The organism is Flavivirga rizhaonensis (assembly GCF_004791695.1).
Classification (GTDB): domain Bacteria; phylum Bacteroidota; class Bacteroidia; order Flavobacteriales; family Flavobacteriaceae; genus Flavivirga; species Flavivirga rizhaonensis.
Genome location: NZ_SRSO01000014.1, coordinates 1 through 115,208, shown reverse-complemented (window position 1 = coordinate 115,208; position 115,208 = coordinate 1). Strand labels below are relative to the sequence as shown.

Here is a 115,208-nt window from a genome sequence, read left to right as displayed (position 1 = left end):
TTACAGGGCTATTTAGATGAAATCGCTTTCAAGTTCAACAATAAGGGAAAGGATTTGTTCAACCTGCTTATCTGTAAAATAATTCAAGGAAGAAATGAAATTGCCACTTTATAGGAAATCGCCCCTCAAGGGGACTACAGGGGTGTTATACTACCTCTGCTTCTTCTTACTCTTAAACTTCGCCTTATTCTTTCGCTGATTAAAAGGAACAGCATCATTAAAAGTATGCTTAGGTTTACCTGGCTTATTTTTTCGCCATTTGTCGTTTTCTGGCAGTAGTACTTTTAATAAGTCTTGGCGCCCCAATTTATTTAAGGTCTTTTTAATCCAGTCTTTATTTTCTCTTTTATACCAGAAGAAAAATCGATGTTGTTCGTCTTTTTCTTTTCTTGTTTTTGGCGTATTTACTTTTTTAAGCGTGTAAGGATGATATCCACTATAGTATACTACCGTAGCTACCGTCATAGGTGTTGGCGTAAAGCCTTGTACTTGCTCAAGTTGAAACCCCATATCCTTAGTCTCAGCAGCAAGATTTGCCATATCTTCAGCTTCACAGGCTGGATGATTCGATATAAAATAAGGAATTAATTGGAGCTTTAAATTCTTTTTAATATTAATCCTATCAAAACGCTCTTTAAACTTATGAAAATAAGTGAACGACGGTTTCCTCATTAATTTTAGAACAGGGTCACTAGTATGTTCTGGCGCTACCTTAAGTCTACCTGACACATGTTTTGTCATCACCTCTTCAGTATAATCATCTAATTCTTTTGCATCCGCATTTTTATTAAACTCTGGCACAAGCATATCATGACGAATACCACTACCTATAAAAGATTTTTTTACTTTTGGATGCTTATCAACTGCTTGATATAATTTGGTTAATGGTTTATGAGAGGTGTCTAAATTACTGCAAATAACTGGCGAAATACAGGAAGGCGCTACACACTTATCGCAAATAGACTGTATTTTACCTTTCATTTTATACATATTCGCACTTGGTCCTCCAATATCTGATAAGTAGCCTTTAAAGTCAGGCATATTTGCCACAGTATCGACTTCGCGCAATACAGACTCCTGGCTACGAGACGCAATAAATTTTCCTTGGTGCGCAGAGATAGTACAAAAACTACACCCACCAAAACAACCACGATGTATGTTTATAGAAAACTTAATCATTTCAAACGCAGGGATAGGTCCTCGTTTGTTATATTTAGGATGTGGCAGACGCGTATATGGTAAATCGAAAGAAGCATCGATCTCCTTTTCCGTCATGGTAGAGTACGGTGGATTAATCATCAATGTCTTCTCTCCAACTTTCTGAAAAATACGACGCGCAAATAGCTTATTAGATTCCTGTTCAATAATCTTAAAGTTAGATGCAAAAGCTTTTTTATCCTTTAAACAGGTTTCGTGTGATACAATTTCAACATCTTCCCAATTACTATTCTTAGGTATTTTAGCATCTTTATTTAAAAGTACTGCGGTTTGTTTTATTGTGGTAATACTACTAAAAGGCACCCCTTTTTGTAATAAACGTACAACTTCTCGTAAAGGCTGTTCCCCCATTCCATAAACTAGCATATCCGCTTTTGAGCTTTCTAAAATAGTAGGCACTAATTTATCACTCCAATAGTCATAATGTGTTACACGACGCAACGACGCTTCAATACCTCCAATTAAAACTGGAACATCTGGCCATTTTTCTTTTAATATTTTAGAATATACTGTTGTGGCATAATCTGGCCGAAAACCAATATCCCCGTTGGGTGTATATGCATCTTTGTCTCGGCGTTTTTTATTAGCATTATAGTTGCTAATCATAGGATCCATACAACCACCTGTAACTCCAAAAAACAATTTTGGAGCACCCAATTTCACAAAATCTTGGAGATTATCATTAACATTAGGTTGAGGCACCACGGCAACACGCAAACCATAACTTTCTAAAATACGACCAATGACCGCAGGACCAAACGATGGGTGATCTACATAAGCATCACCACTAAATAAAATAACGTCTAGCTTATCCCAACCACGTATTTTAACCTCTTTGTTTGTGGTAGGCAACCAATCTGAAAGTTTTAACTCTTGCATAACGCCGCAAAAATAGGTAAAAATTGACTCTTAAATAGGATCGTCAAAAGAATCCTGAATATAAACAACTATTAATGTTAAAGTTAGTAAGGCAACACTTCTTTTAACGACACCTTATGTATCCGTTAAGAGATTTGCTATGAAATTCAGAGGACTTTTTTTTATTATGTGTATTTTAACATACACGAAAATGAATGCTCAGACATGTTGTTCCGGAGGTATTCCTTTATCAAATAATATTGGTTTACCAATATCTGAAAAAGGCACGCTTCAACTAGGCCTCAATTACGATTATAATAACCTGAACACTTTAAACTCAGGAACTGAAACCTTAAATGATAATACAAGATTACGTATAACACATTCTATTTTATTCAATACCAGTTATGCTATTACCAATAGGTTTTCTGTAGAAGGGTTATTTACTTGGGTAAATCAACGCCGTATAATTACAAGTGCATTTGATGGTAATAAAAATTTAGAAGCTTCGTCTGGCGTTGGTGACGCCATCATTTTATTAAAGTATAATTTCCCCGATTTAATATCAAAAAACAGTGATTTAATTTTTGGATTAGGTTCAAAAATCCCTATAGGTTCATCTTCAGAAGTTGATAGCCGCGGTATATTATTAATTAATGATTTACAACCAGGTAGCAACGCCTGGGATATTATCTACTGGCTATCTGCTTCAAAACGTTTTGATTTCAGACCATCTTTAAGTGTATCGACAAGGTTTGTTTACAGAAGTACTGGAATAGATAATGATTATCTGGGAAATTCAACATACAAATACGGTAATGAATTTCAAGGGTTTTTAAGTTTTTCAGATCAATTTACTTTTCTTAAAACCCTTGCAAGCCCTAGTATATCTTTTAAGTATAGAAACACTGTGAAAGATGAAACTGGCGGGGGCAAACTGGATAATACTGGAGGCAATTGGATATTTATAATCCCTAACTTTTCCATAAACATAACACCAACCATAAGCTTTTCAACAAAAGCAGAACTCCCTATTTATAGTAATGTTGATGGTACTCAATTAACACCAACCTATAGAATTACCACTGGGGTTTTAATAAAAATAAACCCGAAAAAAAATGTTTTACAATTAAACTAAATGCTATGAAAAAAAATGTTTTTTACCTATTCGTATGTTGCTCATTACTTATTTCTTGTAGTAGCAGTGACATAAACAACGATACAACACCTACTGGTGGAACTAATAACAATTCTGGTCAATGGTTGATACCTATTTCGGATGTTAAAGATGGAGGTCCTGGTAAAGATGGAATTCCTTCAATTGATAACCCTGATTTTACTACTGCCAATAACGCTAATTTTCTAAACGATAATGATCTTGTTGTTGGCGTTGTGAAAGGTAATCAAGCAAAAGCCTATCCTCACATTATTTTAGATTGGCATGAAGTTGTAAATGATAAGATAGACAACGCGTTTATCACTTTAAATTATTGTCCACTAACCGGAACAGCTTTCGCTTGGGAAAGTATGAGTAATGGAACAAAGACCACCTTTGGAGTATCTGGTTTGCTATACAATGCTAATTTAATATTATATGACAGAAATTCAGGTAGCAACTGGTCACAATTAAGACTTGAATGCGTAAATGGTCCACTAATTAGCAACACGCCTGAATTAATTGATGTGGTAGAAACAAATTGGAAAACATGGAAAACGCTTTATCCAAATACAGAAGTTTTAACACCACAAACAGGTTTTTCAAGAACTTATGGCACCTCACCTTATGGAGATTACGCTACTAACAATAATCGATTTATATTTACTCCAGAAATTACAAATCCAGCTTTACCTAATAAGAGACGTGTTTACGCAATCATTGATCAGGACAAATCTAAAGTTTATCAATTTTCAGACTTCAATAATGGAAATATAATTAGAGATACCTTCAAAGCTGTAGACTATTTAATTGTTGGTAACGAAGATGTAATCTATGGATATAAACTAACCGGTGATTATAAAGATCTAGTGTTTGAATACGATTTTAATGGTTCTGAAACCTTTTTTAAAGATAATGAAGGAAACAAATGGTCTATTTTCGGCAAAGCTATTGAGGGCCCTAGAGAAGGGGAAACTCTTTTAAGCGTAAAATCTGTTGTAAGTTATTGGTTTGCTATAGCAGCATTTTATCCAGATCCAGAAATTTATACGCCTTAATCAAGGATCAATTAAAATCAGGTATTTAACTATAAATTTTAACGTGTGAAATTATCTGTCTTCACTATTTGGTAATCAAATATATAATCGTAAATTTGCAAACTCTTTTTGAGAGAGGAATGTTTAATAAATAAAAATTAATTAGTGTGGATACATTAAGCTACAAAACGATTTCGGCCAACAAGGCTACTGTAAACAAGCAGTGGGTTTTAGTTGATGCTGAAGGTCAAGCACTTGGTCGTCTCGCTTCTAAAGTTGCTAAACTTTTAAGAGGTAAGCACAAGCCAAACTTCACACCACATGTTGATTGCGGCGATAACGTTATTGTTATCAATGCAGAAAAAATCAGCTTATCTGGAAACAAATGGAACGATAAAACGTACATTCGTCACACAGGTTACCCAGGTGGTCAAAGAAGTTTAACTGCTACAGAATTGTTTGGAAAAGACCCAGCAAGAGTGGTAGAAAAATCAGTAAAAGGAATGTTACCTAAAAATAAATTAGGTGCAAGTTTATTCCGTAATTTAAATGTTGTTGTTGGTCCAACTCATACTCATGAAGCTCAAAAACCAAAAACAATTAACTTAAACGAATTCAAATAATGGAAGTAATTCACAAAATTGGTCGTAGAAAGACGGCTGTTGCTCGTGTGTATGTTGCCCCAGGAAAAGGAAACATCACGATTAATAAAAAAGACATAACGTCTTACTTTACTACTGCAACATTACAGTACAAAGTAAAACAACCTTTAGTTATGACTAACAATGATAGCAACTTTGATATTACAGTAAATGTATTTGGAGGCGGTATTACAGGTCAGGCAGAAGCTGTTCGTTTAGCAATATCTCGTGCTATGTGCGAAGTTGATGCTGAAAACAGATTAACTTTAAAACCAGAAGGTTTATTAACCAGAGACCCAAGAATGGTAGAGCGTAAAAAATTCGGACAGAAGAAAGCACGTAAAAAATTCCAATTCTCTAAACGTTAATGCAGAACTCGTTTCAGTATCTGTTTATCAGTTAGCGGAAACATTTTCAAAACAACCAAAAGAAGCTGAAAAAATTTCAGCTTAAAGAAAAATTAAAAAGATCCTGAAACAAGTTCAGGATTTAAAAACCAGTTATTGTTGTCCTAGTCTAAAAGACAGGATTTAGTTTAGCATCTAAATGATTAAGGCGATTAAAAAAAATGACCACTTAATCATTGCTAATTCAACAGAACGTAAACTATTACAAAATGGCAGTAGAAGTAAAAGAATTACTTGAAGCAGGTGTACACTTCGGTCACCTTACACGTAAGTGGGATCCAAACATGGCTCCTTACGTATATATGGAGCGCAACGGCATCCATATTATCAACCTTTATAAAACAGCGGCAAAAATTGATGAAGCAGGTGCTGCATTAAGCAAAATTGCTAATTCAGGTCGTAAAATTTTATTCGTTGCAACAAAAAAACAAGCAAAAGATATTGTAGCAGAAAAAGCTGGTTCTATTAATATGCCTTACATCACAGAAAGATGGCCAGGTGGTATGTTAACAAACTTTGTTACTATTAGAAAAGCTGTTAAAAAAATGGCTTCTATTGATAGAATGAAGAAAGATGGTACGTTCATGACGCTTTCTAAAAAAGAGCGTTTACAAGTAGATCGTTTAAGAGCTAAGTTAGAAAAAAACTTAGGTTCTATTAGCGATATGACTCGTTTACCAGGAGCTTTATTTGTTGTAGATATTAAACGTGAGCATATCGCAATTAAAGAAGCACAAAAATTAAACATTCCTATTTTTGCAATGGTAGATACCAACTCAGACCCGCGTCAAGTTGATTATGTAATCCCTGCAAATGATGATGCTTCTAAATCAATTGATAAGATTTTAACTCACGTTACAGCTTCTATCGCTAATGGTTTAGCTGAACGTAAAGCAGAAAAAGATGCTACGGCATCTGCTACTGAAGCTCCTAAAGCTAAAGCAGAAGCACCAAAAGTTAAAACTGAAGCTACTCCAGCCAAGACTGAAGCTGCTCCAGTTAAAGCAGTTGCAGCCGAAGAAGAAGAATAAATAAAATAATTACACAATACAAATAAGTCGTTTAATTCTTTTCTTAACCGAAATTATTTGAACGGCTTTTTTAAATTAAAAAAGATTATGGAATCTACAGTAAAAATTACAGCAGCAGAAGTAAACAAACTAAGACAAGCAACTGGTGCAGGTATGATGGATTGCAAAAAAGCTTTAGTTGAAGCTCAAGGCGATTTTGACAAAGCCATTGAAGTATTACGTAAAAAAGGTCAAAAAGTAGCAGAAAAAAGAGCTGACAGAGATTCTTCTGAGGGTGCAGCTGTTGCTAAAATTAATGCAGATCAAACTCAAGGAGTTGCTGTTGTATTAGGTTGTGAAACTGACTTTGTTGGTAAGAACGAAAACTTTTTAGCATTAGCAAACGAATTAGCTGAAATCGCTTTAAACTACAATTCAAAAGAAGATTTTTTAGCTGCTGATTTTGGAGGGATGACTGTTGCTGACAAATTAACAGAACAAACCGGTGTTATTGGTGAAAAATTAGACATCACTTCTTTTGAAAAATTAGAAGCACCTTTTGTTGGGTCTTATGTACATATCAATAAGATTGCTGCATTAGTAGGATTATCTGCTAAAGTAGATAATGCAGAAACACTAGTTAAAGACGTAGCCATGCAAGTAGCTTCTATGGGAGCAATTACGTTATCTTATAAAGATTTCGATCTTGCGTTTGTTGCTTCAGAAACCGAAGCTAGAATTGCTGTTATCGAAAAAGATAATATTGAATTAGGTCGTTTAGGTAAAACACTTAAAAATGTACCTCAATTTATTTCTATGGCACAGTTAACTCCAGAGGTTTTAGCTAACGCTGAAGAAGCTGCAAAAGCTGAATTAAAAGCCGAAGGTAAGCCAGAACAAATCTGGGACAGAATTTTACCAGGGAAAATGGATCGTTTTATTTCTGATAATACGACTCTTGATCAAGAACAATGTTTATTAGATCAAAACTTCATTAAAGATGAAAAAATAAATGTTGCTAAATATGTAGCATCTTACGGTGATGTTGAAATTACAGGTTTCAAACGTGCTTCTGTAGGGTAATATATTCCTAAATAGACAGGAATCTTATAAAACAAACCACTATTCTTTATTGAGTAGTGGTTTTTTATTCATTTAATGAATCATAACTTATTTATAAAATCATTATCATTTAAAGGAGTGTTTTCATATACGTTTAACTTTATTGATTTATCTATTTTAATAGAATCCTTAGATTTATTTTGTAAAACATAACCTTTACCTAATATGCTATCAATAACAATTTTAATCTCTTTGGTTAAGTGATTCCTCTCAATAGACGCAAATATTTTAGCTTTGTCCTTAAAATTGAAAATCAGAGTGTCTTGTGTTGATTTCGATTTTGTTTTTAATGCTATAGGATTCTCATAATACATCTCATAATAGCCAAATTTAGATACAGTTGTGACTCGTGTCTTAAATAATGCCTCTTTGCTTAGTGTTGAGATTTTATCTATATTCCTTTTTTGATTTGGGTTAATAAGATACATTTTCTTATTAATAAAGTCTAAAACCACCCTTTCGTATTCCCAAAACAAGGGGTTGCCTAACAAATTGGATTTTGATTTATCTACGACGAAAGTATTTTTATATATAGTATCTGCAATACCTAAATTGGCAAATATCCTCCTTGCTTCTTTTGTTTTTTTGTTAAGGTTTTCAAGTGAATCTCGTTTTATAACCTTACCCTTACAATCTTTATAAGACAAAAACCCTATTGATTTTTCAGCATTTATAATAGGATATGTATACATTTTAGCTAGTTTGATACTATCCGTTATACTAAGAATAGAATTACTACCAGAATCAAGCTTGATATTTTTACTCATACCGTTGAGCTTTATTTCAACATTCCATCCCATGCCATTTTTTATTAATGGGATAACTTTTGATTTAGCAATAGTATCTAAAAAGGAGGCATCTGTAATTCGCATTTGATGGTTTACCATATCTAAATCCCAAACAAAACTATTTATAATGTTGTTACCTAATATCCCTACAATAGAATCTTGATTATGAAAGATTCCACAATCTCCCCAGGTTTCTTTTTTCAAGGCACCGTAGCTTAATTGGTGGAATTTTAAATCTCCCAACAAAAGACGGTCCAATTTATGGATTGGCACATCATCGTTTAAAGCTTGAGAATCTTTAGTATTAATAAAATGAATAGAATCATTACCATTGTACTTTTCATTTACCATAGTATAATCAGCTCCAGTATCAAAGACTAAATATTTTTCTTCGTTCTTTATATTGGATTTTAGATAAATATGGCCTGTTTTACTAACATAGAAAGGAATTGTTGTAGACTTGTTTTTATTGGACCAATCTGTTTCGTAGTCCATTAATACATTATAAATCTTATAGAATTGTTTATTTTCTAATGCATACATGATTAAAAAAGTGGTGCAAAAAAACAGAACACAGGAAATAACTATATATTTAGATGTTTTCATTTGAATCATTATTTTTAATTTCTGTAATTATTTGTTCAAAATCTTTACTATTGAGTTTTAACAGCTTTATTTTTTTTATAATCTCGGGCATATCCTCTTCAAAGAAGGTTTTTTTCTCATGTGCTTGAATATATTGAGGTGCAGACTCTGAAATAAAATAACCAACGCCTCTTTTATTTATAAAAATATTTTGGCTTTCTAAATAACTATAAGTTCGCATAACCGTATTTCTGTTTACCTCTAATTCCACAGCTAAATCTCTAACAGATAGCACTCTATTTCCAGGAAGCAATTTGCCTTCTAGAATTTGATTACAGAGGTTATCTGCAATTTGTAGAAATATGCCTTTATTGGATTTAAATTTCATTTATACTTCTTTTTCTTTTAACTTATAAAATGAAAATAGTAACATGAGTATACTAGAACCTATTAAAAAAATACTGGTAAAAAGCCTAGTACTATTTACGCCAAGAAACTCAATAGTATAAGGATGGTTTTCGCTTATAAAAAATAACCTTTCTGATTCTTCATGATAAAATACATTTGAAAGAAACACAAAGTATAGCAAAACACAAATTGAAATAATTGAAATTGAAATAACGGTTTTAAAAATAGTATTTTTACTAAATACAGTTGAATTGGCAAATAAAAAGACTATAAGCCAAACTATGAAAGCAAACAGCCCTGAATAAAATTTCACATTAAAAAGACTATGAAAAGATGTAAATATGCCAAAATTTTCTATTTGAGGTTTAACCTCCTCAAACAATGTATAAATGGCTCTAGTTAATTTAAAATCTAGCCAAAATAAAAGCACAAAAACTCCTGAAAACAAGATTATCCTAATTATAAACTGCACTAAAAATTTCTCTAAATTAGAAGCTGGTAACATTAAAAAAGTCATTTTTTTACTTTTACCTCTTAATAAAGGAAAACTTGTGCATATTGAAACAAAACCACACACAAAGTAGCTTAAAAAATAGTACGTATTGTAACCCTTAATATCTAATTCTGTTCTTTTGATTAAAATAATAGTATTTATAAAAAAGAGAACAATAAATAATACGATAACAAATGCGGAATAAGTTTTAAAATTCAATTTTAAATCATATTTTAAGGTTAAGTATAAACGTTTAAAATTTATATGATTTTTCATTACTTATATATTAAAATTAGTTTTGTTGATAATGGCATTGAATAACAATTCCATATCAATAGTAGTTTCTTCGTTGGTTGTGTTTTTTAAAATAGCATTGTATCCAGCTAGATGTTTTTCGAAATACAAGACTTCATTATTTTCTTCAAGGTTTTGTGTTTTTATAAACACTAGCTGCTCACTTATTTGAAATAAATCTTTGTCGAAAACAATCTTACCGTCTTCAAAAACAACAATTTTATCTACCAAAGTATCCATATCTTTAACTTGATGTGTTGAGATAATTACCAATTGATTACTTTCTATAGATCTAATCATTACTTTTTTAAAAACACTTTTAGAAGGAATATCTAACCCATTGGTAGGCTCATCTAAAAGAATAAGTTTACAGTTTGTAGATAGAGCAAAAGCTATAACAAACTTTTTTTGTTGGCCATAAGAAATTTTATCTAACCTTTGGTTATTCGGCAATTCAAATTCCTGTAAAATTTGATTCATTTTATCAAAATCAAAAGACGGGTAAAATGGTGCATATACTTTAATGTAATCACTAATTTTTATGGATGGTAAAAAAGTATCATCCGACACTAAAAAAACATCTGATAAAAAATCTGGAGTTCTTTTGAAAGGGATTTGCCCATTTACACTAATTACTCCTTCTTTTACGTTTAATAACCCAGAAATCAATCTTAATAATGTAGATTTCCCTACTCCATTTTTACCAAGTAAACCCACAATATTTCCTGCCCTCAAACTGCAAGAAATATCATTAACCAAATACTGCTGTTTTTTATACCCAAAAGACAAATTATTTATTGTAATCATTATCATCTGTATTAGTGTCCTATTTAACTATGCCACAAAAATAGAATTTAATTTTAATTAAAAAAGATTTTTTAGTTCTAATTTCAAATAAAATCGAAATGTATCTTACTAGATCCATATTTTCAAACATAAGTTTCATCTAAGTTTTAAATAAACATATGTATTTTTGACATATAGGTCTTCGTTAAACAGCAAAAAATTGTTTAATTTTGCACAACTTCAGTAAATAACGAATGAAATACAAAAGAATACTCCTAAAACTATCAGGAGAAGCATTAATGGGAGATCGCCAATATGGTATCGACCCAGAACGATTAGCAGAATACGCGCAGGACATAAAAACTATTACAGATAAAGGTGTACAGGTCGCCATAGTTATTGGAGGCGGAAATATTTTTAGAGGCGTAGCTGGAGCAAGTAAAGGAATGGATCGCGTACAAGGCGACCATATGGGTATGCTAGCTACTGTTATAAATGGTTTAGCCTTACAAGGAGCTTTAGAAGATGCCGATATACCAACTCGTTTACAAACAGCAATAAAAATTAACGAAGTAGCCGAACCTTTTATTAGAAGAAAAGCTATGCGCCATCTGGAAAAAGGTCGTGTCGTAATTTTTGGTGGTGGTACAGGTAATCCGTATTTCACTACAGATTCTGCTGCTGTTTTAAGAGCTATAGAAGTTGAAGCAGATGTTATATTAAAAGGTACACGTGTTGATGGTATTTACAATACAGATCCTGAAAAAGATAATAACGCTATTAAATTTAATTTCATATCTTTTGATGATGTTTTACGCAAAGGGTTAAAAGTAATGGATACTACAGCCTTTACACTTAGTCAAGAAAATGAATTACCTATAATTGTTTTCGATATGAATAAAAAAGGTAATTTACTAAAAGTGGTTTCAGGCGAAAAAATTGGTACTGAAGTTAACTTATAAAATAAATAAAACTCCAACTTTAAGGTATTAAACACCTTAAGGTTTCAAATAAACTGTCATTCCCTTACCTATGCTGAACTTGTTTCAGTAAAAAAGGGAATCTAACTAACACCAATATATAAAACAAAAAGGTTGTTAGTTTGGTGTAATTTTTGAAATAAGTATATTCGTATTTGTACAAATTATTTTAACGAATATGTGCAGATAACTATTTATATTGACCTAAAAGTTTTGACACAATGAACGAAGACATACAATTTATATTAGATTCGACCAAAGAAGCTATGGATAATGCTATAAAGCATTTAGAAAAGCAGTTTGTTAATATTAGAGCAGGAAAAGCAAGTCCTTCTATGCTTGGCAGCGTTATGGTAGACTATTATGGGTCACAAACTCCATTAAGTCAAGTTGCCAATGTAAATACCCCTGATGGAAGAACCATTACAGTACAACCTTGGGAAAAAAGTATGCTGCAAGAAATAGAGCGTGGGATTGCTTATGCCAATCTTGGTTTTAACCCTATGAATAACGGTGAAACCATCATAATTAATGTGCCACCATTGACAGAAGAACGCAGACGTAATTTAGCAAAACAAGCTAAAGCTGAAGCAGAAGATGCTAAAGTTAGCATTAGAACAGCTCGTAAAGATGCTAATAACGATATTAAAAAATTAGAAGACGTATCTGAAGACTTAATCAAGAATGCTGAAATTGATGTGCAACAAATGACTGATAATTACGTTAAAAAGGCTGATTCTCTTTTCGATATAAAAGAAAAGGAAATTATGACCGTATAATTAAAAAGCGACATTTTAGTCGCTTTTTTAGTAATTTTTTAGCCTCTCATTATCATAAATGATAAAACGCTCCTCCCTCTTATTTTATTTTATTTTTGCCACAGTTTCCTATGCCCAAAAGTCATCGGAAAACGTCTTTGAGACTACTCAAGATTCTATCAAAAAAAGATATTTTATTAAACATCTTGGGAATGGATACTTACCAACCAAATACTTCAACTTTGATTTAAGATACTTAATTAAATATAATCAGTATGAAGGCATCAGATCAGGTTTAGGAGGCATAACTAACGATCAATTTTCAGAAAAATATCGTATAAATGGTTATGGCGTTTATGGTTTTAGAGATGGTCGTTTTAAATATAGTTTTGGTGGAGGTTTTAGACTAGCAAAAGAAACCAATACTTGGTTAAACCTTTCTTATACTGACGATTTACAGGAAACAGGAAGTACTAAATTTTTAACAGATGGCCGATTCTTTCAATTTTTTGAACCTCGTTTATTAAACATCGATTTATTTCATAAGCTCGTCACAAAATCTGTAAGTATAGAGCATGAATTTAACCCCAAATTATTAACCGAAGCCCAATTTGCCGTTAGCAATATAAACCCTACTTACGACTATGGATACGTTTTAGATGGCAATATTGTAAGTTCATTTCATTTAAGCACAGCCAACGTTTCTTTACAATGGAACCCTTTCAGCAAATTCGAAGTTTCAGAAAATAAATTAAAAGAAACTAAAAAAGGTTATCCACAATTCACACTTCAATATACTAAGAGTTTTAAAGACGTTTTTAAAAGTGATTTTAACTTTTCTAAGTTAGATTTTAGAACTGTTTATAAAATTGGCAGTGAAAATAATGGGCTTTCTGAGATAACTCTAGTTTCAGGTATAACAAATGGAAATACGCCATTAACACATTTGTATCATGCCTACCCAAACAATATTAACAAAGAAACGGTTATGCAACGTTTTTCGGTAGCTGGATTAAATAGTTTCGAAACCATGTACTTTAATGAGTTCTTTTCAGATAAGTTTACTACAGTGCAGCTCAAACACTACATCAACCCTTTTAACATTTCAGAACATTATAAACCACAAGTAGTTTTAATAACAAGATATGCTTTGGGTGATATAAAACAGCCGGAATTACATCAAAATATTACTTTTGGATCTTTAAAAAAAGGATACACAGAGTCCGGATTTGAAATTAATAAATTGCTTTTTGGTTTTGGTTTAAGCTTTACATATCGCTATGGCGGGTACCACTTACCAGAATTAAGTGACAATATTGCTTTTAAGTTTACATTTAACGTCTCTTTATAACGTATTACACTCCTTTTTTCTACCTTTGCGCTTCGTTTTATATAAAGCATGTTTAAACTATTTAGTACAGATTTTTGGGATATTATTGCAAGGTTGATTCTGCGCAATAAAATTGTTATTCTTATAGGTATCGTATTAGTCACTTTATTCTTTAGCACAAAGTGGGAAAATATGCGTTTCACTTATACGGAGGCTAATCTATTACCAGATGAACATGACGTAAATATAACCTACAATAACTTTTTAAAAACCTTTGGGGAAGAAGGTAATCTTATTGTACTTGGTGTAAAAGACAGTACACTTTTTACAGTTAAAAAATTAAATGCCTGGAATAAACTTTCAGAAGATTTTAAAAAATATGATGAAGTTGAAACAGTTGTTTCTATTAAAGACCTTCAAAAGCTAGTAAAGGATACTGAAAATGAAAAGTTTAATTTAGAACCTTTTATAAAAGACTCAATCTCTTCTTTGGCTCAAGTTGAAACACTTCAAGAAGAGCTCTTTAAAAAATATCCTTTTTACGATAATTTTTTGTTTAATAATAAAACAAGAACAATCCGAACAGCTCTTTATTTAAAAAAGGATATTGTAAATACTTCTGCCAGAAAAGATTTCGTAGTCAATATTTTAATCCCACACATAGATAGTTTCGAAGAATCGAATAATTTAGATGTTAGAATATCGGGAATGCCTTATATAAGAACTTTAAATTCACAGAACATTGTTGATGAAATTAGCTTATTTATAGGCGCTGCTCTATTAGTAACATCTCTTATTTTCTTTCTCTTTTTCAGATCGTTTAGAGCTACTATAATTTCACTTATTGTGGTATGCATTGGAGTGATGTGGACCTTAGGAATTCTTGGTTTATTAAACTATGAAATAACTGTTTTAACTGCACTTATACCACCACTAATTATTGTTATTGGAATTCCTAACTGTATATTTTTAATTAATAAATACCAACACGAAGTAAAATTACATGGTAATAAAGTGAAATCATTACAACGCGTTATCACAAAAATTGGTAATGCTACTTTAATGACTAATGTTACCACTGCTTCTGGATTTGCAACTTTTATTTTAACAGAGAGCAAACTATTAAAAGAATTTGGTATCGTAGCATCATTAAGTATTCTAGCCATTTTTATTCTGTGTTTACTTATCATTCCTATTATTTACACCTTTTTACCTTATCCTAAAGAAAGGCATTTAGAACATTTAAACAAACGATGGATAGGTGGTTTTGTAAATTGGATGGAGCATATGGTAAGACAAAAGCGCATTGCCATTTACACAACATCATTGGTACTATTAATAGTAAGCATTATAGGTATTTATCAAATAAAAATTTCTGGTAGTTTAATAGAAGATATGCCTAAAAAAACAGAGTTTTTTAATGACATTCGTTTTTTTGAGGAAGAGTTTAATGGTATTATGCCATTAGAAATTATGATTGATACCAAGCGTAAAAAAGGCGTTATGAAACTTTCTACTTTGAAACGTATGGATCAATTAGAAGATTTAATTATTGAAACTCCAGAATTGTCTAAACCTATTTCTGTAGTTGGATTGGTTAAATACTCTAAACAAGCTTATTATAACGGTAATACCAAATTTTATCAATTACCAACATCTCAAGAAAATAGCTTCATTTTATCATATGCTAAAAACTCATCATCAAATGTAGACTTGCTTAAGAATTTTGTTGATAGTACAGGTCAATATGCCCGTATTACTACTTTTATGAAAGATGTTGGGACCGACAAAATGGAACGCATCGAAGAAAATCTTCAAACTAAAATAGACAAAGTCTTTCCAAAGGAAAAGTATGATGTTACCATGACTGGTAAAGCTTTAGTCTTTCAAAAGGGTACCAAATACTTGGTGAAAAATTTAGCCATATCATTATCACTTGCCATCTTCTTAATCTCGTTATTCATGGCCTATATGTTTAGATCAGGAAGAATGATTATCGTATCGTTAATACCAAACTTATTACCATTATTAGTAACAGCAGGTTTAATGGGCTATTTAGGAGTTCCTATAAAACCTTCAACAATATTAGTCTTTAGTATCGCCTTTGGTATATCTGTAGATGATACCATTCACTTTTTGGCTAAATACCGTCAAGAACTTCAAGCAAACCATTGGAAAATTAAAACCTCTGTTTATGGTGCTTTAAGAGAAACAGGTGTTAGTATGTTTTATACTTCCATTGTATTGTTTTTTGGGTTTTCAGTATTTACTATTTCAAGTTTTGGTGGTACTGTAGCATTAGGAGCCTTGGTATCTGCTACTTTACTATTTGCTATGTTATCAAACTTACTTTTATTACCTTCTTTATTACTATCGTTAGAACGTAGTATTGCGAACAAAGAAGTACTTAGAGAACCTGCTATAAATATTATTCCCGAAGAAGACGAAGAGGAGTAAGTTCTAAGACAAAACAGGTCTGTTTTTTAAATATTTGATGCACGAAAGCCATTTGGCTTTTTTATCTTTACATTCTAAATTTTAACATCTATGAAATTACGAACTGTTTCAGAATTATTATCTCAGGATATCACTTTTCCTGAAGTAGAAATTAAAGGTTGGGTTAGGACCTTTAGAGCAAATCGTTTTATTGCTTTAAATGATGGTTCTACATTAAATAATATTCAATGTGTTGTCGATTTTGAAAATTTCGATGAAGCACTTCTAAAACGCATTACAACTGGAGCAGCTATACATATAAAAGGTGAATTAGTTGAAAGTCAAGGCAAGGGGCAAAAAGTTGAAATACAAGTAAAAAACATGACTGTTTTAGGAGATTCAGATCCAGATAGCTATCCAATTCAACCAAAAAAACATTCGTTTGAGTTTTTACGAGAAAATGCACATTTACGTACTCGCACCAGTACATTTAGTGCGATTATGCGTTTACGTTCATCATTATCGTTCGCTATTCATAAATACTTTAACGAGAATGGTTTTTACTATATGCATACGCCTATCATAACAGGAAGTGATGCTGAAGGTGCTGGAGAAATGTTTAAAGTTTCTAATTTAGACGCTAAAAATCCGCCTTTAAATGACGAAGGACAAGTAGATTACTCAAAAGATTTTTTTGGAAAAGAAACCAACTTAACTGTTTCTGGTCAGCTAGAAGCTGAAACTTATGCTATGTCTTTAGGCAAAGTATATACCTTCGGTCCTACTTTTAGAGCAGAAAATTCAAATACATCACGCCATTTAGCTGAATTTTGGATGATTGAACCAGAAGTTGCTTTTATGGATTTGGCTGGGAATATGGATTTAGCTGAAGATTTCATGAAATCGGTTATAAAATACATTTTAGATAATAATCGCGAAGATTTAGAGTTTTTAGATAAGCGCTTGCAAGATGAGGATAAAACAAAACCTCAAGTCGAAAGAAACGAAATGACTTTAATAGAAAAACTCAATTTTGTAACAGATAATCATTTTAAACGTGTTAGTTACACAGAAGCTATTGATATTTTACGCAATTGTAAACCTAATAAGAAAAAGAAATTTAAATATTTAATTAACGAATGGGGTACAGATTTACAAAGTGAACACGAGCGTTTTCTTGTAGAAAAACACTTTAAATGTCCTGTTATTTTATTCGATTACCCAGCAAACATTAAAGCATTTTACATGCGTTTAAATGACGATGGGAAAACGGTTCGTGCTATGGATATTTTATTCCCTGGTATTGGTGAAATTGTTGGTGGTGCACAACGTGAAGAACGACTAGATATATTAAAACAAAGAATGGCTACTATAGATATTCCTGAAAAGGATCTTTGGTGGTACTTAGATTTACGAAAATTTGGTACAGCAGTTCATTCTGGCTTTGGTTTAGGTTTTGAGCGTTTAGTCATGTTTGCAACTGGAATGAGTAACATTAGAGATGTGATTCCTTTTCCAAGAACTCCTCAAAATGCAGAATTTTAAAAATAATCGTTCTTTAGCTATTTATAGGTAAAAGTTTTTTTTACTTTTATCTTAAACCAAATCAAAATATGCTTAAGCAGTATTTACAATTTAAATTATCACAAAAATTATCACCGCAGCAGATTCAGTTAATGAAGTTGATACAACTGCCTACACAAGCTTTTGAACAACGTTTAAAACAAGAATTGGAAGAAAACCCAGCTCTTGAAGGCGGTAAAGAAACTAATGAAAATGAATTTGATTCCGAATACGATAATGCTGATGATCTTAATGATAGTGAAACTATAAATGCTGACGATATTAATGTTGATGAATATTTAAGTGACGATGAAATTCCAGATTATCGCACTCAAGCCAATAATTATAGCAGCGATGATGATGAAAAAACGATGCCATATGCTGCGGGCACTTCGTTTACGCAACATTTAATAAATCAATTAAATACCTACCGTCTTAATGAAGAAGAACGTGAAATCGCAGAATTTTTAGTAGGAAGTGTTGACGAAAGTGGTTATATCCGTAGAGAGTTAAGTGATATTATGGACGATTTGGCTTTTACTCAAAACGTTTATACTACCGAAGAAAAAATTGAACACGTTCTAAAAATTGTACATCAATTAGATCCTGCTGGTGTTGGTGCCAGAAGTTTACAAGAGTGTTTAAGTATTCAACTGCATAGAAGAGAAAAAACACAGCAAAACGAACTAGCAATTGACATTATTGACAATGCTTTTGATCAATTTACAAAAAAACATTATAAGAAGTTAATCCAGAAATTTGATATATCCGAAGAGCAACTAAAAGAGGCTGTTTCAGAAATTGAACATTTAAACCCAAAACCTGGAGGTTCTTACGCTGGAAATAATAGAATTGTTGAACACGTCGTTCCAGATTTTGCTATTAAAATTGTAGATGGTGAATTAGAGTTAACTCTTAATGGAAGAAATGCACCAGAACTTCATGTATCTAGAGAGTACAACAATATGCTTAAAGGATATAAAGACACGAAAGACAAATCGAAGTCTCAAAAAGATGCTGTTATTTTTATCAAGCAAAAATTAGATGCCGCAAAATGGTTTATTGAGGCTATAAAACAGCGCCAACAAACTTTATTTGTTACGATGAGTGCTATTATGCATTACCAGAAAGACTATTTTTTAACAGGTGACGAGCGTAATTTAAAACCCATGATTCTAAAAGACATTGCCGATGAAATCTCTATGGATGTCTCTACTGTATCAAGAGTTGCCAACAGTAAGTATGTTGATACTCCTTATGGCACAAAACTGATTAAAGAATTCTTTTCTGAATCCATGAAGAATGATCAGGGAGAGGATGTTTCTACGAGGGAAATAAAGAAAATTTTAGAAACTGTAATAGAAGAAGAAAACAAGAAGAAACCTTTAACCGATGAAACTCTAGCAAGCATTTTAAAAGAAAAAGGGTATCCTATTGCTCGTCGTACCGTTGCAAAATACAGAGAACAGCTAGATATTCCTGTTGCCCGTTTACGTAAAAAGATATAATGGATAGAATATTAAGAAGTATCTCATACATTTTTCATCCATTATTAATGCCTGTACTAGGGGTTATTTTCTATTTTTTTAAATCACCACGATTCATTCCAGAAGAAATAGTAAAAGCAAAGTTGGTATCTCTTTTTATACTTACCATTATTTTACCCATTCTTCTCTATTTTTTATTAAAAACACTAGGCAAGGTAAAATCAATTTATCTAGAAAGCACCAAAGAACGCATTATCCCCCTAATACTTAACTGTTTAGTGATTATTATAGTGCTACAGCGTATTATTACACCTTCTCAAATTATAGAGCTTTATTTTTTCTTTGTTGGTATATTAATTTCTACCATGGCATGTCTAATGCTTGCCTTTTTTAAATTTAAAGCAAGTATACATATGATTGCTATTTCTGGATTATTTATGTTTTTAGTTATTTTAAGTATACATTTTAGTATAAACATTAATGGTATATTAGCTTTAATGTCTATAATAATGGGTGCTGTTGCTACATCCAGATTACATCTAAATGCTCACGACTATAAAGAATTAATCATGGGTGTTTTTATTGGAATGGTTCCGCAGTTAATTTTGGTACCTTATTGGTTATAAAATATAAAACATTAAGCCAATTTTTATGGTATTCATATCTATCTTATTACCATCTAAATTAGCATCGCTAGAAAAAATAGGGTTTAAAGCATAGTATAAAAATATATTCCATGTGTTATAACCTGCACTTAGTGTTAAACCATACTGAAAGTTATTAAAATCCTCAATATTAGTATATCTAATCCTACCCAAATCACCTCGGTACTTGGTTGTATGCGTAAAGACATAACCTAGCTTAAACCCTGTATAAATACGCCAAAAATCATACTCAGTTGCTGTAGATGTGCGCCATCTAAACTCAATAGGAAGTTCTATTAAATGGTTAGAGAATTTATTTTTAATAAATGTATTATTATCTTTTAAAACACTATAAGTAGCCTTCCCCATATTGTCTTTATCTACTAGTAAATTTTGATTAAATGAATTAGATGAGTACCCAAGACCAACACCTATAGCTACATTTCTATTCTTATTAATAGGCATATCTTTAATAAAGCCCAGATGGAATCCTAAAGAAAAACCGCTTTGTTCGACATCTTTGGGCATGTTGCCTAGCAAATTATAAGTTACACCTGCATAAAATTGGTCTTCCCTATAAAGTGAATCAACCTCTTTATCATTAATTTCTTGAGCAAAACAATACACAAAATGCATTAAAAAAAATACGGAAATAAATAGGTGTTTCATTAATTAGTGTGTTATTATACTAACATACAATTATAAGTAAAATTGTTCAGGTTTTTAAAAATAAAAAGGCGTTTTGAATTATCAAAACGCCTTTTTATTTAAAATTAAGAGTAAGTAAATATTAATCTCTTCCTAATACAGAACCTTTTTTAGTAGTGTAGTTAATTTTAAGCGCATTTACTTTTCTTAACTCTTGCTTAATATCGCCAATTAGCCCCATATTAGCATCACTATCTACTTTTAAAGCTGTAGTTAAAAATGGTATTAATTCTTCACGTTTAGAAGCTCTTTCCGCGGCTATAAAAGCAGCTACGTCTCTTACACTAGCGAAATCATCATTTAGCTGTATTCTTGCTTCTTTACCATATTGTACGTAATTAGCACTTGGTTTTCCTGCATAGATGTACATAACCAAATCCTTTTTATCTAGTTTTTCTACTTGATCTGCAAACGGTAAATTATTCTCAATCTTCAAAGTGTTTTGCCTCATTACTGTGGCCACCATAAAAAAGAATAATAACATAAATACAATATCTGGTAAAGATGCTGTATTAACCGCTGGCATATCACCACTTTTTTTCTTTTTAAATTTAGACATATTTATAAATGTTAAATTATTGTACTTCAGAAAGTTTTTGAGGATAATCCGTTTTTATTTGATCTATCTTCGCTTTTAATCTTTCCTTATTTCCAGGCCAATTTACATCTTTATAGTCTGCCTGCATTTCTGAAAAAGGCTTCCCATATTGTGCCAGAGCTCTGGCATCTCTTAATTCGTTATAAGCTGCTACTAGTTCATTTTGAACCGCTATATAAGTCTTATAAGTTGTTTCTCGCTCGTTCTTTAAAGATATAATTGCTTTATCTGGATTATCAGAAGATGATTTATCTTTCTTTCCTTTACAGTAGTCACAAGATCCGTCGCCATTGTTATCTAAAAATTCAATAGCTGCAGCTCTTAAATCTTTAAGTTCCATTAGTTCATCTTCTACAAGCAATTGATCTTTACCATTTAATAACACAGTAAATATATTTCTTTGCTTGATCACAACATCTTCCTCAGATTCTTCCATAGGCGGAAGTTTTCTGTTAATTCCTGAATCTGTTTCGATAGTTGTTGTTACTAAGAAAAATATTAATAGTAAGAACGCAATGTCGGCCATGGAGCCTGCATTTACTTCTGGTGCTGCTCTTTTTGCCATAATTTATTTGTTAAATATTTTTTTCACTCCTGAGAATGCCATTGATGCTATAGCTAAAAAAGCTAATACATAAAATGTATATAACCCAGCACCAACTTGCTTAGATGTTGCTTCTGTTACATCTAATCCTTTATCAGTAAAAGGTGTTAAATCTAAATCTGTACCTGAAGATATAGAATACGAAATAAAGACGATTGCTAGAAAAGCACCTACAGTCATTAATGTCTTCTTAATATTTCCAGCAAATAATCCTTTTATTACGAATAAAAAAACCATTACCAATATCAATCCAAGTACAACATATGCAACATATAGCATGTTTCCACTCATACTTAGAGCATCTTTTTCATCCCCCGCTATTATCATTAGCGCAAAAATCGCGCCAATAATAGCCAGTGCGAAAGCTATTATTTTTAAAACTTTATGTAGTTTCATAATTTTTATATTTAATTATTACTTTTTATTTCTAATTAATAGGTCCATTAACGTGATAGAAGCATCTTCCATGTCGTTAACAATACTATCAATTTTAGCAATAATATAATTATAAAAGATTTGAAGTATAATAGCCACGATCAAACCAAATACAGTTGTTAAAAGTGCTACTTTAATACCACCTGCAACAAGAGATGGTTGCATATCTCCAGCAGCTTCAATTTTATCGAATGCTTGAATCATACCAATTACCGTACCCATGAAACCAAGCATCGGTGCTAAGGCGATAAATAATGAAATCCAAGATACATTTTTCTCTAATTGTCCCATTTGAACACCTCCGTAGGCTACTACAGCTTTTTCAGCAGCTTCGATACCTTCATCGGTTCTATCTAATCCTTGATAGTAAATAGATGCGATTGGCCCTTTTGTATTTCTACATACTTCTTTTGCAGCTTCTACACCACCTGAAGATAAAGCGTCCTCAACACTTTGTGTTAATTTTTTTGTATTAGTAGTTGAAAGGTTTAAAAAGATAATTCTTTCTATAGCAATTGCTAGTCCAAGAATTAAACATAATAATACAATCCCCATAAAGCCAGCTCCACCTTCAATAAAACGTTTTTTCAATTCTTGATGAAAACCAAGAGTCTCTTCAGCAGCAGCGCCTTCTTCAGTAGTCTCTTGAATAGTGTTAACAGTAGTTACAGCTGTATTTGTGTTTGCAATTGTTGTTGCGTTAGTCGTTCCGAATGCCACCATTCCTGTAATGGCAAGGATAGAAAATAATCTTTTCATGTTCTAGATCTTAAATATATTAGTTAAAGTGTTAAAGATATTAAAAAAAAAGCAATTAAAAACAAAATAACAGCAGAGAGGAAGGGATTCGAACCCTCGATACGCTTTTGACGTATACACACTTTCCAGGCGTGCGCCTTCGACCACTCGGCCACCTCTCTGTAATTTTAATTACTCTTTAATTACAGGGGCTCAAATAACAAAAAAAACTTTGAACGTTAAAATTTTAAGAGTTAATTTTAAGACATTTCCCCTCTTAAGGGTGATTCGTAGATAGTTTTGAAGGTATTAGCAGCTATATTCTGACCTAATAAATACATTAATTTACTTATTGCCGCTTCTGTTGTGATATCTTTTCCGGAAATAACTCCTATATTTTTTAACTCATTACTCGTTTCATAATGCCCCATCATAACACTTCCACCAGAACATTGTGTAATATTTATAATGTGCATGCCTTTAAGAATATTTTCTTTTAACATATTAATGAACCATGTTTCTGTAGTACAATTTCCTGAACCATACGTTTCAAGCACAATAGCTTTTAAATTTGAAGTACTAAAAATACTTTGCAAAATATTTTCTGTAATGCCTGGAAAAAGTTTAACTAATGCAATATTATTATCTAATTTTTTATGAATCTTTAGAGCTTTGTTTAAATCAGGTTTGAATAAATATTCTTCATTAACTTTTAAATGCACACCCGACTCAGCTAAATCGGGGTAGTTTAAAGAGGCAAATGCTTCAAAATGTTCTGCATTTATCTTTGTTGTTCTATTAGCTCTATATAATTTGTATTCAAAATATAAGCATACTTCTTTAATTCGTGGCTTGCCTTTACTTTGTAATGACGCTATTTGTATGGATGTAATTAAATTTTCTTTTGCATCGGTTCTTAAATCGCCTATTGGTAATTGAGATCCTGTAAATATAACTGGTTTTGCTAAATTCTCTAACATAAAACTTAATGCAGATGCTGTATAACTCATGGTATCACTCCCGTGTAAAACAACAAAACCATCAAATGCTTTATAATTAGTTTCTATCATCTCGGCAATTTGAACCCAGTATTTTGGATTCATATTACTCGAATCTATGGGCTCTTTAAATGATACTGTATCAATCTTACAATCTAAAAGTTGTAATTCCGGAATCTTTTCTAAAAGCGTTTTAAAATCAAATGCACGAAGTGATCCGGTTTTAAAATCTTTAACCATACCAATGGTTCCTCCTGTATATATTAGTAATATTTTTGGTTTTATAACGCTCATATTTTAAACTTTAAAAACATCTTTAGAATTTTGAGTTGTAATTGCTGCTATGTCTTCTGGAGATATACCATATATATCTACCAATTTTTCTAACACCTTTATAACATATACGCTTTCATTTCGTTTTCCTCTATACGGTACTGGAGCTAAATAAGGGGAATCTGTTTCTAATACAATATGTTTAATCTCAATTTGATTTAAAAAGGTATCAATTTTTCCGTTCTTAAAAGTAGCAACACCTCCTATACCTAGTTTCATATTATATGAAATAGCTTGATGTGCTTGTTCTAATGTTCCTGTAAAGCAATGAAAAACACCAAATAAATCATCACTCTTTTCTGTTTCTAAAATTTCAAATATGTCATCAAATGCATTTCTACAATGTATAACTATTGGTAACTTATATTGCTTTGCAAGTCTAATTTGATGTTTAAACGCTTCTTGTTGAATTCCTAATGTTGATGTATCCCAATATAAATCAATGCCTATTTCTCCCACCGCATAAAAATGTCGCTTTGCAAGCATGTCTTCCACATGTTTCAACTCTTCTTTATAATTGTCTTTAACATGTGTAGGATGTAAACCCATCATTAAAAACATATTATTAGGGTAATCCTTTTCGAGTTGAAGCATAGCTTTGGTATACTCAGAATCTATTGCTGGAATAAAAAACCGAGAGACTCCTTGGGCTATAGCGCGATCAATTATCTCGTTTCTATCTTCATCAAAAGCTTCACTATATAAATGAGTATGTGTATCTGTAATAATCATTTGGTAAAAATAATGAAGTATTTAAAGTTTGACATGAATTTCACAAATTTTCGCTAATGAAAAACCCGCTAGGGTTTAAAAACCTGACGGGTTTAAAATATCTTTACTTACCTCACCCAAAACTGCCCAAAAAAGCAATTCTGACCTCTCCAAAGGAGAGGTGAACAGGATAAGGACACAGGGCGTCGAGGAATTCTTTAGATTAATCTAACTTTTTAATAAGCTTTTGAGCTTGTTTATATTCATCTGCATCTTCTGGGATTGTTTTTAAAACGTCTAAACAAGCATCATAGTTTTTCTGTTTTAATTTACTTAAGGCTAAATACCATATGGCTTTATTTTTATAAACAGATGGTGTTTTAGAAAGCTTACCAAACAAACTATCGGCTTCATCAAACTTATCTAATTCTAATAATGCAATTCCTCTATATAATCGCAGTTCATTGTTTGAATCATTCTTAACTAGCAACCGTTTAAAAACGATTTCAGCTTTAGCAAAATCCTTACTATTAAAAGCGTTTTCAGCTTCTTTTAAAAGAGCTTCCTCCACTCCCCTAACTGTTAAGCTAATCGTTTTATAATTATTATAATCGTTAAAAGTTGGGTTAGAGAAATTATTGAATGTAACGATTCCTATTAGTAAAGCAATACTTGCTGCCATAGCATAATGCCAAAGTTTAAAGCGCATTACTTTTTTAGAAGGTTCTTGTTTTTCAAAATAAGTATTAGAAATAGTTTTTAAATTATTCTGAAATGCTGTTGAGGCTGATTCATCTTCAAATTTATGTTCTAAAAAAAAAGACAATTCTTTATAAGTGTTAAATGCCTGATTAAAATCTGATTCATTTTTTAATCGTGATTCAAAGGCAGAAACTTCGTCCTGAGATAACTCTTTAGATAAGTAGGATTCAAATAATATGTAATTCTGATCTTCCATGGCTATTAATTATTAAGTTGGTTAAACTTTGGTGACTTTTGAACCAGCTCTGTCAATTTACCAATACATAAAGATTTCTTTTTCCTGGCATAAGCATATGTTACACCTAAACTTTTTGCTACTTCTTCCATCGACTTTATTTTAAAAGTAGCAGTTAACAAATCTTTACAAGCGGTTCCAAGTTTTTGAAACATTTCTGTAAATAGCGCTTGTTTTTCACCAAAGACAGAGGTTTCAAAAGCCAGTTCTTGAGCTTCGTCACCTTTAGATAACACATCTTCATTAATTGTTACCTCTTTATTAGAAGATTTTTTTAATTCGTTTAACCATTTCCGCTTACATAGTAAAAAGAAATAGGCATCAAACGGACAGGTAAGCTGTAGTTTTTTTTCACTTGCCTGATTATAAATGGTTATTAAAGTATCCTGTATGACATCTTGGGCCTTATCACTATCCCCACTATTCTGCTTTATATAATTAACCACTTTAGGAGCAAACTTATCATATATAGCTTGAATAATAAACGAGTTGTTTTTAAGTAATCCGTCTATATATTTCTGGTCTTCGTGTATTTTTTTCTCACTCATTAACCCTTGTATTTGCTACTAAAATAAAGAATTTCTTGAAACCAGCTATTCTCAAGGCAAAGCATAGAAATATTTTACCTGTTTCGTTTTAATCTTTTGGGGCAAAAATAGAAATTCTGTATTTAGATTCCCCTTTTCACGGGAATGACAATTTCAATGGAAACCCCGAGACAAAACCTCGGGGAATTCTTTTTGAATAAAAAAACTTTGAAATAAAAGGGTAACAATTTTTAAATGGTTCTGATATAAGGGTGTGACAGTTAAAAATACTGAAACACTTAATTAATCCATAAAAATTAGAAATCATGAAAATTACAAAGAAATTTCACGAACACTTAAAAAATATTAATGACGTGAGTAAAAAATCAATATTAATTATCGGTACTGTAGTATTATCAATATTAAACTCTCATGCTACAACCTTAACACCGAACCTTAGCACAACAACTGTTAGTGTAGATATTACCAATGAAAACTTAGTTAAAGTTTATGACTGGAAAGTAGAAACTAATAAAAGTGTTTACTCAGGAACCTCTCTTTCTGTAGAAGACGCAAAACGCATGATTGCTTTAACAAGCTCTGGAGAAATTGTAAGAGCATCAAAAATTGAAAGTTATTTTGTTTTAAAGACCGAAACAAAAAACAATTCTAAAAGAAATTATTTCTGGGAAGTCGAAACTGCAACAGGACATGCAAAAGGGTATTCTTCTACTGAAGCTTATGCTTATAAAATGATACAATTAGTTGCCTCTGGAGATGCTATTGTATCTAAAAAAATAATCAGTCAACCTCAACAATAAAAAAATAATTACTAAAACAGGGTAACAAAATAATTACCCTGTTTATATAAACCCGAATAATAAATTTAAAACCCAATTAATCATGAAAAATTTTAAAAACATTTTAGGAACCATTTTAATGTCTGCTTTATTATTAACAAGCTGTTCAAACAATGATGATAACGATGGCGATATTTTAATTCGTCCAACAGCCGAAGATTTTAATAATTTAAAAGAAGCTGCTCTTGAAAACTTAACACAAACATTTGAGTTTAATGCCGATGATGGAAATATCATGCTTACATCTGAAAAAGGTGTACAGATTTTCATTAGTAGCTCTTGTTTGACCTTAAACGGAGAGACTGTAACAGGAACTGTAGATGTAGAATTTGTTGAACTTTTTGATAAAGGCAGCATGCTTACAACTAATAAACCTACCATGGGAACCTTACCAAATGGTGACAAAGGATTACTTATTTCTGGAGGTGAGTTCTTTGTAAATGCAACTCAAAATGGTACTGCTTTAGAAACCAATTGTGGGTTCCAAATGCAAATTCCAGCAGATTTAACGGGAGGTGCGGATAATGATATGACACTTTGGGAAGGTAGAATAGATCAAGACGGCAACCTAGCATGGGATGAAGTAGAACGCGACGATCCTCAAGGAGAAGGTGGCGTATTTGCTGAAGGCGATCAGTATTATGGCTTTTTCCAATCATTTGGATGGTCTAATGTAGACCGTTTTTATAATGACCCGCGTCCAAAAACGACAATTTTAGTAGCTGTGCCCGAAGGGTATAACAATACGAACAGTTCTGTTTTTATCTCTTACGACGGTGAAGATGCTGGTTTAGCTAACTTAGATACTTACGATTCTGAAACTGGTTTATTTAGCGAGCATTATGGACTAATTCCTATTGGATTAGAATGCCATATCATTTTTGCTACTGAAGATGGAGATAACTGGAAATATGCTATTAAATCTGTAACCATTGAAGAAAACGGTCTTATAATATTTACCGATGATGAAACATCTGTAGCTACAGAAGCTCAATTAACAACCATCATTAATGGTTTACCATAAACATCTGCTCATTTTGATTTCCTACTTATATTGTTAACATAGAATGTTAACTCAGGTATTAAACCAGAAACTTAAAGTTTCTGGTTTTTTTGTTAAAAACAAGTAATATACTATGTTTTTCCTTAGTAGAATTCGCGGGTTTTAGAATGTGAATTTTCTAAATTATTCTTGGAAATAAAATTAGTATTAATTATTAAAGTCATAAGTTCCAATGACTTCATAGTTTTTCATAGAAAAGCTCATTGAATCAATCATTCTTGCAAATTTTAGAGCATCTTTATCTTGCATAAATGTTTCTTGAACTCGTTCAACATCTTCCTTACTTTCCCAAAAGAAAATATCTAAATAGCCATCATCTGTTTTTAGAAATTGCCTGCTAATAAGTCCTTTGCTTCTAGAGCAATAGTCTTTATTAAATGCATTAGAAGCTTGTAAAAATGCTTCTTCAGTTATACCGGAAGCTAGTTTATAGGTCGTTATTTCTATAATCATAGGTAAATTGTTTTTTTTATTTGTGTACGAACAAATAATTATTAATAGAATCGAAATAAAAAATAATCTGGACTTTTTCATTTTTTGTTATTTATAAAAGTCAAAATTTAATTACAAAACTACTCAGGTACTTTTATTTAAAACAATAAGATAGTTTAAGAAAAACGTCTATGTATTGACTGTTTTTTTTCGTATTGAACTTAAGAACTCTGGAGTAACTCCCAAATAAGAAGCTATTTGGACATTAGAAATTCGATTGGAGAGGTCGGGATATTTATTTAGAAAATATTGATAGCGTTCTATTGCTGTAGAAGATATAGTTTGAAGTAACCTGTTTTGTTGTTCAATAAACGCATTCTCAGTTACGATTCGCATGTTTCTATCGAATAGGGGAGAATTATCGTATAAAACGAAAAGATCTTTTTTTTTGATTTGTAAAATAGATGTGGGTTCTAAAGCTTGAATGTATAGTTCGCTTGGAGTATCATTATAGAGACTTCCAAAATCAGTTAGCCAAAGTTTTTCGGTAGCAAATTGAAGGTTATGTTGATTTCCATTATCGTCAGTATGAAAAAGTTTTAAAACCCCTTTTACAACAAAATAGATGTAATTACATTTTTCACCTTGTTTAAGAATAAATTCTTTTCTCTTCAATTCTCTAAATATTACGGAATTTTTGAGAAGCTGAGCAGTCGTTTCTTCAATTGGCCAGTAATCTTCGAAGTAGTTTAATATATGCTGGACTTTGTTTGAGCTCAAATTTATTAATTTAATTAGCCAATTTTGGGAGTCACTTTCAACATTAAATATTGTAAAACGTTTATTTATTGTGATACAAAATTAGTTTGATTTTGTTTTTCGTTTATTTTGATCTTACCTAGTATAAGGCAATGCATTTATTTAGTTTTTATATTATCTAAATTACTAATAAAATTATAATGTCGATCTCAAAAACTATAAAATCACATTCAAACAATCAGAACTCACATTATCTATAAATATTATTATAAATCATTTTTTATTTATGTGTTAGTTATCAGTTTCATAACATTTACTATTATGTATAATTTGTACGTTTGTTTTAATATTGTATTTGGTAACATATTATTATGCCTTTATAGTTTGTACAGACAAATTGAGTATTTATGAAGGAGAAGGAAAATGGAATTAAAAGAGCAAAGAAACCTTGGCCAACTAAAGATGCTATGGAACAGGTTTACGAAATGAAACTTTGGGGAGAGGATAACAAATCTAATTTTTATTCTGGTGTAGGATCGCATCATCCTGTGATAGTAGATCCATATATAGATGTTTTAATATCATTTTTAACGTCTTTTGAAAGCCCTCTTGTGGTATGCGATTTAGGCTGTGGGGATTTTAACGTAGGGCAAAAACTGGTAAAGCATACTAAAAAATATGTTGCGGTAGATATAGTAACAACCCTTATAGAGCATAATAAAGAAAAATTTAAAGAAGAAAATTTAGAATTCCATTGTTTGGATATTGCAGTAGATAATTTGCCTTCTGGGGATTGTGCTTTATTAAGACAAGTGTTACAACATTTATCGAACGCCGAAGTACAAAGTATAGCAAGTAAGTTAACTAATTTTAAATATGTTATTTTAACCGAACATTTACCTAAAGGAGATTTTACACCCAATAAAGATATTATTTCAGGACAAGGAATTAGGTTAAAAAAACAAAGTGGTTTAAACTTATTAGCTCCGCCATTTAATTTTAAGGTAAAAGAAGAAAAACAATTATTGTCTGTTATTTTAAATGATTGTAAAGAAGTTATAGCAACTACACTTTATAAAATTTTTTAACCTATAATTAATTAGGACACTTTGTTAATTATTGTTTTTATAGTTAAATACGACTTCCTGCTAATTTAGTTATACTTATTATTTAATTTCTATTGTAATTATGGATTCAAAACAAAGGATTTAAACAAATAAGCCTCACATAAGTCCATGACATTAATCCAATCATCCTAATTTTCTATTAAAAAAGGGTAACAAAATATAGACATTATGTATTTAAATATAAATACTAATGCATTATGAAAAAAACTACTCTAACATTAGTCTTAATAATTGTTGTACTATTAACAATAGTAGCTAATATCCTAGTAATCAATTCTAATTTTTATTTTTCATCTTAAGTTAGAATCGTATGAAACTATTTTGAAGATAACACTTTTTGTATATTTAAACCTATTTAAGCTTAATTCTATGAACAAATTATTCTTTTTTATTTGCTTCTCATTTATATGTGTACATAATCACTCCCAACAATTACTTGCAAACGATACCCTTACAAGAACGGCAACCATCAAGAGTACAAACAATGGTAATGAAATTATGTTCACACCAGAAACACCTGCTTTAAACCAAATTGCTGGTGCACCTAAAGCATTTTACACACATTATTGGGAATTTGGTGACGGGCATTTTAGTACTGAAGAAAAACCAAAGCATGTCTATAAGAGCAAAGGAGAATATGAAGTGAAATTATGGGCGACCAATAATTACGATACGGGTAAACCACCAACAACTAGACCCAAAAAAATTGCTGTTAATTCTATTACGACTGATTATGAAGATATAGCCACAATGGACGAAGACTTTACAATGAAGCGTAATCGCGAACCTATTCCCGAAGAAGAAATAGTAGCTATAATGAGTTATAAGAATAATAGAGACTACATAACAAACGGAAAAATATACCTCTTCTATAACGAACTTAAATATAAAGCTAACAATTTTGAATTGTTAGAAACCAGACCTTATCATAACGAAAAAAACGTTTCGGCAAACGGTTTTGCATATACAAAGCATATTGATAATGAAGGGACTTACCTCGCTTCTTCAAATAATAATCTTATTAAATCAAGTACTGTATTACAAGATTCAACAGAAAAAACAAATCTACCTTTAACCATTGCAGAATCTAAAGCATATTACAAAGACTGGAGTCTCTTGGAATTCGATAACATGGAGCCCAATGAAGAGCGTCATATTTTTTTTAGTTTAAAGACGACGCCAGAAATGGTTAAAGATACCAGTGCCATTATATCGGTTCGCGGGATTTACATTCCAGACGGCAATTACGATAACCATAAAGTAAAAGATATGGAAATGGAAATTGTGACTTCACATGATCCTAACAAAATGTCATCAAATGGGACATTCATGAATTATAGATTGGTACGCTTTAAAACCTTAAAATATAAAATTAAGTTTCAAAATAATGGTGAAGGTCCAGCAAGAACCATACGACTGGAAACTGACATTCCGGAAATGCTGGACAAATCAACATTAACAGTCATGGATATGTATCCTAAATGTGATATATGTCCCAAACGAGACGTTTTGTATAGTTGTTTGGACACCACATTTACAGATACACAGGCTATTTTTACTTTTAAAAATATTTACCTTCCGGGAAGCGAACAAAAAAACGTAAAAGAATACGATTCCACAAAAGGTTTTGTAAAATACAAGATTAAGTTTGCTAAAGATTTTCATAAGAAAAAAACGAAAAGCAGAACAGCTATTATTTTTGATAAAAACGACCCTATTCTTACTAATTATTCTACCACTCGGTTTTTACCTGGTATATCCATTGGTGTTAAAACGGGCTATAACTCATTTAACGATTTAAGAAACTCTGAAAGTTACTTTTTTGGAGCCACATTATCTCCTTTTAAATCGTATAGATGGTATTGGCAAATAGAGCTTATGAATAATTTCCATAATTACAATTCGAGTACTGATATTAAAGAAGAGTTTATTCAAGAAGCTCAGGGCTTTCGTTTTCTTCAACGAACAACAACAGATTCTTCTTTTAAGAACATAGACTGGGATATTCCTGTTTTAATAAGATATAATATTAATAAATATATTGGTCTAGGTGGTGGTTTACAAAACACCATTTCCTTAAGTGAAAAACGAGAACAATATATTTTAACAGAAATGTTTGAAGGAGACATTCCAGGTGACATTGCTTTTAGTACTGAAGAAGACAGCTCAAGCGAAACGGATTCTTTCACCAATTTAAGAACAGGTTTATTGATTGAAGCAACAGCTGGTTTTTCCAGAATCGGTCCAAGTTTGGGGGCACGTTATATTATGAATTTTGAAGATAATTTTAACTATTGGCAATTCTATGCCATATGGAAATTCTGAAGCTAAGTCTCTTTTAGCAGGCTCACTCTTATGAAAAAACTAAGTTTTATTTTATTTTTAATTTACGGAATTACTTTTTCTCAAAATTTAGAAGAACGCATTTATGTCGCCGCCGAAACATTTATTAGTAACACAAATAATACTTCACTAAACCTATTAAGCGAACAAGAGTCTGCATTCAAAAAACAAGTTAAAAGCAAAGGAGAGCAATTAGCACTTGTTTTTTTACAGTGCCATAAAGGATATTATTTAGATCAAAGTTCTCAGTTAAAAGAAGCAATTATCACTTTTGAGGATGCTTTAAATCGTTTTAAAACAAACGAACTTTCAAAAATTTCTGACTTCAATATTATTGAAAGCTGCCTAATACCTTTGGGAAACTTATATACCAAAACAGACGATTACACGAATGCCGAAAATATAATAAAACAGTATATTTTCTTAGCTAAAAAAAACAACTACATTAAACATCAAGCAAGCGGTACAATTAATCTAGCCATCTTATATCAAACCATCGGAAAGCACGAATTGGTATTAAAACTAACTTCCAGCTACCTCAATAAGCAAAACCTAAACAAGCATCAAAAGCAAAAAATTATCCAATTAAATATTGACAGTCAAATTGCATTAAATATGATAAATGATGTTTCAGATATTCCTAAAACAATTCATATTAATGTATATGATCAGTTTAGAAATAATTACGCAATCCAATTACAAAATGGCAATTATATAGAAGCATTAAAAGCTTTCAATAAGGCAAAAACACATATTTCTAAAGACAGCTTAACTAGAAGAAAGCTAGCCAAACTTTATTTCGAAGAAGCTCAGCTTAACAAATTATTAAATAATTTAAACGACGCTAAAAGCAACCTGGATTTGGCGCTTCAAATTTTATTACCAAATACTAAGTCTATTGAATTTCTTGACAAAAATGACTTATATGCAGAAAATACATTTATAGATCTTTTTGATTTATACGCTACACTTCAAGAAGATCATAAAACAGTACTTAATTATTACGGCCTAAGCTTTTATGTATCAAAATTATTAGAAAACAACTGGACCTCGCAAGAAAACAAAATATCAAATCAGGCAGCAAATAGAATTCGTAGTGAAAAATGTATAGAAATCATTTTTAACACCTACCAAAACACAAAAAACGACACGCTTTTATTCTCCGCTTTTCAATATGCAGAATTAAATAAATCGGGAATATTAAAAGAAAAATCTATTAAAAAAGCGCTTTTACAAAAACACCCTAATGATAGTTTGCTACTTCAAGAAGCTGCTTTACTTAAAGAACAAGAAGAAACAACGCATCGTCTTATAAATGAACAATTAGGCAAATCACAAGCATCCGTAATCACTTCTTTAAGTTCTAATTTAAATACGATAAGTATTAAATTAAAAATACTTAAAAAAGCTATAAATAAAAAATACTCCGAATTAGGTGGCACTGATTTTTTAATCGGTGACCTTCAAAATAAACTATTAAAGGATGAAGCCGTTTTGGTTGAATATTTTTATGGTAAAAAAGCCATCTATCAATTTATAATTTCTATGAATGGCATCAATCTTAGTAAAATTAATTTGGATGAAGGCACACAAAAACACATCAGCGATTTTATTCATTTATTTGATTCGGCTTCTATAATAAATAATGATATAAGCAAATTTACAACCTCTGCCTTCACCCTTTATAATATCTTGAATCTTACAAAAACGAGCTTCTTCAAAAACGTTACTATGATCCCTGATGGATTGTTAAATTTTGTACCATTTGAAGCTTTGCTTACCTCCAAAACAAATACAACAAACTTTTCAAAAATGCCTTTTATTGTACAACATCAAAATATTGTTTATAATACAAGTGCTGCATTTTATCTAAAAAAAGCTGAAGAAAATAGAAAAAACGACCTTCTTGGTATCTTTCCTGTGTTTGAGAAAACCAAAAATAGCTTAACCTACTCTATAGACGAGGCCAACGCTATAAAAGAAGAAATGCATGCCACTCTTTTTTTAAGGGATCAAGCAACAAAAAAAGCTTTCATTAAAAACAGTTCAGACTATAGTATTATACATTTATCTACACATGCCAGTAGTGGTGATTCTTCGACCCCAGCAAATATTGAGTTTTATGAAGAAACCATGTTTCTAAACGAGTTATACAGCCTCGATTTAAATACAAATCTTGTTGTTTTAAGTGCTTGCGAAACAGGTGTGGGTAAACGATACAAAGGAGAAGGTGCCATGAGTATAGCACGCGGATTTCAATATGCTGGCGCTAAAAACGTATTATTTTCTTTATGGCAAATAAACGATTTATCCACATCTAAGATCATGCAATCATTTTATAAAAACTATAGTGGTAGTAAATCTGCAAATACATCAAACCATCAATCAAAATTAGATTATTTAAAAGATGAAACGATTGATAATATAAAAAAATCACCTTATTACTGGAGTGCCTTTGTTTATTATGGTGAATTAACAAAACCAACTCATGATAATAAATTAATTTATGTCTTCATTAGCCTATTTATCTTACTTATTATATTATTTTTACTGTTGAGAGTTAAAAAATCTTATGGAAAAGACATTACAGGAGTTTCTTCATGAAAAAGGGTATGTTAAAGTAAAATTGCATCTTACTAAAACAAATCATTTCGAAATAAAAGCAACTATAAATGGGCATAAAGGGTTATTTATTTTAGATACCGGTGCCTCAAGTTCTTGTGTGGGGTTTGAAGCTACAGAAACTTTTAATCTAAAAACCGAAGATTCTATTATTAAGGCTGCTGGAGCTGGGGCTATAGATATGGATACTAAAATGTCTAAGAAAAACAAACTGAAGATTGGTAAATGGAAACACAATAAAGTTGTTTTAGTTCTATTTAATCTAACTCATGTAAATACGGCTCTAATAAATCATAATTCTAAACCTGTCGACGGTATAATTGGAGCCGATATTTTAAAAAAAGCTAAAGCTGTCATAGATTATGAAAAGAAATATCTATATTTAAAATTGTAAAAACATATTTAAACATATATATATGTAACTTACATTTTTAATTAATAGTTAATAGCATTTTAATTCTCCTCAAGTAATGAACACCTCAATAGTGATTGCTGATGATCATCCGTTGATGTTAAGAGGTCTGACCGATTTTTTAACTTCAAAAGGTTTTAATATCATAGGAAGTGCCCAGGATGGAAATATGGCTTATAATCTTATAGTAAAACTAAAACCAGAATTAGCCATTCTGGATATAAGAATGCCCCATAAAACTGGACTGGAAATAGCTGAAGCTTGTCAGAAAAACAATTTAAATACTAAAGTTATCCTTATCACTTTTGATAAAGAAGAAGAATTATACGATAAGGCTAAAGAATTTAATGTTTTTGGATATATTTTAAAAGAATTTGCTATTGAAGAAATTGAAACCTGTATTAAACATGTTATTAATGGCACACCATATTTTAGTGAAGAAATTGCATCTTACTTAAACGCAAGTAGTTTAGAACAAAAGCCCGATGTACTAAATTTGCTAACCAAGTCTGAACTAAAAATAGTAAAGCTTATTTCCGAGAATAAAACGAGCCATGATATAGCAGAAGACTTATCTATTTCTGTTCGTACAGTTGATAAGCATAGAAGTAATATAGTTGGCAAATTAGGCTTAGATAATAAACCTACATCACTTTCTCTTTGGGCTAATTTAAATAAAGCTCATTTTTAAAAAATACGTAGAAGTGCGTATTTTTTCTTTCATATCCAAAACATATCTTTACAGTGCTATTAATTAGTTCTTAGGGAGAATTATAGAAAGCTCTAAATTGTAATGATTTAGAGCTTTCGCTTTTTTAAAAAACTCATCTTCAATTAAAAATACGTAGAACTGCGTATTTTTTTTTTCATCTATGCAACATACCTTTACAGTGCTATTAATTAATTCTTTGAGAGAGAATTTTTCTAAAACTCTGCGCTAGCTAAGGTGCAGAGTTTTTAATCAAAATAATCTAAGGTAATAACAAGTTTAAAAGTAACAACAATGGAAAAAGGAAATGATGTTATTGATAAATACTGTATGATAGGATTAGGTGTTTTAGTTGTTATTGTTATTTCTATAAACCTTATAATGTGTTTTAGTTAGTAAATATATAAGTTAAGTTAAAGAAAAAAGGAGCTATCAAATAATATTGATAGCTCTTTTTTTTATTTAAAATCAAGACCTTTCTTAAAGTTCTAAAGCTTTCTTAATATCATTATTCATTAATAATTCTACTGGGTTTTCTAAAGCTTCTTTTACGGCAACTAAAAAACCAACACTCTCTTTACCATCAATAATTCTGTGGTCATATGAAAGGGCTACATACATAATTGGACGTATTTCTACTTTTCCATTAATTGCCACCGGACGCTCAACAATATTATGCATTCCTAAAATACCACTTTGTGGTGGATTAATAATTGGTGTAGATAACATACTGCCAAATACACCTCCGTTAGATATTGTAAAAGTTCCTCCTGTCATTTCATCAACCGTAATTTGCCCATCACGTGCACGAATAGCTAAACGTTTCACTTCTGCTTCAACACCTCTAAAGCTTAAATTCTCTACGTTTCTCATTACAGGCACCATCAATCCTTTAGGTCCAGAAACAGCAATGCTAATATCACAAAAATCATAGCTTATCATTTCTTTACCATCAATCATTGAGTTAACTGCTGGATACATTTTTAATGCTCTAACAACTGACAAAGTAAAGAAACTCATAAACCCTAAACCAACACCGTGCTTTGTTTTAAATGTTTCTTTATATTCTGAACGTAGTGCAAAAATTGGAGACATATCAACCTCATTAAAGGTTGTTAACATGGCCGTTGTATTTTTAGCTTCAACTAAACGTTCAGCAACTTTACGACGTAACATAGACATTTTACTTCGTGATGTTCCTCTACTACCTCCAGTTGGTGTTCCCATAGAAGGCACTGCTTTTACAGCATCTTCTTTAGTCACTCTACCATCTTTTCCTGTTCCGGAAATAGAAGTTGCATCCATACCTTTTTCTGCTAAAATCTTTTTAGCTGCAGGACTTGCAGAACCTGTTGCATATGTTTTTGCTTCCGGTGCTGCTTGTTTTGGAGTTTCAGCTTTTGGAGCTTCTTCTTTTTTGGCTTCTTTTGCATCCCCTTCTGGTTTTGCTGCACTTGTATCGATTAAGCATACAACAGCCCCAACTTCAACTGCATCACCTTCTTCCGCTTTAAGTGTAATAGTTCCACTAACTTCTGCTGGTAATTCTAATGTTGCTTTATCACTATCTACCTCTGCTATAGCTTGGTCTTTCTCTACATAATCTCCATCTTCCACTAACCATGTTGCTATTTCCACTTCTGTAATGGATTCCCCTGGCGAAGGCACTTTCATTTCTAAAATCATTCTTTATAATTTTAATTGTATATGAATTATTTCTTTTTAATATAAACTAGTTGCTATTGAAAACTGCATCAATAACAGATCGTTGTCTTCTCTTATCTCTTGTACTGGATCCTGGTGCCGGCACCGAACTATATGGTCTTGAAGCTACTTCTAACTTCACCAAATCCATACGTTGTGCCATAAAACTCCAAGCTCCCATGTTTTTAGGTTCTTCTTGTGCCCAAACATAGTTTTCTACATTTGGATATTTATTTATAATGTCTTGTATACGTTCTAAATGTAGTGGGAATAATTGCTCAATTCTTACTAAAGCAATATCTTCTTTTCCTAATGATTCTCTTTCTGCCAATAAATCGTAATAGAATTTACCTGTACAGAAAACTAATTTTTTTACATTCTCAGGAGCAATCGTATCGTCTATAACTTCTTCAAACTTACCACTTGCTAATTCATTTATTGATGATACAGCTTTTGGATGACGCAATAAACTTTTAGGTGTAAAAACAACTAAAGGTTTTCTGAAATCACGTTTCATTTGACGACGCAATAAGTGGAAAAAGTTTGCTGGTGTAGAACAATCTGCAACAATCATATTATCTTCACCACACAATTGTAAATAACGTTCTATCCTCGCTGATGAATGTTCAGACCCTTGTCCTTCATATCCATGAGGTAACAACACAACAATTCCATTTTGAGACTTCCATTTATCTTCGGCTGCCGATAAATATTGGTCAAAAATAATCTGTGCCCCATTACTAAAATCACCAAACTGTGCTTCCCAAACAGTTAATGTATTTGGGGTAGCCATGGCATAACCATAATCAAAACCAAGAACCCCATATTCAGATAAGAAAGAATTGTAAATATCCATATTACCCTTATTATCCGGATTTGTATTTAATAAATTAATACGTTCTTCAGATATTTCATCACGCAAAATAGCATGACGGTGGCTAAATGTTCCTCGCTCTACATCCTGACCCGAGATACGTACATTGTAACCGTCTTCCATCAAACTACCATAAGCCAAAGTTTCAGCCATTCCCCAATCAAGCGTATCAGTTTCAAAAACCATTTTTTTGCGCCCATCAAGAATTCTTTCTGCTTTACGCAAAAACTTAACGCCTTCTGGAACTGTTGATACTATTTTTGAAATACCTTCTAATTTATTCTTTGGATACTTTGTTTCTACGGTTTCAAGCATGCCGTCTATACCTTTACGTTCAAACGCAGACCAACGCTCTTGCATAAACTCTCTAACCTTTGAAGACTCTGCCTCTTTAGATTTAGCATATTCTTTTTCTAAGGTATCTTTAAAATCTGCAACAATTTTATCTACGTAGGCTTTATCAATGGTATTTTCTGCAATTAACTTTTCAGAATATATTTTAAACGGATTAGAGTGCTTTGATATATTTTTATATAGTTTAGGTTGTGTAAAACGAGGCTCGTCACCTTCATTGTGTCCATATTTACGGTAACCTAATAAATCTATGTATACGTCTTTTTTATAACGCATTCTATATTCCAAAGCCATCTCGACAGCATGTACTACTGCTTCGGCATCATCTGAATTAACATGTAATACAGGCGATAAAGTTACTTTGGCAACATCTGTACAATAGGTACTGGATCGTGCATCCAAATAATTCGTAGTAAAACCGATTTGATTATTAACTACAATATGAACAGTCCCCCCTGTTTTATAACCATTTAACTGACTCATCTGTGCTACCTCATATACCACACCTTGCCCAGCAATGGCTGCATCTCCGTGCACTATAATTGGCAATATTTTTGAATTATCACCATCATAATCACTATCAATCTTTGCACGTGTAATACCTTCTGCAACGGGAGCAACCGTTTCTAAATGCGATGGATTTGGTACCAAATTCATCTTAATATTCTTACCGTTTTGGTAAGTTTTATCTAAAGTTAAACCTAAATGATACTTGACGTCACCATCAATATTTTCATCTTCAAAATCTTTACCATCAAACTCGCTAAAAAGCTCATTTAATGGTTTTCTAAATATATTAACCAATGTGCTTAAACGTCCACGATGCGCCATACCTAAGACACATTCTTTTACTCCATATTTTTCTACCGAATAAAAAAGGACATTACTAATTGCTGGAATTAAAGACTCGCCTCCTTCTAAGGAAAAACGCTTTTGTCCTACATATTTAGTTTGCAAAAAGTTTTCAAACGTAACCGCTTGATTCAATTTAGAAAGTATATATTTTTTGGTTTCTACCGAATAATTAGGCTGATTATCATTTTTATTAAGCTGAGTTTGCCACCAGCTAATAACCTCTGGATTACGCAAATACATATACTCAACACCAATAGAACTACAATAAATATTTTCTAAATGATCAATTATTCTTCGCAAGGTTTTAGCTCCAATACCTAGAATTTCTCCTGCATTAAAAACAGTATCTAAATCGTTTTCGGAAAGACCGAAATTTTGTAATTCTAAAGTAGGCGTGTAACTTCTACGCTCTCTTACTGGATTTGTTTTAGTAAACAAATGACCACGCATCCTGTAACCATCAATAAGCCTAACAACATTAAATTCCTTTTGAACGTGTTCTGGAATTTGAGTAGAAACATCTTCTACAATCTCTCCACTTAATCCATAGTTCTCACTACCAAAATCATACCCTTGAAAAAAAGCTCTCCAACTAGGTTCTACCGAATCTGGATTTTGTAAATATTGATCGTATAAATCAGCAAAATATGCTGTATGTGCTGCGTTTAAAAATGAAAATTTATCCATTGTTATTTTTAATCCCGTGTAGGTTAGTCAAAATATTCTCCAAAAATACAACTTTTACTAAAATTAGATGTTTCTTTGACTATATTTATAGAGAGACAATACCCTTTTAACGAATATACTATTATAACATGTTAATTTTTTAACGATTTCTAATTTTGATGAAGACATTGCTTACGATTAATAAAAAAATAGCTCTAATTATTCTCGTTTTTTCGTTTAGTCTAAACCATATAATTGCACAGCAAAAAACCAATTATTTTTGGAATCATGTTCGTTTTGGTGGGGGTATTGGATTAAATTTTGGTAATGATTTTTTTAGTGGAACTCTAGCTCCCAGCGCTATTTACGAATTTGACAAAACTTTTGCATTGGGTTTAGGACTCAATGGTACATTCGATAGTCAAAAGAGGGTTTATAAATCAACTATTTTAGGAGGTAGTTTAATTGGATTATTTAACATCATTAATGAGATACAACTTTCGGCTGAATTTGAACAACTTCATGTAAACCGACGCTATAACACTAATTTAAATATTCCTAACGATAACTATTGGTCACCTGCTTTATTTCTTGGTGCTGGTTATAGAAGTGGCAATGTGACTTTTGGAGTGAGATATGATATTTTATTTGATGACAACAAAAGTATTTATATTGACCCTTGGGCACCTTTTGTAAGGTTTTATTTTTAGACCGAAATTAAAGAGGCAGAAAAGCATTTCCTGCTTCAACTTCTTTGACTAAATCTTTTATCATTCTAGATTTTAAATTGTTCAATATCTGAGCTCTTGAAGCACTTAACTCATTATGTAATGGACAAGGCTTTTCTTCATTACATTTTTTTAAACTCATCAAGCAAGATTTTAATCTTTTCTCTCCATCTATAACATTTACAATGCTCATTATAGAATGGTTCATATTATTTTCATCTAAATAAAATCCTCCTCTTGGTCCTCTGGCAGAAGACACTATGCCTTCTTTAACTAATGGCTGTAATAATTTGGCTATGTAAGCTTGTGGAACGTTTATAGGTTTAGAAATATCCTTAACCATTACTTTCTTCTTTTCACTGGCATTTAAGGCTAAAAATAACACCGCCTTAATAGCATATTTTGATGAATTTGATAACATATTTTAAATGATAGTAAACATAAGGCAAAGATAAAGAGGATGTTTTTATCTTGAATATGATTTTTATCATATTTTATTGAAACATATGGGTTTAAATTTGTGCCACTAAATCAAACTAAATATGAAAAAAACACTAAATATTGCAATGATATTGTTTGTATCATTTCTAATAAGCTGTGGTGGTAAAGAAGAAAAAAAGAAAGAAGGGTTTTCCTATGAAAAAAAAGCACCTACAGAACAAAAAATAAAAAAAGTTGAGTCCTTACCTGCATCTAAACAAATAGATCTAGATAACAAAGGTATTGGGCCTATTTCATCTATTAGTCTTGCTTCAGAAATAGATCAAACTATGGCAAATCATGGCGCTGATGTATTTAAGAAAATGTGTGCTGCTTGTCACAGACCAGACAAAAAATTTATTGGACCTGCTCCAAAAAATATTTTAAGCAGACGTTCTCCTGAATGGGTTATGAATATGATATTGAATCCAGATGAAATGGTCCAAAAAGACCCATTAGCAAAAGCGTTACTTATTGAATTTAATGGCTCTCCTATGGCAAATCAGAATTTATCAGAGGAAGATGCCAGAGCTGTATTAGAATATTTTAGAACATTAAAATAACAGTCTAATGAAATGAACATAATTAAAAATTTCGATATAACCTGAAATATTTACTATGTGAGTGACATCTGGCTACTAACTAACACTAAATACAAACAGATGAAAACATTAAAGCAGACTATTCTCATGTTGCTGTGTATTATAACATTCACAGCTTGTAAAAACGAAAACAAAGAAGCCTTAACAAATTCAAAATCTGAAAAAGTAACCACTCCGAAAGAAAAATCTGGGCAAGCTTTTATAAAAGATGATGAAGGTAAACCTACAGTTTTGCACATAGCCATTGGCTCTAAAGATCATACAACTTTAGTCGCTGCTGTTCAAGCAGCAGAGTTAGAAAATGCTTTAGTAAACGCAGGTCCATTAATGGTATTTGCACCAACAAACGAGGCATTTGCAGCTTTACCAGAAGGCACTGTAGAAAATTTATTGAAGCCAGAAAACAAAGACGCTTTGGCCAATATCCTAAAATACCACGTAACGCCCGGAAATTACTCGAAAGATTTTCTTAAAAAATTTAAAAAACTAGGGCAAGCAAACAACGGTTATGTTAAAGTAGAAGTTGTAGATGGTGAACCACTAATTGGTGGTGCTAAAATTATTGCAAGTGTACCAGCAGGTAATGGTATTGTGCATGTTATTGATAAAGTATTATTACCTCCTACGGAGTAAAAAATTTCTTGAAATTTTATATTTCACCTCACCCAGAACTGCCTTTTTTAACAGTTCTGACCTCTTCAAAGGATAGGTAAATAGGAACTCCCGATTCAAGAGTCGGAGAATTTTTAGATTAAAACACTAACTAAATTTAAAAGACAATGAAGAATATTTTAAAATCAACGCTTGCATTATTAAGTGTTCTTGTAGCATTTACAAGCTGTAATAACGCATCAAAATCTAATTCTGGAGCCCTTTCTAGCAGTGCCGCAGAAAAAGTTTATGTAGCTCCTGGAGAACATGACGAATTCTACGCCTTTATATCTGGTGGTTTTAGTGGACAACTTTCTGTTTACGGTTTACCATCTGGACGTTTATTCAAAGTCATTCCCGTATTTTCTCAAGATGCTGAAAAAGCTTATGGATACAACGAAGAAACAAAACCTATGCTAAATACCTCTCATGGTTTTGTGCCTTGGGATGATTCACACCATCCAGACATTTCTCAAACAAACGGTGAAATAGATGGTCGTTGGATATTTATTAATGGTAACAACACACCACGTATTGCAAAAATAGACTTATCAACTTTTGAAACTACAGAAATCATTGAAGTTCCAAATAGTGCGGGTAACCACAGTTCTTCTTTTGTAACCGAAAATTCAGAGTATGTTGTTGCGGGAACTCGTTTTTCAATTCCAATTCCCCAAAAGGATATGCCTATAAAAGACTATAAAGGCAACTTTAAAGGGGCTTTATCTTTTATTTCTATCGATCCAGAACATGGGCATATGGATATTAAATTCCAATTAATAATGCCAGGTTTCGATTATGATTTATCGCATCCCGGTCGTGGAAAATCTCATGGTTGGTTCTTCTTTACGACTTATAATACGGAAGAAGCAAGTACCCTTATGGAAGTAAATGCATCTCAAAATGATAAAGATTTTATTGCCGCTGTTAACTGGAAGAAAATTGAAGAATATGTAAATAATGGTGGTGGTACTATGATGCCTGCAAATTATGCACATAATGTGTATGACGAAGCAACACATTCTGCGACTTCAACTATGAAAAAAGAAGTACGCGTTGTAAATCCATTAGATGTTCCTGGTGCTGTTTATTTCTTACCAACACCAAAATCTCCTCATGGTTGTGATGTTGATCCAACTGGAGAATACATAGTTGGCAACGGAAAATTATCTGCTAATTTAACAGTGCATTCTTTCACTAAAATGCTAGCCGCTATTGAGAACAATAAAGTAGCTGGTGATGCTTATGGTATTCCTATCTTAAATTTCGAAGATGTATTAGCCGGTGTAGTTGAACAACCTGGTTTAGGACCTTTACATACAGAATTTGATGGTAAAGGAAATGCATACACTACTTTCTTTATTTCTTCTGAAGTTGTAAAATGGAAATTAGGAACTTGGGAAGTTGTAGACAGACAACCTTGTTACTATTCCGTTGGTCACTTAATGATTCCTGGAGGAAACTCACAAAAACCTTGGGGAAAATATGTCGTAGCGATGAATAAAATTACCAAAGATCGTTATTTACCAACAGGTCCCGAAGTAACACAGTCGGCTCAACTTTATGATATTTCTGGAGAGAAAATGGAATTGTTATTAGATTTTCCAACAATTGGTGAGCCTCACTATGCTGCTGGATGTCCTGCAGATTTAATAAAACCACGTTCTAAAAAACTTTTCAAATTAGAAGACAACAAACATCCATATGCTGCTTTAAGCGAAGCAGACACAAAAGTTGTTAGAGATGGCAAAACGGTTCATGTTTATATGACCACAATACGTAGTCACTTTGCGCCAGATAATATAGAAGGTGTTAAAGTAGGTGACAAAGTATATTTCCATGTAACAAATTTAGAGCAAGATTACGATGTGCCTCACGGTGTAAGTATGATTGGAGCTAATACTTCAGAACTACTAATTATGCCAGGACAAACAGAAACCTTTCTATGGGAACCTAAACAAGTAGGTGTATGGCCTTTTTATTGTACAGATTTCTGTTCTGCATTACATCAAGAAATGCAAGGATATGTTCGCGTATCTCCGGCAAATGCTAATACACCTTTAAAATGGTCGCTTGGTGAAGATATTGAATAGAAGGGGGATTTTATTTTAGTGTTTATTTCCCTATTTAAGGCGAGAGTTATTTATTTCGCTCTCGCCTTTCTTTTTAAAACCACTAAATTCCTGCGAAAGCAGGAATCTCAAGAAATATTTTCCTAATTAATATTAGAATGCTTAATGCTCTTGAATAAGGATAACACCTTAAAAATAATAGTATAACTAAAAACGAGATTCCCGTTTTCATGGGAATTATAAAGATGAAAAGATCAAATATCATCATGCTAATTGCGGCTTTATTACCTCTAGGGCTATTCTTTTTCCCCCTATGGAAAATAACACTGGAAGCACCGCAATACCCAACTCCGTTAGGTATGTATATTCATATTAATGATTTTTCTGATGTACACCCACATGATATTAAGAACATTAATTTAATGAACCATTACGTAGGAATGAAATACATTCCTGAAGCAATTCCTGAGTTTAAAATTTTTCCCATAGGAATTATTATTACAACGGTTATAGGCTTATTAATTGCTTTTAAAGGTAACTATAAATGGTTCTTATTCTGGTTTATTTTAATGATTGTTTTAAGTAGTGCAGGGCTTTATGATTTCTATCTGTGGGAGCACGATTATGGTCATGACTTAGACCCTAAAGCCATTATGAAGTTTACGAATCCAGATGGAAGCGTTATGGGTTTTCAACCTCCTCTATTTGGAAGTAAGGACATTTTAAATTTTAAAGCACATTCTTACCCAAGATTAGGAGCATTCTTCTTAGGGTTAGGAATTGCAGCCTCATTCGTAGCTTATTTATTTGGAAAGAAACAGAATAAAATCCCATCCTAAATCCTTCCCAAAGGGAAGGACTTGATACAATTAAGTTCCTTTCCTTTGGAAAGGGTTAGGGATAGGACTAAAACACTAAACATGAAAACACTAAAACACTATTCAACAATAACACTATTGCTGCTGCTCTGCTTTAGCTGTAATATTAAACCACAAGCCATTGATTATGGAAATGACGGCTGTCATTTTTGTAAAATGACTATTGTAGACAAAGTTCACGCTGCCGAAATTGTTACAAAAAAAGGCAAAGTATATAAATTTGATGCTACAGAATGTATGATTAATTTCATAAAAGAATTTGACTCATCAGAAATCCAACTCTATTTATCAAACAATTATAAAGAACCAGAAGCTTTAATAGATGCTACACAAGCCACGTTCTTAATAAGCAAAAAAGTTCCTAGTCCCATGGGTGCATTTCTATCAGCTTTTAAAGCAGAAGAAGATGCTAAAAAAATCCAGATAGAAAAAGGCGGAACACTATATAATTGGAAAGAGTTATTAGCGCACTTTAAAGGCTAATATTATGAAAAACTTATTGCTTTTTTTCACTGCTATTTTAATGGCCTACTCTATATATGCTCAAAATATTGAGGTCTGTAATACATGTGCTGTTTCAACTTTAAAAAATGCCGTCTCAATAGCTAAAGATTTTGATACTATTGTCTTAAAAAAAGGTACTTACAAAGAATATAATATTCTAGTTGATAAACCGCTAACTATTATTGGCGAAAATTACCCAGTAATTGATGGTGAATTAAAAGGTGAAATAATAACCATTGTTTCTGATAATGTAACGGTTGATGGTTTATTCATTATAAATGTTGGCACAAGCTATACTGAAGATTATGCTGCCATTCGGGTAAGAAAAAGCAAGAATTTCGTGATTCAAAATTTAGTTTTAGAAAAACTGTTTTTTGGAATTTATTTAGAAAAATCACGAGATGGAAAAGTATTTCATAACAAGATCATTGGAGATGCTGTTGAAGAATATAATTCTGGAAATGGTATTCAATTATGGTACAGTAAAAATATTGAAATCGAACACAATTTTGTACAACATGTACGTGATGGTATTTATTTAGAATTTTCTGATGATTGTCTAATTAAAAACAATGTTAGCACAAAAAACCTTCGTTATGGTTTACATTTTATGTTTTCTAACAATGACATTTACCAGGACAATACATTTGAGAAAAATGGTGCGGGTGTTGCCGTTATGTTTTCGAAAAAGATAAAGATGCTAAATAACATTTTTAAGGAAAACTGGGGAACAGCATCTTATGGTATGCTTTTAAAAGAAATAAATGATGCCGAAATTATAGGAAACACTTTTGAAGAAAACACCATTGGTATTAACATTGAAGGCTCCAATCGTATTATTTATAAAAACAATAATTTTATTAATAACGGGTGGGCTATAAAAGTTCGAGGTGCTTGCTACACGAATAGTTTTGTAGAAAATAATTTTCTATATAACTCCTTCGATATATCCTATAACAGCAAGATAAACGATAACATTTTTAATAAAAATTACTGGACGAGTTATACTGGTTATGACCTTAATAAGGATGGCATTGGAGATGTGCCTTACAGACCTGTGAAACTCTTTTCATATATCGTAAACAGAACTCCAGAAACGATCATTCTGTTGCGTAGTTTATTTATTGATATTATTGATTTTTCTGAAAAAGTCTCACCAGTTTTCACGCCAGATAATTTACTAGACAACAACCCATTAACAAAGAGAATAACATGGTAAATATTGAAAACCTGCATAAAAGGTTTAATAAAAATATAGTCTTGAGTGGTGTAGATCTAAACATTACCGAAGGCGGCATTTTCGCTATTCTTGGACCTAACGGGTCAGGAAAAACTACCCTTATTAAATCAATTTTAGGGATGGTTATTCCAAACAAAGGCACTATTAATGTCTTAGGAGAAAACATTAAAAACAGTTCTAACTATAGACATAAAATTGATTATTTACCGCAAATCGCAAATTTTCCTAACAACTTAAAAGTTAAAGAACTTATTAAAATGATAAAAGATTTACGTGGAGACACGAATGAAGATGAACGCTTAATTGAACTCTTTACTTTGCACCCTTTTTTAGATAAGAAATTGGGTAATCTTTCTGGTGGCACCAAACAAAAAGTGAATCTGGTTTTAACGTTCATGTTCGATAGCCCTCTAATTATTTTAGACGAACCAACTACGGGCCTAGACCCTATTTCACTTATACGATTGAAAGATTTAATTCAGACAGAAAAAGCGAAAGGAAAAACCATCTTAATCACTTCGCATATTATGAGTTTTGTTGAAGAGGTTTCAGATGAAATTGTATTTCTTTTAGAAGGGCAAATTTACTTTAGGGGCTCTATTTCAGAATTAAAAAACAAAACCAATCAACCAGATTTTGAACACGCTATTGCGTCCATTTTAACAGAGAATAATGCTTAAAATATTAAAATATAGTTTTTTCGATTTAATGCGTAGCCGTTGGAGTTATGTCTATTTCGCGTTTTATCTATTACTCGGAATCGTTTTACTATTTCTTAATAATGATTTATCAAAAGCGGTCATTACATTAATGAATGTCATTATAGTACTAGTTCCATTAATAGGAACCATTTTTGGGGTGATGTATTATTATAATTCTAAAGAATTTACAGAATTGTTATTGGCACAACCTCTAAAACGCTCATCTATATTCCTGGGGCAATATCTAGGCGTTGCCATCTCCTTATCTATGAGTTTAATTTTAGGATTAGGCATCCCGTTTATCGCTTATGGATTATTCAAATCAAATGCTATTTGGGATTTTTATTTACTCCTAATTACAGGAACATTTCTAACACTAATTTTTACAGCGTTAGCTTTTAATATCGCACTAACTAACGAAAATAAGATTAAAGGTTTTGGATATGCCATTTTGCTTTGGCTCTTTCTAGCCATTATTTACGACGGTTTGTTTTTAATGTCTCTAGTGTTATTTGAAGATTATCCGTTAGACAAACTATCTCTAATTGGTACCATGTTAAACCCTATAGATTTATCAAGAACACTTATTTTATTAAAACTGGATATTTCAGCATTATTAGGATATACAGGAGCTGTCTTTAAAAAATTCTTTGGAACTAATTTTGGACTCATCATATCTTTCGTAATGTTAGTTATTTGGGTTATTTTACCTGTATTACGAATTGTATTAAAATCTAAAAAGAAGGATTTTTAATTTACTTGCCTTATGAAATATTTAATATTTACATGTTTGATTTTTATGACCTTTAACTGTAAAAACAACAACACTGAAACTGAAACAGATGTTAATCTTGATGCATTAATATTGAATCAAGGGAAACCATGGATTGTAAACAATGAAACCCATATTGGTATTACTAAAATGGATTCCTTAATTACAAAATTTGCAGCCTCAAAAGGTCAAAATTATACACTACTAGGCGAATCATTATCAAAACAAACCAGCTATATCATTAAAAATTGTTCTATGAAAGGAACAGCACATGATCAGCTACATGTTGTTTTGGTTCCTATGTTAGATGACATTTCTGTTATGAAAGAAGTCAATGATATTAGAGCAAAAAAGACAGCACTATTAAAGTTACAAATTTATATAGAACAGTATTTTAAGCATTTTACAACCGAATGACATGTGTCATATTTTAAAACCTAACAATACTCTAATTTTGCAGAATGATTAAGGCATTTGCACATAAAATCATAGCATCGTTTTTGGTAATTATGTTGTTTGCACATAACATTAATACCTTGACGATTATTGGTGATTTTATCATTAATCAAGACTTTATTGCTAAAACATTATGTATTCAAAAAGAGAATCAGCAAGGCTGTCATGGTAAATGTCACTTAACAAAACAATTGGCAGAAAACAACCCCGATTCTAATAATCAATTACCGTCTCAAGAAAATAAAAGATTAGAATTGGACATTTATTGTTTTTTTATTTCAGATATCTTAGATATTCATTCAAACAAGTTTGTCTTACCTCGAGTTCACTTATTTCATAAAACATCCAAAACCGTAAAAACACTCTTAGAGGTAGAAACACCTCCCCCAATGTTTAGTTAATTTTTCTTGTTACAAAACCTAATGGTTTTATCTGTTCTTCTGACTTATATAAATGAGTGAGACAGAGTTTCTACATATTTTTCAAAAATATTAAAACATTTAAAATGAAACTAAAGTATATATTACCAATCTTAATTATAAGCCTATTTACAGTAGGGTGTTCTACCGATGACAATGATGCTCCAATAGTAGATGAAGTTGAAAATCTTATTAAAATCCAAGAGATTAAAAACGCCGATCATACCATCGAATTATATAATGAAACAGGAAAGTTCAATACAGGTTATAATAATATAACTCTAAGAATGAAAGATAACACTAACGATTCTTATCTTGAAAGTGCAAGTATTTCCTGGATGCCGATGATGCAAATGCCATCCATGCAGCATTCCTGTCCAAAATCTGCAATTACAAAAATCACAGATAAGAAAACACTCTATGAAGGCTCTGTAATATACCAAATGACTAATGCTGATGGTTCTGGTTGGTCATTAATATTCGAATACACCATAAACAATGAATATTACACGGCTACAGATACTATTTCTGTAATACAATCTGAAAAACAAAATGTAGCAAGCTTTATGGGAAGCGATGATAAACGCTATATCGCAGCACTCATTGAACCTAAAGATCCAATAATTGGTATTAATGATCTTATGGTTGGATTATATAAAATGGAAAACATGATGTCTTTTCCAATTGTACAAGATTACACAATCATGTTAGATCCAAGAATGCCAGGAATGGGAAATCACAGTTCTCCTAACAACACCGATTTAAGTTATGATTCTACAGATAGTATGTATCATGGTGATTTATCATTGACAATGACTGGTTACTGGGTTCTTAACTTAAAGTTAATGAGCAGTGATGACACACTTATAAAAGGTGAAGATGTTACTGAGTCTAATGAAAAAAGTTCTCTATACTTGGAGTTAGAATTTTAATTGTTAAAAAGATGATTTAGTAGAAATTCTCAAAAAGTGTCATTCAGAGGGAGGAACGACCGAAGAATCTAAAGGAAGCTTTTTGTTTTCATTTAATATGAAGATAGTGAGATTCTTCGCTTCGCTCTGAATGACATTTTTTAAACGCTTCTTCATTAAAACACCTTCAACTTGATAATACGTCTATCATGAAAAAATTCTTTACAATAAGTATTTACTTCTTTTGTAGTCATCTCCTTTTTTCTCAGGAAAGTCCTTTAGAGATAAAAAAAGATACGACCATACTACAAGAAACCATTGTCATTGCACAGCACAAACTAAGTAATTATCGTCAAGAAAAAACCTTATCGAGTATTGACGCCTATTTAGAAAAAGCTAATAAAGTTACCATGATAAAACGAGGTAATTATGCTTGGGAACCTTCTTTAAATAACATGACTAGTGATCGGTTGAATGTCACCATAGATGGGATGCAGATTTTTGGAGCATGTACCGATAAAATGGATCCCGTTACATCATATGTAGATGTCTCAAATTTGGAACAAGTTAGTATCAATTCCGGACAAGAAGGTTCCGAAAACGGCCATTGTGTTGGGGGTGGTATTGATTTGCAAATTGCACCCTCTAAATTCTATAATTCTGGTTTAAAAACTAGTGCTGATTTGGGTTACGAAACCAATAGTAATTATAAAATTGCTGGCTTAGATATTGAATACTCAGGTAATAAATTTTATCTAAATACAGATGCCATATTTCGTAAATCGGATAACTATGATGCTGGTAACAAAAAAGAAGTGCTATATTCTCAATTTCAGAAGTATAATATTTCTCTTCAGGGAGGTTATCGTCTAGCCAACAATCATACACTAGAAGCCAATATTATATATGATAAAGCTACAGACGTTGGCTACCCAGCTTTACCAATGGATGTGTCTTTAGTTGAAGCTTTAATAACATCTGCAACACATAGATATAAAAACGATTTAACTATCATAAAATTATTAGAATCTAAACTATACTTCAACACCATAACACATATTATGGATGATAGTAAGCGCCCCGATGTACCCATTAGAATGGATATGCCAGGATGGAGTGATACCTATGGATTTTACAGTAAAGCGACTTTAAAAGAAAAGAAGCATAACATACTCGTCAACTTAAATGGGTTTTATAATAGGTCGTTAGCAGAAATGACCATGTTCCCAAACGATCCAAACCAACTAGATATGTTTATGTACACTTGGCCAGATATTAGAACACTTTACACAGGATTATACGTAAATGATAATATCGTTTTAAACCGCAAAGAATCTATTACTACAGCACTAAGGCTTGGGTTCCATCAAAATAAAATTGCAAAAAAAGAAGGCGTAGAAAGTTTACAAATTTTTCATCCGAATGTAAGTGACTCTAAAAACCGTTTTCTACTAAGCTTTTCTGGAGAATATAAAATTAAAAAAAATGCGTTTGATGCCGCTCTAGGTCTTGGTTATGGAGAAAGGGCACCTTCCGTAAGTGAAGGTTATGGATTTTTCTTATTCAATAGTTTCGATAATTATGATTATATAGGAAACCCTAATTTAAAAAACGAAAAGGCTTTAGAATTCAATACCAAAGTCAACTTTAAACTCAATACATTAAAATTTAGTGTCACATCATCTTTTTTTCATATATCAAATTATATTATTGGAGAAATCGATGACACCGCAAGCTCCATGACCATTGGTGCCAACGGCGTAAGATTATATGAAGCTTTAGACCATGCTTCAATTTTTGATGTTTACCTTAATACAAACTATAATTTCTCAAAGAAAGTTTCATTTAATAGTTCTATTGGTTACAATTATGGTATGGGGAGTAATAAGGAAAACTTACCCTTAATTCGACCACTTTCATATTTGGCTGAAATAAATTACAACACTAAAAAATTCAATGCAGCTTTGCAACTGGAAGGTAACGGAAATCAAAGTAAATACAGTAGTTTTTATGGTGAAGATGAAACATCTGCTTATGCTATTTTAAATCTTAATATGGGCAATATATTCCATTTAAAAAACAGCAAATTAGTTTTTAAATATGGTATAGAAAATATCTTGGATGCCAATTATTCAACCTACGCAGATTGGAATAACATTTCAAGGCAAGGCAGAAACTTTTACCTGAATGCCTCTTATATAATGTTTTAGAAGATCATTTTCTACCCTACAACGAAAATTAACTGACAAATGTCATATTTTTTCAAAAGGTTAAAAAGTATTTTTGGGTAACCATAAAAAAGACAAAAATGTCTTTTTTATAAAAACTAAATAATAATACTAAAACCTAAAAGTATGAAACCAACCTCCTCCTCGTATGCTATGCTGGTAGCGTTAATATTACTGGTAACCTCATGCATTAACAATGAAAAAAAAACATACGATAATGCCGCGGACATTCCTGTAAGTAGAGAGATGATTGCAGAGTTAACGTCTCCACCAAATGTGCCTACACCGGTAGGTCTACGTAAAGCAAAAAAGTTAATCGTAAATATGGAAATCCTTGAAAAAGAAAGTACGATGACTGATGGTACCACCTATAACTACTGGACTTTTGGGGGGTCTGTTCCTGGTAGTTTTATTAGAACCCGTGTTGGTGATGAAGTGGAATTTACGTTATCTAATCATCCAGATAATAAATTGCCTCATAATATCGATTTACATGCCGTAACCGGACCTGGAGGTGGAGCTACGTCTTCATTTGTGGCTCCTGGACATGAGAAAAAATTCAATTTTAAAACCTTAAACCCTGGCTTATATGTATATCACTGTGCAACAGCACCAGTAGGCATGCATATTGCAAATGGCATGTACGGACTCATTTTAGTTGAGCCAGCAGGAGGCTTACCACAAGTTGATAAAGAATACTACATCATGCAAGGTGATTTTTATACTAAAGGCGAAAATGGCGAACCAGGATTACAAGCTTTTGACATGCAAAAAGCGGTTGATGAAGATGCCGATTACGTGGTTTTTAATGGTAAGGTGGGGGCACTTACAGGAGACAATGCTATAACTGCAAATGTTGGAGAAACAGTTCGTTTGTATGTTGGTAATGGTGGCCCGAATTTAGTATCATCATTCCATGTTATTGGTGAAATTTTCGATAAAGTTATGGTTGAAGGCGGATCTTCAATCAACAAGCATGTACAAACAACCTTAGTGCCTGCAGGTGGTGCTGCCATCGTAGAATTTAGAGTGGATGTTCCTGGTACTTTCATTCTAGTAGATCACTCAATTTTTAGAGCCTTTAATAAAGGCGCTTTGGGAATGCTTAAAGTAGAAGGAGAAGAGAATAAAAAGATATACTCTGGCGTAGTGCAAGAAGGTATTTATCATCCAGAAGGGGGTACCATTCAAGAAATGCCAGATGATGACTCTAAAAAAGTGGCTCCTAAAGAGAATAAAACTTTAGCTGAAAAAATGGAATCTGGAAAGAAAATATACATGCAGACATGTTTCGCTTGTCACCAAGCAGAAGGACAAGGGATTCCAAATGCCTTCCCGCCTTTAGCAAAATCAGATTACTTAAATGCCGATGTAAATCGTGCAATTAGTATTGTTCTTAAAGGAAAAACAGGAGAAATTACTGTAAACGGACAAAAATACAATAGTGTTATGACGAGACAAGCCATAAGCAACGATGAAATTGCAGATGTTTTAACCTATGTATATAACTCTTGGGGTAATAATAAAACGAACGTTACAAAATCACAAGTCGACCAAATTAAAAGTGGTCACTAATAAATAAAGATGTCATGTATACCTTTAGACTGACCATTATATTCCTGGCCTTTTTCATTATGAATTTGGCATACGGTCAGTCTAAAATGGTATTAATCAAAGGAGATACTTATATACCGCTTTACGGGAGAGATTCACTAAAAGTGACTATTTCAGATTTCGAAATGGATGTTTATCCTGTAACAAATAGTCAATTTTTAGACTTTGTTGAGAAATACCCTAAATGGCAACGATCTAAAGTAAAAAGGTTATTCGCTGATGAAAACTATTTAATGGAGTGGAAATCTGATACCAAATTATCTGAAACACAATCTTTAAACGCACCTATTACAAGTGTATCATGGTTTGCAGCGAAAGATTATTGTGAGTGTCTAGGCAAGCGATTACCAACTGTAGATGAATGGGAATATGTAGCCATGGCTAATAAAGAATTGCCAGACGCCAGAACTTTAAAGAGCTACAACAAATATATTTTAGAGTGGTATGAAACCCCAAAAACATTTAACAATAATGCAGGTTCGACATTTAAAAATTATTGGAATGTGTATGATTTACATGGTCTTGTTTGGGAATGGACTTTCGATTTTAACTCTGTTTTAGTTTCAGGAGAATCGAGAAAAGATGTAGATAATGACAGTAATCTATTTTGTGGTAGTGCAGCAGTAGGCGCTACAGATCTAATGAATTATGCGGCATTTATGCGCTACGCAATCCGCGGGAGTGTTAAAGCAAAGTATGCTATGAAAAATTTAGGTTTTAGATGTGTAAAGAACATAAATAAATGAGACATTTTAAGTTAACAATACTATACTTTGTTGCCATACTATCTTTCGCTTCATGTAAGCAAGAACCATCAAATAAAGCAAATGATTTGGCAGTTTATAAATGCCCTATGGCATGTGAAGGCGAGAAAACATACAACGCTTTTAATAGTTGTTCTATTTGTAAAATGGATTTAAAAGTTATCGAGCAAACTTCAAAAGTAATTGTTAATAATGCCATTTCCGATGAATCTATTTTCAATTTAACCACAACCTGGAATACGGAAGAGGATGAGGCCATTCAGCTTGAAGATTTAAAAGGAAAAACATTGGTGTTAGTCATGATTTACACTACCTGTAAAGCAGCATGCCCCAGGTTAGTAGCCGATATGCGTAATATTGAAAAACAAATTCCAGAAAATCAATTAAAAGACCTTCAATTTGTTTTAGTAAGTATCGATCCGGAAACAGACACACCAGAACGCTTAAAATCCTTTGCCATAGAAAATCATATGGACAGGCTACACTGGACTTTTTTACAAGGTACAGAAAGTAGTGTTCGAGAATTTGCAAATGTTTTAGCTGTAAAGTATAAGCAAATTTCACCCATGGATTTTTCACATTCAAACATTATAAGCGTCTTTAATTCTGGAGGAGAATTAATGCACCAACAAGAAGGATTGGGTGTAGACAATAAAGAAACAGTAAAAACAATCATAGAACTCACTAATAAAAACTAAATAACATGTTATCAAAAAAACAAGCACGTGCCTTTTTCCTTGGCGGAACTGTAGTTACTTTTTTAATATTTATTGGCTTAACTATTTACTCTTTTAGTAAATCGCAAGACCAGTCGAACGATGAAAATATTACAGAAGCCGTTGTAAGAGGGAAAAAACTCTGGGAAAAAAACAACTGTATGGGATGCCATACCATTCTGGGAGAAGGAGCCTATTATGCTCCAGAATTAACGAAAGTTATAGAACGACGGGGAGAAGGCTATATTAAAGCCGTATTAACAACCCCAGTAGATTGGGCTCCAAATGGAAGAAAAATGGTGGCTTATGGATTTACTGGCGAAGAAGCGGTCGATTTAATCGCCTTTTTCGATTGGATTGGCGATATAGATTTAAACGGATTCGACACCGTTGTTTCTCCACTAGCCAAAGATGATAACTAAACCAAAAAAATAGAACAAATGAAATATAAATCACAAAAAGTAGCATATTGGTTTTTTGCACTTTCCATGTTATTATTTAGTCTCCAAATTATATATGGCTTTATAATGGGCTTTGCGCATGCAGGATTTGATGGATTGCACAGCTTTATTCCTTTTAATACAGCAAGAGCGGTACACACAAATTTATTGGTCGTTTGGTTGTTATCAGGTTTTATGGGAGCAGCCTATTATATCATTCCCGAAGAAGCACAACGCGAATTGGTAAGTGTTAAGCTAGCCTATGTACAATTAATTAGCCTCGCCGTTGTTGGCGTTGTCGCTATAGTTGGTTATCACTTCAATATTTGGGAAGGGCGTAAATTTCTTGAAATACCAAGAGGCTTAGATTATTTAGTGGTGGTTAATGTACTCCTGTTTTTAGGTCTCATATTAGCAACACTATTTAAAGGAAAACGTAAAACTACCACAGCATTAGTACTCTCTATGGGATTACTTTTCGCCGCTTTACTATATCTACCTGGGATGCTGCCATTTGATAGTCAAGTAAAAGATTCCTTTTTTAGATGGTGGGTGGTTCACCTTTGGGTAGAAGGTGTTTGGGAACTTATAATGGGTGGTATTTTATCATTCTTATTAATTAAACTAACTGGCGTAGATAGAGAAGTTATCGAAAAGTGGTTATACGTTATTGTTGGTTTAACTTTCTTATCTGGAGTATTAGGAACAGGGCATCACTACTACTATATAGGCGTAAATAAAATTTGGTTAATCGTTGGTGGTATCTTCTCAGCTTTAGAGCCTTTAGCATTTTTAGCTATGGCATTATTCGCTGTTAATATGTACCGAAAAGGAGAGAAAAAACACCCTAACAACTTAGCTTTATATTGGACTCTTGGTGCTGCCATCGTATCATTTATCGGAGCCGGATTATTAGGGTTCGCGCACACATTGCCACAAACAAACCTATACACTCATGGTACATTAGTGACCGCCATGCACGGACATCTTGCCTTTTGGGGTGCTTACGCCATGATTGTATTGGCAATTATAAGTTATAGTTTACCAAATATGACTGGAAGAAAACTGTACGAAAGTACCAGAGGTAGAATGGCATTTTGGATGTCAAATATTGGTATGATAGGTATGACGGTTGCTTTCGGTGTTGCCGGAGTCGTTCAAGTATATTTAGAACGTAAACTCAAAATGGAATTTATGGAAGTTCAAAAAGAGATTGAGATCCATTTTGTGGTATTAATCATTTGCGCAACGCTATTTCTAACAGGAATCGCACTATATATCATAGATTTTATAAAACACGGAAAACCTACTGATGAAGCATTAGTAGCAACCGTAGATTAAATATTGATTATAGCACGAAAAACCAGAGTTAGACTTTTTATAAAACAAAACGACAGCTCTGGTTTTATCATACCATTTCTATTTTGAGATTACCGTAAAATAAAATAGCCTACCCCGTTACAGAACGGGGGTGGTTTTTTTCTTTATTTGAAAATAGAAAACTAAAGCATAGCCTTAGGTTTTTTTTATGTTGAAAAAGAAAGGAGAAAAGGGCGTTTTATTACGTTAATTTTAATGTAGAAATAGTATTAACTAAAAACACTAAAAATGAGCACACCGTATTACCATGCTATTGGGAAAGAAGTTTCTGTTTTCGAACAAGCTTACAAATGTGAATTACCTGTTTTATTAAAAGGTCCAACAGGTACGGGAAAGTCACGATTTATTGAGTATATGGCTCATAAAATGGAAACAAAACTGATCACCGTTTCATGTCATGAGGAAACCTCTTCTACAGATTTAATTGGTCGATTTATTATTAAAGGAGCCGAAACCATTTGGCTGGACGGACCATTAACGACGGCAATTAAAGAAGGCTCCATTTTATATTTAGATGAAATTGCTGAAGCGCGACCAGATGTTATCGTAGCCATTCACTCTCTAACAGATCATAGACGTGAATTGTTTATAGATAAATTAGGGAAGACCATAAAAGCACATAAAGATTTTATGTTAGTAGCTTCTTTTAATCCTGGGTATCAACGAGGATTTAAGGAGTTAAAACCCTCTACAAGACAGCGTTTTGTTGCGACATCTTTTGCATATCCCGAACCAAAAATTGAAGCACAAATTTTAGTTTCAGAAACCAATGTTGAACTAGATATTGCCAAAAAGCTAGTTAACATAGCCACAAAAATTAGAAACCTCACAGAACTAGGATTAACTGAAACCGTTTCTACACGATTATTAGTAGATGCTGCAAAATTAATTCATTCTGGGCTTCCAAAACGTCTAGCGGTTCATGTGTCGGTCATAGAACCTTTAACGGATGATTTAGAAGTGATACAAGCGCTTAAAGATTTAGGAGATTTAATGATATGAAAAAGTCTTCAGTATTCAGTCGCAGTGTTCAGTGCTCACTGTATACTGCGACTGGATACTGATCACTGATTACTGAGACTGAAAACTAAAAAGAATGTTTGAATTCGAACCAGACGAATATATTTTTACCAAGTTTGCCTTCTTCTTTAAAAAACGCAAAAAGAAAAAGGAAGCAGAACTTGAACATGCCATAAATTTAAGTGATTTAAAATCACGACTCACCATATTCGCTCGTGCTATTACAGGAGAATCCATTGAGATTTTTGATGCAGAACGTGAAGGTGGCTATAGAAATAATAATTTCTTTTTACCTACAAAATTCTATGATTTTGAAACCGAAGAAGAAAACTTATCATTTTATCTATTTAGGGTACTATATCTATCCGTTCAAAAAAATTTGGATTTAAATTGGAATGATATCCAGGAACATGACCTCATAGAATCACGGCAAAAAGCTCAAGACACCTCAAACAAAGTATTACAAGAGCTGTTTACTCAATTTCCAATAACCCAAAGTTATTATCAAAAATTCAAAACGTTTTATAAAAGTAAGGTCACAACAAAACAACCTGAAGATTATTCTTTTATATATGGGAAATGGATGCAGAATTCGTCTAATGACGATTCCAGAGAACAACTTAAAAACTTTACAGACAAAGTAAAAGAAGCCAATAAAGAGCAACCACAAACCATCATTAAATCTAAAGCTGTTGAGGAAATTATTTCAGTTCAAATAGATCAAAAACAGATGGAAGATGCAGTCTTACAACATCAATTTGAAAAAGTAGAAACGGCTGAAGAATTTGGGGGTAATTTTAGAGATTTTGATGGCGATGACGATTTAGACGACCACTCTAATGCATTGGATGAAGTAAACATGAAATTTACCGTTCGTGTAGACGATACAGCACATTCAGTATATCAGGCAGATTTTATTGAAAACACAACGGTTTCTGAAAGTGCAGAAAGCAAAAGCAACAATTATTATTTAGAATATGACGAATGGGATTATTCTAAACGAACTTACAAAGACAATTTCTGTAAAGTATACCCAAAAACACAATTAGAATCAGATGTTATATATTATAAAAAAACACTCAATGATAATCGTTCAACCTTAGTTGGATTACGTAAAATGCTCACTACAGTAAATAATAAATATCAGCAACAGCGTAGGCAAACACAAGGAGAGGAGTTCGATATTGATGCTATTACCGACTTATTTGTAGATGTACATTCCAGACACACGCCTTCTGAGAAAATCTATTTATCAAAACGAAAAAAAGAAAAAGATTTATCCATTTTATTACTGCTGGACATTAGTTTATCAAGTGATGGTTATGCAGCAGGTAATCGCGTAATAGATGTAGAAAAGCAGGTATCTATTTTATTTGGCGAAATTTTAGACGAGTTTAATATTGACTTTTCCATAGACTGCTTTTATTCGAAAACTCGAAATCATTCCACCTATTTAAGTATTAAAGGATTTGATGATAATTGGAATACTGCCAAATATAGAGTGGGTGCCATAGAACCTAGCGGTTACACCCGTATTGGTGCTGCATTACGCCATTCTGGTGCCTTATTAGATAAACGAGACACCAAGAATAAGTGGATGATTTTAATATCAGACGGAAAACCAAACGATTATGATAAATACGAAGGCAAATATGGTATTAATGATGTAAAACAAGCTTTGCGCGAACTCAATGAGCGACAAATAAATTCGTATGCACTCGCTATTGAAGCACAAGCCAAATATTATTTACCTCAAATGTTTGGGCAAAATCACTATCAAATCCTCACAACCCCAGTAGAACTTTTACAATCATTAGTAAAACTATACGAACGAATAAAACATCAATCATGACATTAAAAACGTTAAGAATCTAGATTTAATTAAAAACTTATGCAAACACAAGAAATAAACCATAAAAACATCTACTATCCACCAGGAGGTATTCTCATCTGGATTATTATTTTTTTAGAACTCATCACTTTTGGTGCAGGGTTAATAGCTATGGTTTATTATAGTAATCAAGAACCAGAATTATTCCATAATTCAAGCCTGAAATTAAATACAACCTACGGTATGGTTAATACCATGTTGCTATTAACCAGTGGGTTTTTTATGGCTATTTCTGTAACTGAATTAAAAAAAGGTAATAAAGAAAGATTTAAAAAACTATTAGTATTTACAATGCTTTTCGGGTGTTTATTTTTATACTTGAAAGGCATTGAATATCATGAAAAACTCAATGAAGGTATTAGTATTGGATACAACACATTTTTCTCTTTTTATTGGATGCTTACCCTATTCCATGTTATTCATGTTATTGTAGGGCTGATTATTTTGACTTCAGTTTATTTTGGAGTAAAAAAAGAAAATTCAAATACCAGCATGGAAGATGTCGAAGCTAGTGCTGCCTTTTGGCATATGTGCGATTTAATCTGGATTATACTATTCCCTATCATTTATTTACTTTTTTAATATGCACAAAACAGCAACAATAACATGGATTGTTTTATTAGTGCTCACCTTAGCTTCTGCTCTATTTTCTAAATTAGAAAGTAAATATATTATACTCGTAATTTTAATATTAGCAGCACTAAAATTTCTGGGAATAGCCTTTCAATTCATGGAAATGAAAAAAGCACATGTTTTTTGGAAGACACTAATTATTGGATTTTTAGCACTCTTTGTTATCATTCTTTTAATAATAGTCAAATAATTAATAGGAATAGTGTCATTCAGAAGGAGGGACGACTGATAAATCTGTATATATGAAAGTATATTAGCCATGTACTTTTCAATGCTGCTATTTTGAGATTCTTCGCTACGCTCTCAATAACACTCTTCCTAAACAAAAGAGAACTACCATTCAGAAAGGAGGAACGACTGAAGAATCAAAACTGTTTATTTCACCAATAAGTATATATATGTAATCGTTATGCAAGTCTTTAGTTTTCATTTATTGTATAGCTAGTGAGATTCTTCGGAACATTTCTTTTAAATAATTTGCTTCCTGCCTAAGGCAAGTAATCAATACTAACATCATCCAATTCATAAACCCCATCAAAGATTTCCTGCCCACTCCCTGTATATTTAAAAGCAATATGCATGGTTCCGGAAACACAAGACAAATCGATATTTCCGGAATTAAACCAAGACACAAAAGAATCGGTATCTTTTACAATATAAGCTGCGGATAGTACACCCCAATTAGAAGAGCTTATAGTTTCTTCGGTACCATCCCAATCTAAAGAATACAATACTTCTAAATAACTACTATCTGCCAAACTATTAGAGGTTTTAAAACGTAAGGTCTCACCTTCTTGCGTATCCATGTTGATAGCGGGTGTTATTAACCACCCAATATTACTATCATCACCAGAACTTGCAGATTTAAATCTCGCAGACCTTCCTAAAGAAGCATTCGTTGATGTAGATGAATAGGCTTCCCAACCTTCGTTACCGGTTTCTATATAATTAGTCCAACCATTACCTGTTATTAGTTTATTATTTTTTTGCGATTCGAAATCTTCATAAAACAAGTTCATAACCCCTGATACTTGTGCCAATCCGCAACCTAATTCCATGGGATCACAACGTTCGTCTGAATTAAAAGTAATATCAGACGAACTATTTACTATCAACACATAAAAATTGTCTCTATAATCTCTACTAAACACTCCTTTAAGACTTCCTTTGTTCTGAGGTACTGGCAAGGATTTAAAATCTGAAAAAGTGCTTGTTTGCAATAAAATAGAGGCGCCTGATTCGCAGCTTTCTAAAATTCTTAAACCATCGAATGCATCTGTAGATTCACCTGCATAAGTTAACGCCAGATCAAACCTGTTAACCTGCATATTTTCTAGCTGAATTAAAGTATTTTCATCGGCTTCTGTTAAATGAATTAATGAACTTATTTTTGGTGTAATTGTAGCAATTTCCGAAGTTCTTAAAACAATATTTCGATACTCAAAATCCTGAATTTGTTCTATTGTAGCATCTTCACCCCGACCAATTGTTAAAACACCATTAGACTCACCAATAGTTAAGCCTTTAAGCTTTACATATACTTTCCTTCCAAACTCATAGGTATCAGATAAGCTCCCTACATTAATTTCTAACTTAAGACCAAGTCTTGGGTCATTATCTGAGTTATCTGCATCTATTTTATTTTGAATGATAAGTTCTTTAAAAAAATTCCCTGCCTGATCACTTGAAATAACATAGCCTTCAATATATAAGTCTTCTTCTATAACAGCTATAAGGTTACCATTATTTACTGCTTGATCGTACCTTTCATAAACGGCTTTAAACGTTGTTAATTGGTTTGTTGGAATTACTATATTTTCTGCATCATTTGGACTTGGAATACTATAGTCTTCATCTACACAAGAGAAAAATAGTATAACGATACTTAAAATTAAAAGTCTATTTATATAGTTCATCATATCTTTTTAAAAATTAACGTAAACATTTAGAAAATATGTAGCACCTCTTCCATACCAATATTTAGATCCAAAAATGGGTCTATTCAAAGCTTGGTCGTCTCTTAGTTGCCTGTAATTTGCATTTCTTCCTTGTTCAAAACCTCCAGTTTTGAAAACTTCATCTAAAACATTATTGATGCTTGCAAAAAAACCAATATAATACTGATTGACACGCCACGATTTACCTCCTACAAGATTTACTAGCATATAATCATCAAAGGTTTCTTGCTTAAGTAATGCTTTAGCAACCTCTTCATCATAATCAATAAATGGTAGACCATCAACATCTGTAAAAAAATTATCGGTTCTGGTTAATGGACTAATGTCAACATACATTTTATCAAAAAAATTAGCCGTAGTACCAAACCACCAATACTTTGGGTCGCGATATTCAAACCCAATAGAGTAAGCCCGATGTGGACCAACTGCTAATTTGTAACCTTTAAGTTTTGAGGTTCCTAAATAAACATTTTCAAACCTATCTGAAGAAAGATATAAATCCGGGTTATTAGCATAAGTGTATTGTCCTAAAGCTGTAACGCCTTTTAATTTAATAGTTGGAGTTATTTGGGCTTCAATACCTAATTCTGCTCCTATATGGTTTTTATTTATGCCTTGTAGGATCTCCTGAATAAACTCGTCATCATCATTGCCAGATTGTTGTGTACCAGATTCGGCAATGACATTTCCTATACCATCGGCAAAGAAAAATGAGATATCATTAGCATCGTTAAGTTTTGTATAAAACCCAGTAAGTTTTGCTTTAAGGATAGACGATCTGAAAATATAACTGGCATCTAAAGACATTATTTTCTCTTCAGAAATATTCGGAACAATATTGTGATTTGCTCTGGCATTAGAATAGCTATTGCGAATAGAAGGCGCTTTTATAATATAACCCGCATTTATATCTACAATATGTTTGCCTGTAATTTTATATGTGCTGCCTGCTTTAACTCCTAATCCTGCAAAAGATATTGCTTCGCCTTTACCAAAGGAATTATTCTGAAATGTTTCGTGTTTAAACAAGCCTTCTCTTTGATATCGTGTATTAGTTATATTTCCTGATACAAAAAAATCTAATGTATTGTATGTAAACTGTGCTCGTGCAAAACCGGAGAGGATATTGGCTAATATATTGTAATTATAACCGTAAATGCCTCCAACACCTACAATGGTATTCGGATTATTTAAATCGAATTGAACGCCATCAAAACTATCCACATTTAAAAAGCCGGAACCGCCAAGAAGATCTAGAACTTGAGCATAATTTTTAGATTCCAGCTTTTTATAGTTTATAGATACATTCAGTAAAATATGTTCGCTTAATTCGCTACTTAAAACAGTATTTACAGTTAATTGCTTATCATCTACTCGGTCTTCGTATAACATATACGCCGAATTTCTTCCTTGAGATGTATTAATCAAATTTGCATCGTGCATCTGTTGCCAATTAATCTGTCCGTTATTTAAAAACTCTTGCTGTGCACCATAAGCAAACTCTAAATCGTTTGGGAAGTTCCTTTCAAAATAACTTGGAAGTTTTTGATAATAAGTTGGGCTCGGGTTTCTACCACCGCTTTCAAAAACTATAGTACCATCAGTATTCACAATTCTATTAGCTCCTCCATATGACAAACGACTATTTCCTAGCGTTCCAAACTGATAGCCAATATTAGTGTTTAACTTTGTTTTGCTGTTTATAGTCCAATAATGATTTAACATAATAATAGGCTCTTTAACTTCCTTTATACGAGAATTCCGTTTTTCTCCCACTTGCCAGCCCCAATATTCATTATATTTTATACCCTTTAAATCATAAACTTCCTGAGTGTTTGGCGACGACTTTCCTCTTCTGTTAGGCGCATAAATACCCGTAAAACTTAAACTATGTTTCTCATTAATTACTTTTTCTATAGAAGTAAAAATTGAATTAGAGTTATACAATGTAGCATCCTGATATCCTTCATTTCCCCAACGTCTTCCTAAAGATAGTGTGTAAGCCCATCTATTTTTTAATAATCCTGAACTATAAGTAACTAACAACCTACTTGTATAACTTCTATTAGATGATGAATATGTGACACGTTTTCCTGAGCGCATTAATGATGCTCTGGTATTTATATTTGTGCTTCCTAAAAGCCCTCCAAAATTATACTTAGAAGGTGTTAAGCCTATACTAAATTCCTGATGACGCATCACATCATTTAGACCGCCCCAATTGCTCCATTGTGGACGTCCGTTATAGATTTTGTTCATTTCAATACCGTTCATCATAACGGATCCCTGATCGGAGTCTAAACCCCTTAGTTTAAAAAAAGAGGCACTAAACTCAAAAGCCACTGTACGTTGAAAAATATCTGGAGAAGATTGTAATAATCCCGAAATATTATCCAAACCACTGGTATCATCATCAAGTTCGTCATCAGATAAACTAATTGTAAACAATTCTTGAGACAATGAGTTATCTATTTCTAAAGTCATATCGGAAATGTTTACTGTTTCATTTTCATAAACGATTATGGGATATCTTTTCCTTAAGTATCCTACTTTAGATATACTTAAAACTTGTTCTCCCAAAGGGACATTTACAGAGAATTCAAATTCACCTAAAGCATCTGTTTGTGTTTGTTGGTTGGTTTCTTCTATGGTGATAGTAGCGCTCTCAATAGGCTGGTATGAAATCAACTCTTTTACGCTTCCTTTTATGAGGGTTTGTTGAGAGAATACGGAGAGCGTTGAAAATAATAAAAGAGAAACAGCAACTACTTTTTTTAATACAATCAGGTTTCTTTCTATTAAAAGTATATTCACTCTAATGGTAGTATTTAATTTGTTTGCGAATATATATTATTTGTAAGAAATAACATATTTTTGTTTAAAGAAATTATCTACTTTTATTTAAACTAATTACTGTTTGTATGAAATATTTAAATCTGTTGGTAATCGCATTATTTACTCTGTCCATTGGAAACATACATGCACAAGAAAAAAAGTTATATAAAATCCACACGGTTGCTTTTTACAATTTGGAGAACTTATTCGATACTATTAATGATCCAGGCAAGTTGGATGAGTTTAGCCCCATGATGGAATTAAAAACAAATCGAAGCATCGTGTATAAAAAGAAGGTTACAAATATGGCTCGGGTTATTGCTGATATTGGATATAAAGTAACACTTAATAAACCTGCTATTATTGGAGTATCTGAAATTGAAAACCGAGAGGTGTTGGAAGATCTTGTTAGCCATTCTTTACTAAGGGATACCGATTATGGTATTGTGCATTTTGATTCTCCAGATGCCAGAGGTATTGACGTTGGTTTATTGTATCAGAAAAAGTTATTTATTCCAGTGTATACCAGTAAACACACACTGAAAATTTATGATGATGCTAACAAGAAGCGAATTTATACGAGAGATCAATTATTGGTTAGCGGAGAATTAGAAGGTGAAATGATTCATATTATTGTTAATCATTGGCCATCTCGTCGTGGGGGTGAAGCCAGAAGTAGGCCTAAACGTATTGCTGCTGCCAAATTGAATAAATATTTAATTGACTCACTTCAGGTAATAAACCCTTATGCAAAAGTTTTTATTATGGGTGATTTAAATGATGATCCTACAAACACGAGCATTAAAAACATACTAAAAGCTAAAAAAGATAAGAAAAAAGTAGGCTTAAAAGGTCTCTATAACCCTTTTGAAAAATTTTATAGAAATGGATTAGGCACAACAGCATATAGAGATACCTGGAGTTTATTTGATCAGATTATAATTACTAAACCATTACTTAAAAAAGATTATTCTTCTTTTAGGTTTTATAAGGCTGGTATTTTTAATGAAAGTTACTTATTTCATAAAGATGGTCGCTACAAAGGATACCCTCTTAGAAGTTTTTCTAATGGACGTTTCACAAATGGTTATAGTGATCACCTTCCTGCTTATGTATTTGTTATTAGAAAAGTGAGGTGATTATTTACCTTATAGTACATTAAAAACAGTTGAGATATTAGAAATGGATGTCATTCCCAACTCAAAATGCAAAATTATAACCTTAGGTCATGTCGAATGAGGAACGATTGAGACATCACATTATAATACCTAAAAACAACAAGAGTTTTTTATTTGATTGATGTGGTTTCTCAAAAGTTTATCTTGAGCACTTCGACTCCTCTCAGTATAAACTAAAGTCGAAAGGCTCATTCTTCACTCCGCCGTAATAACAATCAGCTAATAATTAGATCACTAAAACAAAAAAGCGATACCCGTGGGTATCGCTTTTTTGTTTTTAACCTATCCAAGAACTCCAAGGTATTCGGGACAAGAATAACACTAATGCTATAGTATAAAAAACTGCTATTGTTTTTAATTTAGCTTTAGATGTTAACTTCTTTTTATGCTTAGAATAACCTATAGTTATTAAGGCTACTGCTACTATATTTACAAAAGGGTGTTCTACAAGATACAATCTTGCTAAAGAATTACCCATGACGCCTCCTCCAAGCTCACTCCATAACTCAAATCTAGGAGACACAAAATACAATACTAATCCTATTAATAATTGTATATGCGATACGATTAAAGTAAATAGTGATTTTCTAAAATCTTTGGCTTCATATTCTTTATCTCCAAATGTTTTTATTAAAGCGTTTGCAGTGGCTATAATCAATACTAAAAGTACTAAATATGCCCAATAAGAATGCAGCATTTTCACAATATCATACATGTATCAAAATATTTAAATTTATTACAGCAAATGTAATAATTAAAAAGCATAAAAAAACCGCTTCAAATTGAAGCGGTTTAAAATTATATTATTTTGTTCGGCTTAGAAGTTGTAGCGTAGGCTCATATTCCAGGTTCTTCCGAGTCCAAAATATCCTCGGTTTGAAATATTTATTCCCTTATATGTTTCATCTCCAGGTTCAACTACATTGGCAGTTGAAAGATCCGACAAATAAACTTCATCAAATACATTGTTCATATTAAATCTAATATTTAAAGATTTGTCTTTTTCTTTCCCTAGTAACATTTTGTATGAGACTCCTGCATCAACTAAATCATAAGAAGGTAATTTTAAATTTTCCTTTATCCCTCCAACATTAGCATATAAATTATCATACGTCCTCCAATCTGCATCTATTGAAAACGATTTACAAACCTTATAATCAAAACCTAATCCAGCAGTAAATTGAGCTGCATCTCCTACTTTACCACCATCTATGTCTTCTGTTTCTGTACTTAGTATATTTTGATCTTCATCTGATACTGTTGTAAATGTTTCACCATCATAAACCCAATCTCCTATAGAAGTAAATCCTTTAACTTTTAATTGAGGGGTTAAGTAAGCAGCAAAATCAACCTCAACACCTGTATGTATTTGATCTAAACCTTCTTGTTGTGTATAGGTAACAATATTATTCTCGAAATCTGATGTGGTTCCAACTCTATCTGTCCAAGCCGTTCTGTACAAGTTTACGTTAGTTAAGAAATATTGACTTTTAAAACTATAACCTGCTTCCAAACCAAAAATAGTTTCATTTTGAGTTAGTGGGTTTAATTGATTTGTAAAGTTTAAGTATATAGTATCATGGAATGGCTGACGTGAATAATACCCTGTATTAAAAAACACATTATGCTGATCATTAATAACATAGTTTACACCGGCTTTTACATTAAATCCAAAATTATCCACTTTTTCAGAATCTACACCGTCAGTAATCGCAGATGGTAAAGAAGTTCCCGTCCATTGTGGAGAGGTACCATTTAATAATGTTTCATCTGCATATTGGTAGTGATCAAACCTTTGATGCCATTGGTTTGAAGCTGCCCCTTGAAAAAAGGTAGAAAACTTATCTCCTGTATATTCAATTTGACCAAAGACACCACCATATGAAATTCTTTCATCATTACTATATGCAATTTTATCTTCTTCTTTAAAATCATGAAATAATACAGCCCATGGATTTGCAGATAAATCTTCGGTAGTAATAACATTTTTATACGTTCCAAAAGTCCCGTAAGGTTGATGACTATCATTCTGGTCTCTTAAACGGATGTTTTCTTGCCATGACGTTAATCCGTGAAAATTTTCTACAATTCTAAAATGCTCACCATAATACGTTCTTAAATCAACTCCAACATTTAATGTAACACGTTCTCCCAATTTCGTTTCTAAATTAGAAACCATACCATACCAGCTATGCAAATTCATAGAAGATCTTGTTATATAACCCCCTCCGGCAGCAAAATAGCCCCCAGCGCCATCTGCAACACTATTATTAAATGCATGAATAGCATCATAATCAATTCTTTTTCCTTCTGCTGTTCTGATTCTGTTTCCTCGGTCTCCAGTTGCTCCTCCACGCCCCCAAGATGCATACAATACTGTAGATAAATTAGTATTATCATTAATATTGAAATCCCAGTTTAAGTTAGCAACCGGTTTATGATAAAAGTTCCTTCTTTCGGTTTGGTATTGCCCTCTGTAAGTCCCCCAGTTATTATTATACTTTCTACCATGTTCTAAATAATCTGAAATACTTTTAGTGAAGTTTTGATCATGATATTGAGGTGCTCCCGTTAATAAAAAGTTGAAATTATGTGTTTTGTTTGGAGTATACCCAACAGATAGAAAATAAGTTTCTCCTGCCGCAAAGTTACCTTCATTATAGCCATCACCTTGCCAATGCGATAGCATAAAGCTCGCTCCCCATCCTTTTTCATTCTTTCCAGTACTATATTGTGCTGTATTTTTTATATAATTATCATTCGCTATTCCTGCATAAACATATCCGCCTTCTTTTTTGTCTGTCGTTTTTGTAACAAAGTTAGTTGTACCTCCAACCGATGAAATTGCTAATTTTGAAGCTCCTAGACCTCTTTGTATTTGAATGGCACTGGCAATATCATTAATACCAGACCAGTTAGACCAATACATTTTACCATCTTCCATACCATTAATTGGTTGTCCATTTAATAGGTATCCAACGTTTGTTTGATCAAACCCACGAATATTAATTCTGGAATCGCCAAAACCTCCAGATTGTCCAGCTACATAGACAGAAGGGGTGTTTACAAGTGTCATAGTAACATCTTGAGTTCCGATTTTATTTTGAATTTCTCTGGCTTTAATTGTTGAAACTGCAACTGGTGTATTTCTACCCTCTGCCAAATCAATAACACCTGTACCTACTATTACTATTTCGTCAAGAGAGTTATCGGGAGTTATTACTATGTTCCCTAAATCTGTATCTCCGTTAAATGATAATATTATGGTACTATATCCCACATAAGAAATAGCAATTTCTCCAGAGCTTGCCTTTGTAGTTAATGTAAAATTACCGTTATAATCTGTTGAAACACCATTAGTCGTTCCTTTTTCAACAACATTAGTACCAGGTAAAGGTGAATTAAATTCGGCATCTATTACTACACCTTTAATAGTACTTTGCGCCATTGTAACTGTAGTAAAAAAGAATGCTACAGTTAATAATAAAAAACGAGTCATTTTCTTCATAATTTTAAAGATTAATTAATTGAATTAGTCTTGTAAAATTATGCCTGAAGTAAGTCTTATGGCTTATGTAAATGTTAAGTATTTTAACATTTATAATCCTAAAAAATAGTTTTCATGATTATGAATATCGGATTCTATCAATATAAAAAAACAACATTTAATAGCTTTTTATAAAAAATATAGGAAATAATTAATAATAATCTCAACAAACTAATCAAGATCATCAAAAAAGCAAATGTTAATTCGTTATAAAATTACAGTTGTCAATTCGTTAAGTAGGCTAAATAACACAAAAAAACCATTTCTTATGAGAAACGGCTTTTTTAATAGTTTTAATTTTTTATTGAATTAGAAATTGTAACGCATGCTAAAATTCCACGTTCTTCCATAACCAAATCTGACTCCATTTTCAATATTAACCCCTTTCCATGCTATATCTCCTACATCTACATGTTCATTATCTCTGGCATTTTCAATGTATACCTCATCAAAAATATTATTTACATTAACACGAAATTGTAGTGAGTTTTGATCATTTTTTCCTACCAACCATTTATATGAAACACCAGTATCTACCGTATCATATGATGGTAATTTAATAGTCCCTCTGTTATTAACTGTCGAAAATTCATCGCCTCCAAAATCAGCATCACCATATAAATTATCATATTGATTCCAGTTAGCTCCTATTTTTAAATGTGGACAAATTTCATAATCAGCACTAATCCCTGCAGTAAACTGGGCGGCTTGCCCTATCTTTGCTCCGTCAATATAACTAGTATCTCCATTTGACACTAAAGCTCCTGTATCATCAGTTGTTCTAGTGGTAATATCTCCAACATATTCCCAGTTACCAACAGATACAAACCCATTTATATTTAAGCCATTTGTAGGTTGTGTAAATAATTCTAATTCCACTCCCATATGCACCTGTTTTAAAGGACTTGTTTGCGTAAATTCATCATCAAGACCATCGTTATCTGTATCATCAGAACTATAATCAATCCTATCATCCCAAGTTGTATGATACACATTAAAATTAGCGGATATAATATCGCTAAGAAACTTATATCCAGCTTCAAGACCTGTAATCTTCTGATTTCCTTTAACTAAAGGATTCAACTGATTTGAATTTCTATCATCAACAAATAAATCACTGTGAAATGGCTGACGTGAATAAAAACCAACATTAGCAAAAACAACATTGCTTTCATTAAGGTTATAAGCAGCACCTGCTTTTACATTGAAACCAGTATTATTTACTTTACCAGATTCTTCAGACTGTCCAGCTACCTGAACTTCTTTAAACTCTGTTCTTAAATGAGATTGAGTTGAAGCTGATCCCTGGAAAAATGCAGAAAACTGGTCATTAGAATATTCTAATTGACCAAATACCCCCAAATAATTAATGTTTTCTTCATAATCATAACCAAAACGTTGTGAATGATCATCATTAGGGTTAAACGTAATATTCCATGGGTTTATACCTCCAAAAGTATCTGTCAATACATTTACATTACTATTACTATTATTAAATCCTTCTACTGAACTTACAGACAAAAACTCGTTCACACTTCTAAAATGAATCCCGTTATATAAACGTACATCAGCACCAACATTAAGGCTTAATTTTTCACTTAATTGTGTGTTGAAATTTGATACTAACCCGTACCAATTATGATTATTGTTAGAACCTCTTGCATAAGTTGGAACTCTAGGGGTACCGCTGGTTCTTGTTGATGCAAAGGCTCCTCTTCCTGCCGAAGCATATAATACTGAGGATAATGAAGAGTTTTCACTAATAGTTAAATCCCAGCTCAAATTAGCCACAGGTTTATGGTAAATATTTCTACCTCTTGGATATTTTCCGCTTTGTAATAAGTTTGGACTGTCTACATTAGAATATGCATTATTATATCTTCTACCATTAGCTAATATCTCATCTAAATCAAAAAAACCCGATGTTGCATGCCATTGAGGCGCACCAGTTATCATGAAATTAAAAATATTATTTTCATTTGGTTTATAGCCCAAAGAAATAAAATAGGTTTGCCCTTGTCCATCTGTATCATCGACATACCCATCTCCTTGCCAGTGACCTAATAATGTAGAAAATGCCCAACCGTTTTCCATTAAACCAGTTGAATAAGACACTGTTGTTTTAGTATAGTTATCATTAGCAATCATCTGCTGTAGAAAACCACCTTCTCTTTTGTCAATAGTTTTAGTTACAATATTAACAGTTCCACCTACGGACGAAATGGCTAGCTTTGAAGACCCTAATCCTCTTTGCACTTGAACTGCCTGAGCAACATCTAATACACCTGACCAGTTGGACCAAAACATTCTTCCATCTTCTGGGCTATTAATAGGCTGTCCATTAAGCATGAATGCCGTATTAGTTTGGTCAAATCCTCTTAAAAATAATTGCCCCTCACCAAAACCACCACCTTGTACAGATTGTACAGAAGGCGTAGATTTTAATACTTCAGGTAAGTCTGAATTTCCTGTTTTTTCTCTAATTTTATTAGCTTTAAGGGTAGAAACCGCTATAGGTGTTTTTCTACCTTCAGCTAAATCGATTACACCAGATCCAATAATCAAAATCTCACTTAAAGAATTATCTGGAGTTAATTCAATGTTCCCTAAGTTTGTATCACCATTAAATGATATAGTTACCGGTCCATATCCTACATAAGAGATCACAATGTCTCCAGAAGATGCTTGTGTAGTTAAAGTAAAATTACCATCAAAATCTGAGGAAATACCGTTAGAAGTTCCTTTTTCAACAATATTCGCACCAGGAAGCGGGGAATTGAGTTCGGCATCTATTACAGTCCCTGTAACAGTGTTTTGAGCTATGATAACCGTAGAAAATAAGAACGCTACAGTCGTCAAGAAAAAATGAATAGTTTTTTTCATGATTTAAAAAGAATTAATTATTTGAAAATTAGTCAGTGCAAAAATACGGATAATTAAAACACATCTATGGCGCATGTATTAATTTTCTTAACATTTATAGCAAAAGAAAAGGCACTGATATTAAAATATCAATGCCTTTTCCTTAATTACATTAAGAATTTTGTACTCTTTTATGCCAAACTCTTATAATAAATCAATAAGTTACTAGTAGAAGAATCATGTTCGCTATTACCACTATTACTAAATTCCTGCAAAATTTTGCTAGCTAATTGCTTCCCTAATTCTACTCCAAATTGGTCATAACTAAAAATATTCCAAACGATGCCTTGTACAAATATTTTATGCTCGTACATAGCTATAAGTTTCCCTAAACTTTCGGGCGTCAATTTATTTATAAAAATAGTATTGGTTGGTTTATTTCCTTTAAAAACTTTAAAAGGAATAATATCAGATTTAGTCCCTTCTGCAATGACCTCTTGCTCTGTTTTACCATTTAACAACGCTTCCGTTTGTGCTAAAAAGTTAGAGATAAGCTTATCTTGATGATCTTGATTACCGTGTAAAGATTTTGTAAAACCAATAAAATCTGCCGGAATTAATTTAGTTCCCTGATGTATTAATTGAAAAAATGCATGTTGCGAATTCGTTCCTGGTTCTCCCCAAATTAAAGTACCTGTTTCATAATCTATAGGATTTCCATTTCTATCTACACTTTTACCATTACTCTCCATAATGCCTTGCTGCAAATATGTAGCAAATTGGTTTAAGTATTGAGAATAAGGTATAACCGCTTCGCTTTCTGCCTTGAAAAAATTATTATACCAGACACTTATTAAAGCTAATACAACTGGTATATTAGTTTTAAAATCTTCGGTTTTAAAGTGCTCATCCATTTTGTTAGCACCATTAAGTAAGCTTTCAAAGTTGTTATACCCAACAGCTAAACTTATGGTTAAACCAACAGCACTCCATAATGAAAAACGACCACCAACCCAATCCCACATTGGGAAAACATTATTTTCGTTTATCCCAAAGGACTTTACACTTTGAATATTAGTAGATACTGCCACAAAATGTTCTGCAATAGCATCTTCACTAGCCGATTTTAAAAACCATTCCTTAATGGTATTTGCATTAGATAGTGTTTCTTGTGTGGTAAATGTTTTTGAAACAACTACAAAGAGTGTCGTTTCTGGATTTAGTTTTTTAATAACTTCATTTACATGATCGCCATCTACGTTGCTTACAAAATGAGTCGTTAAGTGATTTTTGTAATATTGTAAAGAATCCACTACCATAGCTGGTCCTAAATCTGATCCTCCAATACCAATATTTACAATATCTGTAAATACCTTTCCTGTAAAACCTTTTCTGTCACCATTTACAACTTCATTAGTAAACTGTTCTATTTTTTGTTTTACCTGCGATACTTCTGGTATCACATTAACACCATCTACACGACACTCTGAAGTTTTTGGAGCGCGTAATGCCGTATGTAAAACAGCTCTTCCTTCTGTTTGATTTATTATTTCTCCAGAAAATTGACTTTTAATAGCGTCTTTTAATTTAACCTCATCGGCTAATTCTAACAAATAATTAAAAGTCTCTTCTGTTATTCTATTCTTTGAAAAATCTACGTAAAAGTCGTCCCATTTAATGGTTAACTTATTTGCTCGCTCGTTGTCTTGAGCAAATAAATCTTTCATATGAACATCTTTTACGGTTTTATAATGCTCTTGTAATCGTTTCCACGATTCTGTTGTCGTAGGGTTTATATTTGGTAATGCCATTAATCTTTAAATGAAATTAGATTATTTTTATTTTCTAACGTTTTCTCTAAAACTTCATCTCTAAAAGGAATTGTATCTAACTGTACTTTTATAGGAGCTATAAAGTCTAAATATTTAACTTTTAAGGAATCTGATATTGGTTTTGCTTCTGGTAATTTTTGTTTAAATGGGTCTACTTGCCTTCCGTTTTTCCAAAAACGATAGCAAACATGAGGGCCTCCTGTATTTCCTGTCATACCAACCCAACCAATAACATCACCTTGTTTAACAAACTGTCCAACTTTTGCATTTCGCCTGCTCATGTGAAGGTATTGGGTTTCGTAAGTGGCATTATGTCTTATTTTTACATAATTCCCATTACCACCACGTCTTCTAGATTCAGTAACTGTTCCATTGGCAGTAGCCATAATTGGGGTACCTATAGCAGCGGCAAAATCAGTACCTTTATGTGGACGTACTCTGTACCCATAAACCGCTATTCTTCTTTTTAAATTATATCTGGAAGAAATACGCTTAAATTTTACGGGGGCTTTTAAAAAGGCGCGTCGTAAATTTTTTGCTTCTTCATTAAAATAATCAATAATACCTTTTACTGAATCTGTTTCAAACTCAAAAGCATAAAAGGGTTCTTTGTTATGTTCAAAAAAGGCTGCTTTTATATTATGAACTCCTGTATAAATAGTATCGTCAATATATTTATCCGTATAAATCACTTTAAATCTATCTCCTTTTTGAAGGCGTCTAAAATCTATGGTCCATGCATAAATTTCATCAGCCATTTTATATGCTAACCTTGGGCTTAGCCCTTGCTCTTCTAATGTTTCTGAAATATTGTTTGTAATGACCCCCGTAGCAGTTTTTTCAACATACTTAATCGGTTTTCTACTGTTATAAGCATAAATTGAATCCTGAAAATTAATAACCACGTATTCTTCTGGGTTTGGCTGGTAAATAAAACATTTTGGTATTTCTAATGTATCTTTAGAACATAATAATGTATACGGTTTTCCAACTTGAAGGCGTCTTATATCGAAGGAATCTTTGGCTTTTTCTGCTATGTGAAATATTTTGGGATAACCTAATTTATTACGTTCTAAAATGACTCCAAAAGTATCTCCTCTTTTAATGGTGTCTCGCTTAACAACATAGTCGTTTAGGTTAAAACCAAATTCATAAATATCTTCAGGAACTTCTTCTACTATTGCTAATTCTTCTTCTAAAAAAACAGGTTTAGGATCCTCTTTGCATGCAATAAAAGATATTGTTAATATTAATAGTATTAAATATCTGTTCCCCACTCTTGTATTTCTTTTTCTGACCATAATTCTGGAAAAAATATTCTTTTTTGATATTTTGGATGCATATACTTTACCCATTCGCTTCCTCCTGTAGCTTCTGCTGTTTCGCCACCTATATTTAAATAATGATTTGCTGTATTATAATGTGCTATGACCCATTTTATGTTTACTGTATAATCATAATGACGCATCGCTTTTATTAATTTTTTATCTTTTCTAGCTTTTTTTGGTAGTCCCTTAAACTTTGACCACAAATTATTACCATAATAAAACTTAGTAAACCTAATAAACTCCTCTTTATATTTTTCTTCAAATACTGTTAATAGATAGCTTTTTTCACCTGTTTTATAATCTTTCCCTGCTGCTTGCCAATACAAGTGTTCGAAAGCATTTTCATAAGACGAATTTCTATCTATAGTATCCCTGAATCTTTTATCTATAAGATTTATAAGTTCAGTAGACGCAAATTCAATTTTCCTGTATTGCGCACTTTGAAAACCGCTGGCAGGTGTTAAAGTTGTTCTGAATTTATTATATTGATCGACATCCATACCATCCTTCATAATACTAAAAGAGGAGGTAAGCATATCAAAATAACGACTGATACGCATTAATTTTGAAGTAAACATAGTGGTATCTACCTCACTGCTGTTTGCTACCTGATCTATCTCACCAAGTATCATTTTAAATAGAAGCTCATTAATTTGATGGTACATTATAAACACCATCTCATCTGGAAAAACAGTACGTTGTATTTGAAGATTTAGTAAAGCATCTGTTTGAATATAATCCCAATAATTAATGGGTTTACTATGAAGCAACCCTTCTAAATAAGTCTCATAATCCTGGTCTATTGCCTCGTATTTCTCTTTTAGTTGGTTGGTTATTTTTGAATTCAAAATCTATTAATTATCTAACAACTATTTTAAAAGGATGCTTTAATCCTTTAAAAGCTTCAAGGTCTGCTCTAAGAGAGCCAACTGCTAAATCTGCTTTGATGCGTAAAGGTACTTTATTTTTGTCTTTTGACACCCATAGTGTTAAACTTTCTTCCTCTTTAAAAACACGTCCTGCCATAACGTATGGTCTGAATTTTAAAGATTCAATTTCTCCAAAATCTGTGTCAATGGTTTCCTCTCCAAGATATTGTAGTTTGAATCCATAGTTTTCTTCATCAAAAAACATATCTACTCTGACTTCACCCCCTGGTTTTAAACCATTGGTATCTAAATTATTACGTAAATAATAAAAAGTAGACACCATGTCTTGGATATTAGGCCTAGTATCAATAACTGTCTTTTTATTGTACTTTTTATTGTTTACATATGCCTTGTGGTTTACCTGATCAAAATCTATTTCAAGATCTTTAGTATGCCCGCCTTCATCTATCTTTCTAATAAATTTATAAGGCATAATGGTTTTTTTATCAAAGTAACTTTCGTATCTGTCTGTTACTTTGAAAAACCATTTTATCATACCAGTAGTCCAACCATTTCCGACTACATGATAAACATCTTTGTTATTTAATTTAGAATCTTTTACTGCAAGTGTGGCATTCCCTGCTTTTAAAAAGCCGCTATAACTCATTCTAAATTTAAACCATTCACCATTTCCAAATGCCGACTCTTGCTGAGAAAAAGACATTTGCATGGTTAATATTACTGTTAATATAAGTAGTATTTTTTTCATTTGTATGGGTCTTGATAATGTAACTTCTTAATGTACATTTTATTGCTATATGTTTAGAAATTACAATTACTGTTCCAAAAATAAAAAATTTCTTTAGACTCCTTGTTATTAATTAGAAGAGCTTAACATTAATTTGTTACGATATGTTCAAAAAACAAAAAACTCCACCAAATTAATGGTGGAGTTTTTGTTTAAACTTCACATACGGATATTTTATAGCGTACCTCTGTTAGCTTGTTCTCTTTCTATCGATTCAAAAAGCGCTTTAAAATTTCCTGCTCCAAAACCACGAGCTCCCATTCGCTGAATAATTTCAAAAAATAACGTTGGTCTATCTTCAACTGGTTTTGTGAAAATTTGCAGTAAATAGCCTTCCTCATCGGCATCAATCATTATTCCTAATCCTTTTAATGTCTCGATATCTTCTCTTAATTCATGACTATGTTCTTCTAATCTTCCTGGAACTGCTTTATAATATTCTTCTGGTGGGGTGGATAAAAATTCAATACCTCTAGCTCTTAAACTAGAAACTGTTGTAATAATATCATCGGTAGCAACTGCTATATGCTGAACTCCTGGCCCTTCATAAAAATCTAAATATTCTTCTATCTGAGATTTTTTCTTTCCTTCTGCAGGCTCGTTTATTGGGAATTTTATGCGCCCGTTACCATTACTCATTACTTTACTCATTAACGCTGAATATTCAGTATGGATTTGTTTATCATCAAAGGATAAAAAGTTTTCAAAACCCATAACATCTTCATACCATTTTACCCACGTATTCATTTCTCCCCAACCAACATTACCTACCATATGGTCTATATACTTAAGACCTAGTGGTTCTGGGTTATAATCTGATTTCCATTTACTGAAACCTGGTAAAAATGTGCCGTTATAGTTTTTACGCTCTACAAATATGTGTACGGTCTCACCATATGTATATATCCCAGCTCTAACAACCTCGCCGTGTTCATCCTTCTCTACTGTAGGTTCCATATATGATTTTGCACCCCGACTAGTAGTTTCTTGATACGCTTTTCTGGCATCCTCTACCCAGAGTGCTATAACTTTTACACCATCACCATGTTTTACAATATGTTCGTTTATTGGCGATGTACTATTTAATGGTGTGGTTAACACCAAACGTATTTTGTCTTGCTTAAGCACATAACTTACAGAATCTTTAGACCCCGTTTCTAATCCTTTATAGGCATAAGATTGAAATCCAAATGCTGTTTTATAAAAATGTGCTGATTGCTTTGCATTACCTACGTAGAATTCTACATAATCTGTTCCTAAAAGTGGTAAAAAATCTTGCGCTCCTTCAAATATTTTTTCTAAACCGTAGTTTACTGATTTTATGTCTTTCATAATAAAGCCCATCCTAACCTTCCCAAAGGGAAGGGACTCAAAACTGGACGGATTTTGAGTGCTTTTATGAATAAAATTTTTTAAACGCCTCAAAAGCCCCTTTTGGGATTTAGGGGCTATAACCATGATTTATGGTAATCTTCATCGGCTATTTTCATAGCTTCTTCGGTAACCATAAGTGGTTTAAATGTATCTACCATAACAGCAAGTTCATCGGTTTTTTCTTCTCCGATACTTCTCTCTGCTGCTCCTGGATGTGGCCCATGTGGGATTCCCGCTGGATGTAACGATATATGACCTGCATCAATATCATTTCTACTCATAAAATCACCATCTACATAATACAGTACCTCATCGCTATCTATATTACTATGATTATATGGTGCTGGTATAGCCTGTGGATGATAATCGTATAAACGTGGTACAAAACTGCACACTACAAAAGCATCGGTTTCGAAAGTTTGATGCACCGGTGGTGGCTGGTGAATACGCCCCGTAATAGGTTCGAAATCATGAATTGAAAAGGCATACGGATAATTATATCCATCGTAACCAACCACATCAAAAGGATGTGATGCGTAAACCATTTCTATAATGTCTCCTTGTTTTTTTACTTTTATTAAAAAATCTCCAGATTCATTATAGGTTTCCAATTCTTCTGGTCTGCGAATATCCCGCTCACAAAACGGTGAATGTTCTAATAATTGTCCAAACCAATTCCTATAACGCTTTGGTGTATATATTGGTCTGTGAGATTCTACTATAAACAATCTATTATCTTCGGTATCGAAGTCTATTTTATAAATAATCCCTCTCGGGACTAATAGATAATCTCCGTACTTAAAATCGAGATTACCTAACATGGTTCTTAACTTACCTGTTCCTTTATGGATGAAAATAAGCTCGTCTGCATCTGTATTTTTATAAAAATAATCGTTTGTAGATTGTTTTGGTGCGGCCAATATAATAGCACAATCACTATTCACAAGTACTGTTTTTCTGCTTTCCAAAAAGTCTTGTTCTGACTTTACCTGAAAACCTTTTAAACGATATGATTTGATATTATTTTTTAAAGCAATTTTTGGAGCGACACTATATTGCTTTTTTATTTCTTTTACTTGTGTGGGGCGTTGTTCATGATAACTATTGGTAGACATCCCATCAAACCCAATAGTACCAAATAACTGTTCATAATACAAACTGCCATCTGGCTTTCGAAATTGTATATGTCGTTTATGTGGAATATTTCCTAATTTATGATAAAAAGGCATTGTTTCTAAAATTAAAGATTAAAAAAAGATAAAGTTACAGACCCAAAATCCTAAACTTTAAAATGATATATTTAAAGATACAATAAAGACTGCCTATTCAGGATTTCTCTTGATAAGATAGTGTAAGAATACTAAAAGTCCTTGCCAAAAAGTTTGCATAACTATACAAATATCGTGAAAATTTGCGAATTTGTAAAAAAGAAAGAGAATCTTAGATTTTTATAGCTTTAATGACTCAAACAGCCTTAAGTTAGTATTGGTAATTTTAATGGAAAAACACTATTTTAAAACCAAAAACCAATATTAAAAAACCAGATACTTTTTTTCTGTTCGGGAGAATAACTGAATTTTCCTTGAATAGGGCCAACAAAAGTATCTATTGAATACCCTAACGCATAACCATTATAATCTGAAAACGTAAACCACTCACCAGTTTCAAATATATCATCATCTATATTTGCCCAGTTACCCTCTAAAGTAATGTGGTGATTTTTAAAAATCTCGTAATCGGCACTAGCAGATGCTTTTACATAACTGTTACCTGTAAGTGCAAGAAAATCGTAACCCAAAAACGGCACAAAATTATTTATTAAATTATTACCATAACCTCCTAATGCAAAATCTAGAGCTTGGGTAGATTTATCGCCTAGCTTAAATCCACCACTCGATTGTACATTGAATGCTAATTTATCTGTAACACTAAAAGCATACCCCATGTCTGCTTTAACAATTGAAAATCTTTCAAAATTATCATTAAAGCTAGATGCATGAAGATATAAATGTATATCACCATTAAAATAAAATCCTTTTGTTGGAAAATATCTATTATCGTAAGTATCTAACTTTAAATTCCCAAAAACACTAAAGTAATCGGTATTTTCAAATAAAAACTCATCATCATCATCATCTTGATTATTTGTCATAATTGTTTGGGACTTCACTTCCAAACGTTTATGTTCTGCTCCCAAACTAATTGCAAAATCTTTTCTAAATAATGTTTGTAAATAAAATTGATTGGTCTGATCTTGTAATTTTGCATCTATTTTATTCAACCCTGTTCCTATTAATTGATTATCATCTAGCAATAATTGGGCACTTATGTTTTTATGAAATTGTTGAAATCTGGATTTTAATCCGATGCTCCAATAAAAACCTTTATCGATTAAATATTCAAAATTATATCTAACATTATCGCCTAAAATTATATCTAATGAGGCTACATCATTATCAAATAATAAATGATTTTTAGTTAGATTTACCAACAATGCACTTTTATATAAATCGTCATAATGGATACCTGCTTTTAAAAAAGCAGTATTTTTAGTTTCTGTTAATGCTGCAAATAAATCATATCCTTCTTTTCCTTTTGTTTTTCTAAACTCATAATGGAAGGTCTCAAAGTTATTTGTAGCTACTAAACTATTTACGCCTTTGTCAAAGTCTTCATAACTTATCTTTTTATTAAATTTCAGTTTCATTTTTCCCATGAGATAAGACCTTGTATAACTCTTATTTCCAGAAAAAGAAACACTGTTAATTATGATACTGTCTTGGGCTTTTATTTTTGTCTTCGGGACAGTTATTGTCTTTTGGTCTTTTTTAATTAAAGCTTGTAAAGCTTCAGCTTTATTTATGGCAGCTTGTCTCCCTGTTTCAATAATCTTAAATCCTTCACTAAAAGATACGACATTAAAGTCTTTGATATCTGGTTTAATATAAACATCTGTTTTAGGAGCTTTTAGCTTCATGTCTTTAATCGTCCTAAAATTGTTAATTTGAAGTAAAACATCTGGTGCCGAGATTAATTTTTCACGGTCAACTAACCCATCTTGAACATCGACTCCAATGATAACATCCATCCCTTTAGCTCTTAATTCATCAATTGGGTAGTTATTTACAACCCCGCCATCTGTTAGCATTTTGTCATTAATAACCACAGGTTGAAATATAGAAGGCAGTGCCCCGCTGGCCATAGCAGATTGGGCTAAATTCCCCCTATCAAGCATAACAGCTTGTCCTGTTTCAATATTGGTGGCAATACAAAAAAACGGAATGGGCAATTCGTTAAAGTTTTTTATTTCATTAACGTGCAGTGTTAACTTTGAAAGTAAATTATACGTATTCTGACCTCGGGAAAGTGCTGATGGTAATGAGAGTTTAAAACCATTAAAAGGAAGTTTTATAGCATACCTTTCATCATTATCTCGTTCATAAAATGCTTTGGATGCTCTAGGTAAATTATCATTTATAATATTATCAAAATTAACCTCTTTAAAAATAGAATCTAATTGATTTCCTGAGTATCCTGATGCATATAATGCTCCTATAATAGCACCCATACTTGTTCCTGCGACATAATCAACTTTTACCCCCAAACTATCAATAACTTTAAGAGCTCCAATATGCGCTAAACCTTTTGCGCCACCACCACTTAATACTAAACCAACTTTAACATCATCATTATGCGTTTTATTTTGCGCTTTTACGGAAAACAAAGCAAATAGAAAGACTGTTATTATGGTAATTTTTATTTTCAAATTTTATTTTTAATCAAATCTATATGGCTCAAAATTTCACTGAATTTGTCATGTCGAAATGAGGTACGATTGAGACATCTCATAAAGATTTGTGTTATCTATTTTATGTGATTTCTCTCTTTGTTCAAAATGACAAATGCTTTTGAAATCATATATTGAAATTCTTTTTAAAACTAAATTACTTTCCATGATAATAATTATAAACCTTTTCTGCTCTAGAAACACCTACAACAGCCTCTAACTCGTCTAACTTTGCATTGGCTACCCGTTTAGCAGATTTAAAATATTTTAATAACTCTACAACTGTTTTATCTCCTATGCCAGAAATTGTTTCTAACTCTGTATTTAACGCATTTTTGCTACGTTTATTTCTATGATGTTCAATTCCAAAACGATGTGCTTCGTTACGCAATTGTTGTATAATCTTTAAGGTTTCACTTTTCTTATCTAAATATAATGGAATAGGATCGTTTGGATAAAATAATTCTTCTAATCGTTTTGCTATTCCTATGATGGCTATTTTTCCTCTCAAGTTTAAAGCATCTAAGCTTTTTAAAGCTGAAGATAATTGTCCCTTACCACCATCAATAATAATAAGCTGTGGCAATGGTTGTTTTTCGTCAACCAAACGTTTATACCTTCTGTATACTACTTCCTCCATCGATGCAAAATCATCTGGTCCCACAACTGTTTTGATATTAAAATGACGATAATCTTTTTTACTAGGTTTCCCATTTTTAAAAACCACACATGCAGCCACTGGATTGGTTCCCTGAATATTAGAATTATCAAAACATTCAATATGTCTTGGTTCACTAGAAAGTCTTAAATCCGCTTTCATCTGTGCCATAATCCTATTGGCATGTCTATCTGGATCTACAATTTTATCTTGCTTAAAACGCTCCATTCTGTAGTACTTTGCATTCCGAAGCGATAAATCTAAAATATGCTTTTTGTCTCCTAACTTTGGCACGGTTACTTTAACATCATTACCCAGATCCACTTTAAAAGGCACATAAATCTCTTTTGAATTGGAATTGAAACGTTGCCTTATTTCAATAATAGCTAACTCTAAAAGCTGTAAATCTGTTTCGTCTAACTTCTTTTTTACCTCTAAGGTATGTGATCTGATAATAGATCCGTATGAAAGCTGTAAAAAGTTAACATAACCATAACTTTCGTCACTCATGATAGAAAACACATCAACATTGCTAATTTTTGGATTAACGATGGTAGATTTTGCCTGATAATTTTCTAATATTTCTATTTTCTCCTTTATTTTCTGAGCCACTTCAAATTGCATATCTTCTGCAAACTGTTTCATTTGCATTTTAAATTGCATCAGGGAATCTTTAAAGTTTCCTTTTAAAATTTCTTTAATGGCTTTTACATTATCATGGTATTCTTGTTCGGTTTCTAACCCCTCACAAGCACCTTTACAATTTCCTAAATGATATTCTAAACATACTTTGTATTTACCTGCTTCTATTTTTTCTTGAGATAAATGGTAATTACATGTTCTTAGTGGGTACAGACCTTTTATTAAATCTAACAAAGTTGAAACCGTTTTCATACTAGTATAAGGTCCAAAGTACTCACTCCCATCTTTAAAGATTCGGCGTGTTGAAAACACTCTAGGAAAACGTTCTTTTTTTATGCAAATCCAGGGATAGGATTTATCGTCTTTCAGCATCACATTATAACGGGGCATGTGTTTCTTTATCAGATTATTTTCTAACAGCAAAGCATCCGTTTCTGTTTCTACAACAATATGTTTTATACGCGCAATTTTTTTTACAAGGACTCTGGTTTTTCCATTATCATGAGTCTTTGTAAAATACGAACTAACACGCTTCTTTAAGTTTTTAGCTTTACCGACGTATAAAATAGTATCGTTAGCATCAAAATATTGGTATACGCCTGGGGCATTGGGTAAGGTTTTTAATTGTATTTCTAACGCAGGTACATCCATTAAATCAAAGGTATATTAAATTCTAGATAATGTAAAAATTCGTTTGCCTTTTTTAGTATATTGCAATACTGGGTTAAACCATATTTAATGAATATAGTTATTCTATCTCGAAATCCTAATTTGTTTTCTACCGAACGCCTTGTCAATGAAGGCGAAAAACGGGGACATGATATGGAAGTTATAGATCCTTTAAAGTGTGATCTTATTATTGAAAAAGAAAAACCAACCATTTATTATAAAGATCGCTATTTAGATTATGTAGATGCTATTATTCCCCGAATAGGAGCTTCTTCAACTTTTTTTGGTTGTGCTGTGGTCAGACAATTTGAAATGATGAATGTATTTACTTCGGTCACATCGGATGCCATTATAAGATCCAGAGATAAATTAAGAAGTTTTCAAAGGCTTTCTAAAGCTGGAATTGGTATGCCAAAAACAGTATTTACTAATTATTCAAGAGATGTTGAAAAAGTGATCGCTCACGTTGGGGGGACTCCTGTTATTATTAAACTTCTTGAAGGAACTCAAGGACTGGGTGTTGTTCTGGCTGAAACTAAAAATGCAGCGGAATCTGTTTTAGAGGCTTTTAATGGTTTGCAGGCAAGAGCTTTGGTACAAGAGTACGTATCGGAAGCTAAAGGTGCCGATATAAGAGCTTTAGTTGTAGATGGACAGGTAGTTGGTGCCATAAAAAGACAAGGCAAAAAAGGAGAGTTTCGTTCCAACTTGCACAGAGGTGGTACTGCAGAAGTTATAAAACTTAATGAAGCTGAATTAAAAGTTGCCATGAAAGCATCGAGAGTATTAAAACTTCCTGTTTGTGGTGTAGATATGTTACAGTCTGCAAGAGGTCCTCTACTTTTAGAAGTAAACTCAACCCCTGGTCTAGAAGGTATCGAAACTGGCACAGGCAAAAATATTGCTAAAAGCATTATTACTTACATTGAAAGAAATAGAAATAGCTAAACAAAATTAATGGCTAATACTAAAAATAATATATTGACCATTCTTGGCACGTCCATAAAACCGGGAGAAAGTATAGAGGCTAATTTTGATGTCGCCAATTTACACACATCCACTCCTGTAAATGTACCAGTTATTATTGAACGTTCTAAAAAACCAGGACCTGTAGTATTGTTTACAGCAGGCATACATGGTGATGAAGTTAATGGCGTTGAGATTGTCAGGCAACTTATTGCAAAGGGCATCAACAAGCCAAAATGTGGCACTATTATTTGCATGCCTGTTATTAATATTTTTGGTTTTATAAATTTAAAACGCGAATTTCCTGATGGACGTGACCTAAATCGCGTATTCCCCGGAAGCTCAAATGGTTCTTTAGCAAGTAGAGTTGCTCATAAACTCATACACGATATTTTGCCACACGCAGATTATATTATGGATTTTCATACAGGTGGTTCTGGTAGATTTAATGCACCACAAATTCGTATTGCCCAAAACGAAAAACAACTCAGTAATCTAGCACGAATATTTGGAGCTCCATTTGTATTATATTCTAAAAATTTAAACAAATCTTTTAGACAAACCTGTGTTAAACTAGGAAAACCGTTACTCCTTTTTGAAGGAGGCAAGTCTTTTCATATAGACGACTTAATAACCAATTCTGGTGTTAATGGTGCCAAACGGATTTTAAATCATTTAAATATGTTAGGCTCTAAATTTAAAGTTTCGACACCTAAAAAAGATTGTATTTTTATAAATGAGAGCAAATGGAAACGTGCTAAGTATTCAGGCATGTTTAAAGCTTCTGCCGGAATAAGTTCCAAAGTACAAAAAGGTGATATTTTAGGTAATATTACAGATCCATATGGCAAGTTTAATTACTTTGTAAAAGCAAACAATACTGGATACATTATAAATGTTAATGAAGCCCCTATTGTTTATCAAGGTGATGCTCTTTTTCATATCTCAACAAAGCTTAAAGATTAATACTTTAGTCTTAACTGGACACCTAAAGCTATATTGCTTTTTTCGAACATTAATTACACAAATGCTTTACAAAAAATAAAAACAGTAACTATTTTTTGTCAGACAATTCGTTAAAACGATTGTTTTTATCGATTAAAAGCATTTTTTATCGTTTATTTGTTAAATTAATGTTATGTTTACTTTATTAAAAGAATTAAATTTCATCTCTCTAACACCATGGTTCAAATTAAAATGCCCCCAAAACCAATTGATAATAGTATTGGGTATTTGGAATTGAAAAATAATAATATTTATTGTTCTAAAGTTTTTTTATCTGATCTTGGATACTCTGCAAAAAACAAAAAAATTAGTTTAGAATTCTTTTTAAGTAATCTTATTCATAAAGACGACAGTCATCAATTTAGAAATAATTATTTTAGTTTTATTAAAAACAATTTAGACTTTAGACAGAGTATGCTAATTGAGTCTAAAGGAGGAAAATATAAAGAGTTTGTTTGCACAACAAGTCATGATAACATTAATTTTAGTAACCATAGAGCAAAGTCTAAATTTCTCTTTTTTAATAAACGGAAATATAAAACCAATAAAAAAGTAAAAAAGAATCAGTTTTATTATAAAGAAACCGCTGAGATGACATCAACTGGGAGTTGGTATGTCGATTTAATAAAAAGAAAAAGTTATTGGGATCAACAAACAAGAAGAATTTTAGAATACCCTGAAGATTATATACCTTCTATAAATAAATCCGTTTCATATTATCCAGAAGAATATTTTGACCTCGTTAAAAAGCTTTTTTTAAAATGTTCTATTGAAGGTGAATCATTTAATTCAGAAATAAAAATGCTTACCAAAAACAATCGCGAATTTTGGGTAAAGGTTAAGGGGAAACCTGTATTTAATGATAAGAAAAAAATCATTGGTGTACGCGGCATTTTTCAAGATATCGACGAAACAAAAGCAAAAGAATTGAGTTTACAAAGAACTTCGAATATCATTGCGTCTCAAAACAAAAGACTCTTCAATTTTGCTCATATAGTGTCTCATAATTTAAGATCCCATACTAGCAATTTATCACTCGTAGTAGAATTAATAAACGCTACAGAATCTAAAGAAGAAAAATTAGAATTAATTAATACCGTAGAAGATATAGCATCCAGTTTAAATGATACTATAGAACATTTAAATGAGGTAGTCACAATCCAAACTAGTACAAATAAGAGTATCTCCCCAATTAAATTTAGCGAATCGTTAAAACACGTAAAAATATCTATAGGGCAAATAATTACAAAAAATAGAGCAACGATAAACTCCGATTTTTCAAAAATCGATACTATCAATTATATCCCTGCTTATCTTGAAAGTATTTTATTAAATTTAATAACAAACTCGATTAAATATAAACACCCAGAACGAGATCCTGTTATAAAAATAAGGTCTTATGTAGAAAACTCTAAAACTGTTTTAGAAATAACCGATAATGGTGTCGGAATTGATTTAGAAAAATTTGGAGGTAAACTTTTTGGAATGTACAAAACATTTCATTACAATAAAGATGCAGTTGGAATTGGTTTATTTATAACGAAAAACCAAATAGAAGCATTAAATGGCGAAATTAATGTCTTTAGTGAAGTTGAAAAATTCACAACTTTTAAAATCACTTTCTAACATGAATAATAAACTCATCGAACTTGCTTGTATTATAGATGATGATGACATCTATATAAATCTGGTAAAGCGTGTCATTGAAACAAAAAAGCTTTGTGAAAACCTTATAACTTTTAAAAACGGAAAACAAAGTATAGATTACTTTGAAGCATTACTTCAAAATTTAGACAATAACAAAATTCCAGATATTATTTTTATAGATTTAAATATGCCTGTAATGGATGGCTGGGAATTTATTGAACAGTTTACAAAAATAAAAAACCGGTTTAATAAATTAATTACGCTTTATATTGTAAGTTCATCTATAAATCCAGTCGATATTGATCGTGCAAAATCTTTAAATAGTGTTAAAGATTACCTTGTAAAGCCCATTGTTATTAATGAATTAGAAAATATTTTCAATGTAAATGAAAGTGTTTGATTTTTTATTATCTTCTTATTAAATACGTTCTAAATATTCCTTAAAAACTTAAAGGTTAATTATGATTAAATCTGAATTACGAAAAAAATATAAAGTACTTCGAAACGATTTATCGTTTTCTCAAATTGACAATTTAAGTATTTCTATTGCAAATCAAGTTTTAAAACTCCCTATTTGGGAGCTTACTTTTTACCATATATTTCTTGCTATTGAAGAACAAAAAGAAGTCAATACAGATTATATTCTCAATATATTATCTGGAAAAGATAAGAATATTGTTATTTCTAAAAGTGATTTTAAAACGGGTCTTATGACTCATTTTCTTTTAACAGACAATACAAAAATCAAGAAAAACAGTTATAACATTCCTGAACCCGTAGATGGCATCACTATCGCTCCAAACACCATCGAAGTTGTTTTTATTCCGCTTTTGGGATTTGACAAAGCAGGGAATAGGGTTGGTTATGGTAAAGGGTTTTACGATCGTTTTTTAATCGACTGTAAACCTCAAACTATTAAAATTGGGGTGTCTTTTTTTGACGCTGAAGACCAGATTACAGATGTTTATGAGAGTGATGTTAAACTCAATTATTGCGTAACGCCCAAAACAATTTACACTTTTTAATTATTTACAATTTGTAAGTTTCCTAATTAACAACAGTATCTTCCTTCTTTTCATTTACAGGAAATGCTTTCTTATAAAAGATAATAAGCATAATAAATCCTACACTTATTGCCACATCAGCTACATTAAAAACAGGTTCAAAAAATGTAAAAAATTCACCTCCATAAAACGGGATCCAGTCGGGTAAATAATCATTATATAAAGGTAAATATAGCATATCTACAACCTTACCGTGAAGCAAACTATCATATCCCCCCGCTTCTGGTAAAAATGTGGCGACTTGATTACGGCTACTGTCAAATAAGACTCCATAAAAAACAGAATCTATTATATTACCCAAAGCACCAGCAAATATTAAGGCTATGGCCAATAGCAATACTCTAGGGCTTTTATTTTTTGTTGCATTATACAACCAATAGCCAATAGCAAAAATAGCAACGACTCTAAATAATGTTAATATTACTTTTGCTACTCTATCTGATATAAATGAAGTGAAATCGCTAATTTTTGTCCCCCAGGCCATACCATCATTTTCAATAAAAAATATTTTAAACCAACCAAAGACTTCAACGCTGTCCTGAAGTTTAAAATGGGTTTTTATATATATTTTACTTATTTGGTCTATAAGTAAAATAAGGATAATGATGAGGGTAGATTTTTTTAAGGACATAATGTTTGGACAAAAAAACGTCTCGTTTTAAGTCGAGACGTTTGGGGTATATATTTTATAGTTATTGCATATTCTTAGCTTCAATACTTAATGTTGCATGAGGTACTAATTTTAAACGTTCTTTGTTAATTAGTTTTTTTGTTACACGGCAAATACCATATGTTTTATTTTCAATTCTAATTAACGCATTCTTAAGATCACGAATAAATTTTTCTTGCCTAATTGCTAATTGAGAATTAGATTCTTTGCTCATAACCGCACTGCCTTCGTCAAATGCTTTAAACGTAGGCGATGTATCTTCAGTTCCATTATTATGGTCGTTCATATACGCGCTTTTAATAAGCTCTAAATCATGTTGTGCTTTCTCTATTTTATCCGTAATTAACTCTTTAAACTCTGCTAAATCTTTATCAGAATATCTTACATTTGCTTCTGTACTCATAATTTTAATGCTTTTGTATAAACAATTTGGTATTTACATCATCAAAAACAATTTCTATACCATTATCTAATTTATCAATTATTTCAAGTTCATTAGTTAACGTTTCCGTTTTAATATAGGCCATATTTGCATTAACTGCATTTATAACATGATTATCTTTTTGAAGCCTTACATCAATTCTATCTGTTACTTCAAACCCCGAATCTTTACGTAAATTTTGTATACGATTAATAAGTTCCCTCGCAATACCTTCTTTTCGCAAATCATCCGATATCGTAACATCTAAAGCTACTGTCAACGAACCTTCGTTTGCAACCAACCAACCTTCAATGTCTTGAGATGTAATCTCTACATCTTCAAGCTCTAAAGTAATATTTTTTCCATTAATTTCAACATCTAAAACACCATTTTGTTCAATTTTTTTAATATCATCAGAATTAAATGCTTTTATCGTATTGGCAATCAGTTTCATTTCCTTACCAAAACGAGGTCCAAGTGCTTTAAAATTGGGCTTTATTTGCTTTACTAAAATATCTGAAGCCTCTTCTAAAAGTTCAACACTTTTAACATTTACTTCATGTTTTATTAGCTCAGAAACAGCTAATATTTCTTCTTTTTGTTGATCATTATCAACTGGAATCATTATTTTTTGAAGTGGTTGACGCACTTTAATCTTTTCCTTTGCTCTTAACGACAAAACTAATGATGATATTGTTTGAGCGCTTTCCATTTTTCTCTCTAAGCTTTTATCAACGAAAGCCTCATTATAAACTGGAAAGTTTGCTAAATGTACACTCTCAAATGCTTCTTTTTGGGTAACCGAATTTAAATCTAAATACAATTTATCCATAAAAAATGGTGCAATTGGAGCTCCTAACTTAGCAATGGTTATCATACAGGTATAAAGCGTTTGGTATGCCGAAATTTTGTCTTGTTCATAATCCCCTTTCCAAAAACGCCTTCTACTTAAACGAACAAACCAGTTACTCACATAATCTTGTGTAAAATCTGAGATAGCACGTGCCGCTTTTGTAGGCTCATAATCGGCATAAAAAACGTCTACTTTCTTTATTAGTGTATGTAGTTCAGACAAAATCCAACGATCAATCTCTGGACGTTCTTCTAAAGGTATATCTGCTTCCGAATAACTAAAATTATCTAAGTTAGTATATAAAGTAAAGAATGAATACGTATTGTAAAGCGTTCCGAAGAACTTACGCTTTACTTCTTCAACGCCTTCTATATCAAATTTTAAATTATCCCAGGGGTTTGCATTACTAATCATATACCAACGTGTAGCATCAGCTCCATAATTTCCTAGGGTTTCAAAAGGATCGACCGCATTCCCTAAACGTTTTGACATTTTCTGTCCGTTTTTATCTAATACCAATCCATTAGACACTACATTTTTGTAAGCTACGGAATCAAAAACCATCGTTCCAATAGCATGTAACGTATAGAACCAACCTCGTGTTTGATCGACACCTTCGGCTATAAAGTCGGCTGGAAAAGCCCATCCTAAATCCTTCTCTAAGGGAAGGACTTTTAGTTTATTACTTATTTTGTTTAAGGTAGAATCGATATCTCCTATTACTTCTTCATTTGTAAAACGAATGACGTGATACCCTAAATCTTCTAAAATTTCCGTTCTTAATTTATCCGCTTCAATAACTTCTGGTTTATTATGATAATCTCCATCAACTTCAATTACTAACCGTTGAGATAAACAAACGAAATCAACTATAAATTCATCTATAATATGTTCTCGCCTAAACTTATAATTATCAAGCTTTTTTCCTTTTAAAGATTCCCAAAGTATGGTTTCTGCTTGAGTTGGATTTTTCTTTCTTTCTTCCTTTAATGTTTTAAGCAATCTATATGAAGATTTCCTAGCAGTTTGATATCCAGGAGTTTTAGAAAGTCCTCCTTTGGAGGATTTAGGTGGCAATTCAAACGGATAATGCCACTGTGCATAAGGCATCGAACCAGAATCAAACCATACATCTATTAAATCGCTTTCGCGGAACATTTTTTGACCTGATGGTGAAACTAGTACAATGGCATCAACAATATTTTTATGTAAATCTATTTTAGCATAGTTTTCTTCGGAATTATTTCCAACTTCAAAATCTTCAAAAATATCTTTAGCTAAAACACCCGCTGAAACAGCTTTACTCATTTCATATTTTAGTTCTTCAACAGATCCAATACAAATTTCTTCCTTCCCATCTTCGGTTCTCCATATTGGTAATGGAATCCCCCAATAGCGTGAACGTGACAAGTTCCAATCGTTTGCATTAGCCAACCAATTACCAAAACGTCCTTCACCAGTACTCTTTGGCTTCCAGTTAATAGAGTTGTTAAGTTCATGCATGCGATCTTTAATATCGGTCACTTTAATAAACCAGGAGTCTAATGGATAGTAAAGAATCGGTTTATCTGTTCTCCAGCAATTGGGGTAACTGTGCTTATATTTTTCTACCTTAAAGGCTTTATTTTCTTCTTTTAATTTAATAGCAATCTCTACATCAACAGAACGCTCTGGCGCTTCTCCATCATTATAATATTCGTTCTTTACATACTTTCCAGCATATTCTCCCATTTCTGGTCTAAAACGTCCTTGTAAATCTACAAGTGGTACCAAATTCCCATGTTCATCTTTTACCAACATAGGAGGTACTTCTGGTTTTGCCTGTTTTGCAACCAAGGCATCATCGGCTCCAAAAGTAGGCGCTGTGTGTACAATTCCAGTACCATCTTCAGTCGTTACGAAATCTCCAGAAATGATTCTAAACGCATTTTCCGGGTTTTCATTTGGTAAAGCATATGGTAATAATTGCTCGTAAGTAACTTCAACTAAGTCTTTACCTACAAATTCTTTAACGATATAAAACGGGATTTTTCCTGCCTTCCCAGCAGGCAAGTTATCACCTGGTTTATAGTTTAATAATTCTGATTTGTCTTCAACTTGATTGAATTTTCCAGAAAACTGATAGTTAACTAATTTCTTAGCTAAAACAACATTGATAGGTTCAAACGTATATTGATTATAAGTTTTAACTAATACATAATCAATTTTTGGTCCAACAGTTAGTGCTGTATTACTTGGTAACGTCCATGGTGTTGTTGTCCAAGCCATGAAATATATATCACCTTCATTTTGTAAAAAGTCTGGTAATGAATCTGGATTTGCTTTAAACTGAGCTACGACTGTTGTATCAGTTACATCTTGATACGTTCCCGGTTGGTTTAATTCATGTGAGCTTAAACCTGTACCTGCCTTTGGTGAATATGGTTGTATAGTATATCCTTTGTAAAGCAAGGTTTTGTTATAAATTTGCTTTAACAGCCACCAAACACTTTCCATGTATTTAGGATCATAGGTAATATAAGGATCATCCATATCTACCCAGTAGCCCATTTTTTGTGTTAGGTCATTCCATACATCTGTATAACGCATCACTGCTTTACGGCAAGCTGCATTATAATCTTCTACCGAAATGGTTTTTCCTATGTCTTCCTTAGTAATACCTAATTCTTTTTCAACACCCAATTCAATTGGCAACCCATGAGTATCCCAACCTGCTTTACGCTTTACTTGGTATCCCTTCATCGTTTTATAACGTGGAAAAATATCTTTAATAGCACGTGCTAAAACGTGATGTACTCCTGGCAGTCCATTTGCAGATGGAGGTCCTTCATAAAACACATAGGGTTCCTTACCTTCTCGGGTAGAAACACTTTTTTCAAAAATGTTGTTTTCTTGCCAATATTGTAGTATCTCATTTGCTACATTTGGTAAGTCAAGTCCTTTATATTCAGGAAATTTAGCGCTCATTTACTCTTTATTCTAATAAGGATGCGAATTTAAGGAATTTTGAGAAAAATAGCGGATTAAATTAAAGAGAAATCATTAATTATATAAAGTATTAACACCTTTAACTAAAAAAGCTAATACGCCAACTATTTTCAAACAAAAAGAGCCAAAATATTTGTTTTGGCTCTTTTCCACTTTTACGAAAAAACTAAACTAATTAAAAACGATCTTTTTGGTGAGCACTTCATTCGTTTCTGTTCTTAAACACACGATATAAGCACCTGCCGATATATTATTAAACTTAAATCCATTTTCTAAACTTTCTGTTGGTACATTTTCAACTTCTAAAACGATTTGACCTCTCATACTAATCAAAGCCATTTTTTTAACTCCACTAGTTAATTTTTTAGCAAATAGGGTATTCGTTTTATTATGATAATAAACATAATTCTCTGTAAATGTAACTTCTTCTGCACTCAAGGTTTTTGCTTCATTTTGGAAAACGATCTCAAACCTATTATTAAACTTCCCTTGTTCTGAGCTAAAACTATACACTTCCTTTGTTGTTAACTCAAAATAATCTCCTGTTAAATTATCCCTTAAATAAACCTCTTGATCGTCATCTAAATTTTCTATTTCTGTTATTCTTATTTCAAATGAATTATCACCCGATGATTTAAAATTTAACGGTACTACTTTATCAGGAGTAATGGCGCTATATGCTTGCATATTCATATTCTTGCCTTCAAAACTTAAATTAAAATCATTATTGGTAGATTCATCACATTCTGTATCGTATCCATAATCGAATCCATCTGTAGTCGTTTCACTAAAGCCTAAAAGCAACTCTCTTCTTGTTTCTGGTCCTGATGTTGAATTAAACTCTAGTCGAATTTTTTGCATCACATTACTATTATTGTCTGCTTCACTATTTTTTGCTGTGCTACTATCTTTTTTGGATTTTGTATTCGATTTAAGAAATGAAGATCCATTATTATAAGTTCCATCTGCATCGGATTCTTTTATAAATACCCGCTGACTGTTATTAAACTCTACAGTGCCATCTGCAACAATTTCTGTAATGAATCCCTGACCTACTGGAAGGTATCTTGATGGTGTTATGGTACCATCCTGCGACCCATTGTGAGCTCCTTCTATTCCAACAAACTGATAAGCCCTTACAGATCCCAGTTTATTTACCTGGGCGTAACCTCCTTTGTACTCATTTAGGATGTGTGAATCTCCACTCCATTGTTGCCATAATTGTAATGTACCATCTATTACACCTGCATTATCATCTATGAATTTATGAATATCTATTGCAGACGGGTACGGGTTTCCTAATAAATATTCTGTCTTTGATACGGATGTCACAGATCCTGGTCCTCCAACATCGGTTACATTTACCAATATGGTGCCATTATTCGGTTTTCCTTCAAATATATATTGTTGTTCTACACCTGCGTTACCTGTCCCTTTTTGAGTGTAGCCCACACCCACCCCTAACGGTGTACTCGGGGAAAAGGCAGCCCAATCCCAATAGGTTAATCCATTTTTAAAGGTATATAACCAGTAGGTACTAATTTTTCCAACTTCGTCGTAGGCTGTTGTAAAAGAAAAATTAACGCCTGACTCATCTTTTAACATATTTAAATTGAAAGGTGTATTATTAGTATTATTGGTTGACCCATTGTTATCTGTTAAATTTGTAACGCCTGTTATTCCTACTGGTGATGACCAATAGTTATACCTGTAAGCATTTGAGGTTCCTTCTTGGCGCCTTAAAATTTTACCAGTTGCAGAAGTTACCAAATCACTATTCTCGGTTTGTATTAATTGACAATCATCCTCTAAATCTAAGGTTCCGTTCAATTCTAAATACCATGAGTTTTCAACAAGATTCTCACTGTGAACCGTAAAAGTATTACCAGCATCAATTATTAAACCTGCTGTTTTAATTGAGTGACATGCTGATACATTACTTGCTATTTTTATAATACTCCAATCTTTATTATTAGCTGTATTTTCAATATCCCAAACATCACCATGCTGCCATGTTGACTGTGTTGTCCAATCACCATTATTTGAGGTAACATAAGGCATTGGAGCTGTTTGATCTTGAATGGTTGTAATATAGTTTATATATAATTCTTTATCATAACCTGAATAATCTGAGGTCGTCCCTTTTTTGATATTTGTCATGGGATAATAGGCTATCAAATTTGCCCAGGAAACGATATTACTTGTTGATGTATCTTCAATATCTTTTCCAACAATGGTTCCTATGGTATTTCCAGAATTATTTTCAATTTCCTGATACACCATCTTTTTTAATTGTTCTGGTGTCAATACAATATCAAATACTCTTACCTCATCAATATCTCCTTTAAAATATTCTTTATTAGTAACATCACTTGAAAACCTACCAACTTCAAAGTTTCCGTTAGAGTCTTCTGTATTCTCAATAGCAGCTCCTGTACTTCCAACATTTGTGGAACTTAATAATGTTCCATCAACAAATAGTTGCATCAATCCTGTAGAACTAGTATAAGTAGCGGCTAAATGATGCCATTCATCAAAATTAATAGCACTACAACTTATAGTCTCTTGTGAGTTTCCAGACGTTTTAGTAGTAAATGATGGCGTATTTCCATTTTGCAACCATAGTTTACAACCTGTATCTTCTCCTACAATAGTCATATTAGTAGTATTCCCAGAATCAGATTTTATCCAGGCCATTATTGTTACATTATCTAACCCATCTATAAATGATGTTCTGGATAAATAATCATCTATTCCATCAAAATCTATGGAAGCAATTGATGGTGGGTTAATATCAAATAAATCTCTATAATCTAAATCTCCACCTAAAGTGGCATCGCTATCAACATCGCCAAAAGAAGTTGTAAGATCTGCAATATCTCCAATGGTTACTTCATCATTAACATCCAGAAAACCAGTTACCGAATCAAAACTATCATCTAGTCCATCACTATCAATATCGATACCGTTAAGTGTATTTGCCTGACCATTTTCTTGAATATCAGGCGTTCCATCATTATCTGTATCACTATCTAAGTAATCTTTTAATCCATCACCGTCTGTATCTTCCAATTGATTTAAATCGGTACCTCCCATAGCAGACTCATAAACATCATCTAAACCATTATTATTAGCATCTGTAATACTGTTACTTGCATTGCTTGGTGGGATATAACCAATCGTAGGTTGTGCTTCCACATTATCTGGGATACCGTCATTATCACTATCAATATCTACAGTATCTAAAAGAAGATCATCATCAAAATCACACTTAGAACTTACTCCAAAATTCGTTAGTCTAACACCTGTATCGGTATGCGTTCCTGTTGCACCATATAATAAATCAATATGGGAAAACATATCAAACTCCATATATAAGTAAAAGTCTGGATCGTCACCATGCGTACCTCCATCATCTGGTTCATAAGTCCAATCTGTATTTGGGGCAACAATTGTAGGGTCTAACCTGTACAACGTATAATTCGCAGGGTCTGGATTATTAACAAATCCTGCTTGCTCCAAATTAGTTGTAGCGCTTAAAGATGCTGTTACTGTTGATGTTACCGTTGAGGGATTAAATCCTGCTATTTCTGTAAAATCTCTATAATATCTGGTATCAATATCTCGCGACTCTAAAATAATATCGTACAGAACTGCTGGGATACCAATAGGATTTCCCGGTGTTGCACTTCCTGCCTCAACCAAATCAAAAGAATACGTTACATAATCATCACTACTGGAATCAAAAGTACTTACCCTTAGCTCATTATTACAATCTACGGTATATGAACCATTAATGGTAATGATCGTAAGAACAATATCATAATATTGATTTTGAAAGTACAATGCATTAGAGTACACTACTTTTTCACCAGCTTTTACATCACTTAAATCTGTAGCTGTTAGTAATGACGCATTGTTAAATTGAATAGATGCAGAACATTCATAAGTATCAATAATGCCATCATTATCATCATCTATATCAACTGAATCATCTATACCATCTCCATCAGTATCTTGTGCAAAAGAATAATTATACACAAAAAAAACCATAAACAGGCTAAAAAGTAGTTTTGTCTTCATAATTAATAGATTTGGGTAAATCGAAATTATCTTATATTCAAATAGTTATGTATTTTTTTCGTTAAAAATTAAAAAATTTCTATCAAATACAATAATATCGATGAAATACATACTATTTATATGTCGCTATTAAAATATTATACAGCTATTTGTAATAAAATCAAAATCACTATTGAGGGAAAAGTATTTCAATTAACAACATCACTGATTAGAAATCATTAATTTTATTGTTAGTATTAAATACTGTACAATATTAATTCAAAAAATCGACAAAAACTAATAAAAATCGGACAAAACACATAAAATATACGATAAAGTGTACATTTTAAGCTTTAGGAGTGATAAAATGCTGAAAAACTATATAAGAATATCAACCAAATCTTCAATTTTAGAGATGAGTTGAATTTTAATTACGGTATTTTTCAGGGAAATTTTATTGTATTTTGATACAAAAATAGAGGAGAACCCTAATTTTTCAGCTTCTAAAATACGTTGTTCAATACGTTGTACGGGGCGAATTTCTCCAGATAAACCAACCTCGGCAGCAAAACAAAAACCCTTTTGCAATGCTGTATCTTCGTTAGAGGATAGTATGGAAGCAACGACCGCTAAGTCAATAGCAGGATCATCGACAGTAATACCTCCAGTGATATTTAAAAACACATCTTTTGCTCCTAATCGAAATCCAGCACGCTTTTCCAAAACAGCCAATAACATATTAAGACGTTTGGCATTAAAACCAGTTGCACTACGCTGCGGCGTTCCATAAACTGCTGTACTTACTAAAGCTTGCACCTCTATCATTAGCGGACGCATGCCTTCTAGAGTAGCTGCTATAGCGTTTCCAGATAGTTCCTCATCTTTTTTAGAAATTAAAATCTCTGATGGATTAGTAACTTCTCGAAGTCCAGAACCTTGCATTTCATATATACCCAATTCATTAGTAGAACCAAAACGATTTTTATGGGCTCTTAAGATTCTAAATACGTGGTTACGGTCTCCTTCAAACTGTAACACAGTATCCACCATGTGTTCCAAAATTTTAGGTCCAGCTATATGTCCATCTTTAGTAATATGACCAATCAATAAAACTGGCGTTGCCGTTTCCTTTGCAAACTTTATAAGCTCTGTGGTACATTCCTTTATCTGCGAAATACTTCCCGAAGATGATTCTATATAGTCGCTATGTAGTGTTTGAATAGAATCAATAACAACTATATCTGGTTCTAAAGCTTCAATTTGTTTGAATATGTTCTGTGTCTTTGTTTCTGTTAGTATATAACAGTTGTTGTTATTTGGGTTAACACGCTCTGCTCTCATTTTTATTTGTTTCTGACTTTCTTCTCCAGAAACATATAAGGTTTTATAAGGCAATTTTAATGAAATTTGAAGCAATAATGTACTCTTACCAATTCCAGGCTCTCCTCCAAGTAAAGTTAGAGACCCTGGCACTATGCCACCTCCCAGCACGCGATTAAACTCACCATCATAGGTGTCAAGTCGTGGCTCTTTAGAAACGTCTATATCTTTAATTCGTAAAGGAACGGATGCTTTTTTTATTGTAGTGGTTGGGGTTTTCCAATCGTTTTTTTCTGGCTTTTGAATAACTTCTTCAACAATGGTATTCCATTCTTTGCAAGCATTGCACTGCCCTTGCCATTTTGCATATTGAGTACCACAGTTTTGACAAAAAAAAGTTGTTTTCACCTTTGCCATTATATTAGTTGAATTTTAAACGTATGCATGAAAAAATGAATTACTTGAGGTCTATTTTAGTATTAATAACCGAAATCCTCTTTAATTAAATCTATTTTTTCGATCAATAAGTCTTTTGAAATGCCTGCAATCTCTTTTAAAGTATAGGCTGTTTGATAGGTACGCATCGCTTTTTTTGGTTCTCCCATTTCTTCATAAAAACGAGCTAAATAATAGCCTCCTAAGAGCGTGTCTGGATATTCATCCCTAGCCATTTTACCTAGTGCTTCATAATACTCAAACTGTTCTGTTTTTTCAATAGCCGCCGAAATAGCTTTAAAATCATTAATTAGAATTTTCTTTTCTATCCCTAATACGTCATTAATAGTTTGATATTTTTCAACCAAATATTCTACAGGAGATGTTTCTAATTCAAGTATGGTCTCTTTATATTCCTTTTTACTAATAGGCTGAAACACTTTAAAAATATTTTCAATAGCATTTGGCAATGCATGTAAAGGTGCTGAGTAATGAGAGGGGTTTTCAAAACTATTAAAACTATAAAATAAATTGTCATTTTCTATAGCAGAAAGATCTTTATTCAAGGCTTCTGTCATTTCCTTTATAGAACCAGGATCATTTTTAGTATTTGCCAAATAATAGAATATTTTAGACTCTAGTTTACTTAAACGTTCTGGAAGATAATCTATCATATTGGGAGCCAATTCTGGACTAACTGCTATATAACCTTGGAATAACGGTTTAGGTTTTAGTAAATAATAATTGATAAAGTTGGCTGTTTCTCCATGCCCAACAGCAACTTTAAAATTAGTTGTTCTATATTTTTTTTCTATATATGGGATAAGCTCCAACCCTATAAACTCATAGAAAGCAGCTCCTGTATCAATTGGTAATGAGTTTTGCTCGGAATACATACAATCGTCAAATCGTTTATCAACCTGGTTAATTCCAACAACAATAGATTCTGGCATATCTTCCCAGTAGGAATAATAATCTACGTTACCAGCAACAGCTTCAAACATATAATCACCATCAAGTACTATAAATAACGGATACGTTTTATCTGTATTAGTTTTATAACCTCTAGGTAACTGAATTTTTAATTGGCGATCTTCTCCAAGTTTAGAAGATTGAATGGTTTCGTATTTAACTTGTGCTCTTAGGTTTAAAGAAACAAAAAGTAATAAAAAGAAAACAGCTGCTTTTTTCATTTTAAAATGATTTGAGTTTTTAATATTGGCAAGGTAATAAATAAGGTATAACAATTCAAACAGACTGCAATTGAAATCTATTTAGACTTAATTCTATTGTAAATAGGTAAATAAATTAGTGAGATACCTCCAAAAACAATAATCATAAGTGTTTGAGATGCCCACATAATCCAACCAAAAGCAATACTTGGTTCTTCGGGAATTCCGAAAATGGAAAAGGCTGCATAAATAGCCAAAGGATATGAGCCGATACCTCCATTTGTTGCTGCAATACTAAAACTTGCAGAAATAAAACCTATTAAAATAGCGCCCATAGAAATACCATGTAGCTCTTCTATAGAAAAAGATGTTACATAAAACATAAGTACATACATTCCCCATATAAAAAGCGTATGAAAAATAAAGGCCCATTTCTTTTTCATTTTAAAGATACTAAGTGCTCCCTCTATTAATCCATTAACAAACCCTCTAACTTTTAAAGCTATTTTAGAGTGACTTCTTTTTATATATCTTGAAAAGAAAAAAAGTAGTAAAACCCCTATAATTAGTGCAATTATAATTTTTGTTGGATTGAATTTTTCAATTAAAAACCCATATATAAACTCAAATTGGAGGAAAAGTGTAATAGCAATTATACCTAGCATAACAATCATATCTGCTATACGTTCGGCAACAATAGTTCCAAAACCTTTTTCAAAAGGTACATCTTCGTAATTTGCAAGTATAGAAGCTCTGGCAACTTCTCCTGCTCTTGGGATGGTATAGTTTATTAAATAGGTAGCAAATACTGCCATAATACTATTACCTAATCTAATATTATAACCCATTGGTTCCAACTGAAAACGCCAACGATAAGCACGAGATAAATGACTTAAAAGCCCTAAAAACATACCTAGAATAATCCATGTATAATTTGCGTTTTTGGCATAAACTAGTAATTCTTCAACAGACACTTTAGATAATGAATACCAGACTAAAAAAACTCCCAATAATAATGGGAGCGTAATTTTTAGTATTCTTTTTATCTTATGGTTCAAAACTTCTATTTTAATAGGTTAGTTGCTTCATCAGGAAAGACTAAAGACGGCTTAAAACCCTTAGCCGCTTCAATATCCATAAAGGCATAGGTAATTAAAATTAATGTATCGCCAACCGAAACTTTTCTAGCGGCCGCACCGTTAAGAGTAATCTCACCACTTTTACGTGGTCCTGGAATACAATAAGTTTCTAAACGTTCGCCATTGTCATTATTAACAATTTGAACTTTTTCGCCTTGTATAATGTTGGCAGCTTCCATTAGATCTTCATCTATAGTGATACTGCCTATATAATTGAGTTCTGCACCTGTGCATTTAACTCTATGAATCTTAGATTTTACTACTTGAATTTGCATGTGGCAAAGATAATTAATTTAGTGCGATATTATCAATAAGTCTAATATCATCTGCATATACTGCTATAAATGCTCTATAAGATTTTTTGTTTGATTTTCGCTTTACTGGTTTTAAAGTTTCAATATCTGCAATAATAAAATATTCTAATTCTAATAAATTATGCTCTGAAAACTGATTTTCAACCCATTCCAATACTTTATTAGCACTATTTGTGCCAAAACGTTTTTTGGCAGTTGTTAAAGTTTTATAAATAAAAGGAGCTGCTTTTTTATACTCTGGTTTTAATCGGGTATTACGAGAACTCATCGCTAGACCACTTGCTTCACGATGAATTTTACATCCAACTACATTAACTGGAATATGAAATTTATCTACCAGTTTTTTTATAATCTGTAGTTGTTGAAAATCTTTCTCACCAAAGTATGCATTATGAGGCTTTACTATATTAAAAAAACGTTTTACAATAGTGCCAACGCCATCAAAATGCTCATTGCGAAATTTACCTTCCATTTCAAGCTCTAAGCCACCAAAATCAAATCTTTGAGGCGCTATTTTTCCTTCGTAAATATCGTCAACTGTAGGTGCATAAACTATGATATTATCTTTACTAACAGTTTTTAGCAAATTCATATCACTTTTAAGCGTTCTGGGGTATTTTTCTAAATCTTCTTTATTATCAAATTGCGTGGGGTTAACAAAAATACTAACAACCACTTTATCATTATTATCCAGTGCTTTTTTAACCAATTGTAAATGGCCTTCATGTAAAGCACCCATAGTAGGAACTAATCCAATGGTTAGCTGTTTTGTTTTAAAAGCATCAACAGCCGCCGTAATTTGTTGTTTTTCTGAGTAAAATTCCACCTTTTAATAAAAAATTAACGCTTGCAAACTTAAGATTTTACAACCAATTTGCATAAAATTTTGTACTTTTGCGTGTTTTTTATTTTGAATTTTCAAAAGCAATGCTATCAAAAAAATAAGCTTTACAAGATTTCTCTTTAAAAAAAGGCCATTAATTGCTAGTTATATTCGACTGTAAAAAGTCAACAAAAACAATCAATCATATGAAAGATAAGAGGATATTATATGTATCATCTGAAGTAGTTCCTTATTTACCAGAAACCGAAATCTCTTCTATGTCCTTTGAGGCACCTAGATTAGTAAATCAACAAGGAGGTCAAATAAGGATATTCATGCCTCGATACGGAAATATAAATGAACGCAGACACCAATTACATGAAGTTATAAGACTATCTGGTATCAACTTGGTGATAAATGATTTAGACATGCCTCTTATTATTAAAGTAGCGTCTATTCCTAAAGAGCGTATCCAGGTTTACTTTATCGATAATGATGAATACTTTAAAAGAAAAGCGACATTAACAGACGAAGATGGTAAACTGTTTTCAGATAACGACGAACGTGCTATTTTCTTTGCTAAAGGTGTTATTGAAACCGTTAAGAAATTAAATTGGTCTCCAGATGTTATTCATGTACATGGTTGGTTGGCATCATTATTGCCTTTATACTTGAAAGAATATTATAAAGATGAGCCTTTATTTAACGAAAGTAAAATTGTTACTTCGATTTATAATCAAAGTTTTAACAATACCTTAAATAAAGATATGCTTAATAAGATTAAATTTGACAATATTAATGAAGGTGCCGTTAGTGTACTTGAAGAACCAACATATAATAACTTAATGAAAGTTGCTGTTGATTATTCCGATGCACTAATTGAGGGATCAGAAAATATTCCCGAAGATTTAAAATCATATTTAGAAGCATCTAATAAACCTGTATTAGAATACAAAAACAAAGATGAATTTGGTGAAGCTTACACAACATTTTTAAATACCAACGTTTTAAGTTAACCTAATACATTCATTTAGCACATATATGAAAAAGACGATTAAAGCCCTTAAATTTCCCATAGTTTTTCTATTAATTGCGTTATCTTTTATTGCTTGCGATAAAGAATTTAGTGTCATAGAAAGTGGTGTTTTAGGAAAAGGAAATGCAAACTTTCTCACAGATTCGATGGAGGTTCCTATAACTGCATATAACAAAAAACTTAATACGTTACAAATTAACAATTTGAGCTCAAATTTGCTTGGCTTTTTTGACGATCCAGAATTTGGACAGACCACTGCCAGCATCGTTACTCAAGTAACCCCAACGTCATTTAATCCAACTTTTGGAGTGGACCCTGTTATAGATTCTGTTGTTTTAAGTATTCCGTATTTCAGTAAGATTATTGGCTCAAATACTGATGGTAATACATATTCTATAAAAGATTCTTTATATGGAGATGCAGATGCAGGAATAAAATTATCTATTTATCATAATAATTATTTTTTAAGAAGTTTTAATCCAAATTCAACTAACAGTCCTCAAAATTATTTCTCTAATGGTGGTAATAATGGTGTAGGCCCAACTGACAACTCTGCTTTTACAGAAAATAATACTATAAATTTTGACGACCATAAAGGAATTTTGCTGCAAAATATTACATTTAAACCTAGTGCTGAGGCTATAAAAACTAGCATTGGAGAAGGTTCAGATAAGGTTACAGTATTAAGTGTCCCTGCCCTTAGAACATTTCTTGATGATACAGAGGATACTAAGAATTTTTGGAAAACTACATTTATAGACATCGAAGGAAGACCAGAATTAAGTAATCCTAGTAATTTTTATGATTATTTTAGAGGGTTATATCTTAAAGCTGAGGCTATAGGTGGAAAAGGAAATATGATTTTATTAGATATTAATTCTACAAATGCTAATATAACCATACACTATTCAAAAGGAGAAGAGAATTCCAGAACACAAGATGTATACACCCTTAATTTTAGAGGTGGGAACAAAGTTAATACCTTTATTAACAATTACACTACAACATTCACTGACGGGAATCCCAATTTAGGGGACGAAACACTTTATTTAAAAGGTGCAGAAGGCTCCATGGCTGTTGTAGATTTATTTGGTAATGAAGATGTTGATGATGATAAGATCCCCGATGCTCTGGAAGATTTTATAGATGAATTTAGAATACCCGATCCTGATGATGAAAGTGGCTATCTAAAAGATAACACAACAGGAAACTTTGTGTTAAAGAAACTTATTAATGAGGCTCAATTAATTATTTACGAAGACCAATCATTGACTATTTCCTCTCAAGATGAAGATTATCATAAATATGACAGGATTTATGCTTATGATATTACTAATAACAGTATTATTGCTGATTATGAAGCTGATCTAACAGAGAATACTCAATCACCTTTTAGTTCTAGAATATTTCACTTAGGTCAAAGAGATACCGATAAAAAATATAAAATACGTCTTACCCAACATTTAAATAATATCTTATTAAGAGGTTCTACAAACACAAAAATAGGTCTGGTATTATCTACCAATGTTAATTACATTAATAATGCTGAAATATTAAATAGTGATGATGATGTTACTGCCATTCCGGCTGCAGCTATTTTATCGCCAAGAGGAACTATTTTACACGGAAGTGCTGGAAGTGTTGTTCCAGCAGAAAAAAGAATGAAATTACAGGTATTTTTTACAGACCCAGAAGGTAACTAAAGTACCCTTTTGTACAGAAAATTTTTACTAAGATGAATTTCATCGGATAAACTATTGTCTTTATGTAATTAATAATCACTATTTGAGATTTATTTTACATATTTGCCCGAGCTAAAAATTAAACCTAACAAAAAAAATTACTTATGTGTGGAATTGTAGGATACATAGGCCCCAGAGAAGCTTATCCAATTATAGTAGAAGGGCTTAAACGTTTAGAGTACAGAGGTTATGATAGTGCAGGTATTGCATTATTTGACGGCAATGACCTTAAAGTGTCTAAAACCAAAGGAAAAGTAGTTGATTTAGAAGAACGTGTTGAAAAAGAAATCACTAAAAACGGATCTGTAGGCATAGGGCATACACGTTGGGCGACACACGGTGTTCCTAACGATGTAAATTCACATCCTCATATTTCAAATTCTGGCGAATTGGTTATTATTCATAATGGAATTATTGAAAACTATGAATCCCTTAAAAAAGAGTTAATATCTAGAGGTTACACTTTCAAATCAGATACAGATACAGAAGTATTAATTAATTTGATTGAAGATGTAAAAAAGCAAGAGAATGTAAAACTTGGTAAAGCAGTACAGATTGCTTTAAATCAAGTAATAGGTGCATATGCTATTGCTGTTTTCGACAAAAACAAGCCAGAAGAAGTTGTTATTGCTCGCTTAGGAAGCCCTTTAGCGGTTGGTATTGGTAAAGACGAATTTTTTATTGCAAGTGATGCTTCTCCTTTTTTAGAATATACTAAAGATGCCATTTATTTAGAAGATGAAGAAATGGCCATTATTAGATTTCATAAAGGCATAAAAATTAGAAAAATTAAAGATGATTCTTTAGTCGATCCTTATATTCAAAAGCTTCAAATAAATTTAGAGCAAATTGAAAAAGGCGGTTTTGATCATTTTATGCTGAAAGAAATTCATGAACAACCTAAAGCAATTACTGATACTTATAGAGGTCGACTTCTCAGACAAGAGGCTATTGTAAAAATGGCTGGCATAGAAGATAATATGAAGAAATTCTTAAATGCCGACCGTATTATAATTGTAGCCTGTGGTACTTCATGGCATGCTGGTTTAGTAGCAGAATACATATTTGAAGACTTGGCAAGAGTGCCTGTAGAAGTGGAATACGCTTCTGAGTTTAGATACCGTAACCCTATTATCACAGAAAAAGATGTCCTTATAGCTATTTCTCAATCTGGAGAAACTGCCGATACTTTAGCTGCTATTAAATTGGCAAAATCTAAAGGTGCTTTTGTATTTGGTGTTTGTAATGTTGTTGGTTCATCTATTGCCAGAGAAACTCATGCAGGAGCCTACACACATGCTGGTCCCGAAATAGGTGTTGCATCCACAAAAGCTTTTACAACTCAAATTACGGTTTTAACCCTAATCGCTTTAAGATTAGCAAGGGCAAAAGGAACTATTAGCAGTTCGGACTTCCGTAATCATTTACTAGAATTAGAAATGATTCCTAAAAAAGTAGAAGAATCTTTAAAATCTGATGCTCATATTCAAAAAATTTCTGAAATCTATAAAGATGTTAACAATTTTCTATATTTAGGAAGAGGATATAACTTCCCTGTAGCACTAGAAGGTGCTTTAAAACTAAAAGAGATTTCTTATATTCATGCCGAAGGGTATCCTGCGGCCGAAATGAAGCATGGTCCTATTGCCTTAATTGATGAGAATATGCCTATAGTAGTCATCGCTACAAAAAAAGGACATTACGAAAAAGTAGTAAGCAATATTCAAGAAATAAAATCTCGTAAAGGGAAAATCATAGGTATTGTAACCCAAGGGGATATTCAGGTTAAAGAACTGGCAGATCATGTTATTGAAGTACCTGAAACTTTAGAATCACTTTCTCCGCTATTAACTACCATACCACTTCAATTATTATCTTATCACATTGCAGTCATGTTAGGTAAAAATGTGGATCAGCCACGAAACTTGGCAAAATCTGTAACTGTAGAATAATCATTCTTATATAATTATTATTAAATATTATCATTGTCTCTCCTGGGATAATGATAATATTTAATAAAACACTCCCATATTTTACATATAAATCAATTTTTTCAATGATTTTTTGTTAAAAAATATTATGCACGCATAATTTTTTTCTATTTTTATGCTTTAGTAATATTTAATATCTTTATATTGCTTATCAAAAACATAAACTAATTCTTACTAAATGAAGACAATTTTCTCAATTTTACTGTTGTTGTTTTGCGGTTTATCTTATTCCCAAACAACTATTTCCGGCTTTGTTGTTGATGATAATAACCAACCCATTCCTGGGGCTAATGTTATTATTGTTGGTACATCAACAGGTGTCGTAACAGATTTTGATGGTAATTTCTCTCTTACTGTTAGTCAAAACCCGCCTTTCAGCATAAAAGCAAGCAGTGTTGGTTTTGAAACCGTTACCCAAGAGGTAACGTCAAATAATCAAAAGGTAACTATTGTTCTTAAAGAAGGTACATCCTTAGACGAGGTTGTCATTTCGGCATCAAGAACGCCAGAACGGATATTTGAATCACCCGTAACCGTAGAACGTTTTGGATTGAAAGCAATAAAAAACACAGCCTCTTCAGATTTCTATGATGGTTTAGAAAATTTAAAAGGTGTTGATATTAACACAAACAGTTTAACCTTTAAATCTATTAATACTAGAGGTTTTGCAACATTCGCTAATACACGTTTTATGCAATTAGTTGATGGTATGGACAATGCAGCACCTGCCCTTAATTTTCCTCTAGGAAACTTATTAGGAATGATAGAAACAGATGTACAGAGTGTAGAACTTCTACCAGGAGCAGCCTCTGCGCTTTATGGTGCTAATGCGTTTAATGGGATACTATTTATGCGAAGTAAAAACCCTTTTGATCATCATGGCATTAGTGCTTACTATAAACAAGGTATTACTTCTCAAGAAGCAGCAGGAGATAATGATTATAAAGATTATGGTATTCGTGTTGCTCACAAATTCAGTGAAAAATTCGCTGCAAAAGTTAATTTTAGTTACTTACAAGGAACCGATTGGGTTGCAAACGATACCAGAGGAAAAGATCGTACCACTACTTTTGTAGAGAGTAGTAGCACCAGAGAGAATGACATCGATTATGATGGTGTTAATGTATATGGTGATATTGCTACCATTAATATTAAAACAGTAGCAAATAGACTTGCTGGACTAGGGCGATTAGCTAACCCTAATTTAGTTAATTTAGTACCCTCTGTTAATGTAAGTAGAACAGGTTATGACGAAGCAGATTTAACAGATTATGATGCTAAAAGTATAAAAACTGATTGGGGATTATACTATAGACCATGGGAAAATGATTTTGAAATTCAATACGTAGGTAAGATAGGTTCTGGATCAACTGTTTATCAAGGATCTAATAGATATTCTATCAAGAATTTCTTTTTACAACAGCATAAGCTGGAAATAAAAAACGATAACTTTTTCTTAAGAGGCTATATCACTGCAGATAATGCAGGTGATTCCTATGACATGGTATTTACAGGTGTAAATATAAATAGACAATGGAAAGCTGACGATGTTTGGTTTGGCGAATACACAGGAGCTTTCATTCAAGGTACATTAGCTGGGTTAAATGCGAACCAAGCGCATGCTAATGCTAGGCAAGTCGCAGATACCGGAAGATATGAACCTGGAAGCCCTGAATTTCAAAGTGCTTTTAATACGGTGATAAACGATCCTGATGTATTAACCGGTAGTAAATTTAGAGATGAATCTAAAATCTATCATTCTGATGCAAACTATAACTTCAGTCACTTAACAGACTTTGCCGAAATTCAAGTTGGTGGCTCCTACAGAAAGTATGTATTAAACTCTTTTGGCTCCATCTATACTGATAAATTAGAAGAAATTCCATACTCTGAAGTTGGTCTGTATACACAAATTCAAAAGAAATTTTTAGAAGACGAGCGCTTAAAATTAACAGCCTCTATTCGTTACGACAAATCAGAACTTTTTGATGCCTTTTTCTCGCCAAGATTATCCCTAGGTTATAACTTAGGAAAAGAGAATAACCATAACTTAAGAGCCTCTTTTCAAACAGGTTTTAGAAACCCGGATACACAAGCGCTGTATATTGGTTTTAATGTAGGAAGTATCATCTTATTAGGTAGTGCACCGGATAATCCTCAAAGAGATTTAAGAACCGTTAGTGGGGATGATATATCTACCATTGGACAAAGTATTATTGGTACTAGTTTTGATTATGATGGTACTGGAGCTTATAACAACTCTTATACAAGAACTTCGGTGGCGGCATTTGCTGATTCACAAAATCCTGCAGATTTAAAAATAGCTAATCCAGGTATTGTAAAACCAGAACAGGTTAGTTCTTATGAAGTAGGTTATCGAGGAAAATTGGATAAGGTTATAATCGATTTTAGTGCTTATTTAAATCAATATCAAGATTTCATTACCACTGTAGATGTTGTGAACCCGTATTATGGTGATGTCCAATTAAGTCAAACAACTCCCGTAAATGGAACGCCAACCCCTTTAGCCGTAATTGCATTAGCTAATAGTGATTTTCAAGCGTATAGAGCTTACACAAATACAACAGCAGATGTTAATTCTTATGGTGCTGCACTGGGTGTAACAACTAAAATATTTGGAGACTATGATTTAGGCATGAATTATACGTATGCTAAATTAGATTTTGACCGTGATGCCAATCCAGATTTCCAAACAAACTTTAACACACCAGAGCACAAAGTAAAAGCGTCTTTTGGTAATACTAATTTATTTAAAAACTTCGGTTTTAATGTAGCTTGGAGATGGAGTGATGATTATGTTTGGGAAGCGTCTTTTGCTACAGCAGAAGTTCCTGCCTACCATGTTTTAGATGCACAAATAAACTTACGTGTACCATCTTTAAAATCAACATTTAAAGCAGGTGCCTCTAATCTTTTAGGCGATGAATACTTTACAGCCGTAGGAACAGGCTTAATAGGTTCACAGTTTTACCTTTCATGGACAATTAATAACTTATAAAAAAGATCATTATGAATATTAGATATATATACCTTTTTGTCCTTGCTTTAGGATTTTTTGCTTGTGACGAAGACGATAACATATTACCAGAAGAAGTCATTTTACCAGAATTAACAGCTGGGTCTGCAGATTTTTCAAATTATATAGCTGTAGGTGCTTCATTTACAGCTGGCTTTACAGATGGTGGTTTATTTAAAGCTTCACAAGAAAATTCATTTCCCAACATTTTATCAAAACAATTTGCAAAAGCAGGAGGTGGTACTTTTACACAACCTTTAATGAATGATAATACAGGAGGTATTTTAGTAGGCGGTAATGTAATAAGAGGTTACAGACTAACATTTAATAGTGACATTCCAGGGCCACAATCGTTAGATGCTTTTTTAACAGGATTAGGAGCCCCAGTTCCTCCCATTACAACGGAAGCTGGTGTAAGTATTGGTAGTGATTTTAATAATTTTGGGATCCCTGGTGCAAAAAGTTGGCATTTAGTAGCACCTGGTTATGCTGGATTAAATCCATTCTACGCACGTATAGCATCTGCTCCAACAGCGACAGTTTTAACTGATGCTATGGCACAAAACCCGACATTTTTTACTTTATCTGAAATTGGAGGTAATGATGTATTAGGTTATGCAACCTCTGGAGGAGATGGTTCTAATCTAATTACAGATAGTGCCACTTTTAATGATGCACTTAATGCGCTTATTACTGGATTAACTTCGGGAGGGGCTAAAGGTGTTGTAACTAACGTACCATTTATTACAGATTTACCACATTTTACTACAGTACCTCATAACCCTATTCCTTTAGACACAGAAACAGCAGCGTTTTTAAACAGTGCGGCGGCTTATGGTGCATATAACGCTGGTATTCAAGGAGCATTTGCTTTTCTAGTTGCAAATACACCTTTAACTCAAGAATTAGCGGATATTGAAATTGCAAAAAGAACAATAACCTTTGAAGCTTCAGAAAATAATGCTGTTGTAATTATGGATGAAAGCTTAACAGACTTAACAGGACTAAACGAAGATTTAGTAAGCATGAGACAAGCGACTGCTGAAGATTTATTTGTATTACCTGCATCGTCATTTATAGGAACAGAGGGCGTTCTCGGAGTTAATGGTGTTGCTGTTCCATTGGCAGACAAATGGGTGTTAATTCCAGAAGAACAAGAAGAAATTAAAGAAGCAACAGATGCTTATAACACAACCATAGCTGCTGTTGCAAACGCCAATGACGCTATTGCACTGGTAGATCTCAATGCTATTCTTAGTGAAACTGCTAGCACAGGTATCGATTTTGATGGTTTTAACCTCAATGCAGATTTAGTTACAGGTGGCGCGGTAGGTTTAGACGGTATTCATTTAACAGCAAGGGGATATGCTTATTTAGCAAACAAATTTTTAGAAGCTATTGATACGGCATTTGGTTCAAATTTTATTGAATCTGGAAATATTGCCAAAGCAAATGATTATCCAACAAATTACTCGCCTACACTACAATAATTTTAAACTAAAGCTTCACCCGACCCCAAGGGCGATTTCCTATAAAGTGGCAATTTCATTTCTTCCTTGAATTATTTTACAGATAAGCAGGTTGAACAAATCCTTTCCCTTATTGTTGAACTTGAAAGCGATTTCATCTAAATAGCCCTGTAAATG

94 protein-coding genes and 1 tRNA gene are annotated in these 115,208 nt (G+C 32.4%); 53 read left to right on the top strand and 42 right to left on the bottom strand.

Annotation, left to right across the window (positions count from 1 at the left end; all coding sequences use genetic code 11):
• Positions 1-150 precede the first annotated feature (150 nt).
• Positions 151-2,097, bottom strand: coding sequence for a YgiQ family radical SAM protein (locus EM932_RS11660; RefSeq protein WP_135877364.1), 1,947 nt, complete (start codon positions 2,095-2,097; stop codon positions 151-153).
• Between the two features lie 190 nt (positions 2,098-2,287).
• Between EM932_RS11660 and EM932_RS11655 the strand changes: the two genes are divergently transcribed.
• From EM932_RS11655 to tsf, 6 genes are all read left to right on the top strand, one after another.
• Positions 2,288-3,214, top strand: a complete 927-nt coding sequence (locus EM932_RS11655; RefSeq protein ID WP_135877363.1) for a transporter — start codon at positions 2,288-2,290, stop codon at positions 3,212-3,214.
• A 5-nt stretch (positions 3,215-3,219) separates the two neighbouring features.
• The gene (locus EM932_RS11650) at positions 3,220-4,290 is read left to right on the top strand and encodes a DUF3179 domain-containing protein (RefSeq protein WP_135877362.1); all 1,071 of its coding nucleotides are present in this window, start codon (positions 3,220-3,222) and stop codon (positions 4,288-4,290) included.
• A gap of 146 nt (positions 4,291-4,436) precedes the next feature.
• A complete protein-coding gene (gene rplM, locus EM932_RS11645) occupies positions 4,437-4,892 on the top strand; it encodes a 50S ribosomal protein L13 (protein WP_135877361.1) in 456 nt (151 codons plus the stop codon).
• Positions 4,892-5,278 carry a 30S ribosomal protein S9 gene (rpsI, locus tag EM932_RS11640; protein WP_135877360.1) on the top strand — a complete coding sequence of 129 codons (387 nt, stop codon included), beginning with the start codon at positions 4,892-4,894 and terminating at the stop codon, positions 5,276-5,278. Before rplM ends, rpsI begins: the two co-directional genes overlap by 1 nt.
• Positions 5,279-5,526: 248 nt before the next feature.
• A complete protein-coding gene (gene rpsB / locus EM932_RS11635; RefSeq protein WP_135877359.1) occupies positions 5,527-6,348 on the top strand; it encodes a 30S ribosomal protein S2 in 822 nt (273 codons plus the stop codon).
• Between the two features lie 87 nt (positions 6,349-6,435).
• Positions 6,436-7,410, top strand: a complete 975-nt coding sequence (gene tsf / locus EM932_RS11630) for a translation elongation factor Ts (RefSeq protein ID WP_135877358.1) — start codon at positions 6,436-6,438, stop codon at positions 7,408-7,410.
• Between the two features lie 80 nt (positions 7,411-7,490).
• On the opposite strand, the gene EM932_RS11625 is transcribed toward tsf, so the two are convergent.
• From EM932_RS11625 to EM932_RS11610, 4 genes are read right to left on the bottom strand one after another with little or no spacing between them, the layout of a single operon-like run.
• On the bottom strand, positions 7,491-8,843 hold the full coding sequence (locus tag EM932_RS11625; protein ID WP_135877357.1) for a pepsin/retropepsin-like aspartic protease family protein: 1,353 nt from the start codon (positions 8,841-8,843) through the stop codon (positions 7,491-7,493).
• Positions 8,830-9,210, bottom strand: a complete 381-nt coding sequence (locus tag EM932_RS11620) for a GntR family transcriptional regulator (protein ID WP_135877356.1) — start codon at positions 9,208-9,210, stop codon at positions 8,830-8,832. The genes EM932_RS11625 and EM932_RS11620 overlap by 14 nt, the downstream gene beginning before the upstream one ends.
• The gene (locus EM932_RS11615) at positions 9,211-9,999 is read right to left on the bottom strand and encodes a hypothetical protein (RefSeq protein ID WP_135877355.1); all 789 of its coding nucleotides are present in this window, start codon (positions 9,997-9,999) and stop codon (positions 9,211-9,213) included.
• A gap of 3 nt (positions 10,000-10,002) precedes the next feature.
• Positions 10,003-10,824: an ABC transporter ATP-binding protein gene (locus tag EM932_RS11610; RefSeq protein ID WP_135877354.1), complete on the bottom strand. Its 822-nt coding sequence runs from the start codon at positions 10,822-10,824 to the stop codon at positions 10,003-10,005.
• 233 nt (positions 10,825-11,057) lie between these two features.
• On the opposite strand from EM932_RS11610, the gene pyrH reads away from it, so the two are divergent.
• The 7 genes from pyrH to EM932_RS11575 all read left to right on the top strand — a co-directional run bounded on the left by pyrH (position 11,058) and on the right by EM932_RS11575 (position 19,983).
• Positions 11,058-11,765 carry a UMP kinase gene (gene pyrH / locus EM932_RS11605; RefSeq protein ID WP_135877353.1) on the top strand — a complete coding sequence of 236 codons (708 nt, stop codon included), beginning with the start codon at positions 11,058-11,060 and terminating at the stop codon, positions 11,763-11,765.
• Positions 11,766-12,004: 239 nt separating this feature from the next.
• Positions 12,005-12,562: a ribosome recycling factor gene (gene frr / locus EM932_RS11600; protein WP_135877352.1), complete on the top strand. Its 558-nt coding sequence runs from the start codon at positions 12,005-12,007 to the stop codon at positions 12,560-12,562.
• A 58-nt stretch (positions 12,563-12,620) separates the two neighbouring features.
• Complete coding sequence (locus EM932_RS11595; RefSeq protein ID WP_170179780.1) at positions 12,621-13,892, top strand: hypothetical protein; 1,272 nt, start codon at positions 12,621-12,623, stop codon at positions 13,890-13,892.
• Positions 13,893-13,940: 48 nt separating this feature from the next.
• Entirely contained in the window at positions 13,941-16,328 is a 2,388-nt protein-coding gene (locus EM932_RS11590) for an efflux RND transporter permease subunit (RefSeq protein ID WP_135877351.1), read from the top strand.
• A 90-nt stretch (positions 16,329-16,418) separates the two neighbouring features.
• Positions 16,419-17,852: an asparagine--tRNA ligase gene (gene asnS, locus EM932_RS11585; protein WP_135877350.1), complete on the top strand. Its 1,434-nt coding sequence runs from the start codon at positions 16,419-16,421 to the stop codon at positions 17,850-17,852.
• Positions 17,853-17,920: 68 nt separating this feature from the next.
• The gene (rpoN, locus tag EM932_RS11580) at positions 17,921-19,378 is read left to right on the top strand and encodes an RNA polymerase factor sigma-54 (protein ID WP_135877349.1); all 1,458 of its coding nucleotides are present in this window, start codon (positions 17,921-17,923) and stop codon (positions 19,376-19,378) included.
• Positions 19,378-19,983, top strand: a complete 606-nt coding sequence (locus tag EM932_RS11575) for a hypothetical protein (RefSeq protein ID WP_170179779.1) — start codon at positions 19,378-19,380, stop codon at positions 19,981-19,983. The genes rpoN and EM932_RS11575 overlap by 1 nt, the downstream gene beginning before the upstream one ends.
• On the opposite strand, the gene EM932_RS11570 is transcribed toward EM932_RS11575, so the two are convergent.
• The 10 genes from EM932_RS11570 to EM932_RS11525 all read right to left on the bottom strand — a co-directional run bounded on the left by EM932_RS11570 (position 19,978) and on the right by EM932_RS11525 (position 26,671).
• Positions 19,978-20,670 carry a porin family protein gene (locus tag EM932_RS11570; protein ID WP_135877348.1) on the bottom strand — a complete coding sequence of 231 codons (693 nt, stop codon included), beginning with the start codon at positions 20,668-20,670 and terminating at the stop codon, positions 19,978-19,980. The two genes, EM932_RS11575 and EM932_RS11570, sit on opposite strands and share 6 nt — an antisense overlap.
• Before the next feature lie 121 nt (positions 20,671-20,791).
• Complete coding sequence (locus EM932_RS11565) at positions 20,792-21,268, bottom strand: ExbD/TolR family protein (RefSeq protein ID WP_135877347.1); 477 nt, start codon at positions 21,266-21,268, stop codon at positions 20,792-20,794.
• Between the two features lie 16 nt (positions 21,269-21,284).
• Positions 21,285-21,872 carry an ExbD/TolR family protein gene (locus EM932_RS11560; protein WP_135877346.1) on the bottom strand — a complete coding sequence of 196 codons (588 nt, stop codon included), beginning with the start codon at positions 21,870-21,872 and terminating at the stop codon, positions 21,285-21,287.
• A 3-nt stretch (positions 21,873-21,875) separates the two neighbouring features.
• Positions 21,876-22,307, bottom strand: a complete 432-nt coding sequence (locus EM932_RS11555; RefSeq protein WP_135877345.1) for a hypothetical protein — start codon at positions 22,305-22,307, stop codon at positions 21,876-21,878.
• A gap of 18 nt (positions 22,308-22,325) precedes the next feature.
• Positions 22,326-23,105 (bottom strand): MotA/TolQ/ExbB proton channel family protein, encoded by a 780-nt coding sequence (locus EM932_RS11550; protein ID WP_135877344.1) that lies wholly within the window; start codon positions 23,103-23,105, stop codon positions 22,326-22,328.
• A 73-nt stretch (positions 23,106-23,178) separates the two neighbouring features.
• Positions 23,179-23,266 (bottom strand) — tRNA-Ser (locus EM932_RS11545).
• Between the two features lie 78 nt (positions 23,267-23,344).
• Positions 23,345-24,376, bottom strand: a complete 1,032-nt coding sequence (locus tag EM932_RS11540; protein ID WP_135877343.1) for an asparaginase — start codon at positions 24,374-24,376, stop codon at positions 23,345-23,347.
• A gap of 3 nt (positions 24,377-24,379) precedes the next feature.
• On the bottom strand, positions 24,380-25,147 hold the full coding sequence (locus tag EM932_RS11535; protein ID WP_135877342.1) for a TatD family hydrolase: 768 nt from the start codon (positions 25,145-25,147) through the stop codon (positions 24,380-24,382).
• Positions 25,148-25,349: 202 nt separating this feature from the next.
• On the bottom strand, positions 25,350-26,084 hold the full coding sequence (locus tag EM932_RS11530; RefSeq protein WP_135877341.1) for a tetratricopeptide repeat protein: 735 nt from the start codon (positions 26,082-26,084) through the stop codon (positions 25,350-25,352).
• A gap of 5 nt (positions 26,085-26,089) precedes the next feature.
• Positions 26,090-26,671, bottom strand: a complete 582-nt coding sequence (locus EM932_RS11525; RefSeq protein WP_135877340.1) for an RNA polymerase sigma factor — start codon at positions 26,669-26,671, stop codon at positions 26,090-26,092.
• 305 nt (positions 26,672-26,976) lie between these two features.
• Here EM932_RS11525 and EM932_RS11520 point away from each other — a divergent pair, with 305 nt between their 5' ends.
• A complete protein-coding gene (locus EM932_RS11520; RefSeq protein WP_135877339.1) occupies positions 26,977-27,471 on the top strand; it encodes a hypothetical protein in 495 nt (164 codons plus the stop codon).
• Positions 27,472-27,553: 82 nt separating this feature from the next.
• Positions 27,554-28,534 carry a hypothetical protein gene (locus EM932_RS11515; protein WP_135877338.1) on the top strand — a complete coding sequence of 327 codons (981 nt, stop codon included), beginning with the start codon at positions 27,554-27,556 and terminating at the stop codon, positions 28,532-28,534.
• A gap of 186 nt (positions 28,535-28,720) precedes the next feature.
• Here EM932_RS11515 and EM932_RS11510 read toward each other — a convergent pair whose 3' ends face one another.
• Both EM932_RS11510 and EM932_RS11505 read right to left on the bottom strand, forming a co-directional pair.
• On the bottom strand, positions 28,721-29,026 hold the full coding sequence (locus tag EM932_RS11510) for an antibiotic biosynthesis monooxygenase family protein (protein WP_135877337.1): 306 nt from the start codon (positions 29,024-29,026) through the stop codon (positions 28,721-28,723).
• 168 nt (positions 29,027-29,194) lie between these two features.
• Positions 29,195-29,785: a Crp/Fnr family transcriptional regulator gene (locus EM932_RS11505; protein WP_211344281.1), complete on the bottom strand. Its 591-nt coding sequence runs from the start codon at positions 29,783-29,785 to the stop codon at positions 29,195-29,197.
• Positions 29,786-30,171: 386 nt separating this feature from the next.
• Between EM932_RS11505 and EM932_RS11500 the strand changes: the two genes are divergently transcribed.
• From EM932_RS11500 to EM932_RS11480, 5 genes are all read left to right on the top strand, one after another.
• Positions 30,172-30,852, top strand: coding sequence for a class I SAM-dependent methyltransferase (locus EM932_RS11500; RefSeq protein ID WP_135877336.1), 681 nt, complete (start codon positions 30,172-30,174; stop codon positions 30,850-30,852).
• 408 nt (positions 30,853-31,260) lie between these two features.
• Positions 31,261-33,216, top strand: a complete 1,956-nt coding sequence (locus EM932_RS11495; protein ID WP_135877335.1) for a DUF7849 domain-containing protein — start codon at positions 31,261-31,263, stop codon at positions 33,214-33,216.
• Between the two features lie 30 nt (positions 33,217-33,246).
• Positions 33,247-35,838, top strand: coding sequence for a CHAT domain-containing protein (locus tag EM932_RS11490; RefSeq protein WP_135877334.1), 2,592 nt, complete (start codon positions 33,247-33,249; stop codon positions 35,836-35,838).
• Positions 35,807-36,250: a retropepsin-like aspartic protease family protein gene (locus tag EM932_RS11485; protein WP_135877333.1), complete on the top strand. Its 444-nt coding sequence runs from the start codon at positions 35,807-35,809 to the stop codon at positions 36,248-36,250. Before EM932_RS11490 ends, EM932_RS11485 begins: the two co-directional genes overlap by 32 nt.
• A 76-nt stretch (positions 36,251-36,326) precedes the next feature.
• Positions 36,327-36,959, top strand: a complete 633-nt coding sequence (locus EM932_RS11480; protein ID WP_135877332.1) for a response regulator — start codon at positions 36,327-36,329, stop codon at positions 36,957-36,959.
• Between the two features lie 498 nt (positions 36,960-37,457).
• On the opposite strand, the gene odhB is transcribed toward EM932_RS11480, so the two are convergent.
• Positions 37,458-38,663 (bottom strand): 2-oxoglutarate dehydrogenase complex dihydrolipoyllysine-residue succinyltransferase, encoded by a 1,206-nt coding sequence (gene odhB / locus EM932_RS11475; protein WP_135877331.1) that lies wholly within the window; start codon positions 38,661-38,663, stop codon positions 37,458-37,460.
• A gap of 46 nt (positions 38,664-38,709) precedes the next feature.
• Positions 38,710-41,451, bottom strand: a complete 2,742-nt coding sequence (locus EM932_RS11470; RefSeq protein ID WP_135877330.1) for a 2-oxoglutarate dehydrogenase E1 component — start codon at positions 41,449-41,451, stop codon at positions 38,710-38,712.
• A 158-nt stretch (positions 41,452-41,609) separates the two neighbouring features.
• Between EM932_RS11470 and EM932_RS11465 the strand changes: the two genes are divergently transcribed.
• Complete coding sequence (locus EM932_RS11465) at positions 41,610-42,140, top strand: alpha-ketoglutarate decarboxylase (RefSeq protein WP_135877329.1); 531 nt, start codon at positions 41,610-41,612, stop codon at positions 42,138-42,140.
• A gap of 7 nt (positions 42,141-42,147) precedes the next feature.
• Here the strand turns inward: EM932_RS11465 and EM932_RS11460 are convergent, their stop codons facing one another.
• Positions 42,148-42,579 (bottom strand): RrF2 family transcriptional regulator, encoded by a 432-nt coding sequence (locus EM932_RS11460; RefSeq protein WP_135877328.1) that lies wholly within the window; start codon positions 42,577-42,579, stop codon positions 42,148-42,150.
• Positions 42,580-42,700: 121 nt separating this feature from the next.
• Here EM932_RS11460 and EM932_RS11455 point away from each other — a divergent pair, with 121 nt between their 5' ends.
• The 21 genes from EM932_RS11455 to EM932_RS11355 all read left to right on the top strand — a co-directional run bounded on the left by EM932_RS11455 (position 42,701) and on the right by EM932_RS11355 (position 62,720).
• Positions 42,701-43,201, top strand: coding sequence for a c-type cytochrome (locus tag EM932_RS11455; protein WP_135877327.1), 501 nt, complete (start codon positions 42,701-42,703; stop codon positions 43,199-43,201).
• Between the two features lie 99 nt (positions 43,202-43,300).
• Positions 43,301-43,873 (top strand): fasciclin domain-containing protein, encoded by a 573-nt coding sequence (locus tag EM932_RS11450; protein ID WP_135877326.1) that lies wholly within the window; start codon positions 43,301-43,303, stop codon positions 43,871-43,873.
• Positions 43,874-44,019: 146 nt separating this feature from the next.
• Positions 44,020-45,984 (top strand): Sec-dependent nitrous-oxide reductase, encoded by a 1,965-nt coding sequence (gene nosZ, locus EM932_RS11445; protein WP_135877325.1) that lies wholly within the window; start codon positions 44,020-44,022, stop codon positions 45,982-45,984.
• Positions 45,985-46,208: 224 nt separating this feature from the next.
• A complete protein-coding gene (locus EM932_RS11440) occupies positions 46,209-46,802 on the top strand; it encodes a hypothetical protein (protein WP_135877324.1) in 594 nt (197 codons plus the stop codon).
• An 81-nt stretch (positions 46,803-46,883) separates the two neighbouring features.
• Positions 46,884-47,324: a nitrous oxide reductase accessory protein NosL gene (locus EM932_RS11435; protein ID WP_135877323.1), complete on the top strand. Its 441-nt coding sequence runs from the start codon at positions 46,884-46,886 to the stop codon at positions 47,322-47,324.
• Positions 47,325-47,328: 4 nt separating this feature from the next.
• Positions 47,329-48,564, top strand: a complete 1,236-nt coding sequence (locus EM932_RS11430; RefSeq protein WP_135877322.1) for a nitrous oxide reductase family maturation protein NosD — start codon at positions 47,329-47,331, stop codon at positions 48,562-48,564.
• Positions 48,558-49,265, top strand: coding sequence for an ABC transporter ATP-binding protein (locus EM932_RS11425; protein WP_135877321.1), 708 nt, complete (start codon positions 48,558-48,560; stop codon positions 49,263-49,265). The genes EM932_RS11430 and EM932_RS11425 overlap by 7 nt, the downstream gene beginning before the upstream one ends.
• The gene (locus EM932_RS11420; RefSeq protein ID WP_135877320.1) at positions 49,258-50,040 is read left to right on the top strand and encodes an ABC transporter permease; all 783 of its coding nucleotides are present in this window, start codon (positions 49,258-49,260) and stop codon (positions 50,038-50,040) included. The genes EM932_RS11425 and EM932_RS11420 overlap by 8 nt, the downstream gene beginning before the upstream one ends.
• Before the next feature lie 12 nt (positions 50,041-50,052).
• Positions 50,053-50,475 carry a hypothetical protein gene (locus EM932_RS11415; RefSeq protein WP_135877319.1) on the top strand — a complete coding sequence of 141 codons (423 nt, stop codon included), beginning with the start codon at positions 50,053-50,055 and terminating at the stop codon, positions 50,473-50,475.
• A gap of 44 nt (positions 50,476-50,519) precedes the next feature.
• Positions 50,520-50,915 carry a hypothetical protein gene (locus EM932_RS11410; RefSeq protein ID WP_135877318.1) on the top strand — a complete coding sequence of 132 codons (396 nt, stop codon included), beginning with the start codon at positions 50,520-50,522 and terminating at the stop codon, positions 50,913-50,915.
• Positions 50,916-51,019: 104 nt separating this feature from the next.
• On the top strand, positions 51,020-51,865 hold the full coding sequence (locus EM932_RS11405; protein ID WP_135877317.1) for a hypothetical protein: 846 nt from the start codon (positions 51,020-51,022) through the stop codon (positions 51,863-51,865).
• Between the two features lie 188 nt (positions 51,866-52,053).
• Complete coding sequence (locus EM932_RS11400) at positions 52,054-54,054, top strand: TonB-dependent receptor plug domain-containing protein (protein WP_135877316.1); 2,001 nt, start codon at positions 52,054-52,056, stop codon at positions 54,052-54,054.
• A 144-nt stretch (positions 54,055-54,198) separates the two neighbouring features.
• The gene (nirK, locus tag EM932_RS11395; RefSeq protein WP_135877315.1) at positions 54,199-55,647 is read left to right on the top strand and encodes a copper-containing nitrite reductase; all 1,449 of its coding nucleotides are present in this window, start codon (positions 54,199-54,201) and stop codon (positions 55,645-55,647) included.
• A gap of 59 nt (positions 55,648-55,706) precedes the next feature.
• Entirely contained in the window at positions 55,707-56,432 is a 726-nt protein-coding gene (locus tag EM932_RS11390; protein ID WP_246041033.1) for a formylglycine-generating enzyme family protein, read from the top strand.
• Complete coding sequence (locus EM932_RS11385) at positions 56,429-57,148, top strand: SCO family protein (protein WP_246041031.1); 720 nt, start codon at positions 56,429-56,431, stop codon at positions 57,146-57,148. The genes EM932_RS11390 and EM932_RS11385 overlap by 4 nt, the downstream gene beginning before the upstream one ends.
• Positions 57,149-57,153: 5 nt before the next feature.
• Complete coding sequence (locus EM932_RS11380; RefSeq protein WP_135877314.1) at positions 57,154-57,588, top strand: c-type cytochrome; 435 nt, start codon at positions 57,154-57,156, stop codon at positions 57,586-57,588.
• 18 nt (positions 57,589-57,606) lie between these two features.
• Positions 57,607-58,947, top strand: coding sequence for a cbb3-type cytochrome c oxidase subunit I (locus EM932_RS11375; protein ID WP_135877313.1), 1,341 nt, complete (start codon positions 57,607-57,609; stop codon positions 58,945-58,947).
• 267 nt (positions 58,948-59,214) lie between these two features.
• Entirely contained in the window at positions 59,215-59,988 is a 774-nt protein-coding gene (locus EM932_RS11370; RefSeq protein ID WP_135877312.1) for a CbbQ/NirQ/NorQ/GpvN family protein, read from the top strand.
• Between the two features lie 94 nt (positions 59,989-60,082).
• Complete coding sequence (locus tag EM932_RS11365) at positions 60,083-61,858, top strand: nitric oxide reductase activation protein NorD (protein WP_135877311.1); 1,776 nt, start codon at positions 60,083-60,085, stop codon at positions 61,856-61,858.
• 39 nt (positions 61,859-61,897) lie between these two features.
• Positions 61,898-62,479 carry a cytochrome c oxidase subunit 3 gene (locus tag EM932_RS11360; RefSeq protein WP_135877310.1) on the top strand — a complete coding sequence of 194 codons (582 nt, stop codon included), beginning with the start codon at positions 61,898-61,900 and terminating at the stop codon, positions 62,477-62,479.
• Position 62,480: 1 nt separating this feature from the next.
• Complete coding sequence (locus tag EM932_RS11355) at positions 62,481-62,720, top strand: cytochrome C oxidase subunit IV family protein (protein ID WP_135877309.1); 240 nt, start codon at positions 62,481-62,483, stop codon at positions 62,718-62,720.
• A 298-nt stretch (positions 62,721-63,018) separates the two neighbouring features.
• Here the strand turns inward: EM932_RS11355 and EM932_RS11350 are convergent, their stop codons facing one another.
• Both EM932_RS11350 and EM932_RS11345 read right to left on the bottom strand, forming a co-directional pair.
• Positions 63,019-64,449, bottom strand: a complete 1,431-nt coding sequence (locus EM932_RS11350) for a DUF5689 domain-containing protein (protein ID WP_135877308.1) — start codon at positions 64,447-64,449, stop codon at positions 63,019-63,021.
• Between the two features lie 6 nt (positions 64,450-64,455).
• Entirely contained in the window at positions 64,456-67,302 is a 2,847-nt protein-coding gene (locus tag EM932_RS11345) for a TonB-dependent receptor (RefSeq protein ID WP_317129369.1), read from the bottom strand.
• A 107-nt stretch (positions 67,303-67,409) separates the two neighbouring features.
• Between EM932_RS11345 and EM932_RS11340 the strand changes: the two genes are divergently transcribed.
• The gene (locus tag EM932_RS11340; RefSeq protein ID WP_135877307.1) at positions 67,410-68,462 is read left to right on the top strand and encodes an endonuclease/exonuclease/phosphatase family protein; all 1,053 of its coding nucleotides are present in this window, start codon (positions 67,410-67,412) and stop codon (positions 68,460-68,462) included.
• 316 nt (positions 68,463-68,778) lie between these two features.
• Here the strand turns inward: EM932_RS11340 and EM932_RS11335 are convergent, their stop codons facing one another.
• From EM932_RS11335 to uvrC, 11 genes are all read right to left on the bottom strand, one after another.
• Positions 68,779-69,216 (bottom strand): hypothetical protein, encoded by a 438-nt coding sequence (locus EM932_RS11335; protein ID WP_135877306.1) that lies wholly within the window; start codon positions 69,214-69,216, stop codon positions 68,779-68,781.
• 102 nt (positions 69,217-69,318) lie between these two features.
• Positions 69,319-72,009, bottom strand: coding sequence for a TonB-dependent receptor (locus EM932_RS11330; RefSeq protein WP_246041030.1), 2,691 nt, complete (start codon positions 72,007-72,009; stop codon positions 69,319-69,321).
• 348 nt (positions 72,010-72,357) lie between these two features.
• On the bottom strand, positions 72,358-74,931 hold the full coding sequence (locus tag EM932_RS11325; RefSeq protein WP_135877305.1) for a TonB-dependent receptor: 2,574 nt from the start codon (positions 74,929-74,931) through the stop codon (positions 72,358-72,360).
• Between the two features lie 170 nt (positions 74,932-75,101).
• The gene (pgi, locus tag EM932_RS11320; RefSeq protein ID WP_135877304.1) at positions 75,102-76,721 is read right to left on the bottom strand and encodes a glucose-6-phosphate isomerase; all 1,620 of its coding nucleotides are present in this window, start codon (positions 76,719-76,721) and stop codon (positions 75,102-75,104) included.
• Positions 76,721-78,043 carry a peptidoglycan DD-metalloendopeptidase family protein gene (locus tag EM932_RS11315; protein ID WP_135877303.1) on the bottom strand — a complete coding sequence of 441 codons (1,323 nt, stop codon included), beginning with the start codon at positions 78,041-78,043 and terminating at the stop codon, positions 76,721-76,723. The genes pgi and EM932_RS11315 overlap by 1 nt, the downstream gene beginning before the upstream one ends.
• Positions 78,001-78,918, bottom strand: a complete 918-nt coding sequence (locus tag EM932_RS11310; RefSeq protein WP_135877302.1) for a tryptophan 2,3-dioxygenase family protein — start codon at positions 78,916-78,918, stop codon at positions 78,001-78,003. The genes EM932_RS11315 and EM932_RS11310 overlap by 43 nt, the downstream gene beginning before the upstream one ends.
• A gap of 10 nt (positions 78,919-78,928) precedes the next feature.
• Positions 78,929-79,708 (bottom strand): DUF3108 domain-containing protein, encoded by a 780-nt coding sequence (locus EM932_RS11305; RefSeq protein WP_135877301.1) that lies wholly within the window; start codon positions 79,706-79,708, stop codon positions 78,929-78,931.
• A gap of 213 nt (positions 79,709-79,921) precedes the next feature.
• The gene (gene hppD / locus EM932_RS11300) at positions 79,922-81,082 is read right to left on the bottom strand and encodes a 4-hydroxyphenylpyruvate dioxygenase (protein WP_135877365.1); all 1,161 of its coding nucleotides are present in this window, start codon (positions 81,080-81,082) and stop codon (positions 79,922-79,924) included.
• A 113-nt stretch (positions 81,083-81,195) separates the two neighbouring features.
• A complete protein-coding gene (locus tag EM932_RS11295; protein ID WP_135877300.1) occupies positions 81,196-82,350 on the bottom strand; it encodes a homogentisate 1,2-dioxygenase in 1,155 nt (384 codons plus the stop codon).
• A 284-nt stretch (positions 82,351-82,634) separates the two neighbouring features.
• The gene (locus EM932_RS11290; protein ID WP_407925218.1) at positions 82,635-84,881 is read right to left on the bottom strand and encodes a patatin-like phospholipase family protein; all 2,247 of its coding nucleotides are present in this window, start codon (positions 84,879-84,881) and stop codon (positions 82,635-82,637) included.
• A 184-nt stretch (positions 84,882-85,065) separates the two neighbouring features.
• Positions 85,066-86,859, bottom strand: coding sequence for an excinuclease ABC subunit UvrC (gene uvrC / locus EM932_RS11285; protein WP_135877298.1), 1,794 nt, complete (start codon positions 86,857-86,859; stop codon positions 85,066-85,068).
• Positions 86,860-86,946: 87 nt separating this feature from the next.
• Between uvrC and rimK the strand changes: the two genes are divergently transcribed.
• The 5 genes from rimK (at position 86,947) to EM932_RS11260 (ending at position 91,520) form a co-directional block, all read left to right on the top strand.
• Positions 86,947-87,825 carry a 30S ribosomal protein S6--L-glutamate ligase gene (gene rimK / locus EM932_RS11280; RefSeq protein ID WP_135877297.1) on the top strand — a complete coding sequence of 293 codons (879 nt, stop codon included), beginning with the start codon at positions 86,947-86,949 and terminating at the stop codon, positions 87,823-87,825.
• 9 nt (positions 87,826-87,834) lie between these two features.
• Positions 87,835-88,809 (top strand): succinylglutamate desuccinylase/aspartoacylase family protein, encoded by a 975-nt coding sequence (locus EM932_RS11275; RefSeq protein ID WP_135877296.1) that lies wholly within the window; start codon positions 87,835-87,837, stop codon positions 88,807-88,809.
• Between the two features lie 216 nt (positions 88,810-89,025).
• Positions 89,026-90,474, top strand: a complete 1,449-nt coding sequence (locus tag EM932_RS11270; RefSeq protein ID WP_135877295.1) for a PAS domain-containing sensor histidine kinase — start codon at positions 89,026-89,028, stop codon at positions 90,472-90,474.
• A gap of 1 nt (position 90,475) precedes the next feature.
• Positions 90,476-90,895 carry a response regulator gene (locus EM932_RS11265; RefSeq protein ID WP_135877294.1) on the top strand — a complete coding sequence of 140 codons (420 nt, stop codon included), beginning with the start codon at positions 90,476-90,478 and terminating at the stop codon, positions 90,893-90,895.
• Between the two features lie 61 nt (positions 90,896-90,956).
• A complete protein-coding gene (locus EM932_RS11260) occupies positions 90,957-91,520 on the top strand; it encodes a 5-formyltetrahydrofolate cyclo-ligase (protein ID WP_135877293.1) in 564 nt (187 codons plus the stop codon).
• 22 nt (positions 91,521-91,542) lie between these two features.
• On the opposite strand, the gene EM932_RS11255 is transcribed toward EM932_RS11260, so the two are convergent.
• The 9 genes from EM932_RS11255 to panC form a co-directional block, all read right to left on the bottom strand.
• Positions 91,543-92,190, bottom strand: a complete 648-nt coding sequence (locus EM932_RS11255) for a lipoprotein signal peptidase (protein ID WP_135877292.1) — start codon at positions 92,188-92,190, stop codon at positions 91,543-91,545.
• Positions 92,191-92,251: 61 nt separating this feature from the next.
• A complete protein-coding gene (locus tag EM932_RS11250; protein WP_135877291.1) occupies positions 92,252-92,632 on the bottom strand; it encodes a TraR/DksA family transcriptional regulator in 381 nt (126 codons plus the stop codon).
• A 4-nt stretch (positions 92,633-92,636) separates the two neighbouring features.
• Positions 92,637-96,470, bottom strand: coding sequence for an isoleucine--tRNA ligase (gene ileS, locus EM932_RS11245; RefSeq protein WP_135877290.1), 3,834 nt, complete (start codon positions 96,468-96,470; stop codon positions 92,637-92,639).
• Between the two features lie 192 nt (positions 96,471-96,662).
• Positions 96,663-100,574 carry a LamG domain-containing protein gene (locus tag EM932_RS11240; RefSeq protein WP_135877289.1) on the bottom strand — a complete coding sequence of 1,304 codons (3,912 nt, stop codon included), beginning with the start codon at positions 100,572-100,574 and terminating at the stop codon, positions 96,663-96,665.
• 357 nt (positions 100,575-100,931) lie between these two features.
• Entirely contained in the window at positions 100,932-102,290 is a 1,359-nt protein-coding gene (gene radA / locus EM932_RS11235; protein WP_135877288.1) for a DNA repair protein RadA, read from the bottom strand.
• Positions 102,291-102,352: 62 nt separating this feature from the next.
• Complete coding sequence (locus tag EM932_RS11230) at positions 102,353-103,501, bottom strand: alpha/beta hydrolase (RefSeq protein ID WP_135877287.1); 1,149 nt, start codon at positions 103,499-103,501, stop codon at positions 102,353-102,355.
• 77 nt (positions 103,502-103,578) lie between these two features.
• Complete coding sequence (locus EM932_RS11225) at positions 103,579-104,538, bottom strand: lysylphosphatidylglycerol synthase transmembrane domain-containing protein (RefSeq protein ID WP_135877286.1); 960 nt, start codon at positions 104,536-104,538, stop codon at positions 103,579-103,581.
• A gap of 5 nt (positions 104,539-104,543) precedes the next feature.
• On the bottom strand, positions 104,544-104,894 hold the full coding sequence (panD, locus tag EM932_RS11220) for an aspartate 1-decarboxylase (RefSeq protein WP_135877285.1): 351 nt from the start codon (positions 104,892-104,894) through the stop codon (positions 104,544-104,546).
• A 13-nt stretch (positions 104,895-104,907) separates the two neighbouring features.
• Entirely contained in the window at positions 104,908-105,759 is an 852-nt protein-coding gene (gene panC / locus EM932_RS11215) for a pantoate--beta-alanine ligase (RefSeq protein ID WP_135877284.1), read from the bottom strand.
• Positions 105,760-105,962: 203 nt separating this feature from the next.
• Between panC and EM932_RS11210 the strand changes: the two genes are divergently transcribed.
• The 5 genes from EM932_RS11210 to EM932_RS11190 all read left to right on the top strand — a co-directional run bounded on the left by EM932_RS11210 (position 105,963) and on the right by EM932_RS11190 (position 115,052).
• Positions 105,963-106,772 (top strand): glycogen/starch synthase, encoded by an 810-nt coding sequence (locus tag EM932_RS11210; RefSeq protein WP_135877283.1) that lies wholly within the window; start codon positions 105,963-105,965, stop codon positions 106,770-106,772.
• Between the two features lie 25 nt (positions 106,773-106,797).
• Complete coding sequence (locus EM932_RS11205) at positions 106,798-108,495, top strand: DUF4270 domain-containing protein (RefSeq protein ID WP_135877282.1); 1,698 nt, start codon at positions 106,798-106,800, stop codon at positions 108,493-108,495.
• Positions 108,496-108,638: 143 nt separating this feature from the next.
• Positions 108,639-110,486 carry a glutamine--fructose-6-phosphate transaminase (isomerizing) gene (gene glmS / locus EM932_RS11200; RefSeq protein WP_135877281.1) on the top strand — a complete coding sequence of 616 codons (1,848 nt, stop codon included), beginning with the start codon at positions 108,639-108,641 and terminating at the stop codon, positions 110,484-110,486.
• A 217-nt stretch (positions 110,487-110,703) separates the two neighbouring features.
• On the top strand, positions 110,704-113,544 hold the full coding sequence (locus EM932_RS11195) for a TonB-dependent receptor (RefSeq protein ID WP_135877280.1): 2,841 nt from the start codon (positions 110,704-110,706) through the stop codon (positions 113,542-113,544).
• An 11-nt stretch (positions 113,545-113,555) separates the two neighbouring features.
• Positions 113,556-115,052, top strand: coding sequence for an SGNH/GDSL hydrolase family protein (locus tag EM932_RS11190; RefSeq protein WP_135877279.1), 1,497 nt, complete (start codon positions 113,556-113,558; stop codon positions 115,050-115,052).
• Positions 115,053-115,208: the final 156 nt, after the last annotated feature.

Bases quoted from the DNA above. Each gene is read 5' to 3' on its own strand.
- EM932_RS11660 (WP_135877364.1), bottom strand. From the start codon at position 2,097: ATGCAAGAGTTAAAACTTTCAGATTGGTTGCCTACCACAAACAAAGAG.
- EM932_RS11655 (WP_135877363.1), top strand. From the start codon at position 2,288: ATGAATGCTCAGACATGTTGTTCCGGAGGTATTCCTTTATCAAATAAT.
- EM932_RS11650 (WP_135877362.1), top strand. From the start codon at position 3,220: ATGAAAAAAAATGTTTTTTACCTATTCGTATGTTGCTCATTACTTATT.
- rpsI (WP_135877360.1), top strand. From the start codon at position 4,892: ATGGAAGTAATTCACAAAATTGGTCGTAGAAAGACGGCTGTTGCTCGT.
- rpsB (WP_135877359.1), top strand. From the start codon at position 5,527: ATGGCAGTAGAAGTAAAAGAATTACTTGAAGCAGGTGTACACTTCGGT.
- tsf (WP_135877358.1), top strand. From the start codon at position 6,436: ATGGAATCTACAGTAAAAATTACAGCAGCAGAAGTAAACAAACTAAGA.
- EM932_RS11625 (WP_135877357.1), bottom strand. From the start codon at position 8,843: ATGAAAACATCTAAATATATAGTTATTTCCTGTGTTCTGTTTTTTTGC.
- EM932_RS11620 (WP_135877356.1), bottom strand. From the start codon at position 9,210: ATGAAATTTAAATCCAATAAAGGCATATTTCTACAAATTGCAGATAAC.
- EM932_RS11615 (WP_135877355.1), bottom strand. From the start codon at position 9,999: ATGAAAAATCATATAAATTTTAAACGTTTATACTTAACCTTAAAATAT.
- EM932_RS11610 (WP_135877354.1), bottom strand. From the start codon at position 10,824: ATGATTACAATAAATAATTTGTCTTTTGGGTATAAAAAACAGCAGTAT.
- pyrH (WP_135877353.1), top strand. From the start codon at position 11,058: ATGAAATACAAAAGAATACTCCTAAAACTATCAGGAGAAGCATTAATG.
- frr (WP_135877352.1), top strand. From the start codon at position 12,005: ATGAACGAAGACATACAATTTATATTAGATTCGACCAAAGAAGCTATG.
- EM932_RS11595 (WP_170179780.1), top strand. From the start codon at position 12,621: ATGATAAAACGCTCCTCCCTCTTATTTTATTTTATTTTTGCCACAGTT.
- EM932_RS11590 (WP_135877351.1), top strand. From the start codon at position 13,941: ATGTTTAAACTATTTAGTACAGATTTTTGGGATATTATTGCAAGGTTG.
- asnS (WP_135877350.1), top strand. From the start codon at position 16,419: ATGAAATTACGAACTGTTTCAGAATTATTATCTCAGGATATCACTTTT.
- rpoN (WP_135877349.1), top strand. From the start codon at position 17,921: ATGCTTAAGCAGTATTTACAATTTAAATTATCACAAAAATTATCACCG.
- EM932_RS11575 (WP_170179779.1), top strand. From the start codon at position 19,378: ATGGATAGAATATTAAGAAGTATCTCATACATTTTTCATCCATTATTA.
- EM932_RS11570 (WP_135877348.1), bottom strand. From the start codon at position 20,670: ATGAAACACCTATTTATTTCCGTATTTTTTTTAATGCATTTTGTGTAT.
- EM932_RS11565 (WP_135877347.1), bottom strand. From the start codon at position 21,268: ATGTCTAAATTTAAAAAGAAAAAAAGTGGTGATATGCCAGCGGTTAAT.
- EM932_RS11560 (WP_135877346.1), bottom strand. From the start codon at position 21,872: ATGGCAAAAAGAGCAGCACCAGAAGTAAATGCAGGCTCCATGGCCGAC.
- EM932_RS11555 (WP_135877345.1), bottom strand. From the start codon at position 22,307: ATGAAACTACATAAAGTTTTAAAAATAATAGCTTTCGCACTGGCTATT.
- EM932_RS11550 (WP_135877344.1), bottom strand. From the start codon at position 23,105: ATGAAAAGATTATTTTCTATCCTTGCCATTACAGGAATGGTGGCATTC.
- EM932_RS11540 (WP_135877343.1), bottom strand. From the start codon at position 24,376: ATGAGCGTTATAAAACCAAAAATATTACTAATATATACAGGAGGAACC.
- EM932_RS11535 (WP_135877342.1), bottom strand. From the start codon at position 25,147: ATGATTATTACAGATACACATACTCATTTATATAGTGAAGCTTTTGAT.
- EM932_RS11530 (WP_135877341.1), bottom strand. From the start codon at position 26,084: ATGGAAGATCAGAATTACATATTATTTGAATCCTACTTATCTAAAGAG.
- EM932_RS11525 (WP_135877340.1), bottom strand. From the start codon at position 26,671: ATGAGTGAGAAAAAAATACACGAAGACCAGAAATATATAGACGGATTA.
- EM932_RS11520 (WP_135877339.1), top strand. From the start codon at position 26,977: ATGAAAATTACAAAGAAATTTCACGAACACTTAAAAAATATTAATGAC.
- EM932_RS11515 (WP_135877338.1), top strand. From the start codon at position 27,554: ATGAAAAATTTTAAAAACATTTTAGGAACCATTTTAATGTCTGCTTTA.
- EM932_RS11510 (WP_135877337.1), bottom strand. From the start codon at position 29,026: ATGATTATAGAAATAACGACCTATAAACTAGCTTCCGGTATAACTGAA.
- EM932_RS11500 (WP_135877336.1), top strand. From the start codon at position 30,172: ATGAAGGAGAAGGAAAATGGAATTAAAAGAGCAAAGAAACCTTGGCCA.
- EM932_RS11495 (WP_135877335.1), top strand. From the start codon at position 31,261: ATGAACAAATTATTCTTTTTTATTTGCTTCTCATTTATATGTGTACAT.
- EM932_RS11490 (WP_135877334.1), top strand. From the start codon at position 33,247: ATGAAAAAACTAAGTTTTATTTTATTTTTAATTTACGGAATTACTTTT.
- EM932_RS11485 (WP_135877333.1), top strand. From the start codon at position 35,807: ATGGAAAAGACATTACAGGAGTTTCTTCATGAAAAAGGGTATGTTAAA.
- EM932_RS11480 (WP_135877332.1), top strand. From the start codon at position 36,327: ATGAACACCTCAATAGTGATTGCTGATGATCATCCGTTGATGTTAAGA.
- odhB (WP_135877331.1), bottom strand. From the start codon at position 38,663: ATGATTTTAGAAATGAAAGTGCCTTCGCCAGGGGAATCCATTACAGAA.
- EM932_RS11470 (WP_135877330.1), bottom strand. From the start codon at position 41,451: ATGGATAAATTTTCATTTTTAAACGCAGCACATACAGCATATTTTGCT.
- EM932_RS11465 (WP_135877329.1), top strand. From the start codon at position 41,610: ATGAAGACATTGCTTACGATTAATAAAAAAATAGCTCTAATTATTCTC.
- EM932_RS11460 (WP_135877328.1), bottom strand. From the start codon at position 42,579: ATGTTATCAAATTCATCAAAATATGCTATTAAGGCGGTGTTATTTTTA.
- EM932_RS11455 (WP_135877327.1), top strand. From the start codon at position 42,701: ATGAAAAAAACACTAAATATTGCAATGATATTGTTTGTATCATTTCTA.
- EM932_RS11450 (WP_135877326.1), top strand. From the start codon at position 43,301: ATGAAAACATTAAAGCAGACTATTCTCATGTTGCTGTGTATTATAACA.
- nosZ (WP_135877325.1), top strand. From the start codon at position 44,020: ATGAAGAATATTTTAAAATCAACGCTTGCATTATTAAGTGTTCTTGTA.
- EM932_RS11440 (WP_135877324.1), top strand. From the start codon at position 46,209: ATGAAAAGATCAAATATCATCATGCTAATTGCGGCTTTATTACCTCTA.
- EM932_RS11435 (WP_135877323.1), top strand. From the start codon at position 46,884: ATGAAAACACTAAAACACTATTCAACAATAACACTATTGCTGCTGCTC.
- EM932_RS11430 (WP_135877322.1), top strand. From the start codon at position 47,329: ATGAAAAACTTATTGCTTTTTTTCACTGCTATTTTAATGGCCTACTCT.
- EM932_RS11425 (WP_135877321.1), top strand. From the start codon at position 48,558: ATGGTAAATATTGAAAACCTGCATAAAAGGTTTAATAAAAATATAGTC.
- EM932_RS11420 (WP_135877320.1), top strand. From the start codon at position 49,258: ATGCTTAAAATATTAAAATATAGTTTTTTCGATTTAATGCGTAGCCGT.
- EM932_RS11415 (WP_135877319.1), top strand. From the start codon at position 50,053: ATGAAATATTTAATATTTACATGTTTGATTTTTATGACCTTTAACTGT.
- EM932_RS11410 (WP_135877318.1), top strand. From the start codon at position 50,520: ATGATTAAGGCATTTGCACATAAAATCATAGCATCGTTTTTGGTAATT.
- EM932_RS11405 (WP_135877317.1), top strand. From the start codon at position 51,020: ATGAAACTAAAGTATATATTACCAATCTTAATTATAAGCCTATTTACA.
- EM932_RS11400 (WP_135877316.1), top strand. From the start codon at position 52,054: ATGAAAAAATTCTTTACAATAAGTATTTACTTCTTTTGTAGTCATCTC.
- nirK (WP_135877315.1), top strand. From the start codon at position 54,199: ATGAAACCAACCTCCTCCTCGTATGCTATGCTGGTAGCGTTAATATTA.
- EM932_RS11390 (WP_246041033.1), top strand. From the start codon at position 55,707: ATGAATTTGGCATACGGTCAGTCTAAAATGGTATTAATCAAAGGAGAT.
- EM932_RS11385 (WP_246041031.1), top strand. From the start codon at position 56,429: ATGAGACATTTTAAGTTAACAATACTATACTTTGTTGCCATACTATCT.
- EM932_RS11380 (WP_135877314.1), top strand. From the start codon at position 57,154: ATGTTATCAAAAAAACAAGCACGTGCCTTTTTCCTTGGCGGAACTGTA.
- EM932_RS11375 (WP_135877313.1), top strand. From the start codon at position 57,607: ATGAAATATAAATCACAAAAAGTAGCATATTGGTTTTTTGCACTTTCC.
- EM932_RS11370 (WP_135877312.1), top strand. From the start codon at position 59,215: ATGAGCACACCGTATTACCATGCTATTGGGAAAGAAGTTTCTGTTTTC.
- EM932_RS11365 (WP_135877311.1), top strand. From the start codon at position 60,083: ATGTTTGAATTCGAACCAGACGAATATATTTTTACCAAGTTTGCCTTC.
- EM932_RS11360 (WP_135877310.1), top strand. From the start codon at position 61,898: ATGCAAACACAAGAAATAAACCATAAAAACATCTACTATCCACCAGGA.
- EM932_RS11355 (WP_135877309.1), top strand. From the start codon at position 62,481: ATGCACAAAACAGCAACAATAACATGGATTGTTTTATTAGTGCTCACC.
- EM932_RS11350 (WP_135877308.1), bottom strand. From the start codon at position 64,449: ATGATGAACTATATAAATAGACTTTTAATTTTAAGTATCGTTATACTA.
- EM932_RS11340 (WP_135877307.1), top strand. From the start codon at position 67,410: ATGAAATATTTAAATCTGTTGGTAATCGCATTATTTACTCTGTCCATT.
- EM932_RS11335 (WP_135877306.1), bottom strand. From the start codon at position 69,216: ATGTATGATATTGTGAAAATGCTGCATTCTTATTGGGCATATTTAGTA.
- EM932_RS11330 (WP_246041030.1), bottom strand. From the start codon at position 72,009: ATGAAGAAAATGACTCGTTTTTTATTATTAACTGTAGCATTCTTTTTT.
- EM932_RS11325 (WP_135877305.1), bottom strand. From the start codon at position 74,931: ATGAAAAAAACTATTCATTTTTTCTTGACGACTGTAGCGTTCTTATTT.
- pgi (WP_135877304.1), bottom strand. From the start codon at position 76,721: ATGGCATTACCAAATATAAACCCTACGACAACAGAATCGTGGAAACGA.
- EM932_RS11315 (WP_135877303.1), bottom strand. From the start codon at position 78,043: ATGGTCAGAAAAAGAAATACAAGAGTGGGGAACAGATATTTAATACTA.
- EM932_RS11305 (WP_135877301.1), bottom strand. From the start codon at position 79,708: ATGAAAAAAATACTACTTATATTAACAGTAATATTAACCATGCAAATG.
- EM932_RS11295 (WP_135877300.1), bottom strand. From the start codon at position 82,350: ATGCCTTTTTATCATAAATTAGGAAATATTCCACATAAACGACATATA.
- uvrC (WP_135877298.1), bottom strand. From the start codon at position 86,859: ATGGATGTACCTGCGTTAGAAATACAATTAAAAACCTTACCCAATGCC.
- rimK (WP_135877297.1), top strand. From the start codon at position 86,947: ATGAATATAGTTATTCTATCTCGAAATCCTAATTTGTTTTCTACCGAA.
- EM932_RS11275 (WP_135877296.1), top strand. From the start codon at position 87,835: ATGGCTAATACTAAAAATAATATATTGACCATTCTTGGCACGTCCATA.
- EM932_RS11270 (WP_135877295.1), top strand. From the start codon at position 89,026: ATGGTTCAAATTAAAATGCCCCCAAAACCAATTGATAATAGTATTGGG.
- EM932_RS11265 (WP_135877294.1), top strand. From the start codon at position 90,476: ATGAATAATAAACTCATCGAACTTGCTTGTATTATAGATGATGATGAC.
- EM932_RS11260 (WP_135877293.1), top strand. From the start codon at position 90,957: ATGATTAAATCTGAATTACGAAAAAAATATAAAGTACTTCGAAACGAT.
- EM932_RS11255 (WP_135877292.1), bottom strand. From the start codon at position 92,190: ATGTCCTTAAAAAAATCTACCCTCATCATTATCCTTATTTTACTTATA.
- EM932_RS11250 (WP_135877291.1), bottom strand. From the start codon at position 92,632: ATGAGTACAGAAGCAAATGTAAGATATTCTGATAAAGATTTAGCAGAG.
- ileS (WP_135877290.1), bottom strand. From the start codon at position 96,470: ATGAGCGCTAAATTTCCTGAATATAAAGGACTTGACTTACCAAATGTA.
- EM932_RS11240 (WP_135877289.1), bottom strand. From the start codon at position 100,574: ATGAAGACAAAACTACTTTTTAGCCTGTTTATGGTTTTTTTTGTGTAT.
- radA (WP_135877288.1), bottom strand. From the start codon at position 102,290: ATGGCAAAGGTGAAAACAACTTTTTTTTGTCAAAACTGTGGTACTCAA.
- EM932_RS11230 (WP_135877287.1), bottom strand. From the start codon at position 103,501: ATGAAAAAAGCAGCTGTTTTCTTTTTATTACTTTTTGTTTCTTTAAAC.
- panD (WP_135877285.1), bottom strand. From the start codon at position 104,894: ATGCAAATTCAAGTAGTAAAATCTAAGATTCATAGAGTTAAATGCACA.
- EM932_RS11210 (WP_135877283.1), top strand. From the start codon at position 105,963: ATGAAAGATAAGAGGATATTATATGTATCATCTGAAGTAGTTCCTTAT.
- EM932_RS11205 (WP_135877282.1), top strand. From the start codon at position 106,798: ATGAAAAAGACGATTAAAGCCCTTAAATTTCCCATAGTTTTTCTATTA.
- glmS (WP_135877281.1), top strand. From the start codon at position 108,639: ATGTGTGGAATTGTAGGATACATAGGCCCCAGAGAAGCTTATCCAATT.
- EM932_RS11195 (WP_135877280.1), top strand. From the start codon at position 110,704: ATGAAGACAATTTTCTCAATTTTACTGTTGTTGTTTTGCGGTTTATCT.
- EM932_RS11190 (WP_135877279.1), top strand. From the start codon at position 113,556: ATGAATATTAGATATATATACCTTTTTGTCCTTGCTTTAGGATTTTTT.